The 115,343-nt window shown below is 65.1% G+C and carries 91 protein-coding genes and 3 pseudogenes (2 of these 94 cut by a window edge); 28 read left to right on the forward strand and 66 right to left on the reverse strand.

Features of this window, described 5'->3' with window-relative positions:
• Both WBN46_RS12400 and WBN46_RS12405 read right to left on the reverse strand, forming a co-directional pair.
• On the reverse strand, nt 1-676 hold the 5' portion of the coding sequence (locus tag WBN46_RS12400; RefSeq protein ID WP_337731773.1) for a HAMP domain-containing sensor histidine kinase. Its footprint begins 695 nt before the window's first position; the window shows 676 of its 1,371 coding nt (coding positions 1-676); the start codon lies at nt 674-676; the stop codon falls past the left edge of the window.
• Entirely contained in the window at nt 673-1,416 is a 744-nt protein-coding gene (locus WBN46_RS12405) for a response regulator transcription factor (RefSeq protein ID WP_337731774.1), read from the reverse strand. Before WBN46_RS12405 ends, WBN46_RS12400 begins: the two co-directional genes overlap by 4 nt.
• A gap of 240 nt (nt 1,417-1,656) precedes the next feature.
• Here WBN46_RS12405 and WBN46_RS12410 point away from each other — a divergent pair, with 240 nt between their 5' ends.
• From WBN46_RS12410 to WBN46_RS12425, 4 genes are read left to right on the forward strand one after another with little or no spacing between them, the layout of a single operon-like run.
• Nucleotides 1,657-2,397: an SDR family oxidoreductase gene (locus WBN46_RS12410; protein ID WP_337731775.1), complete on the forward strand. Its 741-nt coding sequence runs from the start codon at nt 1,657-1,659 to the stop codon at nt 2,395-2,397.
• Between the two features lie 50 nt (nt 2,398-2,447).
• A complete protein-coding gene (locus tag WBN46_RS12415; RefSeq protein ID WP_337731776.1) occupies nt 2,448-3,488 on the forward strand; it encodes an alpha/beta hydrolase in 1,041 nt (346 codons plus the stop codon).
• Nucleotides 3,489-3,504: 16 nt separating this feature from the next.
• A complete protein-coding gene (locus WBN46_RS12420; RefSeq protein WP_337731777.1) occupies nt 3,505-4,209 on the forward strand; it encodes a cytochrome c biogenesis CcdA family protein in 705 nt (234 codons plus the stop codon).
• Between the two features lie 4 nt (nt 4,210-4,213).
• On the forward strand, nt 4,214-4,771 hold the full coding sequence (locus WBN46_RS12425; RefSeq protein ID WP_337731778.1) for a thioredoxin family protein: 558 nt from the start codon (nt 4,214-4,216) through the stop codon (nt 4,769-4,771).
• A gap of 98 nt (nt 4,772-4,869) precedes the next feature.
• Here WBN46_RS12425 and WBN46_RS12430 read toward each other — a convergent pair whose 3' ends face one another.
• Complete coding sequence (locus WBN46_RS12430) at nt 4,870-5,082, reverse strand: 4-oxalocrotonate tautomerase family protein (RefSeq protein ID WP_337731779.1); 213 nt, start codon at nt 5,080-5,082, stop codon at nt 4,870-4,872.
• A 51-nt stretch (nt 5,083-5,133) separates the two neighbouring features.
• Complete coding sequence (locus tag WBN46_RS12435; protein WP_337731780.1) at nt 5,134-5,865, reverse strand: SDR family oxidoreductase; 732 nt, start codon at nt 5,863-5,865, stop codon at nt 5,134-5,136.
• Nucleotides 5,866-5,973: 108 nt separating this feature from the next.
• Here WBN46_RS12435 and WBN46_RS12440 point away from each other — a divergent pair, with 108 nt between their 5' ends.
• From WBN46_RS12440 to WBN46_RS12455, 4 genes are all read left to right on the forward strand, one after another.
• A complete protein-coding gene (locus WBN46_RS12440) occupies nt 5,974-6,903 on the forward strand; it encodes a LysR substrate-binding domain-containing protein (protein ID WP_337731781.1) in 930 nt (309 codons plus the stop codon).
• A gap of 149 nt (nt 6,904-7,052) precedes the next feature.
• Complete coding sequence (locus WBN46_RS12445; RefSeq protein WP_337731782.1) at nt 7,053-7,466, forward strand: cupin domain-containing protein; 414 nt, start codon at nt 7,053-7,055, stop codon at nt 7,464-7,466.
• 47 nt (nt 7,467-7,513) lie between these two features.
• Complete coding sequence (locus WBN46_RS12450; protein ID WP_337731783.1) at nt 7,514-7,735, forward strand: DUF2798 domain-containing protein; 222 nt, start codon at nt 7,514-7,516, stop codon at nt 7,733-7,735.
• Between the two features lie 140 nt (nt 7,736-7,875).
• Nucleotides 7,876-8,295 (forward strand): organic hydroperoxide resistance protein, encoded by a 420-nt coding sequence (locus tag WBN46_RS12455; RefSeq protein ID WP_337731784.1) that lies wholly within the window; start codon nt 7,876-7,878, stop codon nt 8,293-8,295.
• Nucleotides 8,296-8,421: 126 nt separating this feature from the next.
• On the opposite strand, the gene WBN46_RS12460 is transcribed toward WBN46_RS12455, so the two are convergent.
• The 4 genes from WBN46_RS12460 to WBN46_RS12475 all read right to left on the reverse strand — a co-directional run bounded on the left by WBN46_RS12460 (nt 8,422) and on the right by WBN46_RS12475 (nt 14,057).
• Entirely contained in the window at nt 8,422-10,500 is a 2,079-nt protein-coding gene (locus WBN46_RS12460) for a M13 family metallopeptidase (protein WP_337731785.1), read from the reverse strand.
• A 627-nt stretch (nt 10,501-11,127) separates the two neighbouring features.
• On the reverse strand, nt 11,128-11,463 hold the full coding sequence (locus WBN46_RS12465) for a hypothetical protein (RefSeq protein WP_337731786.1): 336 nt from the start codon (nt 11,461-11,463) through the stop codon (nt 11,128-11,130).
• Nucleotides 11,464-11,826: 363 nt separating this feature from the next.
• On the reverse strand, nt 11,827-12,426 hold the full coding sequence (locus WBN46_RS12470) for a response regulator transcription factor (RefSeq protein WP_337731787.1): 600 nt from the start codon (nt 12,424-12,426) through the stop codon (nt 11,827-11,829).
• 20 nt (nt 12,427-12,446) lie between these two features.
• Nucleotides 12,447-14,057: an ATP-binding protein gene (locus tag WBN46_RS12475; protein WP_337731788.1), complete on the reverse strand. Its 1,611-nt coding sequence runs from the start codon at nt 14,055-14,057 to the stop codon at nt 12,447-12,449.
• A gap of 321 nt (nt 14,058-14,378) precedes the next feature.
• Between WBN46_RS12475 and WBN46_RS12480 the strand changes: the two genes are divergently transcribed.
• The 4 genes from WBN46_RS12480 (at nt 14,379) to WBN46_RS12495 (ending at nt 16,938) form a co-directional block, all read left to right on the forward strand.
• The gene (locus WBN46_RS12480; protein WP_337731789.1) at nt 14,379-14,798 is read left to right on the forward strand and encodes a hypothetical protein; all 420 of its coding nucleotides are present in this window, start codon (nt 14,379-14,381) and stop codon (nt 14,796-14,798) included.
• Between the two features lie 83 nt (nt 14,799-14,881).
• Nucleotides 14,882-15,295: a DUF202 domain-containing protein gene (locus WBN46_RS12485; RefSeq protein WP_337731927.1), complete on the forward strand. Its 414-nt coding sequence runs from the start codon at nt 14,882-14,884 to the stop codon at nt 15,293-15,295.
• Nucleotides 15,296-15,331: 36 nt separating this feature from the next.
• Nucleotides 15,332-15,703: a DUF1622 domain-containing protein gene (locus WBN46_RS12490; protein WP_337731790.1), complete on the forward strand. Its 372-nt coding sequence runs from the start codon at nt 15,332-15,334 to the stop codon at nt 15,701-15,703.
• A gap of 35 nt (nt 15,704-15,738) precedes the next feature.
• The gene (locus WBN46_RS12495) at nt 15,739-16,938 is read left to right on the forward strand and encodes a hypothetical protein (RefSeq protein WP_337731791.1); all 1,200 of its coding nucleotides are present in this window, start codon (nt 15,739-15,741) and stop codon (nt 16,936-16,938) included.
• Between the two features lie 74 nt (nt 16,939-17,012).
• Here the strand turns inward: WBN46_RS12495 and WBN46_RS12500 are convergent, their stop codons facing one another.
• The 8 genes from WBN46_RS12500 to WBN46_RS12535 all read right to left on the reverse strand — a co-directional run bounded on the left by WBN46_RS12500 (nt 17,013) and on the right by WBN46_RS12535 (nt 25,439).
• Nucleotides 17,013-17,576, reverse strand: coding sequence for a hypothetical protein (locus WBN46_RS12500; RefSeq protein ID WP_337731792.1), 564 nt, complete (start codon nt 17,574-17,576; stop codon nt 17,013-17,015).
• Between the two features lie 10 nt (nt 17,577-17,586).
• The gene (locus WBN46_RS12505) at nt 17,587-18,381 is read right to left on the reverse strand and encodes a DUF2092 domain-containing protein (protein ID WP_337731793.1); all 795 of its coding nucleotides are present in this window, start codon (nt 18,379-18,381) and stop codon (nt 17,587-17,589) included.
• Nucleotides 18,382-18,415: 34 nt separating this feature from the next.
• Complete coding sequence (locus tag WBN46_RS12510; RefSeq protein WP_337731794.1) at nt 18,416-20,650, reverse strand: patatin-like phospholipase family protein; 2,235 nt, start codon at nt 20,648-20,650, stop codon at nt 18,416-18,418.
• Nucleotides 20,651-20,718: 68 nt separating this feature from the next.
• Nucleotides 20,719-21,516: a hypothetical protein gene (locus WBN46_RS12515; RefSeq protein WP_337731795.1), complete on the reverse strand. Its 798-nt coding sequence runs from the start codon at nt 21,514-21,516 to the stop codon at nt 20,719-20,721.
• A gap of 17 nt (nt 21,517-21,533) precedes the next feature.
• The gene (locus WBN46_RS12520; RefSeq protein WP_337731796.1) at nt 21,534-22,055 is read right to left on the reverse strand and encodes a DUF4136 domain-containing protein; all 522 of its coding nucleotides are present in this window, start codon (nt 22,053-22,055) and stop codon (nt 21,534-21,536) included.
• A gap of 36 nt (nt 22,056-22,091) precedes the next feature.
• Nucleotides 22,092-23,246, reverse strand: coding sequence for a DUF1214 domain-containing protein (locus WBN46_RS12525; RefSeq protein ID WP_337731797.1), 1,155 nt, complete (start codon nt 23,244-23,246; stop codon nt 22,092-22,094).
• 66 nt (nt 23,247-23,312) lie between these two features.
• Nucleotides 23,313-24,644 carry a DUF1254 domain-containing protein gene (locus tag WBN46_RS12530; protein WP_337731798.1) on the reverse strand — a complete coding sequence of 444 codons (1,332 nt, stop codon included), beginning with the start codon at nt 24,642-24,644 and terminating at the stop codon, nt 23,313-23,315.
• A gap of 60 nt (nt 24,645-24,704) precedes the next feature.
• Nucleotides 24,705-25,439: a hypothetical protein gene (locus WBN46_RS12535; RefSeq protein WP_337731799.1), complete on the reverse strand. Its 735-nt coding sequence runs from the start codon at nt 25,437-25,439 to the stop codon at nt 24,705-24,707.
• Between the two features lie 451 nt (nt 25,440-25,890).
• Between WBN46_RS12535 and WBN46_RS12540 the strand changes: the two genes are divergently transcribed.
• Nucleotides 25,891-26,760 carry a formylglycine-generating enzyme family protein gene (locus tag WBN46_RS12540; protein WP_337731800.1) on the forward strand — a complete coding sequence of 290 codons (870 nt, stop codon included), beginning with the start codon at nt 25,891-25,893 and terminating at the stop codon, nt 26,758-26,760.
• Between the two features lie 191 nt (nt 26,761-26,951).
• Here WBN46_RS12540 and WBN46_RS12545 read toward each other — a convergent pair whose 3' ends face one another.
• From WBN46_RS12545 to WBN46_RS12590, 10 genes are all read right to left on the reverse strand, one after another.
• Nucleotides 26,952-29,087: a TonB-dependent receptor gene (locus WBN46_RS12545; protein ID WP_337731801.1), complete on the reverse strand. Its 2,136-nt coding sequence runs from the start codon at nt 29,085-29,087 to the stop codon at nt 26,952-26,954.
• A gap of 7 nt (nt 29,088-29,094) precedes the next feature.
• Nucleotides 29,095-29,553 carry an azurin gene (azu, locus tag WBN46_RS12550; protein ID WP_337731802.1) on the reverse strand — a complete coding sequence of 153 codons (459 nt, stop codon included), beginning with the start codon at nt 29,551-29,553 and terminating at the stop codon, nt 29,095-29,097.
• Between the two features lie 83 nt (nt 29,554-29,636).
• Nucleotides 29,637-31,364 (reverse strand): PQQ-dependent dehydrogenase, methanol/ethanol family, encoded by a 1,728-nt coding sequence (locus tag WBN46_RS12555; RefSeq protein WP_337731803.1) that lies wholly within the window; start codon nt 31,362-31,364, stop codon nt 29,637-29,639.
• A 58-nt stretch (nt 31,365-31,422) separates the two neighbouring features.
• Nucleotides 31,423-32,058: a Rieske (2Fe-2S) protein gene (locus WBN46_RS12560; RefSeq protein WP_337731804.1), complete on the reverse strand. Its 636-nt coding sequence runs from the start codon at nt 32,056-32,058 to the stop codon at nt 31,423-31,425.
• Nucleotides 32,059-32,075: 17 nt separating this feature from the next.
• Nucleotides 32,076-33,512 (reverse strand): aldehyde dehydrogenase, encoded by a 1,437-nt coding sequence (gene aldA / locus WBN46_RS12565; protein ID WP_337731805.1) that lies wholly within the window; start codon nt 33,510-33,512, stop codon nt 32,076-32,078.
• 70 nt (nt 33,513-33,582) lie between these two features.
• Nucleotides 33,583-34,443: a transporter gene (locus WBN46_RS12570; protein WP_337731806.1), complete on the reverse strand. Its 861-nt coding sequence runs from the start codon at nt 34,441-34,443 to the stop codon at nt 33,583-33,585.
• 396 nt (nt 34,444-34,839) lie between these two features.
• The gene (locus WBN46_RS12575) at nt 34,840-36,828 is read right to left on the reverse strand and encodes a sigma-54-dependent Fis family transcriptional regulator (RefSeq protein WP_337731807.1); all 1,989 of its coding nucleotides are present in this window, start codon (nt 36,826-36,828) and stop codon (nt 34,840-34,842) included.
• 102 nt (nt 36,829-36,930) lie between these two features.
• On the reverse strand, nt 36,931-38,397 hold the full coding sequence (locus WBN46_RS12580; RefSeq protein WP_337731808.1) for a LutB/LldF family L-lactate oxidation iron-sulfur protein: 1,467 nt from the start codon (nt 38,395-38,397) through the stop codon (nt 36,931-36,933).
• Nucleotides 38,394-39,077: a lactate utilization protein gene (locus tag WBN46_RS12585; RefSeq protein ID WP_337731809.1), complete on the reverse strand. Its 684-nt coding sequence runs from the start codon at nt 39,075-39,077 to the stop codon at nt 38,394-38,396. The genes WBN46_RS12580 and WBN46_RS12585 overlap by 4 nt, the downstream gene beginning before the upstream one ends.
• The gene (locus WBN46_RS12590) at nt 39,074-40,003 is read right to left on the reverse strand and encodes a (Fe-S)-binding protein (RefSeq protein ID WP_337731810.1); all 930 of its coding nucleotides are present in this window, start codon (nt 40,001-40,003) and stop codon (nt 39,074-39,076) included. Before WBN46_RS12590 ends, WBN46_RS12585 begins: the two co-directional genes overlap by 4 nt.
• Between WBN46_RS12590 and WBN46_RS12595 the strand changes: the two genes are divergently transcribed.
• Nucleotides 39,957-40,673, forward strand: a complete 717-nt coding sequence (locus tag WBN46_RS12595) for an FCD domain-containing protein (RefSeq protein WP_337731811.1) — start codon at nt 39,957-39,959, stop codon at nt 40,671-40,673. The genes WBN46_RS12590 and WBN46_RS12595 overlap by 47 nt on opposite strands.
• Before the next feature lie 152 nt (nt 40,674-40,825).
• Here WBN46_RS12595 and WBN46_RS12600 read toward each other — a convergent pair whose 3' ends face one another.
• The 12 genes from WBN46_RS12600 to WBN46_RS12655 all read right to left on the reverse strand — a co-directional run bounded on the left by WBN46_RS12600 (nt 40,826) and on the right by WBN46_RS12655 (nt 62,165).
• On the reverse strand, nt 40,826-42,979 hold the full coding sequence (locus WBN46_RS12600) for a prolyl oligopeptidase family serine peptidase (RefSeq protein ID WP_337731812.1): 2,154 nt from the start codon (nt 42,977-42,979) through the stop codon (nt 40,826-40,828).
• 56 nt (nt 42,980-43,035) lie between these two features.
• Nucleotides 43,036-45,156, reverse strand: a complete 2,121-nt coding sequence (locus WBN46_RS12605) for a TonB-dependent receptor (protein WP_337731813.1) — start codon at nt 45,154-45,156, stop codon at nt 43,036-43,038.
• Between the two features lie 133 nt (nt 45,157-45,289).
• On the reverse strand, nt 45,290-47,596 hold the full coding sequence (locus tag WBN46_RS12610; RefSeq protein WP_337731814.1) for a TonB-dependent receptor: 2,307 nt from the start codon (nt 47,594-47,596) through the stop codon (nt 45,290-45,292).
• Nucleotides 47,597-47,670: 74 nt separating this feature from the next.
• Nucleotides 47,671-48,831 (reverse strand): FecR domain-containing protein, encoded by a 1,161-nt coding sequence (locus WBN46_RS12615; RefSeq protein ID WP_337731815.1) that lies wholly within the window; start codon nt 48,829-48,831, stop codon nt 47,671-47,673.
• The gene (locus WBN46_RS12620) at nt 48,824-49,438 is read right to left on the reverse strand and encodes an RNA polymerase sigma factor (protein ID WP_337731816.1); all 615 of its coding nucleotides are present in this window, start codon (nt 49,436-49,438) and stop codon (nt 48,824-48,826) included. The genes WBN46_RS12615 and WBN46_RS12620 overlap by 8 nt, the downstream gene beginning before the upstream one ends.
• A 223-nt stretch (nt 49,439-49,661) precedes the next feature.
• On the reverse strand, nt 49,662-50,621 hold the full coding sequence (locus WBN46_RS12625) for an alpha/beta hydrolase (protein ID WP_337731817.1): 960 nt from the start codon (nt 50,619-50,621) through the stop codon (nt 49,662-49,664).
• Between the two features lie 907 nt (nt 50,622-51,528).
• Nucleotides 51,529-55,332, reverse strand: a complete 3,804-nt coding sequence (locus tag WBN46_RS12630; protein WP_337731818.1) for a hypothetical protein — start codon at nt 55,330-55,332, stop codon at nt 51,529-51,531.
• 508 nt (nt 55,333-55,840) lie between these two features.
• Complete coding sequence (locus WBN46_RS12635) at nt 55,841-57,286, reverse strand: alpha/beta hydrolase (protein ID WP_337731819.1); 1,446 nt, start codon at nt 57,284-57,286, stop codon at nt 55,841-55,843.
• 87 nt (nt 57,287-57,373) lie between these two features.
• Nucleotides 57,374-58,369: an MBL fold metallo-hydrolase gene (locus WBN46_RS12640; protein ID WP_337731820.1), complete on the reverse strand. Its 996-nt coding sequence runs from the start codon at nt 58,367-58,369 to the stop codon at nt 57,374-57,376.
• Nucleotides 58,370-58,410: 41 nt separating this feature from the next.
• A complete protein-coding gene (locus WBN46_RS12645; RefSeq protein ID WP_337731821.1) occupies nt 58,411-59,403 on the reverse strand; it encodes an alpha/beta hydrolase in 993 nt (330 codons plus the stop codon).
• A gap of 827 nt (nt 59,404-60,230) precedes the next feature.
• Complete coding sequence (locus tag WBN46_RS12650; RefSeq protein WP_337731822.1) at nt 60,231-60,767, reverse strand: hypothetical protein; 537 nt, start codon at nt 60,765-60,767, stop codon at nt 60,231-60,233.
• Nucleotides 60,768-61,451: 684 nt separating this feature from the next.
• Nucleotides 61,452-62,165 carry a hypothetical protein gene (locus tag WBN46_RS12655; RefSeq protein ID WP_337731823.1) on the reverse strand — a complete coding sequence of 238 codons (714 nt, stop codon included), beginning with the start codon at nt 62,163-62,165 and terminating at the stop codon, nt 61,452-61,454.
• Nucleotides 62,166-62,481: 316 nt separating this feature from the next.
• Between WBN46_RS12655 and WBN46_RS12660 the strand changes: the two genes are divergently transcribed.
• Nucleotides 62,482-63,120 (forward strand): DUF2306 domain-containing protein, encoded by a 639-nt coding sequence (locus tag WBN46_RS12660; RefSeq protein WP_337731824.1) that lies wholly within the window; start codon nt 62,482-62,484, stop codon nt 63,118-63,120.
• Here WBN46_RS12660 and WBN46_RS12665 read toward each other — a convergent pair.
• The gene (locus WBN46_RS12665) at nt 63,106-64,233 is read right to left on the reverse strand and encodes an AraC family transcriptional regulator (RefSeq protein ID WP_337731825.1); all 1,128 of its coding nucleotides are present in this window, start codon (nt 64,231-64,233) and stop codon (nt 63,106-63,108) included. The two genes, WBN46_RS12660 and WBN46_RS12665, sit on opposite strands and share 15 nt — an antisense overlap.
• 422 nt (nt 64,234-64,655) lie before the next feature.
• Here WBN46_RS12665 and WBN46_RS12670 point away from each other — a divergent pair, with 422 nt between their 5' ends.
• Nucleotides 64,656-65,438 carry an autotransporter outer membrane beta-barrel domain-containing protein gene (locus tag WBN46_RS12670; protein WP_337731826.1) on the forward strand — a complete coding sequence of 261 codons (783 nt, stop codon included), beginning with the start codon at nt 64,656-64,658 and terminating at the stop codon, nt 65,436-65,438.
• A gap of 241 nt (nt 65,439-65,679) precedes the next feature.
• Here the strand turns inward: WBN46_RS12670 and WBN46_RS12675 are convergent.
• From WBN46_RS12675 to WBN46_RS12695, 5 genes and pseudogenes are all read right to left on the reverse strand, one after another.
• Nucleotides 65,680-66,093 (reverse strand): annotated as a pseudogene (locus WBN46_RS12675) (cupin domain-containing protein).
• A gap of 155 nt (nt 66,094-66,248) precedes the next feature.
• Nucleotides 66,249-66,770, reverse strand: a complete 522-nt coding sequence (locus WBN46_RS12680; RefSeq protein WP_337731827.1) for a cyclophilin-like fold protein — start codon at nt 66,768-66,770, stop codon at nt 66,249-66,251.
• A 27-nt stretch (nt 66,771-66,797) separates the two neighbouring features.
• Nucleotides 66,798-68,000: an MFS transporter gene (locus tag WBN46_RS12685; protein ID WP_337731928.1), complete on the reverse strand. Its 1,203-nt coding sequence runs from the start codon at nt 67,998-68,000 to the stop codon at nt 66,798-66,800.
• Nucleotides 68,001-68,214: 214 nt separating this feature from the next.
• Complete coding sequence (locus WBN46_RS12690; protein WP_337731828.1) at nt 68,215-69,249, reverse strand: alpha/beta hydrolase; 1,035 nt, start codon at nt 69,247-69,249, stop codon at nt 68,215-68,217.
• 13 nt (nt 69,250-69,262) lie between these two features.
• On the reverse strand, nt 69,263-70,312 hold the full coding sequence (locus WBN46_RS12695; RefSeq protein WP_337731829.1) for an NAD(P)-dependent alcohol dehydrogenase: 1,050 nt from the start codon (nt 70,310-70,312) through the stop codon (nt 69,263-69,265).
• Nucleotides 70,313-70,451: 139 nt separating this feature from the next.
• On the opposite strand from WBN46_RS12695, the gene WBN46_RS12700 reads away from it, so the two are divergent.
• The 6 genes and pseudogenes from WBN46_RS12700 to WBN46_RS12725 all read left to right on the forward strand — a co-directional run bounded on the left by WBN46_RS12700 (nt 70,452) and on the right by WBN46_RS12725 (nt 76,704).
• The gene (locus WBN46_RS12700) at nt 70,452-71,339 is read left to right on the forward strand and encodes a LysR family transcriptional regulator (RefSeq protein WP_337731830.1); all 888 of its coding nucleotides are present in this window, start codon (nt 70,452-70,454) and stop codon (nt 71,337-71,339) included.
• 89 nt (nt 71,340-71,428) lie between these two features.
• Complete coding sequence (locus WBN46_RS12705; protein WP_337731831.1) at nt 71,429-72,454, forward strand: XdhC family protein; 1,026 nt, start codon at nt 71,429-71,431, stop codon at nt 72,452-72,454.
• Nucleotides 72,455-72,775: 321 nt separating this feature from the next.
• Nucleotides 72,776-72,870: pseudogene (locus WBN46_RS12710) on the forward strand (twin-arginine translocation signal domain-containing protein); the annotation flags it as partial.
• 46 nt (nt 72,871-72,916) lie between these two features.
• Nucleotides 72,917-73,432: pseudogene (locus tag WBN46_RS12715) on the forward strand (2Fe-2S iron-sulfur cluster-binding protein); the annotation flags it as partial.
• An 82-nt stretch (nt 73,433-73,514) separates the two neighbouring features.
• Nucleotides 73,515-74,507: a xanthine dehydrogenase family protein subunit M gene (locus tag WBN46_RS12720; protein ID WP_337731832.1), complete on the forward strand. Its 993-nt coding sequence runs from the start codon at nt 73,515-73,517 to the stop codon at nt 74,505-74,507.
• A gap of 10 nt (nt 74,508-74,517) precedes the next feature.
• On the forward strand, nt 74,518-76,704 hold the full coding sequence (locus WBN46_RS12725; RefSeq protein WP_337731833.1) for a xanthine dehydrogenase family protein molybdopterin-binding subunit: 2,187 nt from the start codon (nt 74,518-74,520) through the stop codon (nt 76,702-76,704).
• Between the two features lie 285 nt (nt 76,705-76,989).
• On the opposite strand, the gene WBN46_RS12730 is transcribed toward WBN46_RS12725, so the two are convergent.
• The 7 genes from WBN46_RS12730 to WBN46_RS12760 all read right to left on the reverse strand — a co-directional run bounded on the left by WBN46_RS12730 (nt 76,990) and on the right by WBN46_RS12760 (nt 85,009).
• Entirely contained in the window at nt 76,990-77,499 is a 510-nt protein-coding gene (locus WBN46_RS12730) for an HIT family protein (protein WP_337731834.1), read from the reverse strand.
• A 425-nt stretch (nt 77,500-77,924) separates the two neighbouring features.
• Nucleotides 77,925-79,280: a hypothetical protein gene (locus WBN46_RS12735; RefSeq protein WP_337731835.1), complete on the reverse strand. Its 1,356-nt coding sequence runs from the start codon at nt 79,278-79,280 to the stop codon at nt 77,925-77,927.
• Between the two features lie 61 nt (nt 79,281-79,341).
• Nucleotides 79,342-80,283 carry an SDR family oxidoreductase gene (locus tag WBN46_RS12740; RefSeq protein ID WP_337731836.1) on the reverse strand — a complete coding sequence of 314 codons (942 nt, stop codon included), beginning with the start codon at nt 80,281-80,283 and terminating at the stop codon, nt 79,342-79,344.
• A 114-nt stretch (nt 80,284-80,397) separates the two neighbouring features.
• Nucleotides 80,398-81,252: a DUF2306 domain-containing protein gene (locus tag WBN46_RS12745; RefSeq protein ID WP_337731837.1), complete on the reverse strand. Its 855-nt coding sequence runs from the start codon at nt 81,250-81,252 to the stop codon at nt 80,398-80,400.
• A 136-nt stretch (nt 81,253-81,388) separates the two neighbouring features.
• Nucleotides 81,389-82,444 carry an SDR family oxidoreductase gene (locus tag WBN46_RS12750; RefSeq protein ID WP_337731838.1) on the reverse strand — a complete coding sequence of 352 codons (1,056 nt, stop codon included), beginning with the start codon at nt 82,442-82,444 and terminating at the stop codon, nt 81,389-81,391.
• A 106-nt stretch (nt 82,445-82,550) separates the two neighbouring features.
• Nucleotides 82,551-83,966, reverse strand: a complete 1,416-nt coding sequence (locus WBN46_RS12755; RefSeq protein ID WP_337731839.1) for an MFS transporter — start codon at nt 83,964-83,966, stop codon at nt 82,551-82,553.
• 77 nt (nt 83,967-84,043) lie between these two features.
• A complete protein-coding gene (locus WBN46_RS12760; RefSeq protein WP_337731929.1) occupies nt 84,044-85,009 on the reverse strand; it encodes an SDR family oxidoreductase in 966 nt (321 codons plus the stop codon).
• A 344-nt stretch (nt 85,010-85,353) separates the two neighbouring features.
• On the opposite strand from WBN46_RS12760, the gene WBN46_RS12765 reads away from it, so the two are divergent.
• From WBN46_RS12765 to WBN46_RS12785, 5 genes are all read left to right on the forward strand, one after another.
• Entirely contained in the window at nt 85,354-86,019 is a 666-nt protein-coding gene (locus WBN46_RS12765; protein ID WP_337731840.1) for a response regulator transcription factor, read from the forward strand.
• Nucleotides 86,019-87,419 carry a HAMP domain-containing sensor histidine kinase gene (locus WBN46_RS12770; RefSeq protein ID WP_337731841.1) on the forward strand — a complete coding sequence of 467 codons (1,401 nt, stop codon included), beginning with the start codon at nt 86,019-86,021 and terminating at the stop codon, nt 87,417-87,419. Before WBN46_RS12765 ends, WBN46_RS12770 begins: the two co-directional genes overlap by 1 nt.
• A 216-nt stretch (nt 87,420-87,635) precedes the next feature.
• The gene (locus WBN46_RS12775) at nt 87,636-96,338 is read left to right on the forward strand and encodes a glucoamylase family protein (protein WP_337731842.1); all 8,703 of its coding nucleotides are present in this window, start codon (nt 87,636-87,638) and stop codon (nt 96,336-96,338) included.
• Entirely contained in the window at nt 96,335-96,589 is a 255-nt protein-coding gene (locus WBN46_RS12780) for a hypothetical protein (RefSeq protein WP_337731843.1), read from the forward strand. The genes WBN46_RS12775 and WBN46_RS12780 overlap by 4 nt, the downstream gene beginning before the upstream one ends.
• Nucleotides 96,590-96,675: 86 nt before the next feature.
• Nucleotides 96,676-98,100 (forward strand): nicotinate phosphoribosyltransferase, encoded by a 1,425-nt coding sequence (locus WBN46_RS12785; protein ID WP_337731844.1) that lies wholly within the window; start codon nt 96,676-96,678, stop codon nt 98,098-98,100.
• Between the two features lie 4 nt (nt 98,101-98,104).
• Here the strand turns inward: WBN46_RS12785 and WBN46_RS12790 are convergent, their stop codons facing one another.
• From WBN46_RS12790 to WBN46_RS12860, 15 genes are all read right to left on the reverse strand, one after another.
• Complete coding sequence (locus WBN46_RS12790) at nt 98,105-98,704, reverse strand: NapC/NirT family cytochrome c (RefSeq protein WP_337731845.1); 600 nt, start codon at nt 98,702-98,704, stop codon at nt 98,105-98,107.
• Between the two features lie 3 nt (nt 98,705-98,707).
• The gene (locus tag WBN46_RS12795) at nt 98,708-99,265 is read right to left on the reverse strand and encodes a nitrate reductase cytochrome c-type subunit (protein ID WP_337731846.1); all 558 of its coding nucleotides are present in this window, start codon (nt 99,263-99,265) and stop codon (nt 98,708-98,710) included.
• Between the two features lie 10 nt (nt 99,266-99,275).
• Nucleotides 99,276-101,768, reverse strand: a complete 2,493-nt coding sequence (napA, locus tag WBN46_RS12800) for a periplasmic nitrate reductase subunit alpha (protein WP_337731847.1) — start codon at nt 101,766-101,768, stop codon at nt 99,276-99,278.
• Complete coding sequence (locus WBN46_RS12805) at nt 101,765-102,082, reverse strand: chaperone NapD (protein WP_337731848.1); 318 nt, start codon at nt 102,080-102,082, stop codon at nt 101,765-101,767. The genes napA and WBN46_RS12805 overlap by 4 nt, the downstream gene beginning before the upstream one ends.
• A complete protein-coding gene (gene napF / locus WBN46_RS12810) occupies nt 102,079-102,591 on the reverse strand; it encodes a ferredoxin-type protein NapF (RefSeq protein WP_337731849.1) in 513 nt (170 codons plus the stop codon). Before napF ends, WBN46_RS12805 begins: the two co-directional genes overlap by 4 nt.
• Nucleotides 102,592-102,594: 3 nt before the next feature.
• Nucleotides 102,595-102,765, reverse strand: coding sequence for a periplasmic nitrate reductase, NapE protein (locus tag WBN46_RS12815; RefSeq protein ID WP_337731850.1), 171 nt, complete (start codon nt 102,763-102,765; stop codon nt 102,595-102,597).
• Nucleotides 102,766-102,863: 98 nt separating this feature from the next.
• Entirely contained in the window at nt 102,864-103,424 is a 561-nt protein-coding gene (locus WBN46_RS12820; RefSeq protein ID WP_337731851.1) for a molybdenum cofactor guanylyltransferase, read from the reverse strand.
• The gene (locus tag WBN46_RS12825) at nt 103,421-104,665 is read right to left on the reverse strand and encodes a molybdopterin molybdotransferase MoeA (RefSeq protein ID WP_337731852.1); all 1,245 of its coding nucleotides are present in this window, start codon (nt 104,663-104,665) and stop codon (nt 103,421-103,423) included. The genes WBN46_RS12820 and WBN46_RS12825 overlap by 4 nt, the downstream gene beginning before the upstream one ends.
• 121 nt (nt 104,666-104,786) lie before the next feature.
• On the reverse strand, nt 104,787-105,536 hold the full coding sequence (cobA, locus tag WBN46_RS12830; protein WP_337731930.1) for a uroporphyrinogen-III C-methyltransferase: 750 nt from the start codon (nt 105,534-105,536) through the stop codon (nt 104,787-104,789).
• 64 nt (nt 105,537-105,600) lie between these two features.
• A complete protein-coding gene (locus tag WBN46_RS12835; RefSeq protein WP_337731853.1) occupies nt 105,601-108,363 on the reverse strand; it encodes a molybdopterin-dependent oxidoreductase in 2,763 nt (920 codons plus the stop codon).
• Nucleotides 108,363-108,716, reverse strand: coding sequence for a nitrite reductase small subunit NirD (gene nirD, locus WBN46_RS12840; protein ID WP_337731931.1), 354 nt, complete (start codon nt 108,714-108,716; stop codon nt 108,363-108,365). The genes WBN46_RS12835 and nirD overlap by 1 nt, the downstream gene beginning before the upstream one ends.
• A 13-nt stretch (nt 108,717-108,729) precedes the next feature.
• Nucleotides 108,730-111,186, reverse strand: a complete 2,457-nt coding sequence (nirB, locus tag WBN46_RS12845) for a nitrite reductase large subunit NirB (protein WP_337731854.1) — start codon at nt 111,184-111,186, stop codon at nt 108,730-108,732.
• 11 nt (nt 111,187-111,197) lie between these two features.
• Nucleotides 111,198-112,367: a nitrate/nitrite transporter gene (locus WBN46_RS12850; RefSeq protein WP_337731932.1), complete on the reverse strand. Its 1,170-nt coding sequence runs from the start codon at nt 112,365-112,367 to the stop codon at nt 111,198-111,200.
• Between the two features lie 418 nt (nt 112,368-112,785).
• Nucleotides 112,786-113,865 (reverse strand): CmpA/NrtA family ABC transporter substrate-binding protein, encoded by a 1,080-nt coding sequence (locus WBN46_RS12855; protein ID WP_337731855.1) that lies wholly within the window; start codon nt 113,863-113,865, stop codon nt 112,786-112,788.
• A gap of 24 nt (nt 113,866-113,889) precedes the next feature.
• On the reverse strand, nt 113,890-114,462 hold the full coding sequence (locus tag WBN46_RS12860; protein WP_337731933.1) for an ANTAR domain-containing protein: 573 nt from the start codon (nt 114,460-114,462) through the stop codon (nt 113,890-113,892).
• A 96-nt stretch (nt 114,463-114,558) separates the two neighbouring features.
• On the opposite strand from WBN46_RS12860, the gene WBN46_RS12865 reads away from it, so the two are divergent.
• A protein-coding gene (locus WBN46_RS12865; RefSeq protein WP_337731856.1) for an NAD(P)-dependent oxidoreductase crosses the window boundary here: on the forward strand, nt 114,559-115,343 show its 5' portion. The gene runs 193 nt beyond the window's last position; 785 of the gene's 978 nt are visible here — the first part of the coding sequence; the start codon lies at nt 114,559-114,561; its stop codon lies beyond the right edge, outside the window.

The raw sequence follows: 115,343 nt of genomic DNA on the forward strand, positions 1-115,343 counted from the left end.
GCGCCTGCAGCGCATTCAGCGCCTGTGCCGCCTGCGCGACTTCCCAGGGCCCGTCCTGCGGAAGGGGAACGTTGTTCCCTGCAGGATCCATGCGTTCGGCGGCACGGGCGAGCCTGGCGAGCGGACGCGTCGCCAGGCGCACGGCAACGCCCACGCACAGCAACAGCAACACCACCTGGGCGGCGAGCACCCAGGGCAACCATGTCGCCACCGGCATGGGCGCCGGTGTGACCTCGATGGTCAGCGGCTGTCCGTCGCCCAGCGTCAGCTCCACCTCGTAGCGCTCGGGCGTGGTGGAAACGGCGCGCGGCCGCAGCGCGTAACGCTGGTCCAGCGCATCGTCGATCAGTCCCGTCACCTGGCGGGAGCGCTCCGTGGACAGCGGCGCGCCGGCACGGGCGGGCCGCAGGAGATAACGGTAGGTCCGTCGCTCCAGGCGGGGCGTCCATGCGGCGCGCTGGTCGGCAGGGAGATGTTCGAGCAGCGCCACGCTGACGGGTACGTCTTCATACAGGTTCCTGAGCATCATCGAACGCGTGGCGTCCATGCGTTCTCCGAACAGCAGCGCGAACGACAGCGCATGCGCGAGCAGCAAGCCCGCGCCGAGGATGAGGATCAAGCGCGCGCGCAGCGTGCGCGGTAGCCAGCGCGGCGACCGGAAGGCGTCAGGTGTCATGCGTCCCCGCTTTCCAGCACCACGGGCTGACTGAAAACGTAGCCTTCACTGCGTACCGTCTTGATGTAGGTCTGTTCGCGCGCACCATCCCCCAGCCGTTGCCTCAGCCGGCTGACCAGCAGGTCGATGGAGCGATCGAAGACCTCGGCATCCCGACCCTGCGTGAGGTTCAGCAGCTGATCGCGGCTGAGCACGCGCTGCGGATGGTCGATGAAGACGCGCAGGAGCCTGAACTCGGCGCCGCTCAGCGGATATGCCGTGCCCTGCCCGTCCAGCAGGTGCCGTGCGGCGGTGTCCAGTCGCCAATCGCCGAAGCGGATCCACCGGCTGGCCTCGGAGACCTGGAGATTCGGCGGCAACATGCGCGCGCGCCGGATCACGGCGTTGATGCGTGCGAGCAGCTCGCGCGATGAGAACGGTTTGGTGACGTAATCATCCGCTCCCATCTCCAGCCCGATGATCCGGTCCGTTTCATCATCGCGCGCCGTCAGCAGCACGACCGGCACGGCGCGGTGCTTGCCGGCACGCAGGTTCCTGCACAGCGCGAGACCGTCTTCGCCGGGCATCATCACATCCAGCACGACCAGGTCGACGTCGCTGGTATCCAGCGTGGCCCGCATCTCGCGACCGTCCGCCGCCAGGCTGACGCGCAGGCCATTGCGCCGCAGGTAGTCACCGACCATCTGGCGGATGTCGCGATCGTCGTCGACGACGAGGACGTGATCGGTGTGGGACGACATGCGTGGGGCTCCGGGACCAGGGCGACGGGATGATCCGCCTTTCGCGACGGATGGTAGCGCCTGTGGGTGGCCGGACAGAGCCCCGGCGGCGCCGGCTTTGTATCGGACTGTATCAACCGGATCTTTCGCGGCTTTGGGTGACAAATCGGCGGGCCGCGCGACACGTGGTGGACAAGCGGAAGGCGCGCAATGCGCCCATCGCCGGCGGAGCTCCCGCCTGCACCACCCGAGGGACACGACATGCACGCTTCAGACGCTTCTTCACCCAAGGTCGCACTGGTATTCGGCGGCTCCCGCGGCATTGGTGCCGCCATTGCCCGCCGCCTGGCCCGCGAGGGCCACGCCGTCGCGCTGACCTACGCCGCGCGTGCCGACAAGGCGGCGGAAGTCGTGGCCGCGATCCAGGCGGAAGGCGGGCAAGCCATCGCCCTGCAAGCGGATGCTGCGGACCATCACGCGATCACGGCGGCAGTGGCGGATGCCGAGGCCCGGCTCGGCGCGTTGCAGGTAGCGGTCGTCAATGCCGGCATCTACGAAGGCAGTCCGCTGGACCGGTTTCCGCTTGAGACGCTCGACCGAATGTTGGCGGTGAACGTCCGCGGCGTCTTCCTGGCGATCCAGGCGTCCGCGACGAAGATGGCCGATGGCGGCCGCATCATCACGATCGGCAGCAACACCGCGCAGCGCAGCGGATCGGTGGGCAGCAGCGTCTATGCGATGACCAAATCCGCCGTGGCCACGCTGGTGCGGGAACTGGCGCTGGACCTGGCGCCGCGCCGGATCACGATCAACAACATCCAGCCCGGTCCCATCGATACCGACATCACGGCCGGTTTTCTCGAACACCTGATCCAGCGCAATCCGCTGAAACGCGTGGGTCGTCCGGAAGAGGTCGCATCGCTCGCCGCGTATCTCGCCAGCGATGACGCCGGCTACATGACCGGAGCCAGCCTGACGATGGATGGCGGCTACGCCATCTGACCCACGCGCGCAGCGCCCTCCCTTTCCTCGACCACTCCCTAGGATCCACCATGTCCACGTCCATCCCCTCGCTGCCCACATTTTCCCGTCGCGTCACGCGCCTGCTTCCCTGGCTTCTGGCATCGGGGCTGCTGCTGAGCGGCATCGCCCACGCCGCGCCGCCGACCCGAGCGCCCATGTCGACGCCGCCGTCCGCGCTGGTCGCCAACAAACAGGTGGATGCAGGCGATCTGCGCATCGGCTACGCGGAGCTCGGGCCCGCGAAGGGCCAGCCCGTCATCCTTCTGCACGGTTGGCCGTACGACATCAACAGCTATGCCGAAGTCGCGCCCCAGTTGGCCGAGCGTGGCTATCGCGTGATCGTGCCGCACCTGCGCGGATACGGCACCACCACCTTCCTTTCCCCGGATACGCCGCGCAATGGACAACCCGCCGCGCTCGCTTCGGACGTGATCGCGCTGATGGACGCATTGAAGATCCGGCGTGCCACGCTGGCAGGCTACGACTGGGGTGCGCGCTCAGCGGACATCGTCGCGGCCGTATGGCCGGAACGGGTCAAGGCGCTGGTCTCGGTAAGCGGCTACCTGATCGGCAGCCAGGAAGCGAACCAAAAACCCCTCCCACCGTCGGCCGAGCTGCAGTGGTGGTACCAGTTCTACTTCGCGACCGAACGCGGGCAAGCGGGCTACCGCCAGTACACGCATGACTTCGCGAGGAAGATCTGGGAACTGGCCTCGCCGCAGTGGAAGTTCGATGACGCGACGTTCGCCCGCAGCGCCGTCGCGCTGGACAACCCGGACCACGTGGCCATCGTGATCCACAACTATCGCTGGCGCCTGAGCCTTGCCGAAGGCGAGGCGAAATACGCCGCGCTGGAGCAGCGCCTGGCCCAGGCCCCGGTCATCAGTGTGCCGACGATCACCATCGAAGGCGATGCGAATGGCGCACCGCATCCGAAGCCGGATACCTACGCGACCCGCTTCGTCGGCAAGTACGAGCACCGCACGTTCACCGGGGGCATCGGCCACAACCCGCCGCAGGAAGCGCCCGCCGAATTCGTGCAGGCGGTCGTCGACGCCACGCGGCTGTAAAGGAAGGGAAGTCCCCATGATCGACTATGTCCTGGCCACGCTCGCCGGCATGGCCACCATCCTGTCGCCCTGCATCCTGCCTGTATTGCCGATCGTGCTCGCCACGGGGGCGGGCCGCGACCGCACCGCGCCCGCCTGGATCATCGCCGGTTTCGTCGCGACATTCGCCGCCAGCGGCATCCTGCTGGGAGTGCTGGCGGCATCGTCGGGCGAGCTGCAGGCCAGCATCCGCACTGGCTCCATCCTTGTGCTGTTGCTGGCCGGCCTGGCCTGTTTCTGGCCGGCACCGTTCGAGCGCGCCGTCACGTGGATGCAAGCGCAGTGGCGACAGGTAAAGCCACACGGCATCGCCTTGCCGCAGGTGGGCGGCCGTCCCGGCGCGCTGCTCGTCGGCGCTTCGCTGGGGCTGGCGTGGACACCCTGCGCCGGCCCGGTACTGGCGTCCGTGCTCGCGCTGGCCGCCAGTTCGCAGGCCCCGGCCAAGGCCAGCGCGCTGCTCGGGCTGTATGCCCTGGGCGCTGGCGTTCCGATGCTCTCGATCGCCTATGGCGGACGCTGGATCAGCGCACGGCTGCCGTTCCTGCAACGCCATGCCGACCTGCTGCGCACAGGCTTTGGCGCGATCGCCGTCGCTGTCGCCATCCTGCAGCTGTTCCAGTACGACGTGTTCGTCTCCGCCTGGGCCACGCAGTGGCTCCCTCCCCTCTCGCAAGGACTCTGATCCCATGAAGAAGCTCTCATCGCTCGCCACCCTGCTGGCCGCCTGCCTGTTCGCCGCGGCGTGCTCTCCCGCCGTGCAGGCCGATCCCGTCCAGCCCACGCTGGCCGCGCCCGCGCCGATGGCGCCCGATTTCACCGGCATCGACAACTGGGTGAACTCGCCGCCACTGAGCCTGCGCGACCTGCGTGGCAAGGTGGTGCTGGTCGAGTTCTGGACCTACTCCTGCATCAACTGCGTCCGCGTGATGCCGCATGTCAAACAGTGGCATGCCAAGTACCGGGACCAGGGGCTCGTGGTCATCGGCGTGCACACGCCGGAATACGGCTACGAGAAGAAACTGGGCAACGTCCGGGCAGCGGTACAGCGATTCGGCATCACGTACCCGGTGGCGCAGGACAACGGGTACGAAACCTGGAATGCCTATGGCAACCGCTACTGGCCAGCCATGTACCTGATCGACCCGCAGGGTCGCATCGTCTACCGGCATTTCGGCGAAGGGCAGTACCAGGAAACCGAAGCGAGGATCCGCTCGCTGCTGGGTACCGGGAAGACTGCGCGGTAGCAGTTTGCCGATGCAGGCCGGCGTAAGCGGGTCTGCATCGGCCATGACCGGATGCGTGTGCCGGAGGGACAACGACGGTCAGGATGGCAGTGGAGGTTTCAACGCGGCGCGGTTTCCCGCGCGCGACGCTCTGTCACCAGCTCGCCGCGATGCCCCCAGTTGTCGGTATCGATCTCGTCTATGACGATATGGGTCAGGTCGGGTTGCTTGCCGAGCACGCGCTCCAGCGTGTCGGTGATCTCGCGCACCAGTTGGCGCTTCTGCGCCTGCGATGTGCCATCGCGGGTAATGCGGACATGGACGAAAGGCATGACTGTTCTCCTGTGGGAATAATGGGGCCGCGCGAAGCAGCCCCGTCCGGATCACCAACGGCCGGCGGACATGCCGCCATCGACCGGCAGCACGACGCCGGTGGTGAAGGCGGCATCGCCCAGATACAGCACAGCCTCGGCGACTTCCTCGACCGTGCCGATGCGCCCGGCCGGCTGCAGTCCCTTCAGGAAATCGTGCATCTCGGGCGCGTAGAGGGGCGTATCGATGATGCCGGGCGCCACCGCATTGACCTGGATGTTGTGCGGCGCCAGTTCCAGCGCCAGCGCGCGCGTGGCCTGGTTGATGCCGCCCTTGATCAGCACCGGCAGGACGGCCGGCACCGATTGCAGCGGCTGCCCGGCAATGCTGGCGGTGATGTTGATGATGTGGCCGGCGCGACGTTCGCGCATGTGTGCCGCTGCGGCCTGGGCCGTGAAGAAGAAGCCCTTCAGGTTGGTATCGACCAGCGCCTGCACATCATCGGGCGCGTACTCGGTGAACGGTCGGGCGATGAAAATGCCGGCGTTGTTCACCAGGATGTCGACCTGGCCGAAACGTTCGATGGCGGCGTCGACCAGGCGGCGGGCGGTATCGGGGGCGGCGATGTCGCCCGGCACCAGCAGCAGATGGGCGGGCTGGCCGAGCTGGGCGGCGGCAGCCTGCAGGCGATCGAGCGTGCGTGCGTTGGCGACGACGTTGTCGCCGCGCTGCAGGTAGGCGCGGGCAATGGCGAAGCCGATGCCGCTGGAAGCGCCGGTGACGATGACAGTCTTGGTACTCATGGGATTCCTCGGATGGTGGGGTGCCTTTCGGCGTGACGGCACTCTATTCCCGCCCCATCCGGCGATAAATCAGCAAGAATGCATTTCACCTGTTACCCGGTGTAAGCAATGCAGCGACGATTCGACGACATCCTGGTCGGCAGCCTGGAACTGTTCTGCCTGGCCGCCGAAACCGGCGGATTCACCCGCGCGGCCACCGCTGCCGGCGTCACCCCAGCGGCGGTCAGCCGCTCCGTGGCGCGCCTGGAAGAGCGGCTGGGCGTGCGCCTGTTCGTCCGGACCACCCGCAGCATCCGGCTGACCGATGCCGGGCGCGCGTATCTGGTGCACTGCCGCCAGGCGCTGGACCAGTTGGCGGAAGCCGACCGCGAAGCTTCCGGCGAGCAATCCGAACCTGTCGGCCGCCTCCGCATCAGCGTGCCGACCACCTATGGGCACTATCGCCTGCTGCCTCTGCTCGCCGAATTCCACCGCCGTCATCCGCGCATCCAGGCCGACGTGCACATCGGCAATCGCAATATCGACTTCACCGCCGAGGGGTTCGACCTCGCGGTGCGCGTACGCAAGCCGCCCGAGTCGGGCCTGGTCGCCCGCCACCTGGAAGATGCCGAACTGGTGCTGGTCGCTTCGCCGGACTATCTGCAACGGCGTGGCGTGCCGGAGCGGCTGGGCGATCTGGCCGGACACGACTGCATCCAGTTCGAGCTGCCCAGCACCGGGCGACGCATCCCATGGCTGTTCAAGGACGGCGCCACCGAGATCGAGGTGGAGACGGACGGCCCGTTCCTGCTTTCGGAGGATGTGCTGGGTGGCGTCTCGCTGGCATGCAACGGCGCCGGCGTGTTCCAGGCCTATCGCTTCACGGTCGAACGCGAGATCGCGCAGGGTCGCCTGCAGGAACTGCTGCCCCGCCACGGGGGTCGCAGCCGTCCTTTCAACCTGCTGTATCCGCACGGCCGGCACATGCCGCTGCGCGTGCGGGCCTTCATCGATTTCCTGCTCGGGTCACTGCGCGCCGGCCCGCACCTGGCTGGATAGCCGCGCCGACACGCGGGACGCAGGCCGGTTCGTCGCGGCCTGTAAGCGAACCGGGCGCGTACAACTACGCTTACAAAAGTGCCGGTGCGCGGACACAGCCGGGATACGCAAGCGGCGTGAAATGGCCTCCCATCTACCGGAGGCCCACCATGAAGACCACGAAGCACATCCTGATGACCGCCACGCTGGCGGCGCTCGCCGGCACCGCACTGTGGGCGGCAAGCGCCCAGCCCGCAGGCATCGCTCGACACGAGGCGCTGCGCCATGACCTGGACGTTCCCGGACAGGAAGCGGTGCAGGTCCGCGTCGACTTCGCGCCGGGCGCCGCTTTCGGCATGCACACGCACCCTGGCATCGAAGTCGCCTATGTACTGGAAGGCACGCTCGAGTACACGTTCGAGGACACGCCACCGGTCACCCTGAAAGCCGGACAGTCCCTCTTCATCCCGGCCGGCATGCCGCACGCGGCACACAACCCCGGCCAGACCGGCGCAGCGGAACTGGCGACGTACCTGGTCGAGAAGGGCAAGCCGATCGTCGCCCTGCGCAACCAGGCGCGCTGAGCGCAGCAAGCCGAAGCGCCCCATCAACGCGTATCGGAACCCGCACCATGAACACCGCACTGAAACGCAAAATCGCCTTTGCCCTTTCGATGGGCGTCGTCACCACCGGCATCATTTCCTTCGCGCTGCTCGCCCTCAACCTGGGCTTCCCGCAGGGATTCGTGTCCCTGTGGCTGCGCTCCTGGGGCATCGGCTACCTCATCGTGATCCCCGCGATCCTGCTGATCGGGCCGCGCCTGCAGGCGCGCATCGATCGGCTGATCACGTGACCGGACTGGCGCGAAGGCACGACGCGCATCCGTACTCGGGATCCGCTCCAGCACGCACGACATCCCCGTTGCCGGGCAGGCGCCACGCCCGACGACGCTCCCTCCATGGCGCACCTCTCCCCAACATCCCAGGTATCTCCATGATCAACAACATTGAAAACGTCGTTTACACCGGCAAGACCCGCACCACCGGCGGGCGCAAAGGCGCCGCACGAAGCGATGACGGCCGCCTGGCCATCGAACTTTCGCCGCCGGGCAGCAACGGCCCCGGCACTAATCCCGAACAACTGTTCGGTGCGGGTTGGTCGGCCTGCTTCCTCGGCGCGATCGGGAAGGCCGCGCAGGCGGCGAAGATCGCGCTGCCCGCCGACGCCGCAGTGGAGGCCGAAGTGGACCTCGGCCTGACCGGTGACGCGTACTTCCTTGCCGCGCGCCTCAACGTCAGCCTGCCCGGCGTGGATCGCGATGTCGCCCGTTCGCTGGTGGAGACCGCGCACCAGATCTGCCCGTACTCCAAGGCATCGCGCGGCAACATCGATGTCGAGATCAACCTGGCCTGACCTGCCCGCCGCGGCGCCCGCACACCGGGTGCCGCGGCCTCGAACTCCTGAGACATGGCGTGGATTCCTAGGACAACGGCGTCGCGGTGATTGCGGTCGCATCGCCCAACATCGGCGCGCGCTGTCTCACCAGATCGAGGCACGATCCGCGGGCGCAACGAACATGCCGTCCTCGCTCCCGACATTGAACGCGTCGTACCACGCCTGAAGGTTCTTGACCACGCCATTGACGCGGTAGCGTGCCGGCGAGTGGTAGCCCTGTTCTGTTTCGGACTTCAGGGAAGCCTCCGTATGCAGAGTACGCCACAGCTGCGCCCATCCAAGAATGAAGCGCTGTTCGCCACTGAAGCCATCGCGGACAGCGGCGGTGTCGATTCCGTTCGCCGCCGCGTGGAGTCGATAGGCATCCAGCGCGACCGTGACGCCCACCAGGTCTGCGAGGTTCTCGCCCAGGCTGCGCCTGCCGTCCAAGTGCATGCCGGGCAGAGGTTGGTAGTGCGAGTACTGGGCTACCAGCACGTCGGTCCGCTTGTCGAAGGCAGCGCGCGCAAGTGGGGTCCACCAGTCGCTGAGATTCCCGTTGTCATCGAAGCGTGAGCCCTGGTCGTCGAATCCGTGGGCCATCTCGTGGCCAAGCACGGCGCCGATCGCACCGAAGTTCACGGCGCTGTCCGCCGCCGCATCGAATGCGGGCGACTGCAGAAGTCCGGCAGGGAAAGTGACGCTATTGAGCTGCGGACTGTAGCTGCCGTCCACCGACTGCGGCGGCAGATGCCAACGATAGGGCCGCTGCGGATCAGCGAGGTATCCGGCATCGAGTTCGACCTGGGCCGCCTTGAGGCGATGGAGGTTGCCGATCGGGTCCACAGGCGATATCTCGACTTCCGAGTAGTCACGCAGGTCATCCGGATAGCCCAGTCGCAGGCCCATCTTGTCCAGCTTGGCCAAGGCCGTCGTGCGCGTCGTCTGATCCAGCCAACTCGCCTGCTGTATGCGCGCCCGGAATGCCTGCTTCATGAAGGGCGCCATCGCTTCGATGGCATCGCGGTCGGATGCCTTGAAGAATTGTTCGATGTAGCGCGCGCCAACCAGCTCCGGCAGGTTCTGGCTGACGAACTGTATGCCGCGATCCGCCCGTGAACGACGCGTCGTCAGGCCGTGAAGCTCGGTGCCGTAGAACCGGAAACTGGCGTCCTGGAATGCAGCAGGCAATAGATGTGCGTGATTGTGGATCCAATGGAATGCCAGGTACGAACGCCACGTGGCCACCGGGGTCTCGGCAAAGATCCGCGCAGCTGCACGGATGGCGGTGTCGGTATTGAGGACGATGGTCTCAACGGGCGGGTATCCCGTGGCCTGCAGAAAGCTCTGCCAGGGAAAACCGGGCGCGTACTCCGCCAGCGCCTTGACGGACATGCGATGGTAGTTGAGCTTGCGGTCACGCAAATGCACTCTGCTCCACATTCCGGCGGCGAGCCTGCCCTCGAGCGCAAGGATGCCGGCTGCAACGGCCGTGCCACTCTCGAGACCTGCACGGTCCAGTGTCCTGGCGATGTAGTCCTGGTAAGCCAGGCGGTGCCTGGCGTGCTTCTGGTCCTCCGATGCGTAGTAATTGGCGCCGGGCAGGCCCACCACGCGGCCGTTGGCGACCTGCTGATCGATGTGCAGCAGGCTTTGCCGCGTGTCTCCGGCATCCAGGAATACGTACGTGCCGGCGATGGTGTGGGACATCGGGTGGGCCATGCGCTGCGCCACCTCATCGAGTGTGGTGATCGACAGGATGGCGTCCAGGTCGGCGCGGATGGGCTGCAAACCCCGCTGGTCGATAGCCGCGACATCCACATAACTGGTGTAGAGATCGGCCAGCTTGCGGCTTCCAGCGGGCTCTCGCGCGGCGGTCTCGATGATCGTCCGGATGCGTGCTTCCGTACGCAGAAACATCGCATTCATCTCACCGTATTGCGAGTAGCCGTCTGGCTTTGTTGCGGTATCCATCCAGCCCTTGTTGACGTACTCGTAGAAGTCGTCACCTGGCTTCGTCCCAGGGCTGATGCTGGCCAGGTCTACGCCCCATCCGCCACCGGCAGGTAGTGCCGTTGCCGCGAACGTGCGACGCGTCGCCAATGCCAACGGCAGCGCCAACAGGGTTGCGCACAGGTTTCGCCGCGTGGGACAGGCGTCCGGTAGAGTTTCAGCGGCGGTCATGCCGCTCTCCGTGGTTGGGCGTGATGCCGTCCTTCTGGAACCCGTGGTCGGGGTAGGGACTATGGTTGCAGGGCGCGATTTCGCGATCTCCGCTGCGCAGGCACGAGGCTTGGGCTCCCACCCGGCAGCGGTTGGTGTCCAGTCGCAACGCGTGCAAGTCCATCGATGCGGCTCGCGTTTCCAGCGGTCCCAGCGGGCGACTCAGGCAGCCAGAGTCCGGAACCAAACATGCACGCAGGGTGTGCGTGTCGGTGCGGCCGGGACCCATCCCGTACAGCGGCCGGGATTCCGCGCGGGACTGTCCATCCAGGAAGGCGTCGCCCGCTGCACCCGCCGGCCAGGGGACCTCGCGATGGAAGCGACAGACATGCTGGATTTTTGCCATCGCTCATTATCTGACTTTAGTCAGATGATAGAGCGCCGTCAAATGCCGGAAGTCTGTCGCGGCCCGGTTGCCGAACCTGTGAGGTGGATAGCCTGACCGCCTGGAGGAACCGACTTCCGCTTTGGGTCGGAAGCTGCCCTCCCTACCCGCGATAAACATCCCTAGTCTTCTAGCGTGCTTCAATGGCCTACCTAACCACCAGCGGACGGTTGATGCGAACTTCCGGAATTATTCGCCAATGATCACCGTCCGTATACGCGGTTCCATATCTCGCCGAAGACGATCTCTGCGTACAACGTCCCGATCTCCCTCGAAAGCCTGGAGGCCTTGAACTTCGCCATCAGGAACATCCATGAAGACTCCCGGCCAACGCCCCCGTAGAGAATGTAGCTGTCATAGGCGAACTTGATGAGCTCTACGAGCAGGCGTTCGTCGGCCATCGGCGGCGACCACCTCAGCCGGTCGGTGTTCGACAGCCAGAATCCGACCTCGAACTCGATATCGAAACATTGGAACGCGCGCTCCTCTCCGCCATATCCGTCGCGCCTGAGCGCAGCGACCGGCAATCCCATCAGCATGTCGTCCCTCCGCCGAATTCGGTCTCCAGGAAGGCGGCAGGCATGTCCTGATAGTGGGAGGCCGGGGCATCGACGGGCGCGACGAACGCCACCGGCACAAGCGCGCATGGCAGCAGATGCAATTGTCGGATGCGGGTGATTCTGACCATCGGGAAGGGGCTTGTCGTGCGAACCGGGCGGCACGGCAGGACGGAAGGCCATGCGTGAGTGTCGAGGTCATGGTATCGACCCGACGGAGCGCCCTGCATCGGCAGAACATCCGCGGCTGCTTAGGTAGTTCTACTGAACACTGCGGGACGTGCGCCGGCTAGCAGGCGGCAAGCAGGCGGCAAGCATTCCGACAGGTTGGCCAGGCGCCGCATCTCAATGCTTGATCAGACCAAGCCGCTCGGCCTCGCGTATCAGCGCGACGCTGCTGGTGACGCCGAGCGTCCGCATGATGGCGTAACGATGCGAGTCCACCGTCCTCACCGACACGCAAAGCCTGGTCGCGATCTCACGCGACCGCATCCCCGACGAAAGCAGCCCGAGCACCCGCTTCTGCATGTTGGTCAGCGAAGGAAGCTGACGTTGTCCGGAAATGTAGGGCCAAAGCTCGGGACTGACGTAGACGCGACCACTGCAGACTTCGTGCATGGCCTTCAGGAGCTCCTCGCCCGCGGCGGCCTTCAGGACGTACCCGCGCGCGCCACTCTGGATGGCTTCCCGAACCGTGGCCGGCTCGTTGTGCACGGTCATGAAGATCACCGGAATCTCGTGACCCACGGACATCAGGCGCTTGACCGCCTCGATTCCGCCCATTTTCGGCATCGAGACGTCGGTCACGATGACGTCGGGGTGATGCTCCATCGCACTCTCAAACAGCGCCTCGCCATCGCTCACCACCTCCAGGAGATCGTAATCCCTGGATACGAGGTTCGCGATGCCTTCGGCCACCATGCGATGGTCATCGGCCAGCAGCACCAGCGGTTTCTCTCGCGATGTCATGCGTGCATCTCCACGGTTACGCTCGTTCCCAAGCCGGGGCGCGAACGGATGTACAGGCGGCCGTTCGCAGACTTGACCCGCTCCCGCATGCTCAGCAGGCCGAGCCCACTGCGCGCGTTCGCGTCATCGGTCGTAAACCCGCGCCCGTTGTCCGACACACGCAGGCGCCAACGATTGCTCCGTGCCAGCAGCATGATCTTCATTTCGCGAGCTCCCGAATGCTGGATCGCATTGCGGATGGCTTCCTGCGCCACCCGGTAGACGCACAAGGCGCCTTCCCCTTCAAGGGCGTCGGCGTCAGGGTCCACATCGAATCGGAGCGCGATCTCGCCTCCCCATTTCCCCTCTATCACCCTGACCAACTCGTCGATCGCCCCGGCGATGCCCGCGTGCTCGAGCACCGCGGGATGCAGGCTGTGCGAAATATCCCTGACCTCATCGATCAATCCACGGATCCCGGTCGTCAGCTCCTCGATCGCAGGATGCAGCTCCGGTGGACTACGAAGCTTCAAGGCGCTGAGCGCGATCGAGAAGAATGTCAGCTTCTGATTCACGCCATCGTGCAGCTCTCTCGAGATGCGGATGCTCTGCTCTTCCTGACTCTGCATCAACCGTGCCGCCAGGCTCTTGTTCTGTTCACTGGCGACGGACAGTCTCTGCAGGATGTCGTTCCTCTGTCGTGCCTGGATGGACAGCGCATGGACCAGGACACCGGCAGCCAGGGTCCACAGCTGCATGATGTAGCTGTTGACCAGGCCGATCTCGAATGTATCCACCTTGTCCAGCTTGATGGCGACCACGATAGCCGGGAGGAACGCGACGATCAGGCCCACGCTGGGGCCGAACCTGCCGAACTGGAATGCCGCCACCATCAGCAGCGGAATGGGTGCGAAGAGCGCCAGGGGGACGCTGCTCAGGTTCGAGGGAACCGCGTTCCAGGCCAGGATCGACAGGACCCACAACCCGATGCTGAAGAGCGCGAACCCGATCACCTGTTTCCTGATATCGCGCCAAGGGGGGAATCGCGAGCGGAGCAGGTCGACGACCAGCGGGGTGACGAGCATGAACCCGACGGCGAACGCGGTCGTACTCAGCATCCACAAGCGCGGCAGGGAAACATCGTCGCGGATCAAGGCGACGACGCCGATGAATCCCGACGAACATGCGCATGAAACACCCACGACGACGAAGAGGAAGAACCTCACGAGGTGACCGATCGAGGGGAACATCGTCACCTGGCCCGGCACCAGCTTGATGGTCGCCGCACCTGCGGCCATGCAGGCGGACAGCCAGAGATAGCCCAGCAAGGGAATGGCGATCATCCCCGAGCGCAGCACGAAGGCACACACGCCCCCAAGCACGAATCCAGACAACAGGAAGGGCCAGAGCCTGAGTGGCCGGCAGATGAGGAAGGCCATGATCAGCCCGCCCGGAATCCAGATCGACGTGATCTCGGCCGGACGCACAAGCAGAGCATGCGACGCCAACTGCCCAAGCAATCCACAGGCATACCCGATACCTGCGCCTTGAAGGCGTGACCGCCACAGCTCCGGCATCCTGGACCGGCTGATCTCAATCTTTCCCGCCACGGTGTCGCGCACAGTCATTACCCGCCCCAGCGCCTGGTCAGATACATCGTCCGTGGATCCCCTGTTTGTGAGTCTGCAAGAGTCGCCCCCTTCGATCAAGCACGGCTGTCCCAGTAAATCTACTTACCGGACCTTTGCGCGCCGATGCGGCGGGGCGCCTCAGTAGTTCTACTGAACTCATTCGCGTCAAAGAACGGCGCAATTCATGGTTGTTTGCGGATTGATCGCCGTGGCTTACCTCCAGAGAATTCTTGCCTGTCGTTCGATGCGTGAATCCAGCGGCCTACGCATCGCTTCCCCGGATTCCATTCCGGCCATGCCGTTGAGGACGAAGAACTCATGGAATCCCTGCTCGACATGCTGCGGACCTTCGGCACCGAGATCCTGGCCAGGCCGGAGGGCCCGTTCGCTTTCCGCTTCATCCTGCAACCACTGATGTCGCTGCTGATGGCCACGCGCGACGGCATCAAGGACGCACGCATGGGCAGGACGCCCTACTTGTGGCACATCGCCTCCACCGACCCGCAGTCCAGGCGTGCAGCCGTGCACGAGGGACTGCGCTCGACGGGCCGCATCCTGCTGCTCGGCGTACTCATCGATGGCGTCTACCAGTACAAGGTGATGGGGGGCCTGGTCCGCCCCCTTGAGGCGCTCGCCATCGCCTTCATCCTCGGCTTCCTGCCCTATCTGCTGTTCCGCGGCCCCATCGCCCGGTTGGCCCGCATCGTGCTCCGTCGCAAGCAGTCTGCAGGACAGTGACTGATTCCCACGGAGATCCCATGTACGCCACCACTGAACGCGACCCTGAGGCCATGCCACACACCGAGAATCCTTCCGTGCAGATGGGCGCGCGCCGCACTGGCATGGCGTACCAGCGCACGCGGCTGGCCGCCGAGCGGACGCTCATGTCGATCATCCGCACGTCGCTGTCGCTGATCGGCTTCGGCTTCACGATCTTCCAGGTGTTCAGCAGCGCGCAGAGCCTCAGCGAGATCAGCATCGGCGCGAATGCGCCGCGCAACTTCGGCACCGCGCTGGTGGCGCTGGGGATTGGCATGCTCGTTGTCGGAATCGTCTACCACGTCCACTTCATGCATGCGCTGCGCGCAGACCGCGAAGAGGGCGTCGCGTCGGGCCAGATCCGCGGGATCAGCCCCTACCCGGTCTCCATGACGCTGGTGGTGGCCTGTGCGCTGCTGCTGATCGGCATCCTGGCGATCTCCAGCATGGTCTTTGGCGTACATCCCTTCGGTTGACGCCGCCCCGTTCCCCCTGCTGTCGGAAGCATGCGCATGGAGATCGTTGAAGCGATCGTCACGGACGCCACGGCATTGGCCGTGCTTTTCATCGAGGCCGTGGTGCTGGCCGTCATCACCGGCGCAACCCTCCTGGCGGCCGGGAGGATGCTTGGGCTGGTGGCCGTTCCGGCATCAGCGCGCATGGAGCGCTCACGCCGCATCTGGTTGGACTACGCGCGCTGGCTGGTTGCAGGGCTGACGCTGCAGATCGGCGCGGACATCCTTGAGTCATCGATCGCTCCGACGTGGCACGCCATCGCGCAGCTGGGTGCCATCGCCTTGATCCGGACCTTCCTCAACTACTTTCTGGAACGCGACATACGCGAAGTTTCCGAGCTCGCCGACAGGCACGGAACCGCGGGGTAACGACGAGGCCTGCGCATTTCCCGGAGCCCACCATCGTGAACAACGCATCCGGCGCATCCCAGGGCCGCGGACGCGCGGCAGGCGCAGTCCGTGCGTACTCGCTCATGCGCGGCGGACTTGTCTATGCGCTCATCCGCCGTTCTTTCGGAGAGCGGTCCCGGCGGCTTCATGTCTGGCTTGCGGTGGTTTTGGCCTCGATCGCCCTGCTCCCGATCGTCGCGGCCACCTTCGCCAACGACACCCTGTACGGCGACACCGTCGACGTCCCCCTGATCGGCGATTTCTCGACCCTGGCCCGGTTCCTGCTTGTCGTGCCCCTCCTGGTGCTGGCAGCCCCAGGGTGCGACCGCCTGATGCGCCGGACCCTCTCGCATGTGCCCCGCTGCGGTCTGGTCCCCCATGAAAAGCGGGCGGCGTTCGACCGTCTGCTCGAGCGCGTCTGGTCCCTGCGGGACCCTCGCTGGCCGGAAGCGCTGCTGCTGCTCCTCGCGTTCACACCCGTGCTCTTCATGCAAACCACGTTCGATGCCATGCCCGGCATCGAAAGCTGGAGAAGTGTCCGCGATGGGCCGGGGCGGTTTGCCGCGGGATGGCTGGACCTGGTCGGCCTCCCGCTGTTCCGCTTCGTCGTCCTGCTCTGGCTGTGGCGATTCGCGATGTGGACCTATCTGCTGTGGCGCCTGTCGTGGCTGCATCTGCGCTTCGATGCCGGCCATCCGGACGGCTCGGGCGGCATCCTCTTTCTCGGCGAATCCCAGTTCCGTTTCGCCGTGCTCGCACTTGCGGGCGCGATCCTCGTCTCCGCCAGCTGCATGAACCATGTGGTCCATCTCGGAGAAACGATCGAGCAGCAGAAGCACATCCTGATCGGCTACCTACTCCTGGCCGTCGGGTGCCTGGTGTCGCCACTGCTGCTGCTCGCCAGGCGGCTGTTCCGGGTCAAGCAGAAGGCGCTTCTGGCCTACTCCGAACTTGGCCATCTGTCGGCGACGGACTTCGGCCAACGGTGGCTGCAATCGGCGCCTCCGAAGTCGTTGCTCGATTCTGGCGACTCGTCGGCGATAGCCGACTATGCCGCGGTCTACGCGACGGTTCGGGGAATGTCCATCTTTCCGATGACGCGCGCCACCCTGGCCTGGTTCGTGCTGGTCACCGCCTCGCCCTTCCTTCCGCTGTTCATCGTGGCCATGCCTCTGGAAGATCTGGTGAACAGGCTGATCTCCGTCATCGCGTAAGGCCCAGAATGCCGCGGCCACCAGAAAGGTGGCCGCGGCATTCTGGAGCGAACGGCGAGCACCCGCCCCGCCTGTCAGCCGGGCGGCACGACAACCACGTACTGCACCGTTGTGCCCACGTACTGGGGCTGGTACCACGTGCTTCCACATTGCTGGTAGGTGATCCCGTTGACATTCACGGGCACGCATTGGGGCGGCACTGTCTTCACGATGGAGCCCACGATCGCATTGGTGACCACCACCCCTGCGGTCACTGCCGAAGCCACGGCGAAGGGGTGATGATCCCAGTCATCCCAATCGTCCCAATCCTCGTCGTGGTCATGGCCGTGATCGCCGTGGTACGGCGGCGGTGGGGGTGGCGGGTGGCCATATCCGCCATGCTGATTGCCCTGTACGTTGACGTTGATGTTGTTGTTCTGGTTGATGTGGACCCCTCCCCCTTGGACTGGCGGAGCCGGCCTCTGGACGGGTGGCGGCGAAGGGACACGCGGCGCGGACCTGTCTGCGGCCCTGTTGACGCTGGTCTTCGCGCCTGCCCGTGCCTTGAGGGCTTGCGCGATTGCGTCCTGCGTCAACTGGGGAACCAGCAAGGAGACGGCAAGGCATGCACCGATGCAGTAGGTGTGACGTTGGCTCATGACGTTGGCCCTAGTTGGTGTTGTCGGAGTCGGCAGGAAGCTTCAACACGATCGAAGCCGCGTCTTTGGGTGCTTCGAACCGGAACGTGGACTCGGGCACGGGGGTATGCACATCCCAGTCCAGCTGGGCGCGGAACTCGGGAAGCGCCGGATCGTCGACATTGGTGATCACGATCTTCTGCGGCAGCCGGCTGTCGCCCGCGATCCAGACCTGCCAGTCCACGCCGGGTTGGCGGAACGCATACTGATCGGTCTTCGTGGCGCCCACGGTGGCCGGCCCGATGTAGACCGCCGATGTCAGGGCATCCACGGGCAGATCGGGCGTGCCCCAATAGAACAGATCCGCCAGGGGAAGCACGATGCCGTAGTCCCTTCCGGCGTTGGTCACCAGTTCGTCGAGCGAGCGGGCGCGCGTCGACGCGCTGGCGTAGTAGTTGAGCCTCGGCGAGTAGACGGTGAGGTCCTTGCCGTCGAAGTAGATCTGGCGATGCCGGCGGTCGCTCTCCAGTTCCACGTACAGGCCGTCAGGGCGGCGCGCACGATAGGTGATGCGCTGGTCGAGCTGGATCTTCTGGCCCGTCTCCAGCACCACGTCGATGCTGGAAACGCTTCGCACCGAGAAGCTGTCGAGCATTCTCAGCGCGCTCGCCATCGACTCGAGCGCTGCGACCGCTTCGGGATCCCGCCTTGTCACGGTGCTCGCATCGGCCGTGGATGCCGTGTCCTGCGCAGCCAAACCTGTGTGGGCCATGCACAGTGCGAGCAGCGGGACGAACGCCGTCCGTCGCCATGTTGATGAGGTCATCTCCGTCTCCTGTTTCGGGGTGGTACGGGTGGAATCAGAAAGGTGCGCCGATCTCGAGGAATGCCACGCCTTCTCCTCCTTCGCGCAAGCCGTAGCCGAACATCAGCGGTCCCAGCCAGGAGTCGAAGCCGACATAGACACTGCCGTTGAGGATCCCGTCATCGAACGCCATCCTCGAGCGAAGTTCCCAGGCATTTCCGTACTCCAGCGTCATGCCGACACTGGCGGAACGTCCCAGGATCCTGGCGAGCTGATAGCTGTAGCCTGCCGTCAACAGGGCGTAGTTCTGACCGGTCAGCTCGTTGAAATGGAAGCCCGCCAGGCGTCCGCGGCCACCGAGTCGGTAGCGCTCCTGAAGCGGCAGCACGCCATCAAGCGTGGTGTGATAGGCGCCACCCAGCTGAAGGGCGTGCGGCCCGAAGTCCTTGGCGGCCAGCACGTCCACTTCCATCTTTTCATAGGCGCTGTCGCTGCCCAGCCACTCTTCGGACGCAGTGTAGGCGAGCGCCGCGTAGTAGCCTGATCGCGGAAAGAACAGGCTGTCGAGCCTGTCCACCGTCGCACGCACTGCCCAGGCGCCGTCATCGGAATCGAAGGAGCGCAGCGCCGGTATGCCAACCTCGACATCGGCGCGTCCGCGGGATCGCTGCAGACCGACGGAGACCGCGGCGTGGTTGCCGAACTCACGACCGATCCGGACATCGGCGTCCCAGGTGCGGATGTTGTAGGTCGCGATCTTGTCGCCGGTATCGTTGTAGAGGTGGACGTTCGGATTCCTGTAACCCAGCTTGCCGTAAAGCTGATAGCGGTTGGCCAGATCGAGGGGACGGAAGTACTCCGCCTTGAGGCCTGGCTCGCTGCCGATGTCGACGCTGAAGCGCGCCTCGGCGCCATACTCCGAGATCGGCGACATCAGCACCGCGGCACGCAGGTTGCTTTCGTGGTTTCCGGAGAAGTCCGAACCGGCGCGCATCCCCACCTGGATGTAGTTGGGGCCATGTGTCTTGGGTCGGGCGCGGACCAGCACGCCGGTGCTGCCGTCTTCCTGCACGACCTCGTAGGTGATGCTGGCCAGCGTGCCCTGCGCATAGGCGCGGAGCAGCGCGTCCTCCATCCGGTCCGTATCGAGCGGCTTTCCTACCTGATCGCTCACACCCCTCAGAAGCAAGGCGTCGGCATAGCGTGTCTCGTTGTCCAGCCTGACGAAGTTGACGATGACATCCCGATCCGGCGACTTCCGCCTGTGCGCCGCGTACAGGGCATAGACCGCCTCCGGCACGGTGAGCCGGGCCAGGGCGCCCTCAGCCGCATCCGCCGCCTCGCGACCGATACGAAGCGCATCCTGCGCCTTGGTGAAGTCGCCCGTAGCCACTTCGGTGCCGAGGTCGGGAACGATCAGAACGTCCTGCTCACCCAGTGTCGACAACTGCGCCGCAGCGCTCCTCGTCGTCATCATGGTCGTGATCTGGGATACCACGTCCAGGACATTCGCGTCTGCGCCGTGCTTCGTGAGCGGCGTGCCGACATCGACGGCGATGACGATGTCAGCCCCCATCGATCGCAGTACGTCGACGGGAACCTGGTTGGCCAAGCCCCCGTCCAGCAACACGCGGTCATTCATCTCGACCGGCTGGAAGATGCCCGGCAACGACATGGACGCACGCATGGCCATGGCCAAGCTGCCATGGCCCAGGACCACGGCCTCGCCGGTATTGAGATCGGTCGCCGTGGCGCGGTAAGGGATGGGCAGCGCATCGAAGTCGTCGATGGCACTGACGCCCAACGTCTCCCGCTCGAACAACGCCAGGATGCGCTGCCCCTGCAGGATGCCGGGCGAAAGCCGCAGCCTGCCGCCGCGGATGCCGACCCCAAGGGTCGCCAGCCGGTCGCGATCATCCTGCTTGCGACGAAACGAGCGCTCCGGCCTGGCCAGGGAATCATCGAAGAGCTGCATCCAGTCCATGGACGTCACCAGCGTCTCGAGTTCGTCGATGCTCTTGCCCGAGGCGTACAGGCCTCCGACCAGCGATCCGATGCTGGTACCGGCGATGCAATCCACCGGGATCCGCATCTGCTCGAGTTTTCTCAGCACGCTGACGTGCGAGATGCCGCGCGCGCCACCGCCGCCCAGCGCGAGTCCGATGGACGGCCGGTCGCTACCAGGCTCAGGCCTGCAGGCGCCTTCAGCAACGGACGGCTCCGCCGCCAGGACCTGCTGCGAGCAGGCGCATAGCGCCGCCAGAAACAGGCCGCGACGGAAGAAGGGCATTCCGGGAACAGAGCGCGAAGATTGTTTCATGGGATGTAGGGAAAGAATGGGTAGAGCGACGCGATGCGTCAGAAACCCAGGACCTTGAAGCCCAATTCCAGACTCCAGTCGCCTGGACGCTCATTGCCGAACATCACGCTCGGCTTCGCATACACCTGCGCCACCCCGCCGAACGCCTTGCCCACGACGCGGCCAGCCGTGATCGCGACGCTGCCGAACCTGGCGTCCTTCTCCCAATCGAGATTCAGCGCGGGATCGAGCGTGATGAAGGTGCGGGGGTCCGCGAGCTTGGGCACGTAGTAGAGGTCGATGGTGGTGGCGTTGACATCGGGCCGGTGGCTGTCGCCACCCACATCCAGGCTGTGGACGAGCGCCGGCGCGAAGATTCCCTTCGGCAGGAACCTGGCGTAGATGAAGGTTCCCTTGAATACATGCTTGCCGGCTCCAAGCTCGTCGCGCGAGGCGGTATCGAAGATCATCTCCGCCTGCGCCACCAGCCCCCGTTGTCGGGTCAATCCGAACACGTGCGTCCCCGTCACCGAGACGTCGCCCAGCCCGAAGCTGTCGTCGCCGACGATGTCGTTGCTCACCACGGGAACCCTGAAGCGCAGGCTGTAATCCTGCTTCTCGCCAAACGGCAACGTCAGGTCCAGGCGTGGCGAATGGCGTTCCATGCCCCCGTCGAGGTCGTTGTACTCGTAGGCCACGACCGCCGACGTGGTCAGTCGGGTGGGGTCGGTTCCATTGTTCGGCGCCGGCTCCTGCTCTTGCGCGGCAGCGCCCAGCGGGGCCAGCGCAACACTGCAGATCACCGGCAGCACACACCTGCGCGCAACCGCAACGCTGCGCGTCATGACGTTCTTCATATGTCTCCTTGGCGGGCCTATCGTCCTGCGGGCAACTGCTTGAACATCTCGACGATGCCTGCGTGCACACCCTCATTCAGCCGTTCCTGCGAACTCGGGATCGTGCCCTTCGCCGTACCGCGCCACACCGCCTGCCGCGTGCGCGTGTCGAACAGGTCCACGACCAGGGTGCCCACCTCGTACGTACGCACGGAGGTGCCGACGGTCCCGACCGCCCAGGGTCCACGCCATCCCCATCCGGCATAGGCGGGCCCGTTGTAGAAGGTGTCGACGTCCTGGCGTTGCTGAGTCGCCACATGGGCTGCGATGGCAACGTCCGCATCTGCGGATTCAGACCAGCCACGGGCGACCAGCTGGCTGTTCACGCCCTCGACGATCCTTTGCCGCAGGAGTGGCGAAACGTCCTGCGGCGGTTGGATCCAGCGGAACGTCCTGTAGCGGGCGAACTCGCCCCGGGGATCGGCATCCGTGCTCACCGTGGGCGTGCTGGCGCACGCGGCCACCAGCGACGCGAGCAGAAAGAGTGCAGGCTTCTTCATGTCATGCTCCAACCTTCGACATGTTTGTCTCTGCGCTCAAGGCGCCGGCTTGGCCACGGGGAAAGCCCAACTGCCATCCAGTATTTCCGGACGCGGGCGATACAGCCGCACCATGTAGTTCCAGCCCGTCGTCACCGGGAGGCAGTTCGTACTGTCGGCAGTGCAATCGCCGAACCTCACCGTGATCGTTCCGTCTGCGCCCTTCTTGCCCGTGATGCTGTTGATGGAATAGGCATTCAGTGCATTGGGCTGGAAGAAGCCCTCCTTCGTGTAAACGGTGATGGACCAGAACGCATCCACGGGAACCGCGCCAACCGTCAACTCATAGGGCGTCTTCCCATCGTTCTTCTCGGGAAATACGTTCAGGTAGACCGCGTCCTTGTCCGGGTTCAGCCCCCAGCCGGACGCGGCGGCGGCGGCGCGGCGGACTGGATTGACGGCCGCGATGTCGCGGCCGGCCGCGTAGCGCAGGTCGGGCAAGGTGTCGGACAACGCGATCAGTGCCTCGCGGACACGCTTCTGGCTGACCGGATCCCACGCAGGAATCTCGAAGGTGCCCGGACCGCCGGGTTGGCTCACGGTGATGCCATCCTGGACACCGTTCGCCCGCTTCATGTCCTCGGGATCGTTCGGATCGGCCAGGATGCGGATGCCCACCATGGCGTAGCGCGTTCCGACGCGTTCCCGGGTCAACGTGTAGGTGCCGGGGCCGTAGAAGACATCAGGATTGAAGTGATCCTGGTTGATCACCAGTGCCGAGACGAAGCGGTCGCCCGCCTCCGGCAGCGTGAACATCACCGGCCCTGCATCCAGGTCGAAGACGCCGGACGAATAGATCGTGTCGCGGTTCAGGCGGACGATCAGCTGCTTGTCCACCGGCGCGGCTTCACGGGTGTGCTTGAAGGTTCCGAACGCACCATCCTTGGTCTGCGCGGCCATGTACACGTCGGATTCTGCGCGGATGAAGTTGTCCGGCGTGACCAGAATCTTTCCGTCCGACGTTTTCTTCCAGAAACGGGGATCGCCCAGGTCGGGAATGGCGGTGGCGGGCGGCGTTTCGGGGGTGGCGGCGGCTTGTCTATCCACGGGTGCTTTCTCCTCGGGAGATGCATCAGGCGTTGGGTTGCACGCGGCGAACAGCGCGGGCGAGAGGATGGCTACGACAGCGATGGCGATCTTGGAAAGGCTCATCAGGAACTCCCTGCAAGGATGGTGGGCGGACGCGCGCGGTGCCGCGCACACCGCACGCGGGCTTCGTCAGGCGACGCGGACCGCCCGGGGAGGCGTCCACGTCCCGTCCAGCGCGGCAGGCTTGGGCCAGTACTCGCGCATCACGAGGAAGAACGGCCCCGCAGGCGCAGGAAGCCAGTTCGGCTCCTTGTCCCGCCCCGGCGACGCATGCTGGATGTACAGGGTTATGCTGCCGTCCTGTCCACGCACCAGATCGCGCTCCATCGGTGAATTGATCAGATACCGATTGATCGGGTTCGCCGTCAGCAGACTGGCTGGCAGTTCGTACATCGTCAGCGACCAGAAGGCGTTCACCGGCGGCAGCCGCCCGGCCTCGAACGTGAGCTGGTAGCGATGCACCGACGCATCCAGGGGCCTGCCTTCGGCATCGACGAAGTAGACGGGATAGTTGGCCTCGTCCTTTGAGTTGCCGTAGATGCCGAGTACCGCCGATGCCATCCTCGCCAGGTAGTCGTTCTTGAGAAACTCGCGCGTTCCGAACCCATCGGCGCTGCTCCTCCGGCCGGTGTCGACCTGCTCTTTCTTAAACGTGGCGAAGGCATTCCATGCCTCCGACATGCCGGCTACGACAGCAGTACGCTGCTCTTCCGTCAGGCGGTCGGCATCAAACGCGAGACCGGCACCGATGCCGTACTTCGCGAAGCGCTCCATGAGGCCCACTTCGCTCGCGTGGATGGGAGCGAACTGGAGCAGGAAGTTCAGGACCGCAAAGAACCGGGGGGAGTCCTTCTGGGCCTGAGGGTTGAGCGGAGGAATGAAGTCCACCGGCGGCAGAGCGGGCGGCGCAGCCACATCCATGAACCGGGACAGAGCTTGCACAACGTACTTCGACTGGATCCTCTTGACCTCGTCGAGATCCGCTTCATCGAACAACTGCGTCCGATACAGGACGAAGGCGAACTGGGTCTCGCTGCGGATGATCCCATCGATGCCCGCAGGCGCCTCGCCAGTCCAGTCGGGCCCGGCGAGCAGGTAGTTGCCCGCGGCGCTTCCCGTCGCCCGGCTGCCCACGTACGCAAAGTTGTGCGTGTACATGTCGACGAACTGCAGCGAGTAATAACGCGATTCGGGCACGTCCGGCACGGAGATGACGATCGGCTCCGCCCGCAGGTCCGCGCCCAGGAAGGTGTAAGGCGTGTCAGAGTTTGGCGTCTGTATGGCCTTGTCGTCGGGCGTGTAGACGCGCGCCACGCTGTGCGGGACGTTCCAGGCCCCCTTGTACTCCGGGTTCTCCTCATCGATGAAGTACGAGTGCTGGATGCGGTAGCTGTCGACCATCGGGAAGCCATAGATGTAGGCCTCCTTGTAGACGTCCGCGGCGGTGACGTTCGATTTCATGGCGCTTTCCTTGACTGTTGTTTGCGACGCGCACTTGGCGCCGGTCGTTTCGATTCGACGTCAGAATGCGAACGCATAGCCGATGACGGGGCCTGTCATCGCCAGGTCGGTACGCGTACCAGCACTCTCGAGTTCGACTTCCAGATGGCGATAGCCCAGCAGGACCCTGCCGTTCCCGATGCTGTAGTGCGCCATCAGGCTCGCATTCCACGCACCCTCGGTCTGTCCCGCGGAAACATCCGCGCGCGCGGTGATGCGCCATCGATCCGACGGCGCCCAGGTGTAGCGGGCGCCCAGCATCGCGTCGAGGTAATCGTCCCCCACATCCAGAACGCGCCCGGCGAGTTGCGGGTTCTCCGGATCGATCTCGACTTTCAGGTCCGCATCGATCCAGCGGACACCACCGAAAAGATCGAGTCCGCGATCACGCTGCCCCCCCGGGATCCACACCCAGGCCGCCTCGAATAGCCTGGTATCCAGGTCCGTCTCGGTCCTCGCGAAGTCGCCGGTCCGACTCTCCGAGATACCGAGGTAGGTGAAGTCGGCGAACGCACCGATCTTGTCGCCTCTCCCTTCGGCGTGCACCTGCAGCGATCCATCGAGCTTGTCGAGGATGTCCGAGAACGCCATCTCGGAGGATCCCTCGATGGGCGGCCGCGCGGCTTCCAGGTCCGAACGGATAGTGGTGGCCCACGCATACGGCTCCACCATCCAGTCCCAGTCGTTGGCGCCCGCAGGCGCCGAGGCCACCGCGACCCCCATTGCGACAAGCAGCCGCACGTCCATCATGCGCATGACCATCTTTCCGTTGCTCCATCCCGAGAGCCATCTGAAGTCCATCCGTCGCGTGGCGCCAGATGTAAGACGCATCCTCCCGGATCAGCGTCGATTCCAGTATGCAGACCCGACCAGCGCCGGGATATTCGGAGAAGCAACAGACATGACTACGCAGAAATACTTAGAACTCGAGGCAGTGCACGCGTAACGCCCCAGCCGCACACGGCGGGACATCAGAAGGCGCCCATTGAGGGTGCTCGCATGCACCGGCTCTTCGTTCCTTCGCAAGACCTGCCCGGTGCCTCCCGGATGAGCGAATCTACTGATTCACGCGTGCGTAGCATTCCGGAGATACAAGGCAGGCCACAGGTGGTTTCATTGCGATCTTCTTTCATTCGAGCGTCTGATCGCCCAAACGACGCCCGAACGTCTCGCGAGGTGCCACTTGGACCGGAGATCACCTGCGCCGATGGTCTGGATTCCTGGCGGCGCATTCATCATGGGATCGGATCATCACTTCCCAGAAGAATCGCCCGCCCACAAGGTGTCGGTCGACGGCTTCCACATGGACGCCTATCCCGTGACGAACGCCGAGTTCGCGGCTTTCGTGGAGGCCACCGGGTACATCACGCTCGCGGAACTCGGGCCCAAGCGGACCGGCTCGCACGTGTTCCTCCCCGAAGCCCGGGCAGCGGAGGACGCGAAACGGCATGCGTGGCGCCTGCTTGCCGACGCCGACTGGCGGCATCCCCTCGGACCCGATTCGGATCTCCGTGGACTCGAGGATCATCCTGTCGTGCACGTCGCATACGCGGATGCCCACGCCTATGCCCGCTGGTCGGGCAAGGAAATGCCTACCGAGGCGCAATGGGAATTTGCCGCGCGCGCGGCGAGTCAGGATGAGTTCCCATGGGGTGCGGAACTCGCTCCAAGCGGCGCACACATGGCCAATACCTGGCAAGGAATGTTCCCGAGCGACAACACGGCCGAGGACGGTTACCTCCGGACATCGCCGGTGCATGCGTACCCACCGAACGCACTCGGATTGTTCGACATGATCGGCAACGTCTGGGAATGGACGACCGATTTCTGGGCACCCCGGCACGATCGCCCGAGAGCCAACACCATCCGACGGAACCCCAGAGTCACGAATGCGGTGGACAGTTGCCTGGCGTTCGGCGCCAGCGGGCAGGTGCCACGGCGCGTCCTGAAGGGGGGCTCCCATCTGTGCGACTCGAAACACTCCCCCCGATACCGCGCACCTGCGCGGAGGGCGAGAGCGGTCGACAGTCCGGCCTGCGACATCGGGTTTCGGTGCGTTCGCACAGCGCCCCTATAACGGGTATCGCGCTTAGTTGGGTTGATAACATACAAAAAGATGTTGATAAGTCGAATTGCAGGCGCACGCTGACAGCCGTCCTACCCTCGATGACGCCCCCCTAATCCCCTTCCCCGCCAGTGTCCACTTGCGGCCAGAAGCGGACTTCTCCGGAAAGCTCACTCACCGGAGCCTTTGACGTCGTACGACGATCAGGAATCGTTCCAGAGCCAGCGAACACCGATGATCAGAGTCCGCTCCGCGCCCGGTTCGTAGAAGCGGCCATTGCCTTCGTTGACGATGACGGAGCCGATGTGGAAGCGGTCTAGCGCATTGTCGATGCGCGCGAAGCCCTGCAATCGTCCCGTGCCCGGCGTCCAGTCACGGGCCAGTTCCAGATTGAGCAGACCGTAGCCGGGCGCGCGATCGCTGCCGGTGTCATTCACGGTGACATCGCCCACGGCAACCAGCTGCGCGCTGGCGTTCCACTGGGCGCCCTGCCAGCGCAGCCGTGCCGACGCCTGCTGCCGGGCGACGCCGGGAATGCGGGAGCCGGCGGCGACCTGCACGACCGGCGACGTGCAGCCGCTCGCGGTGCAGATCGGGAAACTGTCGCGGAAGGTTGCATCCAGCCACGTGTAGGCGAACTGCAGCTGCCAGGCATCGTGCAACGGGACGTTCGCCTGCACTTCCACGCCCTCGCGGCGCGCGGCGCCTACATTGCGAAAGCTGCTGCGGCCACCGACATTGCGCGCCACCGCAAGTTCATCGTCCGTATCGGCACGGAACACCGCAGCTTCGATACGCGTGCCGGCATCGCCGCGCCATTTCAGGCCGAGCTCCGCGCTGCGGCTGGTGGCCGGACGCAGGTCGAATGCCAATCCGGCGCCGCCATCGGCGCGATAGCCCACTTCGTTGAAGGTCGGCGTCTCGAAGCCGCGGCCAATCGAGGCGTACAGACGAAATGCATCGGACGGCGCGAATACCAGTCCGGCGACCGGCGTGGTCCGTTCATACACCGCACGACCGCTATCGTCGGGATTGGTGGCAGCGACATACGCATCGTCTGAGCGGAAATTGACACGGCTGTGGCGGGCGCCGACCAGCAACGACCAGCGTGGCGCCAGCTGCCACCAGGCTTGCGCGTACTGATCAGCGTTCCCGACCTGATTGCGCTCGTTCCGCCGCAGGGCGCCGCGCACACCGAGCGTGGTGCCGATGAAGTTCTCGTAGCCACGGCGATGCTGGCGCTGGCGATCAGCGTTCGTCCCAGCGCTCAGCTCGAACGGCCGCCCGGCTAGTTCGCCGGTCCATGACCAGCGCAGGTCGACTCCGCCGTAGTCGTTGTCCAGATCGATCACGCCGCCGGAATTGAGCGGATTGACCTGTGCCGCGATCGGCAATGCGAGGTACTGCTCGACCTGGCGGCGACCACCGTAGGCCATCGCACGCAGTCGATGCCCGCTGGTGAAAGGCCACGTGTAGACCGCACCGACCTGATCCTGCCGGACGGACTTGCGTGTGTCGTACTGCTTCGCGACGGGCGATGCCTGACTTGGATCCTGCCACGCCTGCGCACGCGTCAGGCCTAGGGGGTCCTTGGCATCAGGCGCATTGAAATGATTGAGCAGCAGGTCCAGCGTGCCGGCGCCCGGCGTCAGCCGTAGCTTGGCGTTGAGCGATTCGCGCCGCGCGGCGCTGTGGTCGCGATAGCCTTCCGTATCCAGCACCGATGCCGCCATGCTGTAGCCCAGTGCATCCGTGACGCCGCGAAAACGCGCACCCAGCAGGGTGCTGTCATGGCTGGCCACGCTGGCCTGCACGCGCGTTTCATGTCCTTCCTCGGGGATATCACTCCACAGTTGGATCACGCCGCCGGACGAGTTGCCATGCAGGGCCGAGAACGGACCGCGCAGCACTTCGACGCGATCCGCGCCAAGCATGTTGAAGTGCGACACCTGCCCCTGCCCGTCAGGCATCGTCGCCGGCACGCCGTCGGCGTACAGGCGCAACCCGCGTACGCCGAAGGTCGAGCGCGCACCGAATCCGCGGATTGACAACTGCGTGTCCTGTGCCAGGTTCTGCCGTTCGCGTGCGAGCAACCCTGGGATGCCGTCGAGCACCTCGGACAACGCCGCCTGTGGGCGAGCACCGCCATCGCCCAGCGAGACCACGCTGGTGGACGCCGGCGTATCGAACGCGCTGACTGCTTCCAGTCGGGTCGCCGTGACGACCACCCGGTCCAGCATTTCCGCTGGCATGTCCGGCGCTCCGCCAGGGGCGGCCAGCGCACACGGTGCGACCAACGTACTTCCCAACAGTGGCCAGAAGCGCGACATCTTCATCATGCGTGGATCATCCGAACACCAGCTTTCCTTTCATCATCGTCCAATGGCCGGGCACCGAGCAGAAGAAGGTGTAGTCGCCGCCCTTGCGCAGCGCGGCCGTCGTGAAGGTAAGCGTGGTGGTCTGTCCGCCGCCGATCACGTTGCTGGCCGCCAGCACGCGGGCGTCGCCCTTGGGTACATGGTTACTGCTGGACGGCAGTTTGCCGGCGGCCGCCGCCAGTGCTTCAAGGTCCGCCGTCTTCGTCAGAACCCAGTTGTGGCCCATCACCTCGACGGGAAGGGCGCCAGTATGCCGCAGCGTCAGTTTCACTTGCGTGCAGTCGGCAGCGATGCGGATCTCGGTCTTGTCGAACTGCATCGCATCGTTGCTGCCGATGGCGACGTTGCAGGTCTTCGCTGCGGCATGCAGTGGCGCCAAGGCAAGCAGCGCAACGACAAGGCAGGGAAATACGTGTTTTGATAGCATCAGGACATTCCTGCTTTTTCGCTAGGGGAACCCTGCGCGACCCCGATCTGGGTCGCGCAGGGCGGAGGACACCGTCGTGGCGATCAGTCGCCCAGTGCGAACACCCACACAGAACCACCTTCCGGCACGGCCTTCTCCCAGCCTGCGAGGTCGTGCATCTTGCCTTGGATCCATTGCGCATCCACGCCCCAGCCGGACACCACCGCGATGTACTGCTTGCCGTCGACGGTGAAGGTGCTGGGCGGCGCGATGATGCCGGACGGCGTGGGGAACTCCCACAGCAGCTTGCCCGTCTTGGCGTCATACGCACGGAACATACGGTCGTTGGTACCGCCCGCGAACAGCACGCCGCCTGCGGTGGTCATGATCGAACCCCAGTTCCACGAGTGCGGATACTTCTCGCGCCACACTTCCTTGCCGCCATCCACGCTCCATGCCTGGATGCCACCGATGTGGTCGAAGTTCTTCTTCACCGATAGATCGAGGCGGTTGATGTCCACGCCGGCCGACCACTGGCCGGGAATGCGCGGCTGGATCAGGCCGGTCAGCGTGAGGCAGTGGTTGTCGTTGTACGGGATGTACAACATGCCGGTCTTCGGGTTGTACGCCTCGTACGGCCAATCCTTGCCGCCCCACAGGCTGGGACAGTAGGTGCGCGTCTTGCCGGTGGCCGGCTTGGCCTCCTCGTTGTAGGTCGGACGGCCGGTCTTCGGGTCGATGCTGGAGAACACCGTGTTGGTCACGTAAGGCTCAGACTTGTTGTAGGTGATCTGGCCCTTGTCGTCGCGGTCCAGCCAGTACAGACGGCCGTTGCGCTGCGCGCTGATCAGGCCGGAGACCTTCTTGCCGTTGCGGTTGAACTCCACCAGCGTCGGCGCGTTCATGCCGGCCCAGTCCCACGAATCGTTCCAGTGGTACTGGAAGTGGCTGACGATGTCGCCCGTTTCCGGATCGAGTGCCAGCACCGACGCCAGGTAGAGGTTGTCGCCGGGTCGCTGGTCGCCCAGCCACGGTGCGCCGTTGCCCACGCCCCAGTAGATGACGTTGTTGGTAGCGTCGTAGTTGCCCGGCATCCACATCGTGCCGCCGCCGTTCTTCCATGCGTCCTTCCACTCGCCGTCCTGCGGCCACGTCTCGAAACCTTTCTCGCCCGGCGCCGGCACGCTGTAGCGCGTCCAGGCCAGCTTGCCGGTTTCAGCGTCGAATGCCTTCAGGAAACCGCGCACGCCGAATTCGCCGCCCGACGGCCCGATCAGCACCTTGCCCTTGACCACCAGCGGTGCGGACGTGATGTAGGCGCTGTCCTGCTCCCAGTCGCAGACCTGCGCTTCCCATACCAGCTTGCCGGTGGTGGCATCCAGCGCGCTGAGCATACAGTCGATGCTGCCGACGTAGACCTTGTCGCCATACAGCGACACGCCGCGGTTGGTACGGTGGAGCGCACCGAGACCTTCCGGCACTTCGCGCACGAACTTCCAGCGGACCTTGCCCGTGCGCGTGTCGTAGGCGATCACCTGGTTGTGTGGCGTCGCCACGAACATGTAATCGCCGTTGACGATCGCGGGGGCCTCGTGGCCCGAGTTGACGCCCGTGGCCGCCGACCACACCGGCCGCAGCTTGGCGACGTTGGCGGTGGTCACCTGGTCCAGTTCGCTGTAGCTCCAGCCGGCGTAGTTGCCCTTGGTCAGCAGCCAGTTCGCGGGCTCCTGCTTGGCCAGGCGTGCGTCGGTGACGGGGTTGTAGTCGGCCGCAGCAAGCGGGGCCGAGGCGAAGGTCGCGACAAGCGCGGCCGTGATCAACTTCAGGTGCATGGGTCTCCTCCCGGGTAAAGCGTTGGTGTAGGTGGTGGACGTTGGAACGTGGTGCAGGTCAGGTGGTCGGCGGACCGAGCGGTCCGTCGAACTTGCCGCTGACCACCAGTGCGCCGTCCTTGATCGTCAGCGGCAGCATGGCGAGACGGCGCGTGGCCGGCCCCTGCGTGACGGCACCACGGTTGGCCGCGTCGAACACCGAGCCATGGCAGTTGCAGACGATCTGCGTCTGGCTGGGGTGCAGCGTGGTAATGGGACAGCCGTAGTGCGTGCACAACGACGAGAACGCGACGATGCCGTCGGCGGCGTTGCGCGCACTGGTCGGCTTCAGGTCGGCCGGCTTCAGCCGCACCACCGTCAGCAGGTTGGCTTTCGAGATCAGCACCTTGCCGGTCGCCGGATCCATCGGATAGGCCAGCAGCGGCGGCTTGCCGATCTCGACGTCGGCCGGCTTCACTTCCTTGCCGGCCTTCGGGCCGATCATGAAAGCAAGCTTGTCGCCGGGCTCCGGCTTCTGGCTCCGCGTGCCGGCCGCCGGCGCGGGAGCCTGGGCGCTGGCACCCAGGCTGACGACGGCCATCGGGGCGAGCGCCGCCAATGCCAGCGCGCCGCTCAACATGCTGCGACGCCCGCTGTCATCCGGATGCCCGGCGCACGCGCATGCGCGGCCGCCCTGTTCTTTCGTATCGCTCATCGTGTCAACTCTCTTCTTCAAGGCGTCTGCAGGTAGACCACGTGGGTCTCGGTGAACTCGAGCAGGCCATGCTTGCCGTCGGCGCCGCCGATGCCGGACTTGCGCCGGCCCGCATGGAAGCCCTGCATCGCCTCGAAGTGCTCGCGGTTGATGTAGGTTTCGCCGAAGCGCAACTCGCGCGCCGCCTTGATCGCGGCGTTGATGTCGCGGGTGAAGATCGACGACGTCAGTCCATACTCGGAATCGTTGGCGAGTGCGATCGCTTCGTCGAGGCTGTCGACGACCTGGATCGGCAGCACGGGCCCGAAGATCTCCTCGCGCATGATCGCCATGTCCGCGCGGGCATCGACGATCAGCGTCGGCTCGTAGTGGAAACCCTTGCCCAGTTCCGCCGGCTTGCCGCCGGTGACGATGGTGGCGCCATCGCGCTTGGCCTGTTCCACCGCCGCCGCCACCTTGTCCAGGCCGGCCTGGTTCACCAGCGGACCCATCTGCAGATCGTCGCGCTCGGACGGATCGCCGTATCGCGTGTCGCGGAACAGCTTGACCAGCCGCTCCACCAGCGCCTCGTGCGCGCCGCGCTCCACGTACACGCGCTCGGCACAGTTGCAGACCTGGCCGGTGTTGATCACGCGCGAGTCGTAGATCGCCTTGGCCGCCAGGTCGAGATCGGCATCGGCCAGCACGATGGCGGGCGCCTTGCCACCCAGCTCCAGGTTCACGCGGGTCAGGTTGCGACCTGCCGTCTGCATGATCCGGCTGCCGGTGGCGACGCTGCCGGTGAAAGTGATCAGGTCGACCTGCGGATGTTCGACCAGCGCTTGGCCGGTGCTGCGGCCGAGGCCGCCGACCAGGTTGAACACGCCCTTCGGCAGATCGGTCTCGTCGACGAGCCTGGCGAATTCGTACGCATTGATCGGCGTTTCTTCGCTGGGCTTGATCACGATCGTGTTGCCGGTGATCAGCGCCGGCGCAAGTTTGCGAGCGATCAGGAAGAACGGGAAGTTCCACGGCAGGATACCGGCGACCACGCCGATAGGTTTGCGGAACAGGAAGATGTTCTCGTTGGCGCGATCGCTGGTGAGGATCTCGCCGTCCAGGCGGCGTGCCCACTCGGCCATGTAGTCGATGTAGTCGGCGGTGAAGTCGACTTCGACCTGCGCCAGCTGCTGGATCTTTCCCTGCTCGCGGACGATCACGCCGGCCAGTTCCTTGCGGTGCTCGCGCAGCTTGGCGGAGATCTGGCGCAGGTAGCCGGCACGTTCGATCGGTGCGCGCTTCTCCCACGCCGGCTGTGCGCGCCGCGCAGCGGACACGGCCGCGTCAACGGTGGCCGCGTCGCTGTCGGGGATGCGCGCCAGCAAGACGCCGTCCGCGGGATTGGTGACGTCGATGGTCGCACTGCCGCCCGCGACGAAGGCGCCATCGATGTAGTTCTGGTAAGTCTGTGTCATGGGGTTTCCTTGGCTTGTGTTGTCCTTGCCGGCGCGCCGTCCATGGAGAACGGCGCGCCGTGTGCGGCGATCACCACACGTAGGCGTACTTCAGGTTGAAGCTGTCGTTGACGCTGTGGTTCTTGCCGTCGAGCGAGGTCGAATAGCGCAGCGTGATCGACTGGTTGTCGAAGGTGTGGACCATCAGGCCGGCGCCGCCATCTACCGCCCAGCCGGTTGGCAGGCCGTCGTTGGACTCGGTGTGCTCGGCGTCCAGCGCCAGGAACGGCTCCAGCCGCTGCGTCGCGCGATAGGCGAAACGGTTGTTGGTATGCAGAGTCAGTCCGGGCTGGATGCCGCTGTCACGACGGCTCTGCCAGACGAAGCCGGCGTCGCCGGTCCAGCCGAACTTGTCGCCCATGCGCCAGTCCCAGAAGAAGCTCGAGAGGTTCTTCCAGTTGGTGTCGCTTACCCGCTCGGTGCCCACCGGCACCTGCAGGAACGACTGGAAGCCCAGCGTGGCGCGCTCGCTCGGCTTGTACCAGATCGCGAAACCGGTCATCGGATCACCGATGCCGCTGATATGGCGGTCACCGGGCGCGGCGGAGGTATTGCGGATCGCCACTTCCGGCACGATGACTTCCCACGCCACGCCGATCTTCTTGTTCGATTCCGGCGTCCAGAAGCGCACGTACTTGGACAGGCCTGTCAGCGCCTTGCTGCCGGAGCCGTCGACGCGGTCGCCGTCGGCGTCGAACATGCGCGCGTTGTCCTGGTAGGTGGCGTACTGCACGAACACATTGAACGGCTCGAAACCGACCGGCAGTTCGTACTCACGCGGACCGATCACGTCGAACGTGGTCTGCGCGCTGGCCGTCCCAGCGACCGCCAGCAGCGGCAGCAGTGCCAACGGCAGCAGGCGCGGCAGCGAGCGCATCGTCTCTCTCTTCATGGTGGTGCTTCCCTCCCGAGTGAATGGACCGGTCGGCATGCGGACCCGGGTCCGCGCCGTGACGGTGTTTCCGGGACGCCGGTGCGCACGCGCATCAGGTCCACGCAGGAGGTAGCGCAAGGCGCGTGCCACGTTGCAGTGCAGCGAATGGATAATGCGCGCCCTCATGAAATCAAGGGCTTGGCGTGTTCACGGCGGACGGGCACGGCCCTGTCCATGCGGCAGTGCAATGCGATTGCGACACCTGCCTGCGACTACCTGTCGCATGGCCCTGCGACAGGTGTCGCACCCCGATACCGATGCGCGGGCCCCGAGTGCGACGCAAACGAAGACGGCCCGTCATCACGACGGGCCGTCCGGGTAGCCGGCATCAGGCCGACGGGAGGATGGATGCAGTCAGTCCGATTGCGTGGGCGACACGATGTCCAGGCGCTTCATCCGTCGATAGACCGTCGCGCGGCACGAACCCAGATCGCGCGCGGCTTCGCTGATGTTCCAGCGGTTGCGGCGCAGTACCTCGAGCAGCACGGCACGCTCATCGTCGCCGGGCACTGGTTCACGCGGAAACGGGATCACTGTCGCCATCGCGTGCGGCATCGCGGTTTGGATGTCGATGACCTCTTGCGGCAGGTGGTCCAGGCCAACAGTGGCGCCATCGGCGATCGACAGTGCGTAGCACAGCGCATTGCGCAGTTCGCGGATGTTGCCCGGCCAGTCATGGCGCAGCAACGCGGCGACGGCCCGCGGATCGATCGCGGCGCGCACGCCCATCGCCTCGGCTTCAATCTCCAGGATACGTTCGATCAGGAACGTCTTGTCGCTGCGCTCGCGCAACGCCGGCAAGGCCAGCGTGGCTCCGCACAGACGGTAGTACAGGTCTTCGCGGAACGTGCCCGCCACGATCTGCCGGCGCAGGTCTCGATGCGACGCCGCCACCACGTTCAGGTCAACACGCACCGGCTGGTCCGCGCCCAGTGGCAGCACTTCCCGCTCTGCCAGCACGCGCAGCAAGCGCGTCTGCAGCGGCAGCGGCATGTCGCCGATCTCGTCGAGGAACAGCGTGCCGCCGTCCGATCGCTGGATCAGTCCCTTCATTCCCTTACTGCGCGCACCGGTGAACGTGCCCGGCGCGTACCCGAACAGCTCGCTCTCGATCAAAGACTCCGGGATCGCCGCGCAATTGACTGCTACGAACGGTCGATCGGCGCGGCGGCTGGCGTCGTGCAGCGCGCGCGCGAGCACCTCCTTGCCGGTACCGGTTTCGCCCTGCAGGAAGATGCTGACCGGCTTGTCCACCAGTCGCGCCGCGCGCTCGAGCAGCTGGTCCATGCGCGCGTCGCCCCCCGACAGACGCGACAGCACGCTGGTCCGGGCGGGATCACGTTGCGCTTCGCCAGCGTCGGCGGCCTGCATGCGCGGTGCCGTCTTCGGCGCGATCATCGACGCATGGTAGCCCTGCCCATCCCACGTGGTCACCACGCCCCGCGAATCATGCGACGTGCCCTTGGTAAGTCGCCAAATGTCGTCTATGCGCGTGCCGAACACGCCCGTGAGGTGGTTGCCCACCAGTTGCGCGCGCGCGTCGTCGCGCGTATGCAACGATTCCAGCAACCGCAGCTGCTGGCGCGCGCCGCTGTTGGCACCGACGATGCGGCCATCGCGATCCACCGCGAGCATCAGTTCACCGCACACGTCAACCAGCGGACCGACGGTGCCGAGCCGCAGGATCCAGTGCGCGCGGAACTGCCGGATGAAGTTCGCATCCTCGATCATCCGCGCATGCAGCACGGTCAGGTGGCGTGCCAGATGCAGGCTCTCGCGCCGATCCGGCGACGAAAGCGCGGAGACATCCAATGCTCCCATGAAGGCGCCATCGGGATCGTATAGCGGCGTACTGGTGCAACTCAGGCCGATATGGCCGATGTAGAAATGATCCTCGCGGTCGCAGATCACCGTCGACTGCTCGGCAATGCAGGTACCGATGCCGTTGGTGCCGGCATGGATCTCATTCCAGTTGGCGCCCAGCGCGAGGCCGGCACGGCGCAACGGCGCATCCCAGGTATCGTTTCCGATGAAATCCAAGGTAACGCCTTCCGCGTCGGTCAGCAGCAGCACGTAGCCGAGGTCGGAGACGTGCTTGTACAGCTGCTCCATGCCGGCACGCGCCACGTGCAGGTGATCTTCCACCTGCTGGCGGCACTCGCGCAGCCGCGAGTTGGTTTCGATGCGCACGTCCGGGCGCATGGCCGGATCGAGTGCGTGCTCGGTGGCGCAGCGGCGCCACGAACGGTGGATCAGATCGGTGTTTGCGTTGCTGCCGGCGCGCTGCGATCCCGAATGGATCACCCGCAACACCGTCTCGACGTGTTGTTGGACAGTTGACATGCCACCCTCCCAGGCCGGCCGAAGACGTTCCCGCTTGCGTGCCGTTCGTGTGTGTGGACGTGCGGATGCTCCCGGTCCGCCGTCTGCGCGATCTTGGTTCCCCTACTCCTCCCGTGTGTCGTGCGTGGCGGTGGTACGCGATGACCGCAAGCGCTCGCGCAGCGAACGCGGCGCGGGAGTCAGCGGGGTACGCGAGCGTGTCCAGCCTCCCTGGCAAGCGGGCGTGAGGGCGCGCAGCCGGGAGGCGATCCAAGTGAACAAGCGATACCGCATTCCGTTCGAATACAGCAGTCGCCACGCCTTCCAGGCCAGGACCTCGGAGATGCTACGCACTGCGCCCTGCCCCTTCAACGCGTTCCGTTGCTGCATTGCGGGACGCCGGTGCCGTCCGGCTTCGCGCAGATGCATCAGCAGTTCCGGAATCGGGATACCGACCGGGCAGACATCGCCGCACGCACCGCACAGACTGGAGGCCGTCGGCAAATCGCGCGTCGATTCCAGCCCCAACAGGTGCGGCGAGATGATCGCGCCGATCGGCCCCGGATACGTGGTGCCGTACGACAGGCCACCGATGCGGGCATACACGGGGCAATGGTTCATGCAGGCGCCACAACGGATGCATTGCAGCGTCGCGCGGAAGCGCTCTTCAGTGAATGCCTGGCTGCGGCCGTTGTCCAGCAGCACCAAATGGACTTCTCGCGGACCGTCCTTTTCGCCCCCACGGCGGGGCCCGCTGATGATGTTGAGGTAGGTGGTAACCGCCTGCCCTGTCGCCGAGCGTGTCAGCAGCGTGAACAGCGGCGGCACGTGTTCCAGCTTCTCGACGATCTTCTCGATGCCGGTGATCGCGATGTGCACGTCCGGCACGGTAGTAGACAGGCGGCCATTGCCTTCGTTCTCCACCAGCACCAGCGATCCCGTCTCGGCGACCATGAAGTTGACCCCGGACACGCCGATCTTTGCCTGGCGGAACTTGTCGCGCAGCGCGACGCGCCCGATCGCGATCAGTTCGTCCACGTCCTCGGTATAGCCGGCGCCGGGGATGTGCTCGGCGAAGATCCTGGCGACGTCTTCCTTGGTCTTGTGGATCGCCGGCATGATGATGTGGCTGGGCCGGTCATGGTCGAGCTGCAGGATGTACTCGCCCATGTCGGTCTCGACGCAGGCGACGCCGTGCTCCTGCATGCGGTGGTTCAGCTCGATCTCCTCGCTGACCATCGACTTGCCCTTGACCATCATCGGCGCGTCGTGTCGCCGTGCGATCTCCAGGAAGATGCGGTTGGCGTCGGCGGCATCCTCGGCCCAGTGCACCTTCACGCCGCGTGCGTGCAGTGCGTGCTCGAGTTGATCGAGCAGGTCCGGCAGCCGCGACAGGGCGCGCTTGCGGATGTGTTCGCCGAGCCCGCGTAGCGCCTCGAACGCCTCGCCGTCAGGGAACTGCGCGGCCCGCTTGTCCGCCAGGTAGTCCATCGCGCCACGGAAGCCGCGACGCAGCACCGGGTCGGCGAGCACAAGCCGCGCGTTGTCCTTGAACGCCACCGGATCGGCAGCGGGCCGCACGGCGCTCATGCCGTGGCCTCCATGCGCAGCAACAGGATGACCAGCTCACGCGGGCCATGCGCGCCATAGACCAGCAGGCGCTGGATGTCCGCGGTCTTCGACGGACCCGTTACCAGCAGCGCGTTGGTCGGCAAGTCCGCGGCCCATTGCTGGCGCTGCATCACATCATGCAGCGTGGAATACAAGGCTTCCTCGCGCAGCACGGCAATGTGGATCGGAGGCAGCAGCGAGAGCGTGCGCGGCTCTCTTGCATCCGGCCAGAGGACCAGGCTTCCGGTCTCGGCGATGCCGCCGAGCGTGGTGGTGATGCCGGCATCCACCGTATCGAACAGCACCGGCTTCAGCGTTTCGATCGGCGCGTCGTACCAGTCCAGCGCCAGGTCGCGCGTCGCCGACGGCAAGGCGTCCGCAATGGCGGTGTCGCGGCCCGCCATCAGGCGGCGCACGTTCTTGGCCGCCAGCACCGATGCCAGCGCGGCGGGCCAGCCGGCGGCGTCGATTTCGATCACCTCGGCGCGCCATCCGCGCGCCTGCGCGATGAAACGTTCGCGCAGGGCACCCACGGCAGAGACGGCCGCGGTCGCGTAGTACGCCGCGACATCGGGCGCGGCCAGTTCCACCGGCCCAGCCGCACGCAACCGCGACAGGATCGCCGAACGCGCGCGCGTCGACGCGAACGAAAGGCTCATGCGCTGCCCTCCGGAGCCGGAAGGCCCCAGCGCTCACGCAGGAAGCTGGCAATATGCCGCCCCTGCAGCGCGCCTTCGCGGCGCGCGAGCGTGCCGTTGAGGTTGAGCAGGCACCCGCAGTCGCCGCTGACGAAGGCATCGCAGCCGCTGTCGGTAAGCGCATCGGCCTTGTCGCCCGCCATGGCGGCGGAGATATCCGGTTGCTTGACCGCGAACGTGCCACCGAAGCCGCAGCATTCGGATTCGTACGCCTGGATCTTCAGGTCGACGCCCGGCAACGCCTCCAGCAGGCGGCGCCCGCTGGCCAGCGCTCCGGTTTCGCGGCGGGCGCTGCACGAGGTGTGCAGGCAGACCGACACCGGGACGCCGGTGGTGGCGACGGGTAAAGGCAGGTCGGTCGCAGCCAGGAAGTCGGTGAACTCCACCACCCGTGTCGCGATGGCGCGGGCCCGCTCGAGCCGCGCGATGTCGTGCTCGAACAGGCGCGGCCAGTGGTGCCGCATCATGCCGGCGCACGACCCCGACGGCACCACGATTGGCCAAGGTTCTGGAAACAGGTCGAGCTGCGCTGCCGCGACCCGGCGAGCTTCTTCCGGAAACCCGCTGGTGTACGCGGGTTGGCCGCAGCAGGTCTGGGCCTCCGGAAAATGGACGCGGCAGCCGAGCCGTTCCAGGACCGCGATCGCATCCAGGCCGGCGTCAGGCATGAACAGGTCCACCACGCACGTGGCGAACACATATACATCCCGGGAGGGGGAGGGGCAGGCAGGATCTGGTGAGCGCATGGCGGGCGGGTCAGCATTGTCCGGACCGGAGTCTGTGCGCGCCGCCGGCGGGCGGTATATTGGTCTGACCAATTTTTCCGCGGAGCGCGCCGCCATGCCTTCCCAGGTTGCCCAGATCACTCGGCACATCGAACAGGGCATCGCCGACGGGCGTTACGTCGCCGGACGACGGCTGCCCGCGGAGCGCATGCTGGCGGAGCTACTGCAGGTCTCACGCGCCACCGCGCGCGAAGCGATCGGCCTGCTGGTCGCACGCGGGGTGCTGGAGCGCCGGCAGGGCGACGGCACCTACGTGGTCGCCGCCGCTGAGCGACGCATGGCCGAAATCTGGCAGGACATGGCACGTCAGCATCCGATGCTGCAGGCCGATCTGGTGGAGTTCCGCGCGATGCTGGAAGGCCGCACCGCCGAGCTCGCCGCGCTGCGCCACGATGACGACGACCGTGCACGATTGCGCGCCGCACACGCAGCGGTGGACGCCGCCTATGGCAGCAGCGACCGTCAGGCGCAGATCCGTAGTGACGTCGCGTTCCACCGCGCCATCGCCGATGCCACCCACAACCCCGTGTTCTCCTACCTCATCGCTTCGTTGCTGGCACTGCTGCACGACCATGTGCAGGTCAGCCTCGCGGGCCTGTCGCCGCAGTCGCCGGTGTCGCAGCAGTTGCGCAGACAGCACGACGCGCTGCTGTCCGCGATCCTGGCGCGCGACGCCGACCGCGCACGCGACGTTGCGGGCGGGCACATGGATTACGTAGCCGTGCAACTCAATGCCCTTCCAAGGGTGTCGCGCCCTCTGACTTCGCCATAACTGACGGGCGCTGTCCGCGCCGGGTCGGAAGCGGACATCAGGATTGCCCTCTGTCCGCAGTAGAACGTCCCGCTGACGTCCTAAAAGACCGGGGCCCGACTTCACTCGTCGAGCCCCGGTTTCCGCTATTTTTACTCAGGATTCGTGCAGGCTCAACGTAGTGTTTCATCCTTGGGGATCAGCGCATCGATCAGGAACGTCATGCGCAGCGCCATGAGTTCGGGATTGCGGAACGCATCGCTCACGCCGTGCCCACCTTCCTCATCCTCAAGGAAGTGAACGGGCGCGTCCACGTCGTACAGGCGGGCGGCGAGCTTGCGTGCATGTCCCGGGCCGACCCGGTTGTCTTCGGTGGAGATAGTCACCAGGAACGGTGGATACGTTGTGCCCTTGCGGACGTTCTGCATCGGTGAATAGGCGAGCATCGCCGCGGCTTCGTCAGGCTTGTCGGGATTGCCGTATTCGTTGATCCAGGCCGCCCCCATGCCCATGTGGCGCATGCGGATGAGGTCGGTCAGCGGCACATCGCTGACCACCGCGCCGAACAGGTCCGGCCGCTGCGTACCCAGCGTGGCCGACAACAGGCCGCCGTTCGACATGCCGAATACGCCGATCTGCTTCGGGGTGGTGTAGCCGCTCGACACCAGCTGCTCGGCCACGGCGATGAAGTCGTCGTACGAGCGCTGGCGGTCCTTGCGGATCGCCGCTTGGTGCCAGGCTTCGCCGCGCTCGCCACCGCCGCGGATCGCGGGGATCGCGAGCGAGCCGCCACGGTCCAGCCACAGCTTGAAGGCCGGTCCGCCCACGGTGTAATCGAAGTAGCCCGGACGATACGAAATGCCGAAGGCGCCGTAGCCCGTCATGAAGAGGGGTTGCGTACCGGAGGCAGGCGCCTTTGGACGGAGCAGGTAGTAGTCCACGTCTGTACCGTCACGCGACGTCGCCGTGCGGATCTCCGTAACGTATCGACCCTCTTCGAACAACGATCGATCCTGCGCCAGCAACTTCGGCGTCTGGCCCGGGCGGAACACTTCCTGCCGACGCGGAGTGACGAAGCCGTTCGTGGCGACGATCAGGTCGTCGTCGGAACTGCCCCCGCCGCGCACCGAGATGTTGTCGCCCGGCTTCCCGGCCAGGGCTTCCTCGACGGTCCATCCGCCGGCGGTCGGGCTGGCGAACAGCACGCGCGGTACCAGCCTGCGATTGACCACGAACGCCAGCTTGCCCTGTGCGCTGGCGATATCGCTGCGCCCGCCCAGATAGTCGCCTTCGGACGGGGTATAGATTCGCGTGACCTTCCTGCCTGCCGGCACGGCGGGGTCGCTGTTCCATGCAAGCAGGGTTTCGGCGGGATAGCGGGTGCCTTCGACGACCTCATCGGTGCCCAGCTGGACCACGACCTGGTCGCCCACCAGCGCCTGCACGGCCATCGGCTTGAGCGAACGCGGCAGCGCGGCCTTCTCCAGACGCCCCTCCGCGGTTACCGCGAAGATCTCGAAGGTGGAGTAGTTGATCGCACGCACGATGACGCCGCGCCGATGTGCCCCTTCTCCCACCGCGAACAGCTGCACGATGGCGTCGGAAGGTTCAGCGGCGTAAACCTCGCGCGCGTTCGCGAGCGGCTCGCCACGCTTCCACAGGCGCACTGATGCCGGCCAGCCGGCCAGGGTCTTGGCGGCGCCTTGGGCCGTGTGCTCGACGATGATCTGGTCGGGACCCATCCATTCGGCGAAGGCACGCGCTTTCGGCGTCCTGAAGCCTCCCTCGACGAACGCTGCCTTGTCGAGGTCGAATTCGCGTATCTCGACTTCGTCGCCGCCGGCCGGCGACAGACGCAGCAGGCATCGGCTGAACGCCGGAGACAGGCAGGCGCTCGACAGGTCGTAGGCCTGCAGTTCCAGCGGCGCGCCTTCGGTCTTGCGCAACTGACCCACGTCCAGCACCGTGCGCCACGGTCCCGGCAGGCCTTCTTTATCCCGGGTGGCGAGCTGCAGCAGGCCATAGGGGTGCTCGGCATCGCGCAGGAAGCGCACGGCGCGCGGTCCCATCAGGGTGATGTCGGGCTCGGCCGCACCGGTGGCCAGCGCCGTGGCCAGTTCTGTCTTGACCTTCGCATAGGTCGGCAGGCTGCGAAGCGCTGCTTGGGACGCTGCCGTCCTGGCGCGCGCCCACTCCAGTGCCTGCTTGTCGTGCGGCGGTTCCAGCCATTGGGGATCGCCGGGCGTCTGCGACATCGCGGTGGGTGCCGCCGCCAGCGCGACCAGCGCCAGCGCATGCAAGCGCGGCATCTTGATATCGAGGTGCATGGGTTCTGTCCTGTCAAAGGGCCGGCAGCCACCCTCATGGCTGCCGGCAGGTCGGGTTAGAAGCTGTAGCGGAAGACCACGCCGTACGTGCGCGGACGCAGACGGTTGGCGACGCCCAGCGTGGTACGTGCATTCAGTGCGCCGTCCTCGTTGGTCAGGTTCTCGCCATACAGGAACGCCGACCATCCATTGTCGGACTCCACGCCGATGCGCGCGTCGAGCATCGTGATCTCATCGCCAGGCGAACCCGCGGTGAGCGCCGTCTCGCGCGCCGAGTCGTACACGACACCCGAGCGCACTACGCCGCGCAGGTCGGCGGCGACGTCCCAGCTGTAGGCCGCCGACGCGGTGAAGCTGTTGCGCGGCACGTTGTAGACGTCGGTGCCCTTGTTCAGCGGCGTACCGGGCACGTCGGCCACGTAGGTGGCATCGATGATCGAACCGCCCACCTGCAACATCAACGATGCCGTCGGCGTGTAGACGACGTTCACTTCCACGCCCTTGTTCTCGGTGCCCTTGGAATTGGTCAGGCCGTTGATTGTGGACGTGATCGGCACGCGCACCGCGACGTCCTTCCAGTCGCTGTAGAACACGGCACCTTCCACCAGCAGGCTGCCGTCGAGGAACAGCGACTTCGCGCCCACTTCGTACGTGGTGATCGAGTCCGGGCTTATCGTCGACGGCAGCTCGACGCCATTGGCCTCGGCCAGGAGGATCGACGAGATCGGCTGCAGCTGGCCGGAGCGGAAGCCACGGGCGGCGCTTGCGTACAACGTGGTGTCTTGCTGCGGCTTGTACGACAACGAGACGCGCGGATTCCAGCTGTCGAATTTGGCATCGAGCGTCGAGGTACGCGTGGTGGACACCGAGATCGCGTCCACGTCATCGCTGAAGTAGCGGATGCCGCCGGTCACCGCCCAGCGTGGATCGGGCAGCTTGACGGTGACTTCGCCGAATACCGCGTGCGCATCGTTGGTCTGGGTCGAGCTGCTGGGCGGCGCGCCGCCCACCTGCGAGGCGTCGTTGCGCTCGGCCTCGCGCAGGTAGTAGCCCACGGTCCAGTCGACCGTGCGGTCGCCGGTCGAGGACCACCGCAGTTCCTGCGTGCGGACCTGCAGGTTGATGTTGCTGACGTAGGTGGTCGTCGGATTCAGCATGCCGTCGTTGGCATAGTCCAGTTCCGCGTCGGCGAACGAATAGAAGAGTTCCGAGCCTCCGAAGTCGTAGGTGCTGACGAAGCTGGCGGTGTGCCACTCATCGTCGTTGCTGTAGAACGAACTGGTGGTCAGGTCGTCGAGCGCACCATTGCCGCCGCCCGGCGCTTCGGACTTGTACTTCCAGTAGGCCAGATCCATGGTCCATTGCTCGACCGGGGCGAAGCGCACTTTCACGCGTCCGGTCTTGACCCGCTGTTCATTGATGTCCTTGTCGCCGGTGTTGTTGTCGTCGGTCCAGCCCGACAGCTTCTCGTCGGTCACCGCGACACGGGCCGCCAAGCGGTCGTCGATCAGCGGGATGTTCACCACGGCCTTGCCGCCCCAGCCATCGCTGCCGCCGTGGGTCGTGGAGGCCGAGGCCTCGATGGCGCCTTCGAACACGTTGAAGTCGGGCTTGCGCGTGAGGATGCGTACCGTACCGCCCATCGAGCCTTCGCCGAACAGCGTTCCCTGCGGACCCTTGAGGATTTCGACACGATCGATATCCCACGAGCGGGCTTCGGGATACCAGGGCACGCTGACACCGGTGAAGGGAATTTCGTCGAGGTAGTAGCCGTTGTCGTTGCCGCCCAGCGAGCTGGATACACCACGGATCTGCACCTGCGTGAAGCCCCCGCCGTTGTCGACCGAGCCGGCGCCGGGCGTCATGGCGATGATCTCGGCCACGTTGGTGATGCCGAATGCATCGATCTGTTCACCGGTGACGGCCGACATCGCGATCGGCACGTCGAGCTGTCGTTCGGTGCGCTTGCGTGCGGTCACGGTCACCGAGCCAAGGTCCTTGATGCCCTCCGTCTTCGGCTGCGCATCTTCCGTGGTGGTGGCGTAGGCGTTGTTGCCGCTCTCCTGTGCATGCACACCGCTTGCGAACAACAACGCGGTGGCGATGCCGAGGCACAAGGCCGCGCGTGCAGGATGCGGCGTAGACGGGAACGACGAAAAGCGAGCAATGCGATTCACTGGGGCTCTCCTGGTGGCTCGATGGGGCGCGTATGCGCGAGCGAGAACCAGACGCCGGACGCCTGGCCTTCTCAGAAAGCCGTGACGATCAGGTGAACCAGAAATGAAATTTTCAATACAACATTTTGTTGCATCAGTAACGGACTTCGAACTCCACGCCAAGCGTGCGCGGTCGCAGACGCGTTGCCAGTCCGCGCGTCGTGCGCGCGTCGTCCGCACCTTGCTCGTTGGTCAGGTTGTCGCCGTAGACCGCGACGCTCCAGCCCGCTGCCGTCTCGATGCCCAGCCGCACGTTGGCCGACAGGATGGCGTCGCCGGGCGTTCCCTGGATCAACGAGACCTGTCGTGCACTGTGATAACGCAGTCCTGCGCGTGCCATGCCCCGCATGCCATGGCCGAGCGTGCGGTGATACTCACCGGCGGCGCTCCACGTCAGGCGGGGCACGTTGTAGACCGGTGTGCCGCGAGCGATCGCGGTGCCTTCGACATCCGCCGTGTAGGTCGTATCGATCCATGCGGTTTCCAGATGGAACGACAGGCTTTCGCCGGGTTGGTAGGTAAGACCCACCTCCGCACCGCGGATCTCGGCGCCATCGGAGTTGACCAGGCCGTTGAAGACATCTGTCACCGGGACCCGCACCGGTACATCGCGCCAGCGGCTGTGGAAGAGCGCGCCTTCCATCAGTAGTCGGCCGCCGTAGGCCAGGGTTTTCGCGCCGAGCTCGGCGGTGACGATGCGGTCGGAGTCGATCCGGGTCGGTAGCGCGATCCCGGCCTGTTCCGCAAGCAGCAGCGAGGTGATCGGCTGCAGCTGGCCAGAGCGGAATCCCTTGGCGAGGCTGGCGTAGACCGTCGTGTCGTCGGCGGGTTTCCACGACACGCCCAGGCGCGGATTCCAGCTGTGAAAGCGTTCGTCCAGCGTGGTCTGCGCGTCGCCTGTCAGGGACACGCCCGATACCCGGTCCTGGAAGTAACGCAGGCCCAGGTTGAAGCTCCACTCAGGCCAGGGCAGCAGCACCGTGAGATCGCCGAACAGTGCGCCACCCTCGTTCTTCTGGCGTGCCCGGCTCGGCGCGACGTCGCCGATCGCGCTGGCATCGAAACGGCGTGCCTGGCGGTGATAGGCACCCCATGTCCACGACGCCGTGCGCGGGCCCGTCGAACTCCAGCGCAGTTCGTGGGTGCGCACACCGATGTTGATCATGCTGTCGTAGGCTGTCTGCGGCAGGATCTCGCCCTGCTGGCGCTGGGCGAGGTCGGCTTCCGCGTAGGTATAGGTGAGGGTGGAGTCCTCAGCTTCGTACGTGCTCACCAGGTTGGACGTGGTCCAGTCCGCGTTGCGCCCGTAGTAGTAGGAGACCTGCATGTCGTCGTTGGCCGCATAACCGCCGCCGGGTGCGCTGGAGTCGTAGGACCAGTGGGCCGCGTCCAGTTGCCAACGCGCCGAGGGAAGGAACGTCGCGCGGAACCGACGGGTACGGACCTGCTGCGTATTGATGTTGCGGCGGCCGTCCGTTGCATGGTCGACCCAGCCGGGGAGCGATTCATCGGTGGCCACCGCGCGTATCGCGAAGCGATCCTCCAGCAACGGGAGATTGAGCATCAGCTTCGCCGTCCAGCCACTGCCGCCGCTGCTCGCCGTCGACCATCCTGCCTGGGCCTGGAGTGCGAAGCGGTCCAGCTCCGGCTTGCGGGTGAGGATGCGTACGGTACCGCCCATCGAGCCTTCGCCGAACAACGTGCCTTGCGGTCCCCTGAGCACTTCGACCCGGTCCAGGTCGAACGCGCGCGCATCCGGATGCCATGGCACGGTCACCCCGGTGAACGGGATCTCGTCGAGATAGTAGCCGTTGTCGTTACCGCCCAGCGAACTGGAGACGCCGCGGATCTGCACCTGGGTGAAGCCGCCACCCACATCGACCGTGGACGCGCCAGGCACCGAGTCGATCGCCTGCGCGGCATTGGCGATGCCCATGGCGTCGAGTTGGTCGCCATCCAGTGCCGTCACCGCCAGCGGCACGTCGATGCTGCGCTCGACGCGGCGCCGTGCGGTCACCTGCACGGTCGCCAGTTCGGTCGGTACGTGCGCGACCGGTGGTGTCGGCGGTGCGGGACGCGGCGGTACGGTTGCGGGCGAGATCGTGACCACGCCATTGGCGCGGAACGCGTAGCCGAAGCCGCTGTGGGCGAGCAGTTGGCGAAGCGCTTCTTCATTGGCCAGCATGCCGCGCACGGTCGGTGTGCGCGGTGCCGTCTTCAGGTCGCCAATCGCGACGAACTGGATGCCCGACTGTTCGGAGAACGCGATCAGCGCGTCCTCGAGGGACTGCGCGCGGATGGAGAACTTGGAGGCCTGCCGCGAACGGTCCTGCGCGTTCGACGATGTGCCGAAGGAGGCGAGTGCCACCAGGAGCGCGATACGCAGCCAGCACAGGACCATCCCCGATCGCTTCGCGCGGGGAACGCTCGCTTCTGCCCGGCCTGCATCTGCGCTCAAGATCCCCGATGGTCTCCCTATCGTCGAACGGTGGGAGGATTCGGCGCCATCGCGCCTTTCCCACCGGGCAAGCGGGAACTCGGGACATTCGGCACCAGCAGGATCTCATCCTGCTTGCGCACCACCGACAGCGAGAGGGCCTGGGCCACGCTGTCCAGCCACACATCCAGGTCGGCCGTGCTCCAGCGACCGGTCACTCGCAGCTGCGCCAGTTGCTTGTCTTCCAGGATGATCGGCAGACGCGAGTAGCGATTGAGGTCGGCCACCACGTTCCCCAGCGTCTCGCTGCGGTAGGTGACCTTGCCCTGCAGCCAGGCGAGCGTCGCCATGGCGTCAAGATCGACAGGGCCTTCCAGCGGGCCGTCTTCCGCCAGGGTGGCGCTCTGGTTGGCGACGAGCTGCACCACGTGGTTGGCGATGCCGCCCCGATTCGCCCGCAGGTCGCTCACCTGCACGCGCCCCTCCGTCACCACCACGCGCACGCCCTCGTTCCGGCGCGCGACGCTGAAGTGCGTACCCAATGCTTGCGCCATCGCGCCGCCGGCACGCACTTCGAAAGGCTTGCCGGGGTCCTTGGCGACCGAGAAATAGGCCTGGCCACGCACCAGTTCCACTTGCCGGCGCTGGCTGCTGAACTGGACGACGACTTCGCTGCCAGCGTCCAGATCGAGGCGCGACCCATCGGGCAGCGTCGTCTTCCGCGGCGCGCCGATGTCGGCTACCACGTGGAGCTCGGCCGGCGTGCGCGGTGCTTCGTGCTTCCAGAAGCCGGCCATCACGGCCATCACGGCCACCGCCGCGACGCTTGCCGCGAGGGCGACCCACCGGCGAGCACGCGACCGCGGCGACGGCCGGCGCGACGGGACCATCGTCGAACGTGGCCGGAAGCTCGCATCGGTGACGCCTGGCAGCGAGGGGGCTGCATCGCGCGGTGCTTCGCCATGGGACGCCACACGTGCCTGCCGTGCATCCACGACCTGCTCGGAACGGACGTTGGCTGCGGCGTCCCACAGCAGGTGGACGTCCTCGAACGCCTGCGTGTGCAGCGGCGAGGCCTCCATCCACGCGTTCCACGCGTCGATGTCGGCATCCTGCAGGTCGCGTTCGCTCAGGCGCAGCACCCATTCGGCGGCTTCCTGCAACGCCTGCTCGCGTGCCATGTGGATCTGGTCACTCATGATCGGCGCCTTCCCGGTCGTCCCTGAGTTCATCGAAACGCATCTGGCACAGGGCCAGCGCCCGTGCGACATGAATCCGTACCATTCTGTCCGTCAGGTCCAGCCGTTCGCCCGCTTCCTTGAAACTGCATTGCTCCATACGAACGAGGCGGAAGGCTTCCGCGCACTTGGGCGGCAACTCGGCCAGGACGGTCGGCAACCGTTCGACCACCCAGCGCGCCCTGGCCGAGCGCTCGGGATCGGCGCCCGGGTCGGGCCACAGATCCAGCCCATCGGGCTCCGGCAACTCGGTATATGCCCGGCGCCGCAGCAGGTCGGTGGCCAAGTTCTGGGCGATCTTGAACAGCAAGGCGCGCTGGAAACTGACGACTTGGTCGTTCCCGAGATTCAGCAGGCGGGCGTACGCCTCCTGCGCGACCTCGCGCGCATCCTCGTACGACCCCAGCCTCAGCTGGAGCGACCGGATGAGCGTTGTGTTGAGGCTCCTGACGAGCTCGGCGGCCTGTGCCCCGTCCACCCCTGGCGTACGCGGGACGGAATCACCCACAAGGACGGCCGACCTGGTCGGTTCGACACTCTCTTCGGCGGGATGGCGGACGGGATCCATGAATGCCTAGACGAATGAAGCTGCAGAAAGTGAAACGGCTCGTCCCTGCCGTCGATGCGAAAGAATGAATATTCCTGAGTTAGCCAGATTCTTGTTTGGCGCGTCAATTCCACATCAAGTCAAACATCCGCGGGATGCGCGCAGAGATCTGACCATCAGGAAAGCCCTCGTTGTCCGCTTCCAACCAGAAGCGTACCGACTTTTCTACGATGTAAACCCGAGATCAGAGGATCTTGATCTTCCGTAACCATCGCATTGCATCGTCCGTCCATCGGTCCGTATCCTTGCCTTGCTTGCGTACTCCGAAGGCATGCCCGCCCGTTTCATAGACGATGAGATCCACATCGACGCCAGCATTCTTCAATTCGCGCTCGTACACCACGGAATAGTGAACCGGATCCACGAGATCATCCTTCGCATGTATCAGCAGGGTCGGCGGCACATCCTTTGATATGACAATGTCGGTGTTGAGCTCCTGGGCTGCAAGGGCTTTTGGCTCCTTGTTCTTGTGCTCCATAGTCATGTGGCCGGGATACACGGGGATAGCAAAATCAGGACGACTGCTGGCATGGTCAGCTTCGTCAAACGGATAATAGGATCGCGAATGGAACGCCGTGCTGGACAGGATCGCGAGGTTGCCGCCAGCAGAGAACCCCATGACACCGATCCTGTCTGGATCAATGCCGTAACCGGCCGCATTGAACCGGATGAGTGAGATAGCTCTCTGTGCATCCTGTAATGCCATCGGTACGTCGGGTGTATCGTGCCTCTTGGCTTCCTTGTTCCAGTTGCACCCGGTATTTGGAACGCGGTACTTAACGAGGACGCAAGTGATACCGGAGTCTGTGAGCCACCGGCAGACGTCTGAACCATTTCGCCCGATGGTGCTTTTTGGTCCTATCGCCAGCGCCTTGTAACCGCCTCCAGGGAAGATGAGGATGGCGGGACTTTTCGTCGTTAGCTGTGGAGAGTAGACCAAGAGGGTTGGATGGGTGATGGCCCATTCTTCCTTGGCCAGCACCCTAATTCCGTCCTGAAGAACTGGAGACTCGTCGGGCCATAGCGGCACTTCCTGTGGATCACCTGCCGCAATCGAGGCAAACGACGATGAGAGGATCAACAGACAAATGGCCACCAAAGCCATGGGACGAACGATATGCATCTGCTTCGCTTCCTGTGCCATGCCATGCTACGCGGCGCCCGAGAATTGTCGCGAGCTTAGGTTTAGACCGCTCAGCGCGCAACCAAGCGCGGAGCGAGAGTGTCCGCTCCGAGTCGGAAGCTTCCATGCCCATACCCTTGGCAAATCTATCTAGTTCCATGCATTGCTGGTGTCCGCTATCGCCCGAGATCGGCAGTAGGCGCTCGCTAGTCCTTACGTAGTTCGCCAGCCCCTACGTGAAAATGCAGATGCTTCGAATCCTGATAGGCACCAAGATTGGTAATCACCCTACAAGCACCATGTTCGCGCTCCACTTGTGCGGCCACTTGACGTACGACTTCTAGCAAACGGTGAACCACCTCCATGCTATGTCCGCCAAGGTCGGTCAGGGATGGTATGTGCACTTTTGGGACCACGACTATGTGCACAGCCCAGTGAGGGCGCGTGTGGTGAAATGCCAGCACGTCGGCCGTCTCCACGACAACCTCAACCGGCGTCTTGCCGCTAAGCGCTTCGTCACAGCAGAAATCGTTGGTCACTTGGGCCTCTAGATTCGTGCGCGGCGGGACTCTGCGAGGTCTAACCAGCGGAGTTGCCAGGATTCTAGTAGACGCCATCGAACAGCGCTGCACCTTCTGGCCCAGCGCTGAGTTCCCGATGAGCCTTCGTTGGTCCAGTCGCAGCTGAAAAGACAAGTCAAGGTCATGTCTGCTTTGGGTCGGAAGCGGACGTTATCCTCAGGATGGCGGCTATCGGCCAGTAGCCGGCATCAGCTAGGGCGAGGGCTAGGAAAATTGCCGGAGCTAGCGCCCATGTCAGCTTCCGATCCGAAGCAACTCTTCATTACGTTCCGTGCGCAAAGGAAGAGCCGGGGCGACAAGTCGACGTGGAAGCTATGGCGCTATGTCGTCGTGCAGAGCAAGCACATTCATCGAACCTGGTTTATGAAGCGCGTAATGCGCTTGTCATGCTTTGCGGCAGCGATATCGCTGACTTTGCCCAAGACCCCACCGCAATCGCCCGAAATGGTGCGCACGGGCTTTTGTTCGATAGTGGCCTGCTGCAGCAGACTTTGCATAACGGCGAGGCCTATGCCCATGCGTCTGAGGTGATCTTGAATGCGGAATATTTTGATACTCCAAGCCGTAGTCGATGTGTTCTCCCGTGTCATCAGGACAATACCCACGGGCAGTTCATCAACGACGTTGGAGGTCGAGCCGCCTTCGGCGAGAAACTCACCCATCTTGATGGTCGCAATGCCTAACCAGTATGAACTCGAATCGCCGACGGTTCTCATTACGGTTGGAGAACAGAGTAGCGCGCATTCGAGGAAGTTAATTTTTCCACGCCGATGGAAGCCCCTTGCGGCAACGAGGAAGCGGCGAAGCCATCCCTTGGAGCCCATTTGCCTGGTCTGAGTGCTCAGCAGTTCGAGCTTGACGAAATGGTTAATCCGGGGGATTTCCAACCTTCGCTCACAGAAGTGGACGAAGCGGCTTCCTCTGGTCTGAAGCGTCAGAGCCCAGGTTAGACGGAAGATGGGGACCCAGGACCAATGCTGAAAGAGATTCATCCAACCGCGGTTGTCAGGGTGGTTCCAGTTCCGTTCCAGATCCAGATCCGTATGCACCCCTTCCATGAGCTGCATTAACTCCTGCATGTAGTAGAAGCAGTCACGGAACTCATTGTAGCTGGGTAGATTCATACTCAGGTTTGCAGGGCGCCGGCCGGCGGCTGGTGGAGGTGCGAACCGATGCAGACCTGGATAGAGCTGAGTGTCGAGGCTCTTTAGCACTTGGGATTCGCGCAGGCGTTCGAGAAGCTTGATGAGCGCGTCGCCATTCTGCGACCGCTTCAACGAGACGGCGTCCGATGGTTCGTATAGCCTGTACTTCAAGCGCTTGAGAAACTCTTCCTTGTCGGTCCGACTGGTCAGGCTCAATCGGGGGCCGCGAACTCCGGGTTGGTGTGCGGCTGATGTCGACGCTACGCTGGATATCTGTCCGCCACACAGTATCGCCCGTTCGATCACCGATAGCATGTTCTGGAAACCTAGCTGCCGATAGCACTCGAACTGAGTTTCGTCGAAGAACTGATCGCTCGTGGGCTCATGGGGAAACTTCTCATGAAGGGTCGCGTATGTTCTGATATCGGTCGACTCATCACCCACCAGGCTGGGTTTGATATATAGCAGTAGTCCTTCATCACCATCTCCATAGGTGATGCGGCCCAGTGCGGCGCAGCGGGATACGAAGCCGTTTGAGCCGATCGTCTTCATCAGGCTGGTGTCGATGTCGATCTCAGCGCCGAAGTCGACGCGACATTTGTGGACTGCATTGGCCAGATCACCAAATCCGCGCTTGTGATCGGCGGTTGCATCCACGGCCAGGATGAAGCGGCACCCACGGCGAACCAACTCATAGATGCCTAGGTTCTCAAAGTGTCCGCCGTCGGTGATGTAAGCGTACTTGCCGTTCTCATGAGTGTTGCTGCACAGTTCGGATAGGAGATTCAATCCTGCGAAGTCGATGGCCCGTTCCTTGGCATTGTTGTTCTCGATCCACCATCCCAAGCGCACATTGAATAGGGTGAGCAGCGCACTGACAGCCGGCGAGCTGTGATAGCCCATGTTCGAGCTGACCGCGGCGCCTGATACCGCCATGGCTGCACCCAACGTGTGCCGCGCCGCTAGATCGGATTTCTCCAGAGATGACTGACAGCCAGACTGGTTAGGGGGCTTCTGTCTGTCGCCGATCGGCCCTGTTTGTCCGTCGCCCAAGGGTTGGTGGCCGCAAAACAGGGGAGAGAAGATGAAAGACGCAGCCTTCCGGTCCTGCCACTCGAGTCGGCCGCTGCGAACGAGGTTCACTGCGCCACAGATCAGCGGATACAACGGTCGCTGCGACCTTCGCTCCTCCTCAAAATCACGCAGCACGTTCAAGCTGATATCGTCAGCGACGGGATTCAACCCCGTCTCTTGATCGCGCTTGACCTCTCCATTGTTCCGGGCGGCCAAGTAGCAGCGCACTAAACGATTGCGATAGAAGCCATTCATGCTGAACTCGTTCTCGTCCACGAAACGAGCCAGCAAGTACCATGCAATCAGCGGAATGGCTGCCCACAAGAAGAATTTTCCCGGGACGATACCGTTGTTCGTAAGGGAGTTTGATTCCCAGATCAGCAGAACGCCCACAGCAATCACGAAGCCGCCCAAGAAGACCCAGAGGGCGAGTGCGAGGACGAGCCGTTTTACGACTGCGCTCCATCCCCGGGACACGCGCGACATCTGCTCCCAATAGCCCGCGATAGCTCCGCCCACGCTGATGGCGCCCCAGAGCGTTGTCGCAATACCTGTCTTTACATCAAAGAGAGACGGCGATTTCTGCAAAATTAGCGCAGGCAGAAGGTAGGTGATCAGCAGGCCGCCTAGCACACCCGCCACCACCCACACGGCAGTTCGCCCCATCAGACGATTCCAACGTTCACGGGAAACAATGTCAGCCCTGTCGTATGCCAAGGCCAGATGCACGAGGTTGATGGTGAAGAACAGGACGAAAAGTAGGGGTGTTCCGACCGCGACCTTGATGAAGCTCAGGGAAAACTCGCCTTTGCCGGACATGGCGAGGTATTCGAGAAGAATTTTCCACTTCTCGTCTTCAATCATGAGCAATAGTTGGGCCGACGCGCCAACAGCAATCGCCGCTAGCGGCCCGAAGATGAGCTGTCGAGCCAGTCTGCTCCCGTAGTGGCGCTCCTCACGGGCATCCTTTCTCCACCACAGCAGCCATGTGAGGAATCCAACGAGATACGCTCCGCCCAGCGCGAGCCTCGCAAACCATACTTCTTTTTCGTCGAACGGATGTCCCAGGTAGAGGGATAACGTTTCCATGAAGCGCGCAATAGCTTCGGTGCGTCCAGGTGTATCGATCTGGGCAGGAATGGGCCAGATGACGCCGGCCAGCAGGATGAAGGCAAGGGTGAGTCCTGCCGGAGGAATCGCGCTAGCCCCCATGAAGGAAAATGGCCCTGAGCGCGCCTCTTCTAGAGTGGGGGAGACGCTGCGCCGAGGGCGGGCGGCGAGCGCAACGACGATGGTCAGTACCGCCACAAGCCATGTCAGCAGTGGCGCCTTCGCCGCTATTTGGAGGCAGGCGATCAGCGCGTAGGGCAAAAAGGCTAGGAACAGAATCAGGGCGCCGAGCTGCAGTTGCGTCAGCAGCATGTTGGATAGATAGGTCGTAATCAGTGCGATACGGTCACCCGATAAGGGCCGCTTATTCGGGCTCAGGAAGTTGCTGTAACTGCGCAACTTTTTGACGGTCGAGCTCGCCGCGCTGGATTCCAGGTGTCCCACGCGATGGGAAGGTCCACCGGCATCATCTTGCCGCGGACCCAGCAGGCTCTCCATCACGACACCTACCGGATCAGGGTCCTTCTTGTGCTTGTCCAGCATGGCCTGCAGGAAGCCGCCGATGTATCCGCCACCGGAGACGGTTGAACAATAGTGGAACGCACCAAGCATCTCTCGCTTGGCGAGAGCCTGCAGCACGCCCAAGCAGTACGTAGCGCTGCGAATGCCGCCCCCAGACAACGCCAAGCCCCAAAGTGGCATGCGCTCCCGGGAGTCTGGAGAGACGTCGCTTCCAAGGATCCGATCAAGCTCAAGGGCGCGAAGCGCCTCCTCGAACTTCTTGACCTGCTCTGGGGAGCTGCGATGCGTCTGGTCAGTCATGTTCGCTCCCTGCGCTTTTGCTTTGCTTCATGACAATGGCCACTGAACTCGGGCGTTAGCTTTAGCGTTAGCGTTTTTATGCAATATGGCGGCGGCGACTGGTATGGAGGCATGGTCTTTCAGGAATTCGCAGGGTGCAGTGCAGGCGTCCACATTCGGCGATACGGCGGAGAGAACGGCTTGCCCGTGTGCGCCACCAATCGTGCCCGGGCTACCGATGCGATCCACATAACACCCCTCGGGCCGAGGCTGAGGCTGGCGTCAGAAGGACATTGCCCGGCACGACGGGTGGCCGTCCTGGCCGCCACCAGACACGCCAATCCCACTGTGATCGAACTCCATTCTTCCCAAACATCCACCTTGCTACTCCTTGGTCCAGAGTGTAATCGGCCATATGCCCAAACTATATTTGCGAAAACTTCGATGACATCACTGACGTTAAACGAGGCTCCGGTAGCTGCCTGAGTTCGCGTGTTCAGCCTTATGTTCCATGCGAAGTTTTATGCCACTAGCGGAAAAACATCGTGTCGACGTAGATCTGTCGCAAGAACTCGATCAGCCTTATGCTTTCAATGTCGCCGTGATCCTTCACGATCGGTTTCCCTGTTGAGATGTTCCAGATCGGAGTGTTTCGATCCATGTCGGAATTGGCATAAGCGTCCATGATGAGTACGTCCGGTTTGCTGTCATCGGGATCCTTTACGCAGAATGCTCGAGGCCAGAACTCGGGCTTATTCGCGTCGTAGCTTCCCCCAACGGCGGCGTGAAAGTTTCGTGCTCTTGCCACGTCAAGCTTGGCCCGTTCGGCCAACGGGAGTTCGGCGTCGGCGTCTGCGCAGTACCTCTCGGCAGCCTGCTTGTCTCCCGTGTAGTGGCTCGATTCGGCTAGCGTCCTCGTCAAATAATTCGGGTCATGCCCAAGCGCCCTCCTCGCGGCACTTCTCCCTGAGTTGTCTCCTCTCGGAAAACGCTTTGTGATGAGATTGACCGTCCTACCCGCCGGGAACATTCTCCCTGTGGCCCAGTCATTCTTGGAGGTGATAGCAATGAATCGCGGCGGCCGATAGTACGGGTACTTAGCAGTACTGGCGATGCGGAACAGGGCATCGAACCTGGCGCTCTCGATAGCAGGGTTTATAGCCACTACCAGCTCGTCTGAGCGCGTACGCGGTGCTGCAGCGCGAGCGCCTAATGAGCTCTCGCCGCCAAGCTGGTCGAGCATTAGCCCCCTGCTAAGATCCTGCGCCATTGACGAGACGATGATCAGCCCGCCAAAACTATGTCCCACGTACATAGTCTTCAGGCGGGAACTACAGTTTGCTTCTTGCAACGATCTTGATTTTTCGATCCTGTCGGGGGTGGCCGACTGCATAGCTTTCAGGCCTGCAACCACTTGCTGAAAAGATCCCGTAGCGACTTGCTCTGCAGCGAACTTCCTTGACCAGAAGCTCAACGTGTCAACAGGATGCCGCCCGAACACTGTCGCCGCGCCCCGCCATCCGACGTAAACGCCAATCACCTTGCGGCGACAGAACGCCAGATTCTCGACCTTCGCTAGTTGACCGAGAACCCGACGAAAAGATTCAAGATTCCCATCTTCGGAGTCAGACGAGTGCAGCCAGCCGTGGACGAACACGACCACGCTAACGCCCGCCTCTGTTTTTGCAGTGCGCTCCACATTCAACAAGAACTCATCAATCTGCTTATGCGCGTCTCCGAAATCGGGATTGTCCGCGTACGGGCGCCCCTGATCATCAAATTCTATGAAATGAAGGTCGTAGTCATCGGATCTCTCGACTATTTGATGCTCACAATTTGTCGGCGCTTCTCCAGTAGGAGCGTTACACCCCGGAGGATCTCCAGTGCCCGAAAGACTCGTTCTCTTTGGCGCAACATGTGTGCATGCCGTTGAGATTGCACAGATTAGAAGCACCACCACATAGTAAGCTCGCATCACCCCTCCCCCATCGTGAATCACTTGAGATATGTTCCGACGCGTTAGCCGACTCTCATGAGCATGTGAGCGCTCTCGTCAAACAGCTCAACGAGCATGCTCTAGCAGATCCATTGGCTTGAAGAACGAGGGCAGCAGAACACGAACACTCGTGTTTCGTGCCCGATCATCGAGTGCATGCATGCCACCACGAAAATCACCTAGCAAGAACGGCGCAGGCGGAAAGCTTGTGCCTGCGGTTTTGGTGAAATCGTCCCAGTGGATAGGGACGACCAAACTCGCCTCGGTAGCGATGACCACGTTCTCCCAGTAGCCATCAATGAATGCTTTATCACGCCATCCCAATGTGCCGATACCGAGCAGGACTACATCCGCCTTTACACCTTGATACATGCCAGGACGAGCATTGGCGCTAGGGTGGACTAGGATTCGCCGTCCTTCGTGCTCAACCAGGTATGAAAAGTTGTCTCCTCCCTGGTAGGCGCTGGATCTGACCGGCGGCCTCACCGGCTTGCCTATGTTCCCCACATGAAGCGCACACGGAGCGTGGGGAGACTTGAATACCGTGACCTTGTAGGGTCCGTACCGCAGGGTCTCGCCGCCCCGAACTACGGTCATCCTCGGCTTCTTCCCTGGATATCCGCTCGCCATCATGGCGACAGATGACGAGCCAACCAGATCAGCGTCTTTCATTCCGGCGACGATGGGTGCATCCATCGCGTGGTCATGATGGGAATGGGCGACCAGTACTGCATGAAGTGACGCAACGTGACCGCGATTAAGCGCCTCCTCTATTCGTGCATGATCGGGCGATATCTTCCTTAGCGATAGCGAACCTAAGCCAGGCCTGGAGAAGAAACCGTCGACAATCAGGGCGTTGGCACCATCGTCGAACAGCAGCGTGGTTACGCCCATGTAGCGGACCCGAAGCTGTCCATCCTTTGAATCAGAAGGCGCTATCTCGCGGCTGACGTAGGGCGAATAGTCTGGGGGTGACAGCGCTGCATAGCCGACGCCCGCCATGGCCAACGTCGCTATGACGACGACGGGTATCCACCTTCTCTTTAAGGCATGTTGGCGCATCGACTTCGTCTTCCTATGAAAAGATCCCCAAGCTCGGACATCTAACTATCCTTGTCGTCGCCGCTTTCATCTTCCGCCCCCACAAAGCAACGATCGCGCGGGTCTTTACCAGCTGGTATTGAGAATCGTGCAGGCCCGCCCCCTATTCTCCAGGTCGCCGCTAACGTAGGTTGATTTCCTCGCAACAGGGTCGTGACCACGGCGCAGGTGTTCGGATTACCTTCTTGCGCGCCTCTTGATATGTAGCGATGCCGGTTGCCCGCGGGAACTTCAATATAGGTCGTCGTCGCCGATCTCGGTACTGAAGTCTCTGAGGCAGAGATCAATCCCAACCGGGTAGCAGCGCCTCCTTTCTCGCACGCCATCGACCTTCTTAGGAAGCGATCGCCGGGGTTTGATAGCACGTAGACCTTGCCTTCTGGCATGCGCTCCTGCCAGGCGACATGACCCTGCACAGGCTCATCCGATGCAGACACGATAATGATGTCGAAGAGGTCTTTTGCGACCTGCGAGGTAGCAGGATCTTGCATAGCCTCAGCGACGACGATGCCGCCCATGCTGTGCGCAAGAAGGACTACACGACGTCCTTTCCATCGCGGATCGTTTGCACGTTTATGGCGATCCAAGTCTGCGATCAGGCGGCGCAATCCTTTGGCCCCCGATCGCGCCTCTGCAACTGGACGATCACAGAGCCTCATGGGCTTTATCTTGGACTTCCAGTTGTAGCCAAGGACGGAGACATTCTGTCTCTCCAGCTTCTTGAGCACGAACCCTGACGTGAACATCGTGTCCTGAAAGCTCTTCTTCGGCTCGTTTCCTCGCCCATGCACATACAGAACGATCGTTCGTGGGCCTTCCGCAGAATCCACAAGAAGACCATCGAGCACAGCGTCTAGCTGTGACATCGGGTTCTGCTTTGACGGCCCATGCAGCGAGGTAAGCGGCCGCTCTTCGTCGTATCGAATGGCGGCGCTCGATACGCCAGGATTGAGCAACAGAACCGTCATAATCAAGAAGCCGTGTAGCTTGTGCATGTCGATGCCTTCCTCTGCATTTGAAGGAGACTGCCTATGCTTTTCTCGCTTTCTACGGCTTTTCTTTGGCCCGTAGGTCTTAGCCACTAACGCAAAGTAGGATGGGAACTCCCCGCCACTGGAAGATGGATCAACCCCAATCCCAATCCCAAACTCAGACTCGCTAACCCCAATGAGTTGACCGGCGTTACGTCATTCGCGTTACGGCCCGATCGACAACCAACCGCCGGTACGTTTCGCGCGCAATCCACAAATGTGAGCCTGCTTCGCTCGCCACGTTGCTGTTAGCGGAAACGCCAGCGCGCGCGTAGTTCGGCCTCTCCCAGACCATCAACCGACGAACGGCTGGTAAATACATGTACATGCATTCGTATTTCTTCTTAGACAGACTTACTCAGACTTGGCGAAGCGATTTCCTTCGCTCGCGTGCTACTTCTAGGCGCATGATTCTTGTAGTGCTCTGATACCTTCCAGATACCCGCATCTCTCGAATTCATTAGGTTGATGTGCCAAGTTAGACGCTAGCCAGTGCGTGCTCCCTAACTTTGGCGCTGCGATTTCTCGCGATGAGACTTCTTGAAGTTGATTTCAGGCCATCGTCTACTGGAGCTAGGCAAGGTCGTTCGCCATCGGTAACGAAACGGTTTGTTACCCGTCGGTTCTCTGAGCTTGTGTAAGCGCCCCCAAACTTGGCATGTCTGCTTCCGGCCAGAAACGGACATCGGCGCCGACACAATGCGTAACCGCGAGCAGACCCGAGCATCTTTTGTCGCGTCATGAAGCGCACGCATCAACCTATTAACACCGTCTCCGCCGAGCTTCCTACGTCATCGACCCGTGTCGAGCAATTCCGCCTCGCCAGACCCCTGCGTCGGTGGCCATTCGTCCGAACTCCGCGCCCAGGCACGCGTCAGCGAACGCAGGTGGTCGGCACGCAAACGCCATTGTGGCAACTCCACCGCAGGGAACTCGACGCTGGTGGCGACGTTCGGTACTGCCGACAGCTTCAACCAGCAGGTGCCATCGCCTTGCGGTCCGATCCGACTGACATCACGGAAAAAGCATCGAATCCAGACAAAGTCCGGGGTGGACGGATCGGTGTGATACAACACGACCTGCGGATCGTTGGCGTGCCGCACCCGAGACAACTGCAGGACCGGATCGAGGCTCGTTTCGATGGATGCACGTGCCTTTAGAAGCACCATGTCCGGCCACGCGTCGTTGCCTAACAGCGAGAGCTGAGCTCTCCAGGTCTGGTCCGCCACTCCACCTATCTCGTTGGCGGTCAGCCGCAATGGCACGGTGCCCGCGACGGTACGCCCGTCACTACCTCGCGAAAGCGAGTTCCAGTAGAGGTCGGCCACCACTTCGGGTGGTGAGCCCAGCAAATGTATCGGCACATCCAGCAGAGGTTGTTTCGGCGGCTGCCGACCCGGTGCCCATCCATCCGAAGAGCTCAACCGAAATGCCGTGACTCCTGGTACGGGCCCACCCGCATGGGCGGCCACGGGCAGCAACAGGACCGCAAGGGTACCGACCAAGGCGCGAAGCATTCCCATTTCCCCCAACGCGCACCAGGCGCCTACCGGCCGGAACAGCCGTAGCGCGGACTATCGCACAGTCAGCCGATACCATTCCTGATCGCGCATCTCCGATGTGCGTCGCCGTGCCGGATGCCCACTATCGGCCAGAAGCGAGCGTTGGCCAACGCCTGAATTAAGCCGACCCGCGAAGCGGGCTCGGCTTGGATGAATTGTTAGGTCGCGGCCAGGTCACCAGCCACCTGCCTGCTGTTTGCGTAATACCTGATTAGCAGCCGCCAAAAAATCGTAGGCGACTGCAGGATCGGTACTCTGGTTGCCGACAACCTCTCCAGCATAGGTGTGTAGGAAGTCGGAAACTGGCCAACCCGTGGAATACCTCGCGGTGATGGCGCTCAGATCAGATTCGGCGAACTACGGATCGCGGTGATCATCGCCACCATCTGGCGCGAAAACGCACTTTGTCCGGCGAAGGTGCGCAGCATTTTGGACAGTCGAAGACTCAGCTCAGCCATTGGGAATCACTCCGTATTCGATCGACATGGTTGTGATGCACCGACGTCCGTCGGCGCTTTTGTAGTAACTGGCGTGCACCGCGAACGGCGGCTTGGAGAAGTCCATCAGGTTCGCCGGCAGCGCATGAACCCGAATTTCGAACGCGCGGTAGCCCTGTTGTTTGATTTGCCGCGCGAAGGCATCAAGATCGATGGTGCAGGGTCTCGAACCATGTGACGTTGGGGCCGGGGCAATGTAGGTGCCGAACCGGACGCCATGCACCCCGCCCGGCTGCGGGCTCACCTGGAACCAGTACTGCCAGCCACCGTCGGCGTAAGCGATGTGCCTGACGGCACCCGGCAGATCCGGGTCGGGAACCAACTGCATGTCCATGACCCGCTGGAAATTCCCAGCGTTTATGTCCGATCGCTTCCGAAGACTGGAGATGAATTTGAGCACGCGCGCGCTCAGTTCTTCGCCACTCAGCTTCACTGGGCGCTTAGCGGGTTGCGCAGTAGAAGACGCCGCAGATTTCGTCGCGTCCGGCGCAGACGCCAACACTTGCTGTGTTGCCATGCATAGCGAACAACCCATCAACATTAGCCAGACGTAGTCATGGCATTTGTCTGCCATGACCCTGATCGAAAGGATGGATGATCGGCGGCGGGTCGGCATCGAGGGTTCGCGCTTATGGTGCGCAGTGCCCAATACGGAAATATGTTTCATCGCTCCCTCCCCGCTTCGCTTGCCGTATGGTGGGCTATCCCCTAACAGCTCGATGTTAGGGCTGCTGGGTCCGGCTAACAAGCCGACGTATAACCGGATCCAGCCACTCAGTCGGAACGCCTTTCAAATGGGGCTTTGGACAGAGGAAGACCGATGTCCGCTTTGGGTCGTAAGCGGCCTCGGTCTTCAAATTTCCTGCGGTAGCCCTGTTTCGGAGTACGACTCCGCCGAATCGGACGATTTTTGCCCTCTTCGCACCCACGCTGGGGGCCCATCGTCCAGAGGCTCCGAGATGTCACATTGGTTTCCCAAGGCCGTGCGCTGGTCTACCGGCCTGGTCTTCACCCTGCTGTGCGCGGCGGTGGCGATCTACGCCTTCACCTTCCTGTTCGACGCACTCAAGCCGGAAGCGGGCAATTCACTGCATGCCCAGTTCGCGATCTCGGGTTTGGACGTACCAGCCCATTTCTTCGGCGGTGGGCTTGCTCTACTGCTGGCGCCATTTCAGATGAGCGAATGGATTCGGCGACGGATCCCGCGCCTACACCGCCTGAGCGGCGGCTTGTACGTGGGTGGGGTGCTGATTGCCGGGCTTGCGGGCTTGTCCTTGGCCCGGCATGCACAGGGCGGGGCGGCGACGGGCGTGGGCTTCGGCTTGCTCGCGCTGGCCTGGCTGGTGACTACGGGCATCGGCCTCGGCCATGCTCTTGCCGGCGACCTGGTCAGGCACCGGCGCTGGATGTGGCGCAGCATCGCCCTCACCGCGTCAGCGGTGACACTGCGGCTGATCCTGGGCGTAGGCCTCGGCGCGCTGCACCTGCCCTTCCCGCAGGTCTACCTGCTGGCGGCATGGGGCAGCTGGACGTTCAATCTGGCTGTCTGCGAACTGCTGCTGCGATGGCCGCGGTCGCTCGCGCGGATGTCCGCGACGAAAGCGCTGTCAGGCGCTCGCTGAGTCAGACGCCACATCTCGCACATGGCGCTTGCGGTAAGCGCTGGGAGTTTCACCCAACTGGCGCTTGAACGCGGCGTTGAAGGTCGACTTCGAAGTGAAGCCGCAGGCGTACGCGATGTCGAGGATGGTGCGCGCGTCGCTGGCATCGGCCAGGCAGGAGCGCGCTGCCTCGATCCGTTGGCGGCTGATGTATTCCCAGAAATTTCCTTCGAAGCGCTGATTGATGACCGCCGATACCAGATATTCCGGGTAGCCGCTGCGCTTGGCCAGCTGGCCGATGGTGAGCGCGGGTTCGCGATACAGCTGCTGCTGAGCCATCAGCTGTGACAAGCGCAGTTCAACGTCGGGGAAGCGCGGATCGTTACTACCCGGCGCCTCATCAATGTTGATGGGTGTCGGTTCGGGAACCGCCTCGATGACCACCGCCCCCTGACTGAGGCTGAGATAGCCCACCACGAATACCCAAGCGGTGACCGCGCCGTAGATCAGCGGGTAATCGATCCATGGGATCCTGACCAGCCACTGCGTGGTCGCGATGAACCAGATGACGATCTGCGATACCGCCATTACATCGATCCAGCGCAGCGACATGCTGTCTGCATCCGAACGCCGCTGCAGTAGGCCGTGCCGGTAGCGACGCACCCGCACCAGCCCGGCAATCACATACGACAGACTGTATGCATACAGCGCGATGTCCAAGCGTGGCACTTGCGGTTCTGAGGTTCCCGCCATCATTCGCGCGAACACGTCTTCCGTCTGCACCCGGTCCTGCATGAAGAAGCCGGCGTGCATGGACACGACAATGGCGAAGCCCACAAGATGCACGGTGTCGCGCCAGCCGAATGCACGCGCCTCGGTGAGCGCCCTGACGTAGACGTAGAACAGGCTGCCATACAGGAACGGAAACAGGCCGACCAAACGGAACGCCTTCAGCAGTCCGGCCGTCGGCGCATCGAAGTACATTGCCTTCACCGCCAGATCGATGCCGATCAGCGCGATCCACACCGCCAGCACGCGGTTTGCTTCGGCATTGACGGGCCGTCGCCACAGGGCCACCGCTAGCAGCGCGGCTTGGGCAGCGCCGATGGCGAAAACAATACTCCAAGAGCCCATGCATGGAAGCCGATCAGTGACGGGACGCACATTGGAATGTTAACAGTAGGCTGCATCCCTGGAAAACAGCGGCAAGGACGCAAACCCACTGGCGCGCGGCCGTGGTATGTCCCGAATTGGCCGCTAGCTGTCCTCCGAACTATTGAGTCCGCTGTCGGAAGCGGACCTCCCTGGCGTGTGCAACGCAGACGGCATGCAGCGTCTGGCGTGAGACATTCGTCGCCCCATGCACGTCGGATGCGGCAGCCGAACCAAACCGTGGTGCGCGGACAAACGGCAAGTGCGTACAGCAACGTGGACGCGGCGTGAGGACTCTGAAAGGGCGCTTACGTCCGGCACCTCGTTGAATCCACATCCACCCTTCTTGCGTAAAGCACGTGCCTACAGTGGGTAGGCGTCACCCGTTCTGATGGGAGAGGCACATGCAGATCAAACTTCTTGGCGCTGCCTTGCTGATGGCGGCAGGACCGGCATTCGCGGCAGGTCCCGAGCAGGGAAAATTCTCGATGTCGGTATTCGGCGGCGCCGACTTTCCGGTCAGCGGCGACGTCCACTCCGGCGCCGTGGCGCCGGTGCCGGATCTCGGTCCGTTGAATCCCGCACTGGCAGGCGTCAGCGCGGAGTTGCGCATCCGCTCCCGCAGCCACGAGCAGATCTACGGCAACGCCAAGTCTTATGGCCTGGAAGTGGGCTATGGACTGAGTGACCGGAGCGAAGTGTTCCTTCAGGCCAGGGAGACCAGCGCCGATGATGGTCGCGTGCGCGTCGGTGCCGCCTACGTGCCGGCGCTCGATACCGAGCTCGACGTCTTCAGCAAGTTCTCGAGCTATGACGCGTACACGTGGGAGGTAGGTTACCGGCACTTCTTTGGCGACGGCGGCCGGTTCAGGCCGTTCGTCGCGGCGCGAGTAGGTGCGACCGAAACCGATGTCATCCGGGCCACCTTCGAGATTCCCGACGCCGCGATCACGATCCCGGATGCGCCGTTCTACGAGAAGGGCTGGGCGCTGAGCGGCGGGCTCGAGGCCGGTGCGCAGATCGCGTTCACCGAGCGCTTCAGCATGACACTCGCCGCAGGGGTGAACTACATCGACGATCTGTCCGACGACGATTCCGCGATCGCCGGGCTCGGCCTGGCGACCATCAACGATACCGGCAGCCGCGTCTCGGTGCCGCTGTCCATCACCGGCCGCTGGGACTTCTGAGAACGTCCAACGGCGGGCACGGCCACGTGCCCGCCGCCCACGCCTGACGTCAGCAGCGAAGATCAAGCTGCAGGGGTCATCCCGGTTTCCACGGACGGCAGGCTAAAAGCCAAAGCTCAACGTCAATTCCTGACGCAATGGAGGCGCCTACCAAGCAGGTGCCTCCGTTCAACTGGATCAATGTCCGCTCTTGGTCTTGGATTCAAGCGGACATCGCACTCAAATGGCGTTCCGGTCTCCCTTAGTCGCTCATCGGCGGGCGAATTCGATATTCTTCGTCGCTCACATGTTCCATCCATGTGACCACCTTCCCATCCAGTGCTTCATGGATAGCAACATGGGGCATTGCAGTAGTGGGCTTGGCGCCATGCCAATGACGGTGACCAGGCGGGCACCCTATGTGGTCTCCGGGGTTGATCTCGATGATCGGTCCGCCTTCGCATTGTGTCCAGCCCTTGCCGGAGATGGCTATCAGCGTTTAACCCAGCGGATGGCTATGCCAAGCCGTACGTGCGCCCGGCTCGAACCTTACTGTTGCCCCGGAGACACGGGAAGGTGCTTCTCTCTGGAACTGCATATCTATCCTGACACTTCCGGTGAAGTACTCCGAAGGGCCCGCGCTGGACGGCAACGTTCCATTCCAATCTATACGCATGTTTTCGGCCCCCTCCGATGATGCGAGCGAGAGTGGAATCGTCCCAAAGCCAACCAACAGGACGAGAAGTGCTGAGTAAGGCGACCGTGAGGTTGGAATCCGCATAGGAACCGACACTCCATTCCGATAAGGTTTGTAAGGCATGGAGGGCCGGCTTAGTTGGCGGAGAACACCACTCGGCTATTGCGCGTTCCCAGCACTTGGCTGAGGCCGTTGGGGTCCTCAACACGCCCGAGCCGTGTATACGAGTACGACGAACGGAATGTCTTGTAGAAGACGACAACCGTACTGGAGCCGTAGAGCATCAGATCGCCCTTTTGTAGCGTGCCTGGACGTTCTGCGTGGGTTGGTAGCGCTTGCGGCAGATCGGCGTGTTTCTCATTGCCATTGAGCTCTGCCATATCGAGCGTCAAGGGAAGTCTGTCCACGAACGCGCGCGCGGCCGCAGTATCGGCCAAGGTTATGGCGAAACGACGTTCTCCGACGGTCATCCACATGCGAGCATCCTCCGAAGTAGGGGATGCACGACCTGCATCCTGGGCAACGATAACGGGTGCCTCGAACTGGCTGGCCTTGCAACCCCCGAGGATCGTCAGACCGAGCAGAACGCCCAGCCCGCGCGGGCATCCACGTTTCGCTGAGCGGTTCTGAGTGGGAACAGTGGTACTTGAGCTCATGACACGATTCCTTGAAGGATGAACCGCTTACACCGAGAGCTGCATGTGTGAGCGCGCGACCAACCGTGTCAGAAGGGCAGCAACCAGCAGCAAGGCGGCGCTCACTACGAAGCTGGCCTGGTAGCCGGCGTGGTCAAACAGCAACCCGCCCACGGTTGAGCCTAGGGCGATGGCCAGTTGGACCACTGCCACCATCAATCCGCCCCCAGCTTCGGCATCCTTGGGCAACTCCTGCGCAATCCAGCTCCACCAGCCAACGGGGGCGGCAGTGGCCATCAGCCCCCAAAGACCAAAAAGGATCGCTACGCCAGTCACCCAGGCACCCAGCGGGATGAGCGCAAGCGCGATGAATGCCATCACCAACGGAATGCCAATGAGGGTTCGATACAGGCCGCGCTTTAGGAAGGTGCCGATGACGGCGGTGCCGATGAAGCCGGCCACACCGATCACCAGAAGGATGAGAGAAAGCGTGGACACCTGCACGTGCGTGACCGTTTCAAGGAATGGCCGAACGTAGGTGAACAATGCGAACTGCCCCATGAAGAACGCACCGCACGCGGCCATACCCAGTGCAACGGGTCGACGCCGAAGCAACCGGAATGCGTTGGCAGACGTGGACGCGCTCGCGGAGGGCATGGTGGGCAAGCTGACCCATTGCCAGACCAGTGCGATGACCGCCACGGGCACAAGGCAATAGAACGCACCGCGCCAGCCGATGATCGAGCCCAGATAGCTACCCAATGGCGCAGCAATCACGGTGGCCAGCGCGTTGCCGCCGTTGAAGATGGCCAAGGCACGCGGCACTTGCGGTGGTGGCACCAGGCGCATGGCGGTGGCGGCGGACATCGACCAGAAACCGCCAATCACCACACCCAGGAGTGCGCGGCCGAGCATGTAGGTGGGATAGTTGGGCGCCAACGCCACGACAGCACCTGAAACAGCCATCAGGCCCGTCAACGCCAGCAGCAGCGTCTTGCGGTTGATGCTGCCGGCCACGATGGAGATCGACAGGCTGGTCAGCACCGCGAACGCGCCGGAAATCGCGATACCGTATCCCGCCCACCCCTTGCTGACCGCAAGGTCGGCGGCGATTGGCGTGAGTAGACTGACGGGCATGAACTCGGAGGCGATCAGAGCGAATACACACAGCGTCATGGCGAAGACACCTCCCCAGTGGGCGGATTGCGGGGCAGCGCCGCTGCGTTCGGCGTCTGCTTGGACGCCTGTCATGAGGGTCATGGTTTCGCTCTGCATGATGATGGGTAAGTAGTTCGTAATCGCATGGAGGCGAGTGCGGCGGGAGCGCTCTCAGTCCTGGCCGATCTGATCCATGTGCTTGGCATCCATGCGACCGCCATGAGCGGTGAGCACGGCGAACGCTGCCCTGATCTCTCGCAGGTCTACGTCCATTGTCTCGTCTCCGGGGGATGGCGAGACAAATGCCTCAGTTCGCGCCCAGGTTCTGCTTGAAGAAGGAAGTCAGCTTGTCGAACGGAATCAGGTCCGTGCGGTCATAGAGATCCACGTGGCCAGCACCCTTCACCCAGTAGAGCTGCTTGGGTTGACCTGCCAGTCGATAGGCTTCTTCGCTGAATTCCTTCGAGTGCGCCTGATCGCCAGTGATGAACAGCATGGGCCGTGGCGAGATGGTCTCGATGTCGTTGAACGGGTAGAAGTTCATGAACTTGACATTGCTGGTGACGGTCGGCTTCGTGGTTCTCTGGTCCGAGGCGCCAGGAGGGGTGAACTCGCCTCGCGAGGTGCGATAGAAATCGTAGAATTCGCGCTGTATGGGATGGGTATCCTGGGTCAGCTCCAGGTCCGTGCCGCCCGATACCGCAACTACCCCGCCTTCGAACTCTGCGTAGCGTTGTTCCGCCGCTGCGGCGATGATCTGCTTGCGCTGATCGAGCGTCTGTGAGTGGTTGAGCGCGTTGCGGTTGGCGGCCCCCATGTCGTACATGCTCACGGTGGCGATGGCCTTCATGCGCGGGTCGATCTTTGCCGCACTGATGACGAAGCTGCCGCTACCGCAGATGCCGAGCACGCCAATCCGCTCGCGGTCCACGAACGTCTGGCTGCCCAGGTAGTCCACGGCTGCACTGAAGGCTTCCGCATAGAGATCCGGCGCTACCGCGTTGCGTGGCTGACCCTCGCTCTCGCCCCAGAACGGCAAGTCGATCGCCAGGGTAATGAAACCCTGCTCGGCCAACTTCTGCGCGTACAGATTGGAGCTTTGCTCCTTCACCGCGCCCATCGGGTGGCCCACGATGATTGCCGGATACCGGACGCCCGCTTTGCGGTCCTTGGGCAGGAACAGGTTGCCGGCGACTTTCATCCGGTACTGGTTGTCGAAGGCGATCTTCTCCGCGACCAGTCGATCACTCTTGTAAAAGTTGTTTGCACCATTTGACATGTCTTGCCCCAACGCAGTGAATGAGCTGGCCAGCAGGGCCAATGACAGCAATGTCTTCTTCATGTTTGTTCCTCGATTACTCGGACAACGTGGCGCTGTCGATGACGAAGCGATACTTGACATCGCCCTTGAGCATCCGCTCGTAGGCATCGTTGATTTCATCGGCGCGGATGAGCTCGATATCCGCGACGATTCCGTGCTCAGCACAGAAATCGAGCATCTGCTGAGTTTCCGGGATGCCACCGATGGCCGAGCCCGCAATCGATCGGCGCTTCAGGATCAGATTGAAGACCCCGGGCGACGGGTGCGGGATGGCAGGCGCACCGACAAGGGTCATCGTCCCATCGCGCTTGAGCAGCAAAAGGAAGGCATCCAAGTCATGCGGCGCGGCCACGGTGTTGACGATCAGGTCGAAGCTGGTGGCGTGCGCGGCCATTTCCTCAGCGTTACGCGAGACCACCACCTCGTCGGCGCCGAGATCCAGGGCTGCCTGGCGTTTGGAATCGGAGGTGGTGAAGGCCACGACATGGGCACCCATTGCATGTGCCAGCTTCACGCCCATGTGGCCCAAGCCACCAATGCCGACGATTCCCACCTTCTTGCCTGGGCCGGCGTTCCAATGACGCAGAGGCGAGTAAGTCGTGATGCCTGCACAGAGCAGCGGAGCGACAGCGGCCAACTGCTCCTCCGGATGACGCACGTGCAGCACATATCGCTCGTGCACCACGATCTGCTCGGAGTAACCGCCCAGCGTGTGGCCAGGCGCATCGGCGGAAGGCGAGTTGTAGGTCAGCACCGTGCTGTCGCAATAGTTCTCCAGCCCGCGCTCGCAGTCCTCGCAGTGCTGGCAGCTGTCGACCAGGCAGCCCACGCCGACCAGGTCGCCGACGGCAAAGCCCGACACCTGCACACCGACGGCGGACACCCGGCCCACAATCTCGTGGCCCGGCACGCAGGGGAACAGGGTGCCGGCCCATTCAGCGCGGACCTGGTGCAGGTCGGAATGGCAGATGCCGCAGTAGGCGATGTCGATCTGCACATCGTGGAGACCAGGGGCCCGGCGGGTAATCTCGATGGGTTCCAGCGGCTTGTCGCCTGCGTGGGCGCCATAGGCGTTGACAGTCATGTCGGCTCCGGAGGGATGGCGTGCCTGGTGGCACGGGTATCGGAGGTCATTCTGTCGGGCGCGCGCCGCTTTGATTAGATAATAAATACTGATTTACCCTATAAGCGCACCTAATCAATAGTGGTGGCAGACTAGCCTCATGGCCAAGCGCAACCTCAATGATCTTGTCGCCTTCGTGACCGTGGCCCGGGAAGGCAGCTTCACGCGCGCCGCTGCGATCCAGGGGGTTACCCAGTCGGCGTTGAGCCAGGCGATCAAGGCGCTGGAGGCCAGGCTGGAGATCCGGCTGCTGACGCGTACTACACGCAGCGTGTCTCCCACGGCTGCGGGCGAGCGCCTGCTCAAGGCAATCGGCCATCGTTTCGATGAAATTGAAGCAGAACTGGACGCCATTACGGAGCTGCGAGACAAGCCCGCCGGCTCGGTGCGGATCACCTCGAGCGATCAGGTCCTCAAGTCGGTGCTTCTGCCCAAGCTTGTTCCGCTGATGAGGGAGTATCCGGACATCAATATTGAGTTCGATGTCTGCTATGGCTTTCGCGACATCGTGGCCGACAGGTTCGATGCAGGCGTTCGTCTTGGCGAGGCCATCGATCAGGACATGATCGCCGTGCCGATCACCCCACCGCTGAGGATGGCCGCCGTTGCGGCACCGACCTACTTTGCCACTCGCTCGCTGCCCAAGAAGCCGCAGGATCTGGTCAACCACAACTGCATCAACATCCGTCAATCCACGCGCGGCGGTGTTTACGTCTGGGAATTCGAGAAGAAGGGTCGAGAACTCAACTTCAGGGCAAGTGGGCAGGGCATCTTCAATACCTCGCCGCATATCGTGGAGGCTGCAGTGATGGGATTGGGTATCGCCTTCCTGCCCGAGGGGGAATTCGCGCCTTATCTGGACGATGGCAGGTTGATGCGGATCCTCGAGGACTGGTGCCCTCCTTTCCCCGGATACCACCTGTACTACCCCAGCCGTCGGCAGCCTTCTCCTGCCTTCACGCTTGTCGTTGATGCCCTTCGACTCTGACGCGGCACGCGAGCACAGACGCCGACAGCGTTCTGGCTTTCGTGGGTATGCCTTCACCGGAACGATCACTCCAAGGAACCTGCGCTGCCGTGCTACCCAACGCTCACACCGACGAGCTCCCGCCGCGCGGCGGTATCCCCGTTTCCCGGCAGGACGTACTGACCGACGATGCGCTGGAGATTCTTCAGTACGCAGCAGACGCAGTCGCTGCTGGCATTCCCGCTGCGCTGGTGACCCTGGTGGAAGTACATGGCGGAGCTGCCCGTCAGCCTGGCGCGCAGATGGTCGTCCTGGCTGATGGCCGCTATTGCGGATTCGTCTCCGGCGGTTGTGTAGAAGCGGCAGCGGCCCGTGAAGCATCTGAAGCCATTGCCGCTAGACGGGACCGTGTCGTTCGATTTGGCGAGGGCTCCGATTATTTCGACATCGTGCTGCCCTGCGGAGGAGGCATCACGCTCGCCATCCACGTTATCCGAAGCGACGCCCCCCTCCTGCACACCCTGGAGTGGCTCTATCGACGGCAGTCGGCAGGCCTGGCATACGCTCCGTCCGACTCGACCCTTGCCTTTGCTCCCCACGCTGTATCTACAGGCTGGAGAGGCGGCCAGTTCCTTCTCGCCCTGCCCCCAAGGCCCAGGCTGGTGATCTTCGGAAGCTCCATCGAGGCTTCGTGCACAGCATCGCTCGCACGGGCTGCAGGGTACGAGGTGGCCTTGGCCAATGACGCAGCGCCGTTGCCGTCGATCGATGAGTTCACCGCGATCGCGCTGCTGTTCCACGACCTGGACCGTGAGGTACGACCGTTGCAGACAGCCTTGGACGCAGCGCCCTTCTACATAGGCGCGTTGGGAAGCACGCGAACCCACGAGCGCAGAACACATGCGCTGCTCGCGTTGGGCTACCGGGCCGAGGATATTGCGAGAATCAAGGCACCGATCGGTATCTTCCCCAAGGCAAGGGATGCGAGCTCACTGGCGATCTCCATCCTGGCAGACATTGCAGTGGCTTGGCAGAAACGCGTCTGTGGAGGAACCGGCGATCAGCTGCGCGGAGACGCTTTGCCGGCGGCTACCCAGCCCGACGCCGTCCCTGAGCACACGAGGATGGAAGCGTGAGTGTACCGGGCACCATATCCACCGTCCGACTCACCTGCTTTATCCGAGGGGCCCACTTCGCCCCGGATACCGCACCCTTCATCGCAAGCCCGATTGATTAGCCCGGCTTATAGGGGCTAGTTTCGGACGGATATGCATTTTTAACCAGGAATTGGATAAGTTCCGGATTGGTCCCTGCACGTGCCGTACTTGCGACCGATCCATCCTGGGCCAGCCACATCGCCGACGCTTAGCGCGTTCCAGAGAGGACACCTCATGCCGCACACGCCCCCGAACGAGCCCGTCGAGTTGAATGAAGACGAGGCGGCCCTTCTCGAAGAAATGCCAACACTGGATGGGGTGGGCCAGTCGCGTCGCGACTTCATGGTTACCTCGGCCGTCGGTGGCATCGGTCTGTTTGCCGCCAACCTTCTTGTCCAGGAATCGGCGCTCGCGCACATGCCCCTGGCCGAGGGTGCAGCGATGGCACCCATCAAGGCCCAGAATGTGGTCAAGGTGAGCCTGACCATCAACGGGAAGCCTCAATCGTTGGAACTGGACTCCCGCGTGGTACTGCTGGATGCCCTGCGTGAGCGGCTGGGCATGACCGGCACGAAAAAGGGATGCGACCAGGGCCAGTGTGGTGCGTGCACCGTGCTCATCGACGGCGAGCGCGCCCTGGCCTGTTTGACGCTGGCCGCCACGCTGGAGGGTCGCAAGGTCATCACGATCGAGGGGCTGGCCGAGGGCGATCAGCTGCATCCCATGCAGGCCGCCTTCATCAAGCACGATGCCTTCCAGTGCGGCTATTGCACCCCGGGCCAGATCTGCTCGGCCGTCGGCGTGTTGAGCGAAGCCCGTCGCGGCCACGTCAGCCATGTCACCGCTGATGTGGGTACTGGCACGACGTCATTGAGCAACGATGAGATTCGCGAGCGGATGAGCGGCAATATCTGCCGGTGCGGTGCTTATCCCGGCATCGTGGCCGCCGTCCAGGAAGCGCATTCTGGACGTCAGAGCGCCCAGACATGGCAGTTCGCGACCGAAACCCAGCTGGCTGCAGTACGCAAGGAGACGGGCCATGAGACCGTTTGAGTACGTCCGCGCCGAGAACGCGGGTGCCGGGGTGGACGCTGTCGTCGGCGCTCCCGGGGCGAAATTTCTGGCCGGCGGCACCAATCTGGTCGACCTGATGAAGGAGGACGTGGAGCGGCCCACACGCCTGGTGGACATCTCCCATTTGCCGTTCCACAAGATCGAGCGCTCCCGTGCCGGCCTGTCGCTTGGGGCCTTGGCCACCAATACGCAGACGGCGAACCATCCGCTGATCCGGGAGAACTATCCGCTGCTGACCCAGGCCATCGTGGCCGGGGCCTCCGGCCAACTGCGCAACATGGCCACCAATGGCGGCAACCTGCTCCAACGCACCCGCTGCAACTACTTCTACGACACCGCCATGCCGTGCAACAAGCGCGAACCAGGCAGTGGCTGTGGCGCGCGCGAGGGCCTGAACAAGATCCACGCCATCCTGGGCTGGAGCGAGGGGTGCGTGGCGACCTATCCCGGCGACATGGCCAATGCGCTCTACGCCTTGGATGCGAGCGTGCGTGTCCGTGGTGCGGGCGGGAAGGAACGCTTGATTCCCATTGGCGACTTCCATCGCCTGCCAGGCGAAGAGCCGCACAGGGACACTGTGCTGGGGCATGGCGATCTGATCATGGCCATCCAGTTGCCGGTGGCCTCGGCCGAATTTGCCCGCCATTCGTATTACCTGAAGGTTCGCGACCGCAGTTCCTACGCGTTCGCCCTGGTGGCCGTGGCTGCTGCACTCCGCGTGGAGAACGGCGCCATCAAGGATGCACGGGTGGTCTTGGGTAGCGTGGCGCACAAGCCGTGGCGCAGCGCCGAGGCCGAGGTGGCATTGAAGGGTCAGCGACTTGGTGAAGCCGTGTTCCAGCAGGCCGCGCAGGCGGCGCTGCAGCAGGCGAGGCCCCTGGCCCACAACGCCTACAAGGTCGAACTGGCTCAACGCTCCATCGTGCGCGCTCTGACGCGTGCGGCGCACTTGGCTTAAGGAGAACACCATGGCTCGTTACCTGGGCAAGGAAACAACACGCGTAGACGGGATGGCCAAGGTCACCGGCAAGGCCAAGTACGCCGCCGAGTTCCAGATCCCTCACCTGACGTACGGTTTCATCGTCCTGAGTACGATCGCCAAGGGGCGGATCACCCAGATCGACACCCGTGCGGCCGAAGCCTCTGCCGGCGTGATCAAGGTATTTACCCATCTCAATGCCGGCAAACTGGGCAAGCCCCCGGCGGCCGATGCGTCGCCCACGTGGGCCTGGCCCCTGCAATCGGACCAGGTCTTCTTCAACGGCCAACCGATCGCCCTCGTTGTGGCAGAGACCTACGAGCAGGCGCGTCACGCCGCGCGGCTGGTGCAGGTGAGTTACCAGGCGCAGCCGCATGAGACCAACGTGGCCACCCTGCTGGATCGGGCCAAGCCGGCCCCACGGGAAGCGCCGCCGCGCGGCAATCCGCAGGCCGCCATGCAGGCCGCTTCGGTCAAGGTCCAGTCCGAGTACCGCATTCCGATCGAGCACCACAATCCGATGGAACCGCATGCCGCCATCGCATTCTGGGAAGGCGATCAACTGACGATCTTCGACAAGACCCAGAACGTCTACGGCGTACAGCAGCACTTGTCGCAAGGCCTCGGGGTGCCGGCGGGCAATATCCGCGTGGTGTCTCCCTTCGTGGGCGGTGCCTTCGGCGCCTCGCTCAAGCCCAACTACTACCCTTCGCTGACCGCCCTGGCCGCGCGCGAGCTCAAGCGGCCGGTCAAGGTGGTCTTCACCCGCGCGCAGATGTTCACCGGACACGGATACCGCCCCGAGACGATCCAGAAGGTTGCACTGGGCGCAGCACCCGACGGCAAGCTGCAAGCCATCATCCATGAGGCTTTCCACAACACCTCTTCCTTCGAGTCCTTCTCGGACAACACCACGGGCTTTCTCAAGCAGGTCTATGCCTGCCCAAATTTGCACGCGCCTCTGAAGATTGCCGCCACAGACCTGGCCACGCCTACGTGGATGCGAGCTCCCGGAGCGGTGAGCGGTATGTTCGCCCTGGAAAGCGCGATGGACGAGCTGGCCTACGCGCTGAAGATCGATCCGCTGGAACTGCGCCTGATCAACTACGCCGAAGTGGATCCGGAGAGCGGCAAACCGTTTTCCAGCAAGGCGTTGCGCGAGTGCTACCGACTGGGTGCCGAAAAGTTCGGTTGGAGCAAGCGCAATCCCGAGCCACGCTCGATGCGCGATGGCAACCTGCTGGTCGGTTGGGGTATGGCCTCCAGCGTGTGGGGCGCCATGCAGATGCCGGCCAGTGCACGGGTGACATACCGGGCCGATGGCACTGCCAGCGTTGCCAGTGCGACCAGTGACATCGGGCCCGGCACCTATACGGTCATGACCATGATCGCCGCCGAGTTCCTGGGCTTGACGCTGGAGAAAGTGAAGTTCGAGTTGGGTGATACCGACCAGCCGCGCGCGCCTGCGCAAGGCGGCTCCTGGACCACGTCCAGTGTCGGGTCCGCAGTACGCGGAGCTGCCTTGACGATCACCGAGAAGCTGCTGAGCCTGGCCAACCAGGACGCAGGCTCGCCACTGCGAGGTGCCTCGATCGATGAGGTGGAGATGTTCGAGAACCGCCTGCGCCTGAAAAGCGATGCGGCGCGTTCGGTCGACATCGCCGCGATCATGCAACGGGCTGGAACGCAGGAGCTGACCGAGGTCTACGACTCCAAGCCCTCCCCCGAGCGCGAGAAGTACGCATCGCTCGCCCACGGCGCCCAGTTCGTCGAAGTCAAGGTCGATCCCGAACTGGGGACGGTCCGCGTCAGCCGCGTCATCGAGATCACCGCGTGCGGCAAGATCCTCAACCCCCTTGCCTCGCACAGCCAGGAGATCGGCGGCGTCGTCTGGGGCATCGGCATGGCACTGGAAGAAGCCACCGAGATCGACCACCGCTACGGCCGCATCATGAACGCAAGTCTGCAGCACTACCACGTGCCGGTGAATGCCGACATCCACGCCATCGAGACGATCTTCGTCGAGGAAGACGACACCGTCGTCAACCCGCTGGGTGTCAAGGGCATGGGAGAGCTGGGAATGGTCGGCATTCCGGCTGCCATCGCCAATGCGGTGTACCACGCCACAGGCAAACGCATTCGTGATTTGCCCATCACACCCGACAAACTGGTCTAGCCAGCCCGCAACTCGCTTGTAGCCGAGCTCAGGTGCAGGGGTCGGTCAGCCAGAAGCTACATACCGCCGAGAAGTTGGACTGCGTAGCTTTAGAAGCTGGACACGGTCGGAGGTGGCCTCCTAGCAACAGGAGAGGCGACGACAGAAGCGAGCGTAGCGGTTGGCTCATGTCCGTCATGCGGCTTTCGCGAGTGCGGCCTCTACTCGGTTGACCATGGTCCACTCCCAGATTGCCAACGGTCTAATCCGCAGTGGCCCCGGCGCCCCCATGCCTGAGCCCTAACACTACTCCGGCAGGTTGGAACGGATCAGGTCCACGGTTCCAGCTAGTTGCCCGGCGGAAACCTGAACGCGCTCTCGACGTTGTGCATCCCCGCGGGGATCGTGTGACGTACCCCGTATGCGTCCTGCGCCATCGAAGGTAGCGAGTTGAGGTGGGCCCACGCCCCAGTCACTGCCCTTCTGTCGGGGGACGACATGGAAATGGAAGTGCGGTGTTTCCTGTCCGCTGAAGACTCCGTTGTTCTGGAACGTCAGTATTCCCAGCGGCCGATACGTCTTGACGAGCGCTTCTGCGACCCTTTTGGCCGAGACCATGATGGCCGCGCATTCCGGGCCAGAAAGATCGAGCAGCGTCGCGACATGCCGACGGGTGATGACGCAGCACTGGCCAACTTCGAATTGCCATGGATTGATCACGGTCAGGGTATGTTCGCTCTCATCGATGACTTTCCATCTTTCTTCGCGCGCCGCCACGCAAAGGTCGCACGGCTCTCTTGTGGGAAGTTCGATCATTTGCCCTCTCCGGTTGAGCTGATGTTCCGCAGGCAGCCCGACGCATGGAACAGACCGCACCGCGAGCGGCATCGGCCTGGACGGATCACCAAGCCACACTCCAGCGACGCCTCGGCCTCGCGCTCGATGCGCCGGCACACGGTCTCGAAGCGACCAGTCCGCTGGGTTGTCGGGCCCTTGCAGGACACGTCGGCAACGCTGCAATTGGCCGGTTACTCGACTTGCCCACAGCGTAGCGCATGGTGGGCTGTGACGTGGATGCAGTTCGATCCTGAGACCGCCGATCCCGACTACCTGCCGTGGCGAGGCGGCAAACGGCAACGGTCCTCGAACCTCGGTTGAATCCGGTGCCAGGCGTAGATGCCGCACCTGTCCGGTGGGCACTCCAGTCCGACGTCTTCGCGTGCGAAGGCGCTCCTGGCCGATCACCGTGCCCCGGGAAAAGGGCCGGCACCGGATGGCGCGAGGTCCCCGCGTTTGCGATGGAGGCGACCGAGCCACATCGCCAGTGCGGCCCATGCCAGCGCCAGTGGGACGGCGACGCCCGCGAGGCCGCCCACGGTCCACCCAGCTCCCGCCAACGTTCTTTCCATTTGCGCGCCCAGGACATCACCCATGCGATACACGAACGTGTCGATGAAGGCCTTCGCCTTGTATTTGTCATTGCGCGGGACCACGGTGAACAGCATCTCGCGCGCAGGCCGGGCGACGCCACGCTGCACTGCCCTGTTGGCGGCATCGAGCAGGAACAGAACGAGGAGGGCGCCCTGCGCCGCCAGGCTCGCGAACCCGAGCGCGGTGGCCAGTGGCAGGAGCACCAGCGCGTGTCCTGTGTCGACACGCCGGGTGAACCGGGTCGCCATCGCGAGCTGCAGCGCGAGGAAGACCACCTGGGTCCACATGTCGATGCGTGCCAGCAGCGCCGCCATCGCATCAGGCTCTGCCGCGACACCCGCAACCAGTTGCAGGCGGGTGAGATAGACGAACGTCGCCATCATCGCCATCAGCATCACATAGCCCGCGATACCAGCGAGGTAGGGCGACCGCACCACCGCATGCAGGCCGTCCCACGCACCGCCGCCGATCGGCGCGGGGTCATGCGATCGGTGCGCCTCCCCCTCCATGCGCGCTTCCATGGGGCTTGGCGTGATGCGCGCCAGCCGCCATGCGGCCAGGGCACCCAGCGACAGGAAAAACGCCGAAACGGGCAGGAGGTGGATGGCGCCGAGAGGTTCCGCGAGCCTGGACGTCAGCCATGGACCGAACACCGCGCCCAGCGTGCCGCCGATCGCGATCAGTGCGAACAAGCGAGCGCTTTGCTCGCGGGTGAAGTGGTCGGACACCAGCGCCCAGAACACCATGGTGCCGAACACGTTGATGACGCTGAACCAGACATAGAACGCCTGTCCCCCGCCCTGAGCGATGGCGAACGGGGCGAACGTCAACAGCACCCAGAACACCACCAGCGTCAGGCAGAAGAAGCCGTAGGTCGCCGCCACGAACAGCGGCCGTCGAAGACGACCCACCAGGAAACCGAACACGGGATTCAACGCCAGCGTCACCACCGCGGTCGTCATGAACAGCCACCGGATGGTTTCCACCCCGCGCACCATGCCGATGGCGTCGCGCACCGGCCGGAGCAGCATCAGGGCGGTCAGCACGAAGAAGAATCCACACGCGGCGGTCACTACCGGACCGGCTTCGCTCCGGCGTACGTCGAAGAGCGTCTTCATCCAGCGCAGTGGCCGCCCCCACGATGCGCGGGGGATGGACCCGGTCATGCGAACCTCCTGCGACGCCCCGTTGTTCCGTGCGCCCCGTGGATATCCGCGCGGCGCGGCATCAGGACGTTGCGCGGTGTCCGCCACCCTGGTCGAAGACGGATGCCGTCAAGCGTTCCGATGCCTGCCACAAGCGCTCCGCCACGTCGGTGTCCCTGGCCTGCGGAGGAATCGCGGCCAGCCGCGGGTGACCGCGCGTCTCCCCGAGTTTGTCCGGCCCGTAGTACGCGCCCGCTGCCGCACCCGGCGCAGTCGCGGCGAACAGCGGCGGCAAGGCACCTTGTTCGGCGGGCTGGAAGAGGAACCACAGGTATCGCCGCGCCATTCCCGGCACGCTGCGGGCGCCCGCTCCATTGGGCAGGAGGTCCGTGCGCGAGATGCCCGGATGCGCCGCGATGCTCTGGATGCCCCACCCTTCCTTCGCGCTGCGGCGCTGCAGTTCGAACGCGAACATGAGGCAGGCGAGCTTCGACTGGCTGTAGGCCGCCATCGGCGTGTACCGACGCTTGGATTGCAGGTCGGCGAAGTCGATCGCTCCATTCCTTGCCGCCACGCTCGACAGGCTCACGACGCGCGCTTCGCGTCCCTGTCGCAGCAGCGGCAGCAAGTGCGCGGTCAGCGCGAAATGCCCCAGGTGATTCGTGCCGAACTGGAGCTCGAATCCATCGGCGGTTTCCCGCCGTTGCGGCGGTGCCATCACCGCCGCATTGTTGACCAGCAGATCGAGACTGCCGTGCGAGCGGCGCAGGGTGTCGGCGAACGCCTCGATGGACTCCAGGCTCGCCAGGTCCACGGCACCGAAACGCACGTGCGCGAACGGGACATGCTGGCGCACCTGCTCGACTGCCGCCGCTCCTTTCAGAGGATTCCGGCCCGCCACGATGACGTTGGCGCCGGCCCGGGCCAGCGCGAGGGCGACCTGGAAACCGATGCCGCCGGTGCCCGTGACGACGGCGGTCCGCCCGATCTGGGAGGGAATGTCTGATGCTGTCCAGCCTGTCATGTCGATCACCTCGAAAGTTGTTTGGGGGTAAGGGGGGTCGATGCGCGCGTACCACGGCTCCGGGGCCGGCATGGTCAACGAGGACGCATGCCGTACCCCGGCGCGCGACCCTGTCTAGAGCGAAGCTTCCATGAGGCCACTGATCATGCGTCGCCCCCAGGCGCCGTTGACGAAGATCCACGTCACGAACGCGACGAAGATGCTGGCGGCGACCATCAACGTCGCGGAGCTGATCCTGGCCAGTGCGCCCTGGCTACTGCGATGCGAACGGATGACGTGCTCGGCAACGATGAGGTTGGGGATGTAGAAGAAGAACGCCATGACCATGTCGAACCACCCCGTGAATCCCCTTCCCGTGCCGGCGCCGCCGGCCACGAGGAACCACGCGCCGTATTCCATCCGGTAGAGCCAGGAGCCGACGGTCAGCGCGAACAACCGGATGGCCCAGGCACGGTGCTGCGTGACACGGCCGGCACGGGCATGGAAGAACGCCAGGCCCGCGCACATCACCATCAAGGCCCCGTAGAGACCGAATCCGATGTCCATCACCGGACCTCCCACCGTGCCTTTCGCGAGGATGAACGCGAGTCCGCCGACACCCGCCAGCGCGGCCGAGAGAACGTAGAGACGACCGAGCCAGCGGTGCAGCGCAGGAACGCTCCGCCGCAGACTGCCGATGAACTGCACCGGTCCAAGCAGGAGCAGCACGGCTCCCGCCACGAAATGCACGCCGATGGCGCCGATGGCCATCGGCGATGCCCTGTCGTAGAGACCGGGCAGGGATTCGTTCCACCGCTCGCCCGCGCCCGCCAGCAGGACGCCGCCGAAGAACGCGACGATATACGCGGCAAAGACAAGGCCACTGACCCAGCTTGTGGTGAACAGCAACGCCGTGCTCCATCGCGATGCGGCGCCCTGCACGACATCGGTGCCAGCGGACCCGAACGGTCTGCCCGATTTCCTGCTCATGTCCATGCGGATGTTCCTGTCGCGTGTTGTGTGCTTGCGAGGTGCAAGGAAGCTGCTTGAGCCTCACCACCCTCGCCATGCGTGCCTGCGCCGCACCGACTGCGTGCTGCCGATGCGTCGCCGGACGGCAGCGCGATCAGCGGCCGCGCGTCGGGAAACGCGTGCCCGTGATCTCTTCGGTCAGGTCCCACAGACGGGCCGCCGTCGCGGCATCGCGGGCGACGGCCGGAACCGTGGCCACGCCCAGGGGGCCGGCGATTTCGTTGGGGCCCGTCGGTCCGTAATAGACCCCGCCTTGCGCAGTGGGTGCGGTGGCGGCGTACAACGTTGAAATGGCCCCCATCGCTGCGGTCTGCAGATGCGCGCGGTTGCTGGACCACTGGCGTCCCTGTTCGCTGTCGAGTCCGGGACCGCGGGCGACCAGTTCGGTCACTGCGACACCGGGATGGGCGGCCATGCTCTGGATACCCCAGCCGCCGGCCTCGCTGCGCCGCTGCAGTTCGAACGCGAACATGAGGCACGCCAGCTTCGACTGGGCGTAGGTCGCCATCGGCACATAAGCACCGGTGGACTGCAGGTCGTCGAGGTTGATGGAACCGCGGTGGATGGCGATGCTCGACAGCGTGACCACGCGCGGCGCGTCGCTCTTGCGCAGCAGCGGCAGCAGCTCGGCGGTCAGGACGAAGTGTCCGGCATAGTTGGTGGCGAACTGCATTTCCAGTCCGTCAACGGACGTGCCGCGCTCCGGCGGCGCCATGATCGCCGCGTTGTTGATCAATCCATCCAGTCGCGGCAGCGTGGCGCCCAGTCGCTTGCCCAGGTCGCGCACCGATGACAGGTCGGCCAGGTCGACGGCTTCGAACTGCACCCGTGCATCCGGAACGTCCTGCTTGATTCTGTCGATCGCTTCGCGCCCGCGCTGCGGGTTTCGTGCGGCAATGACGACACGGGCACCGGACGACGCCAGCGCCTTCGCGTCCTCGAATCCCATGCCGCTGGTGCCGCCGGTGACCAGGAAAATGCGCCCCTTCTGCGAGGGCATGTCGGCCGTGCTCCAGGTCGGCGGCGGCGGCGTTTGCGCGATGGCATCCGTCGCCATCACGCTGCCCAGCAGCAGGCCGAAGGCAGCGAGCCGCCCTCGCCATGTCGACGGAGTGGCGGAGCCGGACGGGACATTTCGTTCAGTGATCATGGGTGTTTCCTTGCAGTGGGGTTGGGGGTGGTCGTGGGAACGCATCAGAGGTGCCTGCTCAGGTCCGGCACTTCATGAAGGGCGGGAGAGTTGTTTCCACCATGCTTCAGCCCTCAGGGTGGGCAGTGGTGGGACGTGGAGCGCGCTGCACAGGAGGCATCGCGTCGTGCTGCGTGGAAGGAGTCGTTTCATCCGCCATCACCGATGCGGCGCGCCGTGCATGCGCGCGTCCCAGCCAGATCCCGATCGCGGCCCACGCAAACGCCAGTGGCACGACCACGCTGGCCAGTCCGCCCAGGGCCAGCCCCAGTCGGCCGAGCGCACCTTCGGTCTGCGCACCGATCACATCGCCGGTGCGGTACATGAACGTATCGACGAAGGCTTTGGCCTTGTATTTTTCTTCGCGGCTCACCACGGTGAACAACGCCTCGCGCGCCGGTCGCGTGATGCCGCGCTGCACGGCGCGGTTGGTGGCCTCGAGCAGGACCAGCACGACGAACGACCCGTAGATCGCCAATCCGATGAAGCCGAGCGCGGTGGCGACCGGCAGGATCGCCAGCGCCACGCCGAGACCGAAGCGCTGGATGATCTTGCCGGTCAGCGTGAGTTGCAGCACCAGCACGGCGACCTGGGTCCACATGTCGATGTTGCCGAGGATCGCCGCGCGCGCATCCATGCTGTCCGACACCGCCGCGACCATCTGCAGTCGGGTGAAGTAGATGAACGTGGCGAGCACGGTCATCAGCAGAACGTAGCCCGCGATGGCGGTCAGGTAGCGCGACCGGAACACGGCCACGAGGCCGGCCCACGCACTGCCGCCGATGCGTTCGGATTCGGCAGCGAACCGGGGCGCGTGGACAGCCGCGTCGGCGGTCGCGCGATCCGGCACCACATGCACCAGCAGCCATGCCGCGAACAGCGCCACCAGGAGAAAGCCGCCGGCGACCAGCAGCAGGCTGGGTGTGCCGAGAGGCACGGCGAGTTGCGACGTGAGCCACGGCCCGAGTATCGCTCCGAGCGTGCCGCCCACCGAGATCAGTGCGAAGAAGCGCTTGCCCTGCTCGCTGGTGAAACGATCGGCCAGCAAGGCCCAGAACACCATGGTCACGAACAGGTTGAACACGCTGAACCACACATAGAACACCTGGCCGCTGCGCTGGCCGATGGCACCCGGTGCGAACATCAGCAGCGCCCAGAACCCGACCAGGCTGGCGATGAAGAAGCCGTAGGTGACGCCGATGAACTGCAGTCGCCGCAGGCGTCCGACCAGCCAGCCGAACAGCGGATTGACCGCCAGCGTCGCCACGGCCGTACCGACGAACAGCCAGCGGATGCTCTCGATGCCGCGCTCCATGCCCAGCGCATCACGCGCAGGCCGCAGCAGCATCAATGCGGTCAGTACACAGAAGAAGAACACCGCGCCGATCAGCACCGGCCCGACTTCCTCGCGGCGGAGATTGAACAGGGTCTGCAGCAGGCGCGGGCGGCGCGATGCAAGCGACGGTGTCGTGGTGGGGGGCATCGAGGGATCCTGGGTCGAGAGTGCGGGATGGCCGGGGCGTCAGCGGGAGGGACGATCCACTACCGGGAGGGACGCGCTCATGCGGTCGGATCCCGAGGGAAACGGGTGGCGCTGAGGGCTTCGCTCAGCGTCCACAGGCGTGACGCCGCCTGCGCATCCGTCGCCGTCTCGGGCACGCGGGCGAAGCCAAGCGGGCCACGCAGTTCCATCATCCCGGTCGGCCCGTAATAACCGCCGCCACGCGCATCGGGTGCAGTCGCGGCATACAGCGTCGGCAATGCGCCGCGCGCGGCCGGCTGCAACACCAACCTCATCACGCTGCGGCGTACGAAACCGTTGTTGACCTGCAGGTTGGTGCGCGCCACCCCCGGATGGGATGCGATGCTCCGGAGGCCCCAGCCCTGCGCATCGCTGCGACGCTGCAGTTCGCGGGCGAACATCAGGCACGCCAGCTTGGACTGCTGGTACGCGCCCGCGGGATCGTAGTCCTGTTCGAACTGGAGATCGTCGAAGTGGAGCGCGCCGCGGCGGGCGGCGATGCTGGACAGCGTCACCACCCGCGGGGCATCCGACTTCCGCAACAGCGGCAGCAGCTCCGCGGTCAATGCGAAGTGGCCCAGGTAGTTGACCGCGAACTGCATCTCGTAGCCGTCAGCGGACGTGTCGCGTTGCGGCGGCTCCATGATGCCCGCGTTGTTGATCAGGCCATCGAGGCTCGGCAACGTCGCATTGAGGCGGATGGCCAATGCATGGACCGACGCCAGATCGGCGAGGTCCAGTGATTCGAAGCGGATACTGGCATTCGGCGTTTCCTTGCGGATGCCCGCGATCGCGGCTTCACCTCGTTCCGGGTTGCGCGCCACGATGATCACCTGCGCGCCCGCCGCCGCCAGCGCCTTGGCGCTTTCGTAACCGATGCCGCTCGTTCCACCCGTTACCAGGAACACCCGTCCGAGCTGCGACGGCATGTCGGACGTGCTCCAGTCCGGCCCGGGCGCATCCTGTGCGACCGAGCCACTTGCCGCGCAGGCGGAAAGAAGCAGTGCGCCGACCGATGCCAGGAGCGTCCGCAACCCGACACGTGCCGGTCGCGACGTTCGCTCGGGCGTGGCGATCGCCGTGTTGGCTCGATGGTGAAAGGGAAGACGGGACGCAAGCCGGTTGAACACGGGCGGCACCTCACGGTGAAGAGATGGTTCGGGAGAGAGGCCTGCGTGAGAGCAGCAGGCACTGCAGTGTCAGAGGCCGCGATTAAGATGCGTTTAAGGCGCACGGTGGCGTCGCTGCGTCGCGCAACGCGTGCGATGGAACGCTTCGGGGTGGGCATTAATCCGGTCTTAAAACCGGCGGACGACTATCGCCGGTCGCTTCGCAGACCGCCTCCACCATGGACACGATCCTCCTCGTCGAAGACGACCACATGCTCGGCCGGGCATTGACGGCAGCACTCGGGCAGGAAGGGTGGCGCGTGGTGCGCCACGAGGACGCGCGATCGGCGCAGGCCGCGCTCGTCGACCACGGTTTCGTCGCCGTGCTGCTCGATCTCGGCCTCGCGCGCGGTTCCGGACTGGATGTGCTGGCGACAATGCGCGAGCGCCACGACGCGACGCCCGTCCTGATCATCACCGCGCGCGACCAGCTGAGCGACCGCATCCGCGGCCTCGATGCGGGCGCGGACGACTACATTGTCAAACCGTTCCAGCGCGACGAAATGCTGGCACGACTTCGCGCGGTGCTGCGTCGCACGCGCGGCAAGGTGACGCCGGTACTGCGTTGGCGCGACGTCGAGGTGGATCCCGGCGCGAGCACCGCGTATCTCAACGGCAAGCGCATCGGCCTGAGCGCCAACGAGTTCCGCATCCTGCAGGTGTTGTTCGAGGCGCGTGGCCGCGTGCTGAGCCGCGACCAGTTGCAGGACTGCCTCTGCCGCGGTGGCACGGAGGTCGGCAGCAATGTGGTCGCGGTCTACGTGCACCAGCTGCGGCGGAAGCTGGGTGATGGCGTGGTGGTGACGGAAGTCGGTCTCGGTTACCGCGCCGGGGACGAAGCGTGATGCGCGCGCTGCGTACGCGGCTGCTTGTCGCGATGGCTGCCGTCCTGCTGGTTGCCTGGTCCACGGGGTTCGCGCTGCAGTACCTGGACATGTCCGCGCGGCAATGCGGCGAGGCCGATGGCATGTTGCGCAATGTCGCCGAGCAGATCCTGCAATCCCTGCCCTCGGACATCACGGCCGCCGGCCAGCAGGCGCCGTTCGAACTCGATACCGCCTCGATGCCCGCGAACGGCAAGTTCGCCGCGCTCGGCTTCCAGGTCTGGGAGCACGGCACCGGCCGGCGCCTGATGTCGTCTCGACCGGCGCCGGAGCATGCGATGGTCGCGAGCCTTGTGGACGGCTTCTCGGAGGTCACCATCGCCGGCGCCGCCTGGCGCGTGTTCGCCGTCAGCGACGCGCAGCATCGGGTGCAGGTGCAGGTCGGCCTGCCGCAGTCCGCATTGCAGGCGGAGTTGCGGAAGTGGCTGGGCGCGAGCCTGGGCACGGCGCTTCTCCTGCTCTGCGCCATCGGCCTGGCGATCTGGTCGGTGATCCACTGGTCGCTGCGGCCGGTGCTCGTCCTCAGCGACGCCATTGCGACGCGGACATCGCTGGACCTGGCGCCGATTCCCGAACGCGGCCTGCCGGATGAGTTCGCGCCGCTGATCCGTGCGTTCAACCAGTTGATGATGCGGCTGGCACAGGCGCTGCAGCATGAGCGCGCCTTCCTCGGCGAAGCGGCGCATGAGCTGCGCACCCCGCTGGCGGCGCTGCTGGCCCAGGCGCAGGTGTTGCAGAACGCTGACGACCGCGACGACGCGCGCGACGCCCTCGATCACCTCATCGCGGGCATCGAGCGCACCTCGAGGCTCGCGCAGCAACTGCTCGATGCAGCACGGGTGGACGCCGGTGTCGCCAGCACCCGCGCGCAGGAGGTGGACCTTGCGCTGGTCGCCGGGATGGTGGCCGATGAGTTCAGCCTGTCTGCAGTGCGGAACGGTCAGTCGATCGAGCTGGACGTGGGCCATGCCCCCGTGCACGGCGACATCGACGATCTGGGGATCCTGCTGCGCAACCTGATCGACAACGCCCTGCGCCACGGCGGGCCGGGTACGCGCGTGCGCGTCGAAACGCGGATCGGGAGCAGTGGATCGGAACATGCGGCCACCCTGGTCGTGGCCGACGATGGCCCCGGTATCCCCGAAAGCGAACACGCGCGCATGTTCGAGCGCTTCTACCGTGTCGGTCGCGGCCATGGCGTGCAGGGCGTCGGCATGGGCCTGGCACTGGTGGAACGGGTGGTCGCATCGCACGGTGGCCGGCTGCACTGCGGTACCGGACTGGATGGCCATGGCTTCGGCATCGAGATCCGGTTTCCCCTGGCGGCGACACAACGTCATGCCGCCCCCGCAACCATGTAGCGGACATTCGGATCACCCTGCCCCGTCCCGGGGATGGAACGAGCAGCAGCAGCGGGGCACCCCGCACTCTGGCAAGAATCCCTGCTCGTGGGCGGCGGGGTCCGAGGCCCGCTGCCGCAGCTTCCGCCTCACGCACTGGCCCCCTTCACGTCAGCGTCCCGACGTGCATGCAAGGATGGGCTCCACGTCGGTTGCCCCGCCCTCACAGGATTTCCGATGCCCCAGGTCTGGAGGGTCTTCAGCCACTGGTTGCGCCTGCGTCGACGCTTGTGGCGATGGCGCCGCGCGGCCACCAAGAAGCCCCTGGGTGCGGAAGCACCCTTGCGCTCGCAGCTGTTCAACGTCGAGCAGATGGAAATGCACGGCCGCGCGCTGGCGCGCGCGCACCGGATACACACGCGTCCGGGGCCGGAACGGCTGCTTGACCGTCTGGGCGAGAACGAAGGCCTGCTGGATGACGTCTGCGCACTGCTCACGCGGATGGTCCAGGACGACATGCGCATCACGCCGGCCGGCGAGTGGTTGCTGGACAACTACTACCTGGTGGAAGAACAGGTACTCACCGCGCGGCGGCATCTGCCCAAGGGCTACAGCCGCCAGCTTCCCTCGCTGAGCCAGGGTCCTTCATCCGGCCTGCCGCGCGTCTACGACCTCTCGCAGGAAGCGATCGCGCACGGCGACGGCCGCATCGATGCGGAAACCCTCAGCCGCTTCTTCGCCGCCTACCAGTCCATCACCCCGCTGAAGCTCGGCGAGCTGTGGGCCATCCCGATCATGTTGCGGCTGGCGCTGATCGACAATCTGCGCCGCATGGCGGTGCGCGTGATGCGCGATGGCGCCGACCACAGGCTGGCCAGCGAATGGGCCGGGCAGCTCAACCGCACCGCAGCGGAGAGCCCCAAGGACGTGGTGCTGGTGATCGCCGACATGGCGCGCTCGGATCCACCGCTGACCGGCGCGTTCGTTTCCGAACTGATGCGCGGCCTGCAGGGGCGTGGCGGCGTGTCGTCCATGCCGATCACCTGGCTTGAACAGTGGGTCGCCGACGGCGGCCAGCGCATCGAGGAACTGGTCCACCTGGAAAGCCAGCAGCAGGCGGCGGACCAGGTGTCCATCAGCAACAGCATCGGCAGCCTGCGCTTCCTGGCGAACATGGACTGGCGGGAGTTCGTGGAGGACATGAGCGTGGTCGAGCGCACCCTGCGCGAAGACCCGGCCCGCACCTATGCGCTGATGGATTTCAGCACGCGCGACAGCTATCGGCATGTGGTCGAGAAGATCGCCCGCCTGGCCGACGTCGGCGAGAAGGAGGTGGCGGACATCGCCCTGCAACTGGCGCAGTCCGCCGCCGCGTCCGATCCGATGGGCTACCAGGCCCATGTCGGCTTCTATCTCGTGGACGACGGCGTTGCCCGTACCCAGGCTGCGGTGGCGGAGTTCCTCGCCGGCGGGCGACGGGTACGCCTGCGTCCGCGCCGCATTCCCCTGCTGGCCTATCTGACGCCCATCGCCGCGATCATCGGACTGTTCACCTACGGTCTGCTGAAGGCCGGATCCCCCCTCCAGGGCGTGCCGGTCTGGCTGTTGACCGCACTCGCCCTGCTCGCTTTCAGCGAACTCGGCATCGCGCTGGTGAACTGGGCGGCGACCTTGCTCGTACCGCCAAGGCCGTTGCCCAGGATGGATTTCTCCAAAGGCATCCCGGCGACATCGCGCACGCTGGTGGTGGTGCCCAGCATGCTGGGCAGTGCAGAAGGCGTGGACAGCCTGGTCGAGGCGCTGGAAGTGCGCTTCCTGGCCAATCGCGACCGCCACCTGCATTTCGCGCTGCTCACCGATTTCCTGGATGCGGACGATGCCTCGCTGCCGGGCGATGCCGCCCTGGTCGCGCGTGCGGCGGAACGGATCGAACAGCTCAACCGGCGCTATGCACCGGAGCGGGCGGAGGTTGGCGGCGGCGACCTGTTCTTCCTGTTCCACCGGCCACGCCAGTGGAATGCGCGCGAGCGGCACTGGATGGGCTACGAACGCAAGCGCGGCAAGCTGGCGGCCCTGAACCGGCTCCTGCGCGGTGGAAACACGGACGAGTTCCTGCAGGTGACCGGCAACACCGGCGTGTTGTCGCAGGTGCGTTACGTGATCACCCTGGACACGGACACGCGCTTGCCGCGCGATGCGGCGCGCGAGTTCGCCGGCACGTTGTCGCACCCGCTCAACCAGGCGGCATTCGATCAGCATCATCGCCGCGTCGTGCGCGGCTACGGCATCCTGCAGCCCAGCGTCGGCACCAGCCTCAGCGGGCGGCCGAACTCGCGCTACGCGCGCATGTTCGGCAGCGAGCCCGGCATCGATCCGTACACGCGCACGGTCTCGGATGTGTACCAGGACCTGTTCGGCGAAGGCTCCTTCGTCGGCAAGGGCATCTACGACGTGGATGCGTTCGAGCACGCACTCGCCGACCGCTTCCCCGACAACCGCATCCTCAGCCATGACCTGCTCGAAGGCTGCTATGCGCGTGCCGGTCTGGTCAGCGACGTGCGCCTGTTCGAGGACTATCCGTCGCGCTACGCGGCCGACGTGAAACGGCGCTATCGCTGGATCCGCGGCGACTGGCAGTTGTTGCCATGGTTGCTGCCCTGGGTGCCGCGCCACGGGGGCGGGCGTGAGCGCAACCCGCTGTCGTGGCTGTCGCGCGGCAAGCTGCTCGACAACCTGCGCCGGAGCCTGGTGCCGGCGGCGACCACGGTGCTGCTGGTGCTGGGCTGGCTCTTCTCGCCCGATCCGCTCGTGTGGACGGCATGGCTGCTGAGTCTCTGGGCACTGCCCGTGCTGGTTCCCGCCCTCCGCGATGTCTTCGCCATCCCGGTGGACATGCCGCTGGAAACGCACCTGCTGCAGGTGGGCCGATCGAGCCTGCGGCAACTGCTGCGCGCCGCGGTGAACGTGGCCTGCCTGCCTTACGAAGCCTTCTTCAGCCTGGGCGCCATCGTACGCACGCTGTGGCGCCTGCTGGTCACGCGCAGGCATCTGCTGCAATGGAATCCGTCCAGCGAGGTGGAGCGCAGCCTGGGCAGCGGCATCAAGGCCGAACTGCTGAGCATGGCGCCGGCCCCTCTGATCGCCGCCGCCATCGCCGCGTTGCTGGCGTTGAAACAGCCGGCGGCGCTGTGGGTCGCAGCCCCGCTGCTGACGCTCTGGCTGGTGTCGCCGGCCATCATGGCGTGGCTGGGGCGCCCGCCCGGCCAGCGCGACGGGAAGCTGTCCGCCACGCAGCTGGTGTTCCTCGGGAAGCTGTCGCGCCGCACCTGGGCGTTCTTTGAAACCTATGTGCGCGCGGAGGATCACTGGCTCCCGCCCGACAACGTGCAGGAACATCCCACGCTGGTCGTGGCGCGGCGCACGTCACCCACCAACATCGGGCTGTCGCTGCTGGCCAACCTGGCCGCCCACGATTTCGGCTACCTGCAGACCGGCGGCGTGATGGCGCGTACGCGCCTGGTGTTCGACACACTGGATGCGCTGCCACGCCATCGCGGGCACTTCTACAACTGGTACGACACCGCGACGCTGCAACCCCTGCCGCCGGCGTACATCTCGACCGTCGACAGCGGCAATCTGGCAGGCCATCTGCTGACGCTGCGCCAGGGCCTGCTGGCCTTGGTCGACGCGCCGGTGCTGGCGCCCGGCACGTTCACCGGACTGGCCGATACCTTGGCCGTGCTGGACGACGCGCGCCAGGGCGTGCGTGAGGAAGGCGACACGCTGCCTGCTGCCCTGGACGCATTCCGTACGTCACTGGCGCAGGCGCAACGGGAACCGCCCGCGACCGTCGAGGAAGCCGAACGCGTGCTGGCCCGGCTGGCGGCGCATGCCGATGACATCGCGCTGGCATGGCCGATGCCCGACACCGACGGTGGGCATCCCCATCACTGGCCGACGGCACTGGTCGAAGGCTGCCGATCCGCGCATGCGGAACTGCAGTTCCTGCTTCCCGACGCCGGTACCAGCGATGGCCAGCGCATTCCGACCTTGCGCGAACTGCAGGACGGGTCCGCCAGCCCGCTGGCAGGCCGGCGCGCGCGCGAACGGATCCATCAGCTGGAACGCCTGGCGCATATCGCCGGGCAGTTCTCGCTGATGGAATACGACTTCCTCTACGACCGCGCGCGCCACCTGCTCGTGATCGGCTACAACCTGGACGAACACCGGCTCGACAGCGGCTTCTACGACCTGCTCGCCTCGGAGGCGCGCCTGTGCAGTTTCGTCGCGATCGCGCAGGGCCAGTTGCCGCAGGAAAGCTGGTTCGCGCTGGGCCGTCTGCTGACCGAGGTCAACGGCGACGCCACGCTGCTGTCGTGGAGCGGTTCGATGTTCGAATACCTGATGCCGCAGCTCGTCATGCCCAGCTACCCGGACACGCTGCTGGACCAGACGTCGCGACATGCCGTGGACGCGCAGATCGCGCACGGTGCGCGGCATGACGTGCCGTGGGGCATTTCGGAGTCGGGCTACAACACCGTCGACGCACGCATGAACTACCAGTACCGTGCGTTCGGCGTGCCGGGGCTGGGCCTGAAGCGGGGGCTGGGCCAGGACCTGGTCATCGCGCCGTACGCCAGCATGATGGCATTGATGGTGGCGCCGGAAGCCGCGTGCCAGAACCTGCAGCGGCTCGATGCGCTGGGGTTCGGTGGACACTTCGGACTGTACGAAGCCATCGACTACACGCCGGCCCGCGTTCCGCCCGGACAGGAGTGCGTGGTGGTGCGCTCCTTCATGGCCCATCACCAGGGCATGGGGTTCCTTTCGCTCGTCCACCTGCTGCGCCAGCAGCCGATGCAGCGGCGCTTCGTCGCCGATGCCGAGTTCCAGGCCACCCTGCTGTTGCTGCAGGAACGCATCCCGCATACGGGCGTGTTCCACCCGCACGAAGCCGAAACGCTCGGCACGCGCGCCGCGCCGACCGAGTCGGAAACCCAGCTGCGGATCTTCCGCGACCCGGGCACCTCGCGCCCCGCCGTGCAGTTGCTCTCCAACGGGCGCTACCACGGCCTGCTGACCAGTGCCGGCGGCGGGTACAGCCGCCATCGCGACATGGCGGTCACGCGCTGGCGCGAGGACGGCACGCGCGACAACTGGGGCAGCTTCTGCTACCTGCGCGACGTGGAGAGCAGCGAGTACTGGTCCACCTCGCTGCAACCCACGTGTGTGCCGGTCGACCAGTACGAAGCGATCTTCTCCGATGCCAAGGCCGAGTTCCGCGGACGCAAGCGCGGCTACGAAAGCCATCTGGAGATCGCCATTTCCGCCGAGGACGACATCGAACTACGCCGGTTGCGCCTGAGCAACCGCAGCCGGCGCACGCGCACCATCGAGATCACCACGTATGCCGAGGTGGTGCTGGCGCCCGCCATTGCCGACGAACTGCACCCGGCCTTCAGCAACCTGTTCGTGCAATCGGAGATCGTGCGCGAGAAGCAGGCACTGCTGTGCACGCGCCGGCCGCGCGCGCACGATGAAGTGCCGCCGTGGATGTTCCACCTAGTGGCGGTGCACGATGCCGACATCAGCACGATCTCGTACGAGACCGACCGCGCACGCTTCCTGGGCCGTGGCAACACACCCCGCTCGCCGCATGCGCTCACGGATCAGGAGGCGCTCTCGGACAGCGGAGGCTCGGTACTGGATCCCATCGTGGCGATCCGCTGCCGGATCGAACTCGCGCCGGGACAGACCGCCATGATCGACATGGTCCACGGCGTGGGCCTGGACCGCGATGCGTGCACAGACCTGATCGACAAGTACCGGGACCGCCGCCTGGCCGACCGCGTCTTCGACCTGGCATGGACCCACAGCCAGGTGGTGAGGCGCCAGATCAACGCCTCCCAGGCCGACGCGCAGCTTTACGAGCGGCTGGCCGGCCTCATCGTGTACGCACATCCGTTGCTGCGCGCCGATGCCGACGTGCTGCTGCAGAACCAGCGCGGCCAGTCCGGGCTGTGGGGCCACGCGATCTCCGGCGACCTGCCCATCGTGCTGCTGCAGATTTCCGATGCCGACAACATCGACCTGGTCCGCCAGATGGTGCAGGCGCACGCCTATTGGCGTCTGAAGGGCCTGCGCGCGGACCTGGTGATCTGGAACGAGAGCCAGGCCGGCTATCGCCAGCAGTTGCAGGACCAGATCCTGGGCATGATCTCGGCCGATCCGGAGGCGAACGTACTGGATCGACCGGGCGGCATCTTCGTGCGCCCCGGCCACCAGATGTCGCAGGAGGACCGCATCCTGCTGCAATCGGTGGCGCGGGTGATCGTCAGCGACCAGTCGGGCTCGCTGGCATCCCAGATCGGCCGTCGCGAACCGGCCGAACGCCTGATGCCGACGCTGTTGGCCGAAGGTCCGCGGGAAGAACGCGCAGCGCTTCCGGAACTGGAAGCCGCGACCGGACTGCCACCGCCCGCCGATGTCGACGAAGGCGACGATGCGTGGCCATTCGAAGCGGTGGCCACCGCCTTCCTGCACGACAACGGCACCGGCGCGTTCGCTGCCGATGGACGCGAGTACGTGATCGTCACGCGCGAAGGCAGTCCGACACCGGCACCGTGGTCCAACGTACTCGCCAACGACCGGTTGGGCACGGTCGTCAGCGAAAGCATGGCCGGCTACACGTGGTTCGAGAACGCCCACGAATTCCGTCTCACACCGTGGCACAACGATCCGGTCGCCGACAGCGGTGGCGAAGCGTTCTACCTGCGCGACGAGGACACCGGGCAGGTGTGGTCGCCGCTGCCGCTGCCATGCCGGGGGCGCGGTGCATACCGCACGCGCCATGGCTTCGGCTACAGCGTGTACGAGCATGTCGAGGACGGGATCGCCAGCGAACTGTGGGTGTACGTGGCGGTCGAGGATGCGGTCAAGTACTCGGTACTGAAGGTGCGCAACCTGTCCGGCCGCGCACGCCGGCTTTCCGCCACCGGTTTCGTGGAATGGGTGCTGGGCGACCTGCGCGTGAAGTCGCAGATGCACGTCATTACCGAACAGGATGCCGGCAGCGGCGTACTGACCGCGCGCAACCCTTACAACACGGAGTTCGGCGGCCGGGTCGCCTTCTTCGACACCGACGCCAGCGGCTGCAGCTTCACCGGCGACCGCACGGAGTTCCTCGGACGCAACGGCAGCATGGGCGCTCCGGCGGCGATGCAGCGCGAGCGCCTGTCCGGCCGCCTGGGCGTGGGGCTCGATCCTTGCGCCGCCATCCAGGTGCCGTTCTCCCTGCTCGATGGCGAAGCGTCGGAGACGGTGTTCCGGCTGGGCATGGGCAAGGACCACGAAGAAACCCTGCAACTCGCGCGGCGTGTGCAGGGCGTGCAGCGCGCACACGATGCCCTGGACGCCGTGCGTATCCACTGGCGCGGGCTGCTCACCTCGGTGCAGGTCAGCACGCCCGACCCCAGCGTGGATGCGCTGGTGAATGGCTGGCTGATGTACCAGACACTCGCATGCCGCTACGTGGCACGCAGCGGCTATTACCAGTCCGGCGGCGCGTTCGGCTTCCGCGACCAGCTGCAGGACACCATGGCGACGCTGCATGCCAGGCCCGCGTTGACCCGCGCGCACCTGCTGCTGTGCGCCGCCCACCAGTTTCCGCAGGGCGATGTGCTGCACTGGTGGCATCCCCCGCAGGGACGCGGCGTGCGAACGCGCTGTTCGGACGATTACCTGTGGCTGCCGTTCGCGACCTGCCGCTACCTGGAAGTGACGGGCGATGCCAGCGTGCTGGACGAGGACGTGGGCTTCGTCGACGGACGCCCGGTCAATCCCGACGAGGAGTCCTATTACGACATGCCCGCGACGTCGTATCTGCGGCAGTCGTTCTACCGGCATTGCGTGCTGGCGCTCCGGCGTGGCTGCAGCCTGCTCGGCGAGCGCGGCCTGCCCCTGATCGCGACCGGCGACTGGAACGATGGCATGAACCGCGTCGGCGAAGCGGGACGTGGCGAAAGCGTATGGCTGGGCTTCTTCCTGTACGACACGCTGCAGCGCTTCATCGCCGTTGCGCGCCTGCGCGGCGATGAGGCATTCGCCGACGAATGCGCGGAGCACGCCGAGCGCCTGCGCGGGAACCTGGAAGCGCATGCCTGGGACGGCGAGTGGTACCGGCGGGCCTGGTTCGACGATGGCACGCCGCTGGGCTCGCGCCAGAGCGATGAATGCAGGATCGATTCGATCTCGCAGAGCTGGTCGGTCCTGTCGGGTGCGGCGGATGCGGCCCGCGCCACGCAGGCCATGGCGTCGCTGGACCGCTACCTCGTGAAGCGCGAGGCGGGCCTGATCCAGCTGCTCGATCCTCCCTTCGACAAGACGCCGAAGGATCCCGGCTACATCCGCGGCTACGTGCCGGGCGTGCGCGAGAACGGCGGCCAGTACACCCACGCTGCGGTGTGGGCCGCGATGGCGTTCGCGCGCCAGGGCGACACGGAGCGCGCATGGGAACTGGCGCGCATGATCAACCCCATCAACCACGCGCAGGATCCCGCCTCGACCGCCCTCTACAAGGTGGAGCCGTACGTGCTGGCCGCCGATGTCTACGGCGTGGCGCCCCATGTGGGCCGCGGCGGCTGGACCTGGTACACCGGTTCCGCCGGCTGGATGTACCGCCTGCTGACCGAGTCGCTGCTGGGACTGCAGCGCATCGGTGGCGAGCTTGCACTCGCGCCCTGCCTGCCACGCGACTGGCCGGCGTACGAACTTCGCTACCGCTTCGGGAGCAGCCTGTACATCATCTCCGTGCAGCAGGTCGATGGCGGCATGGCGACGTTGCGGGTGGACGGCGCAGAGCAACCCGGTGTCCGGTTCGCGCTGGTGGACGACGGCACCGTGCATCGCGTGGAGGCGCGCTGGCCGCGCGCACCGGCATGAAATCGCGCGCGCAACTCGACGCGGACCTGGATCGCCTGGCGGCAATGCTGCCGCCCTGGCTGCAGCACCTCCGCCACGAGGCGCAGTTCTGGCCGCAGTTCGAAGCGCTGGCGCTTGACATCCTGGGCGACGCCACCCACCACGACCGCCACCATGTGCAGCAGCGACTGGATGCGATGCTTGTCGCCCACGGCAAGGCGACGCCCGATCGAGGCGCACGCGGAACATCGCCGCGGGAAGGGATACGGTAGGCGCCACGGCGCGAACGCCGCCAACGCGTGGCATCGCGCGGCAGCGGCTGCGACACTGTGCACCCCACGGTCGCGGAACCCCCGCCATGCGATGCCTGAGCAACCTCCTGCTCAACACCGACAGCTACAAGGCCAGCCACTGGCTGCAGTACCCGCCAGGCACCGACGCCACGTTCTTCTACGTGGAATCGCGCGGCGGCATCCATGACCGCACGGTGTTCTTCGGCCTGCAGGCAATCCTGAAGGAGTACCTGGCGCACCCCGTGACCCACGCCGACGTGGACCAGGCGCGCGACGTCTTCGCCGCGCACGGCGAGCCGTTCAACGAGGCCGGCTGGCGCGACATCGTGGACCGCAATGGCGGCCACCTGCCCCTCCGCATCCGCGCCGTGCCCGAAGGCACGGTGGTGCCCACGCACCAGGCGCTGATGACGATCGAATCCACGGATCCGCAGGCATTCTGGGTTCCGTCGTACGTCGAGACGATGCTGCTGCGGATCTGGTACCCGATCACCGTGGCCACCATCAGCTGGCACGCCAAGCAGACGATCCGGCAGTTCCTCGAACGCACCAGCGACGATCCGGCCGGCCAGCTGCCCTTCAAGCTGCACGACTTCGGCAGCCGCGGCGTCTCGAGCGTCGAGTCCGCCGCCCTCGGCGGCGCGGCGCACCTGGTCAACTTCCTCGGTACCGACACCGTGTCGGGCCTGGTGCTGGCGAAAGCGCATTACCACGAGCCGATGGCCGGCTTTTCGATCCCGGCGGCCGAACACAGCACGATCACCAGCTGGGGCCGCGAACACGAGGTGGATGCCTACCGCAACATGCTGCGGCAGTTCGCGAAGCCCGGCGCGATCGTGGCGGTGGTGTCGGACAGCTACGACATCTTCCATGCCATCAGGGAACACTGGGGTACCACGTTGCGGCAGGAGGTGATCGCATCGGGCGCGACGGTGGTGATCCGCCCCGATTCCGGCGACCCGGTCGCAGTGGTGCACCAGTGCCTGGAACTGCTGGACGACGCCTTCGGCCACACGGTCAATGGCAAGGGCTACCGGGTGCTCAACCATGTGCGTGTGATCCAGGGCGACGGCATCAACCCCACCAGCCTGCGCGCGATCCTGGAACGCATCACCAGTGCCGGCTACGCCACCGACAACCTCGCCTTCGGCATGGGCGGTGCATTGCTGCAGCGTCTCGACCGCGACACGCAGAAGTTCGCGCTGAAGTGCTCCGCCGCGCGCGTCGACGGTGCATGGATCGACGTCTACAAGGATCCCGTCACCGACAAGGGCAAGCAGAGCAAGCGTGGCCGGATGACGCTGCTGCTGCACCGCGAGTACGGCGGCTTCCGTACCGTGCCCGTGCCACCGGCCGCCGCATCGCTCGATGACGTGGAAAAACCCGCCGGCTACGAGGACGCCATGGTCACCGTGTGGGAAGATGGCCGCCTGCTGCGCGACTGGACCTTCGCCGAGATCCGCGCCCGCGCCGAAGCCGCGCGGCTGTAGGCCATCACCCCTGCGGCACGCCCGTCATGTCGGGCAGGTGGTGCGCGACGCCCTTGTGGCAGTCGATGCAGGTTTTCTTGCCGGTGCCGAGCCACAGCTTGTGCACCTGCGCCGCGCGCGAGCCCTGGCGGGTCAGGTCCATCGAATCGTAGTCGTGGCAGTTGCGGCACTCCAGCGAATCGTTCGCCTTCAGCCTGTTCCACTCGTGCGTGGCCAGGATCAGGCGCTCGTCCAGGAATTTCTCGCGCGTGTTGATGGTGCCGAAGAGCTTGCCCCAGACCTCCTTCGATGCCTGCATCTTGCGCGCGATCTTGTCGGTCCAGTTGTGCGGCACGTGGCAATCGGGGCAGGTCGCGCGGACGCCCGAGCGGTTGGTGTAGTGGATGGTGGTCTTCAGTTCCTCGAAGACGTTGTCCTGCATTTCGTGGCAGCTGGTGCAGAACGCCTCGGTGTTGGTCGCCTCCAGCGCGGTGTTGAACCCGCCCCAGAACATCACCCCCGCCAGGAACCCGGCCACCGTCAGGAAACCCAGGCTGTAATGGCGGCTGGGCAGGCGCAACGTGCGCCACAGGCCCGACACCCGCTGCTTGGTCCGTGACCACATGGGCTACTCCTTCGCGGCCGGCGGCGGCGACAGCACGCTGTCGATGTCGCGGAACTGGTTCGCCACCAGCACCGGCGCATCGGTCTGCACGACATGGCACTGGTTGCAGAAGTAGCGTCGCGGCGAGATGGTCGCCAGGAACTGGTCGTCGCGATCCATGTAGTGCGTCACGCTGACCGGCGGCGCCTGGAAGGTGGCCGCGTTGGCGCGGGCGTGGCACAGCATGCAGCGGTTGCTGTTCCTGTCGACCTGGTAGCCGTCGATCGCATGCGGGATGGTCGGCGGCTGCATCGGGTAGGCGCGCGCACGCTTCAGGTCGGCGTTCTCCACGTGCGCCATCGGCGGGGGATGGCCCTCCTTGTCCACCGGCACGCCGCGGCGGAGGGCATCGATCTGACCCGCGCCGGGCACGAAGACCGCGCGCGCGTCCACGGGCGTGGATACCGCCGTCACCGGCGCTTCGTGCCGGTCCGGGCGACCTGTCATCCATCCCGCCACGAAGACCAGCGCCATCAGGGCGACGGTCAGCCCAACCGCGATCCAGAGATGCTTGTTCTGCACGGGCGTACTCCTAGGCGGCCACGACTCTGACGGCGCACTTCTTGTAGTCGGTCTGCTTGGAAATCGGATCGGTCGCGTCCAGCGTGACCTTGTTGATCAGCTGCCCGGCATCGAACCACGGCACGAACACCAGCCCGCGCGGCATCCGGTTGCGGCCGCGCGTCTCCACGCGCGAGCGCATCTCGCCCCGCCGCGACGCAACGATGATCTCGTCACCGCGCTTGAGCCCGCGCGCCTTCGCATCGTCCGGGTTCATGAACACCACCGCCGCCGGAAACGCCTTGTACAACTCCGGCACGCGCATCGTCATCGACCCCGAATGCCAGTGCTCCAGCACGCGGCCAGTGACCAGCCACAGGTCGAACTCGTCATCCGGCGATTCGGCGGCCGGCTCGTACGGCAGCGCCCAGATCACCGCCCTGCCGTCCTTGTTGCCGTAGAACTCGAAGCCCTTGCCCGGCTTGACGTACGGATCGGCGCCCTCGCGATAGCGCCAGCGCGTCTCCTGGCCCTTCACCACCGGCCAGCGCAGGCCGCGCGCCTTGTGGTAGTCGTCGAACGGCGCCAGGTCGTGGCCGTGGCCGCGACCGAACGCGGCGTACTCCTCGAACAGCCCCTTGTGCACGTAGAACCCGAACAGCGCGGACTCGTCGTTGGCGTAGCCGGCTTCGATGTCGGTCGTGGGGAACCTGTCCACGTTGCCGTTGCGGTACAGCACGTCGAACAGCGTCTTGCCCTTGTACTGCGGGTTCGCGGCCAGCAGGTCGGCCGGCCAGCACTCGTCGGTGGTGAAGCGCCTGGAGAACTCCATCAGCTGCCACAGGTCCGAGCGCGCCTCGCCGGGCGCTTTCACGAGTTGATGCCAGAACTGGGTGCGTCGCTCGGCGTTGCCGTAGGCACCCTCCTTCTCCACCCACATCGCCGCCGGCAGGATCAGGTCCGCCGCCTGTGCGGTCACCGTGGGATAGGCATCGGACACGACGATGAAGTTGTCCGGGTTGCGGTAGCCCGGCCAGGTCTCCTCGCGCAGGTTCGCGGCGGCCTGCATGTTGTTGTTGACCATCACCCAGTACGCGTTGAGCTTGCCGTCCTTCAGCGCGCGGTTCTGTTCGACCGCGTGATAGCCGACCTTCGGATTGACGGTACCCTGCGGAAGCTTCCAGATCTCCTCGGCGTGCTTCCGGTGCTCAGGGTTCGTCACCACCATGTCGGCCGGCAGGCGGTGGCTGAAAGTGCCCACTTCACGCGCCGTGCCGCAGGCGGACGGCTGGCCGGTCAGCGAGAACGGGCTGTTGCCCGGGGTGGCGATCTTCCCGGTCAGCAGGTGGATGTTGTAGACCATGTTGTTGGCCCACACACCGCGCGTGTGCTGGTTGAAACCCATGGTCCAGAACGACATCACCTTCGTCTTCGGGTCCGCGTACAGCTCGGCCAACTGTTCCAGCCAGCCACGCTCCGCGCCGGTCATCTCGACGGCCTTGTCCAGCGTGTATGGCGCGACGAAGGCGGCGAACTCCTCGAAGCTGATCGGCTGCCCGCCGTTCGGGTCCTTGGCGTTCTTCGCCTTGACCTCCAACGGATGTTCCGGGCGCAGGCCGTAGCCGATGTCGTCGTTGCCGCGCTTGAACGTGGTGTGCCTGTCGACGAACGCCTGGTTGACCTTGCCGGTGCGGATGATGTGGTTGGCGATGTAGTTGAGGATGACCAGGTCGGTCTGCGGCTTGAAGATGATCGGAATGTCGGCCAGCTCGAAGCTGCGGTGCTCGAAGGTGGACATCACCACCACCTTCACGTGCGGGTGCGAAAGCCGCCGGTCCGTCACCCGGGTCCACAGGATCGGATGCATTTCGGCCATGTTGGAGCCCCACAGCACGAACGCATCGGCGGCCTCGATGTCGTCGTAGCAGCCCATCGGTTCGTCCATGCCGAAGGTCCGCATGAACCCCGCCACGGCCGACGCCATGCAGTGGCGCGCGTTCGGATCGATGTGGTTGCTGCGGAACCCGGCCTTCATCAGCTTGTTGGCGGCATAACCCTCGAAGATCGTCCACTGGCCCGAGCCGAACATGCCGATGGCGTCGCTGCCTTTCTCCTTGAGCACGCGCTTGAACTGCGCGGCCATCACGTCGAAGGCCTCGTCCCAGCTCACGGCGGTGAAGTCGCCATCCTTGGCGTACACGCCGTTCTTCTTGCGCAGCAGCGGCTGGGTCAGGCGGTCGGCGCCGTACAGGATCTTGGACAGGAAGTAGCCCTTCACGCAGTTGATGCCGCGATTTACTTCCGCATGCACGTCGCCGTGGGTGGCCACCACGCGCCCCTCCTTCACGGCGACATTCACCCCGCAGCCCGTGCCGCAGTAGCGGCACGGCGCCTTGTCCCACTTCAGCGTCGTCCGGTCGCCTTCGGTGACCACGTTGCTGCCGCTGCCGGCAAGCGGCAGCCCGGCAGCCGCCGCGGCCGTCGCCAGCGCGCTGTGGCGGATGAACTCGCGGCGTGTGCTCATGGCGTGGCTCCGGTCGCGGACAGGATGGAGAGGCTGGGAAGGGGCTCGTCGAGCGCATGCGCGGGCTCGGCATGGTGGTAGACCAGCAGCACGTTCAACACCCCCGGCACCGACTGCAGCTGGTCCACGCGCTCCATCACCGCATGGCGGTCGGCGGATTCGCAGATCACCACGCTGCGCGTATCGCCGGCCAGTGCGAGTTCGAGATCGTCGTGCGTGTCGATCATTGCGGCGAGCGCCTTGGATGCGCTTTCGCGGTGCTGGACCACGAAGCTGGCGATGTGGATTTCGGGTTCAGGGCCTGGCGGGCTCATGCGATGGCCTCCGTGGCCTGTGCGTGCTGCAGGGTGATGGCATCCACGGGACACGTGCCGACGCAGGCACCGCAGCCCGTGCATCGTTCCGCGTCGACGGTGGCCGCGCCCCGGGCCGCGGGCGGCACGTGGATGGCGGACGCGGGACACACGTCGTGGCAACTGGCACAGACCACGCCGTGCGCGGACAGACAGCGATCCGCCACCTGGGCCAGGAGGATCCACGGGGGATCGAGGGAAGGAGCGAACGCGTCGCTGTCGCAGGCGGCCACGCATTCGCCGCAGAACGTGCATTCGCCCGCCGTCGCGTCGAAACGCGGCAGGCCGTCCGCGCCACGCACCAGCACCTGCTGCGGGCACTGCCGCACGCAGGCATCGCAGCGCGTGCAGGCACGCGTGAATTCAGCCTCGGGCCTGGCCCAGGGCGGACGGAAGACGACGGATGCCGGTATGGGCGCCGCGCGGCCGAACAGCAGGGCACGACGTGAAATCGAGCGGACATCGTCCATCGCTCAGGGTCCCGTCGGCGGACCGGCGAACAGCAGCTGCCACATCCACACGAGGAAGCCGTATCCCGCCACGATCAGCACGGCCATCAACGGGAAGATGACCATCGTCAGCAACAGGAACGCGGTGCGCTCCTGCTGTTTGCTCGCAACGGCTGATCCTTCGCTCTGCTCCATGTTGCCTACCTTGCGGGTGGGTACTGGTGCGACGATGCTGCGGCTGCAGGCTATCACATTCGCGTAGTGGCCCTGTCCCGGTCATCGGAAGGCGATACTCAGGACATCGGATGCTGCAGCGCAACCCAGTCTTCCGGCGTATTGCAGTTGCGCAGCACCTGCTTCCATGGCGATGACGGCAGATGGACGGTGTGCAATCGCTGCTGCAGCGCGCGCAGCGAGCACGCACGTCCCGTGAGGCCACCGATCTCCTCCAGCGTGGCGCGCACGCCGGCATCCAGGCGCAATGCCATCGGCAGGGCATGCGCTTCCACGCAGGCGCAATCCGCGTCCGTTCGCATCAGCGCCTGCAGCAATCCAGACGACAGCAGCGGCATGTCCACCGGCACCACGATCCAGGCGCCGTCCCGCAGGCGGGGAGCGAGTTGTGCCAGTGCGCCCATCGGACCGGTATCGGGCTGCGTGTCCGGCACGCTGTCGAAACCGGGACGATCGCCACTGACGATGACCTCGCGTGCGCCCGCCGTCCGCAGCAATGCCTGCATGTGCGTCAGCAACGTGCCGTCGCCCCATGGCAGCAGTGCCTTGTCCGTGCCCATCCGCGACGATCGCCCACCTGCAAGCAGGACGGCACGCCACGTGGGCAACGGCCGATTCATGCCGGGATCCACGGCGGGGGCCGCAGATGGCTGTAGCCATGCACCTGCACGAGCGTGCCTGCTTCGACGTGCTCCGCTTCGGCAGGCAGGCTGATCCATGCGGAAGATCGCGAGAAAGGCAGCAGACGGAACGAGGCCTGCGCCACGTCGACATGCACGCGCATGCATCCTTCCCCATCGCAGCGCAGCGTGGCATGGAAGGCGGCATGCACCCCGGCACGTTTGCTGCATGCGGTGGCGAGCGGCAACCGGCATTCCTGTTCCACGGACATGCCCAGCCATGCGCGCAGCAGTGGCTCGACCAGGAAGCGGAAGCCCACCGCCGTCGACAGCGGATTGCCCGGCAGGCCGACGAACAAGGGCCCCTCGCGCAACCGCGCACAGAACACCGGCTTACCGGGGCGCAACGCCACGCCGTGGAAACGCCGCTCCGCGCCGCGCGCATCCAGTGCGGACGGAATGAAGTCGTAGTGGCCCTTGGACACCGCGCCGGTACTCAGCACCAGGTCGACACCGTCCGCCAGCGCCGTATCGAGCGCAGCCAGGAAATCCGCCACTTCATCGCCGACGCGCACGACGCGGACGGCTTCCGCGCCCGCAGTCGCCAAGGCAGCGGCGAGATAAGGCGAGGTCGCGTCATGGATGCCGCCCGGCGGCAACGGCTGGCCCGGCGCTACCAGTTCGCGGCCCGTCGCCAGTACCGCAACGCGCGGACGGCGCGCCACGTCGACCCGATCGATACCGAGCCCGGCGAGCAGCAACATCTGTGCGTCGCCGACGAACGTGCCCTGCTTCAGCACCACGCATCCCGCCGGTACGTCTTCGCCCCGGCGCCGGATGTTCGCGCCCGGCTCGGCCTGCGCCAGCAGACGGATGCGCGGTGCCCCTGCGTCCCGCACGGCGAGTGCCTCGATGCGCTCCACCGGCACCACGATGTCCGCGCGCGCAGGAAGCGGCGCGCCGGTCATGATCTCCCATGCGGATGCCGCATCGTCCCGCGGCATGTCGCCCGCGCCGATGCGTGCCGCGATCTCCCACTCGCTCCCGGCGGCCTGTGGCTGTCCGCCCGCTGCAAGCGCAACGCCGTCCATCGCCGCATTGTCGAACGGCGGCAACGCGATGGCGCTCACCACGTCACGGCCCAGCACGCGACCTGTCGCTGCGGCGAGCGCGACCTGCTGTACGGCGAGCAGGCGCGCGCCCTCCCGCATCCGCGCCAACGCCTCGTGGTATCCGATCACTGCGCCTCCCTGTCCATGCCGCGACTTCGTCGGCCGTTCCCTGAAGGCCGACGGCGGATCGTCGACAGCCTAGTGCGCGCGCGCGGCGATTGCCAATCACCGCCACACAGGCATGCGGTGCTCAGCCGCAGACCGCCATCGCCCCGGCGGCAGGCTCCACGTGCCCCGCGACGTGCAATGCCTCCGCCAGTGCGGGCCCCACCAGGACCACGCCGGGCTGCCGCGCGTCGAACACCGGCGGCGCATCACGCAGGGCCTGCAATGTGGTCAGCTCGCGCCGTTCATCCCCGCGGCTGGCGCCCTGCACAATGGCGACGGGCGTGTCCGCGCGCAGGTGCGGCAGCAGCCCCGCCGCCAACGATGCGAGCCGCGACATGCCCATGTAGATGGCCAGCGTGGTACCGCTGCGCGCCAGCGCCGCCCAATCCGGCTCGCCGTGGTCGTGCGTATGCGCGGTGACGAAGGTGACCCCGTGGCAATGCTCCCGATGGGTCAGCGACACGCCCAGCGCCGCCGCCGCCGCGAAGGCCGCGCTGACGCCGTTGACGATACGCACGCCCACATCCGCCGCACGCAGGAATGCGATCTCTTCGCCCGCGCGCCCGAACATCAACGCATCGCCGCCCTTCACGCGCACCACGTTCAAGCCCTGCAGTGCGTAACGGCGCATCAGCCGGCAGATGAAGGCCTGCGGGGTGGAACGGCATCCGGCCCGCTTGCCCACGCGCACCACGCGCGCGTACGGCGCGAGCGTGACGATCTGCGGGTCGACCAGTTCGTCCAGCAGCAGCACGTCCGCGGCGGCCAACGCCTTGACGGCCTTGAGGGTCAGCAGGTCCAGGTCGCCCGGACCTGCCGACAGCAGCACCACTTCGGCCGGTTGGCGCATGCGAAGGGAGTCGTTGTGCATCGGCATCCTCAGAGGGTGGTTGATGTCACGCGCGTGCCGGCACGGCGGCAAGGCGATGGAGTTGCGGCAGGCAGGAGCCGCACACGGTTCCACACCCGAGCTCACGCTTGAGGTCCGCGACATCCGCGCCGGCTTTCACTTGCGCGCGGATGGCGGATTCGCCCACTTGCCGGCAGACGCAGACGATGGGGTCGCGTGCCTGCACGGGGGCGCCGGCGAACGCGGACAGGCGCGTCGCCTGCCAGGACTGGCCCGCGATGGCCGTCGCCAACAGCGACGCGGCCTGTGCGGCGGGTTGCGTGTCGATCCACTGCAGACCATCGATGAAGCTGTCCTGCACGTGCTCGCGCCACGCGACGCGGCGCAACAGGCCGCGTCGCGCATCGCGGTATTCCAGCGTGTCCGGCCCGGTGCGGAGCGCCAGCGCCGACTCCAGCGCCGCCAGCCATGGCTGCGGAAAAGCAGACGCGGACGCCGCGCGCACCACCAGCCATGCAACACCGTCGGATGCGTTGGCCTCTGCCTGCAGGCTGAGCGCGGCGTAGCCGCATTGAGTGAGCAGGGGCTGCACGGCGGCGCGCATCGCCAGCGCATCGCCGCGGCGCGCGGCGAGCAGGTGCCAGCCGAAGTCCGCACGCTCCACGCGCACCGCCGCATGCTTGAGTTCCGGCTGCCGCGAACGTGCATCGACGGCGGGCAGGCTGACTTCGTTGATGCCGCCGCTGGACAGGAACTGGCCATTCCAGTGCATCGCCGCGAACACCGTGCCCGAGCCCATCTCGTCGGACAATTCCAGCGGCAGCACCAGTTCGCCGCGCTTGCTGGCCACGCGCACCAGCTCGCCTGTCTTCAGTCCGCGCCGCGCCGCGTCCTCCGGATGCATGCGCAGACCCGGCTCCGGCGCATGCGCGAACAATGCCGGCACCCGACCGGTGCGCGACATGCCATGCCACTGGTCGCGCAGGCGGCCGGTGAGCAGGCGCAGCGGAAAACGCGCGGACGTCGGCTCGGCGACCGGCCTGTACGGCGTGGCATGGAAGCGCGCGCGTCCGTCCGGCGTGGCGAAGCGGCCATCTTCATAGCGGCGCGCCTGTCCCTGCACGGCACCGGCGGGGAACGGCCACTGCTGCGGCCCACCGGCATCCAGGCGCGCATGATCCAGGCCGCTCATGTCCAGATCACGCCCTGCGGTCAGGCGGCAGTGCTCGTCGAACGCAGCGCCGGCATCGTCGAAATCGAACAATGCCGGCGCGCCCGGCATCGTCAGCCTCGCCTCCAGCCGGCGTGCGACTTCGCGTGCGATCCAGAAATCCGCCTTCGCCTGCCCCGGTGGCGGCACCGCGGCGCGCACGCGCGTCACGCAGCGCTCGGAGTTGGTCACCGTGCCGTCCTTTTCGCCCCACGTCGCCGCCGGCAGCAGCACGTCGGCGAAGGGCACGGTGTCCGTGCCGCGGAAAGCGTCCTGCACGATCACGTACTCGGCGCGCTGCAATGCTTCGCGCACGCGGCCGATGTCGGGCATGGAGTGCACCGGATTGGTACAGGCGATCCACACCGCCTTGACCTTCCCGCTGCGCAGGCCCTCGAACAGCTCCACCGCCGCGAGCCCCGGCTGCGCGGACAAGTGACCGGCCGGCAAGCGCCACAGCGCTTCCAGCTCGGCACGGTCGCCATCGCTGGCGATCTCGCGGTGCGCCGCCAGCATCGTGGCCATGCCGCCGACTTCACGGCCCCCCATCGCATTGGGCTGGCCGGTCAGCGAGAACGGACCCGCGCCGGGACGACCGAGCTGCCGCGTGGCCAGGTGCAGGTGGATCAGCGCGAGATTCTTGTCCGTGCCGTGGACCGACTGGTTCAGGCCCATGCAGTACAGCGACAGCGCCGCGCGGCTGCGACCGAACCATTCGGCCGCAGTGACAAGGTCGGCCACCGGAATACCGCAGATGTCCGCGGACATGCGCGGCGTGTAGTCGCGCAGCAGCTGCTTGAGGTCGGCGAAGCCCGTGGTGTGCGCGTCGATGAAGTCCGCATCGATGCAGCCTTCCCACACCAGGTGATGCAGCATGCCGTTGAACAATGCCACGTCCGTGCCGGGCTGGATCGCCAGGTGCAGGTCGGCCATCGCGGCGGTATCGGTGCGGCGCGGGTCCACCACGATCCAGCGCACATCAGGGTCGCGCGCGCGCGCCTCTTCCAGACGCCGGTACAGCACCGGGTGCGCATACGCCGTATTGCTGCCGGCGAACAGCACCGTCTTCGCCGCTTCCAGGTCGTCGTAGCAGGTGGGCGGGCCGTCGGCGCCGAACGCCAGCTTGTAGGCCGTCACCGCACTGGACATGCACAAGCGCGAATTGGTGTCGATGTTGTTGGTGCCGATGAGTCCCTTCGCCAACTTGTTGAAGACGTAGTAGTCCTCGGTCAGCAACTGGCCCGACAGATAGAACGCCACGCTGTCCGGCCCGTGCCGCGCGATGATGTCCGCCAGCCGGTCGGCGACCGTGTCGAGCGCGAGACCCCAGTCGACCGGACGACGTTCCTCGCCGCGGTGATGGCGCAACTCCGGCAGCAATGCACGCCCCTGCGAGCTGCGTGCGCTGTCGGCCAGCGCAAGGCCCTTGCTGCAGAGGCGACCCCGGTTGGCCGGATGTGCAGGATCGCCTTCCACGCCGATGATGCGTTCGCCGCCGGCATCATGCTCCGTCTGGATCAGCACACCGCAACCGACACCGCAGTAGCAGCAGGTCGAACGCGTCGTCCGGCGCACACTGACTGTGCCGGCGCCGTCCATCAGGCCAACGCCTCCGCCGCTGCAGCCTGGATGTCGGACGCTGCCGCCAGGCAGAGCCAGACCATGCCGTCACGCACTTCCGCGTCGAAACGGCGCGCGCATCCCACGTCGGGTGCGCATGCCTGGCCACTGTCCAGCGCGATCTGCCATGCGTGCAACGGACAGGTCACGGTGTCGCCGGCCACGATGCCCTGCGACAGCGGTCCACCCTTGTGCGGGCAGCGGTCGGCGAGCGCGAACACGCGGTCCTCGGCGGGGCGGAACAGGGCGATGTCGTCCTGCCCTGCGCGCACCAGCACACGCGCGCCCAGCACCGGGATGTCATCCAGCGCGCACACCTCGACCCACGACATGATGACGCCCATGTCAGTCCTCCACCATGACGGGGATCTGGCGATCCAGCCGCAGCGGTGCATACTCGCGCGCCTGCGTGCCGGCGATGCGTGCGGCCCACGGATCCGGCAGCCCTTCGAGCGCGAACAGCAAGCGCTCGAACAGGGCGCGGCGGTTGGCCGCGTCGTCGACCACCTGCTGCTTCACGTAGTCCAGCCCCACGCGGTCGATGTAGTGCACGGTGCGGTCGAGGTAGTAGGCCTGCTCGCGGTACAACTGCAGGAAGGCGCCCGTGTACTCCTTCACCTCCTCGGCGGTCCTCACTTTCACCAGGAAGCGTGCGACTTCGGTCTTGATGCCGCCGTTGCCACCCACGTGGATTTCCCAGCCTGATTCCACCGCGATGATGCCCACGTCCTTGATGCCCGATTCGGCGCAGTTGCGCGGGCAGCCGGACACCGCCAGTTTCACCTTGTGCGGGCTCCACATGTTGGCCAGCACCGTCTCCAGGTCGATGCCCATCTGCGTACTGTTCTGCGTGCCGAAGCGACAGAACTCGCTGCCGACGCAGGTCTTCACTGTGCGGATCGACTTGCCGTAGGCGTGCCCGGACTTCATGTCGAGGTCGCGCCACACCTCGACCAGGTCCTCCTTCTTTACACCCAGCAGGTCGATGCGCTGGCCGCCGGTGACCTTGACCATCGGGATGGCGTACTTGTCGGCGACGTCGGCGATGCGCCGCAACTCGGAGGCGTTGGTCACCCCGCCCTTCATCTGCGGGATCACCGAGAACGTGCCGTCCTTCTGGATGTTGGCGTGCGCGCGCTCGTTGATGAAGCGGCTTTGCGGGTCGTCGACCGCTTCGCGCGGCCACGTCGAAAGCATGTAGTAGTTGATCGCGGGCCGGCAGGTGGCGCAGCCATTCGGCGACCGCCAGCCCATGAACGCGTAGGCCTGCGCGTGCGTCACCAGCCGGTGCTCGCGGATCGCCTGTCGCACCTCGCCATGGCTCAGGTCGGTGCACCCGCAGACGGCCTTGGTCTTCGGCGTTTCCTGGAAATTGGAACCTAGGCAGTTCATCAGGATCTGCTCCACCAGCCCCGTACATGAGCCGCAGGAGCTGGCCGCCTTGGTGTGCTTCTTCACCTCGTCGACGGTGAACAGGCCCTGTTCGCGCACCGCCTTGACCAGCGTGCCCTTGCACACGCCGTTGCAGCCGCAGACTTCATCGCTGTCGGCCATGCTGGCCGCACGGTCCTGGCCTGCCGTGCCGGCGTCGCCCAGTGCCTTCTCGCCGAACACCAGTTGGTCGCGGCGATCATCGATGCCAGCGCCGTCCTTGATCAGCTTGAAGTACCAGCCGCCATCGCCGGTGTCGCCGTACAGGCAGGCGCCCACCAGCTTGTCGTCGCGGATCACCAGCCGCTTGTACAGGCCACCCGCCGGATCGGACAGCACGATCTCCTCGGTGCCCTCGCCGCCCATGAAATCGCCGGCCGAGAACAGATCGATGCCGGTGACCTTGAGCTTGGTCGACACCGCCGAGCCCTTGTAGATGCCGATGCCGTAGGTAGCCAGGTGGTTCGCGCAGATCTTGGCCTGCTCGAACAGCGGCGCGACCAGCCCGTAGGCGATGCCGCGATGACTGGCGCACTCGCCTACCGCATACACACGCGGATCGAACGTCTGCAACGTGTCGTTGACCACGATGCCGCGATTGCAATGGATGCCTGCCGCCTGCGCCAGCGCCGTGTTGGGGCGGATGCCAGCCGCCATCACCACCAGGTCGGCAGGGATTTCCTCGCCGTCGGAGAAGCGCACGGCGACGACCTCTCCATCGGCATTCCCGATCAGCGCACTGGTCGAGGTATCCAGGCGGAACTGCAGGCCGCGCGCCTTCAACGAGGTTTCCAGCAACGCGCCCGCGACCGGATCGAGCTGGCGCTCCAGCAGCCAGCCAGCCAGGTGCACCACGGTCACGTCCATGCCGCGCAACTTCAGTCCATTGGCAGCCTCCAGCCCCAGCAGGCCGCCGCCGATCACCACCGCATGCCGCTTCACCTTCGCGGCATCGATCATCGTCTGCGTGTCGTGGATGTCGCGATAGCCAATCACGCCCTTCAGGTCCTTGCCGGGAACCGGAAGGATGAAGGGCAGCGAGCCGGTCGCGAGCAGCAGGCGGTCGTACTCGGCCTCCGTGCCATCGGCCGCGACCACGCAACGGCGCACGCGGTCGATCTTCACCACTTCCTTGCCCAGGTGCAGGCGGATGCCATGTTCCGCATACCACGACAGCGGATTGAGCACGATGTCGTCGAAGTCCTGTTCGCCCGCGAGTACCGGCGACAGCAGGATGCGGTTGTAGTTCGGATGCGGCTCCGCACCGAACACGGTGATGTCGTACATGTCCGGCACCAGCTTCAGCAGTTCTTCCAGTGTGCGGATGCCGGCCATCCCGTTGCCCACCACCACTAGCCGTGGCTTCTTCATCGTCGTGCTCCTCAGACGCGCGCAGCGCCAAGCGCCGCCCACTGGTTGCGCCACTGCTGGGTGACCCCACGCAGCAATCCCCATGCGAGCAGGGCGATGCAGGCGAAACCCCACAGGCCAAGCCCGTATCCGCCGGTCTGCTGCTTCAGCACGCCCAGGCCGGCGGCAAGCAGGAAACCGCCGACGCCACCGGCCATGCCGATCAACCCGGTCATCACGCCGATGTCGGCACCGAAGCGCTGCGGCACCAGCTGGAACACCGCCCCGTTGCCCGCCCCCAGGCACAGCAACGTCAGCACGAACAGGCTGACCGCGCCCAGCGGTCCGCCAATGCCGATGCCGGCCGCCGCGACCAGCAACGCCACCGACAGATACACCGCCAACAGCGTGCGCGTGCCGCCGACGCGATCGGCGATCACGCCTCCCAGTGGACGCATCGCCGACCCGGCAAGCACGCAGGCCGCAGTCGCCCAGCCGGCCAGCTTGGGATCGAAACCGAACTCGTCGTGGAAATAGCCGGGCAATGCGCTTGCGAAGCCGGCAAAGCCGCCGAAGGTGATCGCGTAGAAGAACATGAACCACCACGCATCGCGGTTTCCGACCAGCACGCGGCCATAGTCGGCCCACCCTTTGCGCACCACCCGCCCGGGCGCCTCCTTCGCGCATGCGGCGAACACCAGCAGGGTCAGCGCCAGCGGAATGCATGCCAACCCGAACACGGCCTGGTAACCGAAGGCCGCAGCGAGCGCGGGTGCGAACAGCGCCGCCAGCACGGTGCCCGAGTTGCCCGCACCGGCAATGCCCATTGCCGTGCCCTGGTGTTCTGGTGGATACCAGCGCGATGCCAGCGGCAATGCGACCGCGAACGATGCGCCCGCGACACCCAGCATCATCCCGAGCAGCAGCACCTGGCGGACGTCATGCACGCCCAGTTTCCACGCGCACAGCAGCGCGGCGATCACCAGCGCCTGCGCCAGCAGGCCGGTGCGCTTGGCGCCGATACGGTCCGCAAGGATGCCCAGTACCAGGCGCAGCAACGCACCGCACAGGATCGGCACCGCCACCATCAGGGCGCGCTGCTGGGTGTCCAGTTGCAGTGCTTCGGCGATCTGCACCTGCATCGGCCCCAGCAGGTACCACACCATGAAACTCAGGTCGAAGTAGAGGAAAGCCGACAACAGCGTGGGCGTGTGCCCGGCCTGCCAGAACGATCGGTTCATTCACGCCATCTCCAGGTGGGGACGCGGACGGTGGACACCGGCCGCGGCAAGGTGGACGACTGCAGCGAGGGAACAAAAAACGGCGCCTTCCGGTTCGCACCGGAAAGACGCCGTTGTCTGCGCGATCGGACCGCCATTGGCCCTACCGCGATATCGGGTTGTGATGGGCACGCCGTTGTGCCCATGTGGACTACCTACGCAAGCGCCGTGCCAATTCCGTGGCTTGCGATGTCGCGGCGTGAATGATGAAAGAATTCAATCCGTTAGCGTTGAACTCCGCTTGGACACGCCACGCGCCATCGATCCGGTAACCCGCGCGACGCACTCCGCAAGTGCAAAGGCGCACCGCGATCGTGCGCCGCGACAAACGTGTCGGGGCTCAGCCCCAGGGCGCGCCGTCGAACAACACACAATGGCGCTCGTCGCCCGCGGGCACCGTCACGCCAAGCGTGCGTGCCGCCTGCCGGTAGGTATCCAGGCGATGCACGTCGTGCAGCCAGTCGTCGTCGCCGGCATGGCGTGCCGAGGGCAACCAGCCCCAGCGCCGGAACTGGCGCAGGAAACCGCGGCCATCGGACAGCCACGGGAAATTCGCGTCTCCATCCGCGTGGAAGCGCAAGCCTTCGCCGGGTTGTTCGCCGTCGCGTGGCCGCAGGCAGGCCGCGATGCGGTCAGCGGGCAGGCCGATCGCATCGGGCTCCGCCAGCCATGCCACGACATCGGCATGGTGTGCGGGATCGTCCAGCCAGCGGCAGGCTTCCAGCACCGTGGTCGTCAGCGCCAACGCCACCTCGGGCTGCAGCGCAGCGAAGTCGCGCCGGCACGCGAGCACCTTCTCCGGGTGCCCCGGCCAGAGCTGTCCGCTGCGGATCACGCGACGTCCCGCGCCGATGGCTTCGGCCTGCGCGCCCCACGGTTCGCCCGCGCAGAAGCCATCCAGTTCGCCGCGCGCCAGCGCATCGGGCATCTGTGGTGGCGGCAGCGTCACCACGTCGATCCCGTGCATGGGGTCGACACCCTTCGCGGCGAGCCAGTAATACAGCCACACCGCATGCGTGCCGGTGGGAAAGGTCTGCGCGAACACCGGCGTGCGCGGCAGCGCGCGCACGGCATCCGCCAACGGACGACCGGCCGCGACCGCCTCGGCCAGCAGCGGCGACAGGGTGATCGCCTGGCCGTTCTGGTTCAGGCCCATCAGGATGGCCAGGTCGGCGCGCGGTCCGCCGATGCCGGTCTGCACGCCATAGACCATCGCCGCCATCGCGTGGACCGCATCGAATTCGCCCGACAGCACGCGATCGCGGATCGCGGCCCACGAGGCCTGCCGGTGCAGGCGCAGGTGCAGCCCGTGCCGGTGGTCCAGGCCCAGCCGCGACGCGGCGATCAGCGGCGCGCTGTCGATCAGCGGCATGAAGCCGATGTCGAGCGTGCGGTGCCCCGGGGCGGTGGTCGGTGTCATCGTCGTGCCTTCATCGATATGTCTTCATCCCAGCAGGTCGGCCATCGCGATGATCCGCCGCGCCACATCGGCCAGGCGGAGGCCCTGTTTCATCGCCTGCTGGCGCAAGGCGGCATACGCGTCGGCCTCGCTCATGTTGCGCTTGTCCATCAGCAGCCCCTTGGCGCGATCGATGTCCTTGCGGTCGCGCAGCTGCTGCTCCAGGTCATCCAGCTTCTGCCGCACGTGCGACTGCTGTTCGAAGCGCGCCATCGCCACGCGCAGGATCGGCGCCAGCCGCGCGGGTGCGAGGCCGTCGACGATGTACGCCGCCACGCCCGCACCCAGTGCATCGCGGATCAGGCGGTCGTCGCCGTCGGACGCGAACATCACCACCGGCTTCGGTGCCTCCCTGTGCAGCATCGCGAGCTGTTCCAGCATGTCGCGCGACGGCGAGTCGACGTCGAGGATGATCACGTCGGGCTGCTGCAGCTGGACCGCCTTCAGCAGCCCGGCGGCGGTCGCCACCTGCGGCAGCACGTCATAGCCGACCGCCAGCAGCGCCTCGCGCAGTTCCGCGATCGGCTTGTCGGTGTCGTTGACCAGCAGGACGCGCAGCATCGTGGGTGATGGCTCGGTGGCTTGACGTGGCTCTCGCCCGCATGTTGCCATGCAACAAACGCCACCGCGAGCCCCTTCGCCGGGAAGATGCCGATGCCGCTGTATCCGCTGTTCGCCGACCTGGACCAGCGCGACGTGCTGGTGGTGGGCGGCGGTGACGTCGCCACGCGCAAAGTGGAAGCGCTGCTGCGCGCAGGCGCTCGCGTGCGCGTGTGCGCGCGGCGCGTGTCCGCGCAACTGGCCGACTGGATCGCGACCGGGCGCGTGCAGCATCTCGCGGATGCGTTCGAGCCCGACTGGCTGGACGACGTGTGGCTGGTCGTCGCTGCGACCGACGACGGCGTGCTCAACGCCCGGCTCGCCGGCGAAGCCGCGGCGCGCAAGCGGCTGGTCAATGTCGTGGACGATGCGGCGTTGTCGACGTTCCAGGTGCCGGTGGTGGTCGATCGCGATCCGCTGCTGGTGGCGATCTCCTCCTCCGGCGCGGCGCCGATGCTGGCGCGGCGACTCGGCCGGCAACTGGAATCGCAGCTCGACGACGCCTGGGGAGACCTGGCGGCCCTGTTCGCGCGCCACCGCGAAGCGATCCGCCAGCGCTTCCCCGACCTGGCCGAACGACGGCACTGGTACGACGCGCAGATCGACGGCGAGGTGATGGCGCGGCTGCGCCACGCCGATACCGGGGGGGCGGAACGGGCGCTGCTGACGGCGCTGCAGTCGAGGGACGCACCGCCACCGCGCGGCACCATCACGCTCATCACGCTGCCCGGTAGAAATGCACCCCAGCTCACGCTGCACGCATTGCGCGCGATGCACCAGGCCGACCATGTCCTGTTCCACGACAGCATGGGGGACGCGGTCGTCATGCTGGCACGCCG

It is taken from the genome of Pseudoxanthomonas sp. CCNWLW251, assembly GCF_037402255.1.
Taxonomy (GTDB): Bacteria; Pseudomonadota; Gammaproteobacteria; order Xanthomonadales; family Xanthomonadaceae; genus Pseudoxanthomonas_A.

Bases quoted from the DNA above. Each gene is read 5' to 3' on its own strand.
- WBN46_RS12485 (WP_337731927.1), top strand. From the start codon at position 14,882: ATGGGCGCGCGCCGCACTGGCATGGCGTACCAGCGCACGCGGCTGGCC.
- WBN46_RS12630 (WP_337731818.1), bottom strand. From the start codon at position 55,332: ATGACTGACCAGACGCATCGCAGCTCCCCAGAGCAGGTCAAGAAGTTC.
- WBN46_RS12410 (WP_337731775.1), top strand. From the start codon at position 1,657: ATGCACGCTTCAGACGCTTCTTCACCCAAGGTCGCACTGGTATTCGGC.
- WBN46_RS12625 (WP_337731817.1), bottom strand. From the start codon at position 50,621: ATGGCACAGGAAGCGAAGCAGATGCATATCGTTCGTCCCATGGCTTTG.
- WBN46_RS12665 (WP_337731825.1), bottom strand. From the start codon at position 64,233: ATGGGCTCTTGGAGTATTGTTTTCGCCATCGGCGCTGCCCAAGCCGCG.
- WBN46_RS12615 (WP_337731815.1), bottom strand. From the start codon at position 48,831: ATGAGTGACCAGATCCACATGGCACGCGAGCAGGCGTTGCAGGAAGCC.
- nirB (WP_337731854.1), bottom strand. From the start codon at position 111,186: ATGAAGAAGCCACGGCTAGTGGTGGTGGGCAACGGGATGGCCGGCATC.
- WBN46_RS12490 (WP_337731790.1), top strand. From the start codon at position 15,332: ATGGAGATCGTTGAAGCGATCGTCACGGACGCCACGGCATTGGCCGTG.
- WBN46_RS12480 (WP_337731789.1), top strand. From the start codon at position 14,379: ATGGAATCCCTGCTCGACATGCTGCGGACCTTCGGCACCGAGATCCTG.
- WBN46_RS12530 (WP_337731798.1), bottom strand. From the start codon at position 24,644: ATGAAATCGAACGTCACCGCCGCGGACGTCTACAAGGAGGCCTACATC.
- WBN46_RS12770 (WP_337731841.1), top strand. From the start codon at position 86,019: ATGCGCGCGCTGCGTACGCGGCTGCTTGTCGCGATGGCTGCCGTCCTG.
- napA (WP_337731847.1), bottom strand. From the start codon at position 101,768: ATGAGCACACGCCGCGAGTTCATCCGCCACAGCGCGCTGGCGACGGCC.
- WBN46_RS12725 (WP_337731833.1), top strand. From the start codon at position 74,518: ATGGCTCGTTACCTGGGCAAGGAAACAACACGCGTAGACGGGATGGCC.
- WBN46_RS12590 (WP_337731810.1), bottom strand. From the start codon at position 40,003: ATGCCCTGTTCGATGTGCCGAGTGATCTGGGCAACCTGGGAAGGCATG.
- WBN46_RS12655 (WP_337731823.1), bottom strand. From the start codon at position 62,165: ATGAAACATATTTCCGTATTGGGCACTGCGCACCATAAGCGCGAACCC.
- WBN46_RS12835 (WP_337731853.1), bottom strand. From the start codon at position 108,363: ATGGACGGCGCCGGCACAGTCAGTGTGCGCCGGACGACGCGTTCGACC.
- WBN46_RS12585 (WP_337731809.1), bottom strand. From the start codon at position 39,077: ATGAGCCTTTCGTTCGCGTCGACGCGCGCGCGTTCGGCGATCCTGTCG.
- WBN46_RS12745 (WP_337731837.1), bottom strand. From the start codon at position 81,252: ATGAGCAGGAAATCGGGCAGACCGTTCGGGTCCGCTGGCACCGATGTC.
- WBN46_RS12635 (WP_337731819.1), bottom strand. From the start codon at position 57,286: ATGCGAGCTTACTATGTGGTGGTGCTTCTAATCTGTGCAATCTCAACG.
- WBN46_RS12555 (WP_337731803.1), bottom strand. From the start codon at position 31,364: ATGCACCTGAAGTTGATCACGGCCGCGCTTGTCGCGACCTTCGCCTCG.
- WBN46_RS12570 (WP_337731806.1), bottom strand. From the start codon at position 34,443: ATGAAGAGAGAGACGATGCGCTCGCTGCCGCGCCTGCTGCCGTTGGCA.
- WBN46_RS12790 (WP_337731845.1), bottom strand. From the start codon at position 98,704: ATGTGGTCACGGACCAAGCAGCGGGTGTCGGGCCTGTGGCGCACGTTG.
- WBN46_RS12435 (WP_337731780.1), bottom strand. From the start codon at position 5,865: ATGAGTACCAAGACTGTCATCGTCACCGGCGCTTCCAGCGGCATCGGC.
- WBN46_RS12460 (WP_337731785.1), bottom strand. From the start codon at position 10,500: ATGACCGCCGCTGAAACTCTACCGGACGCCTGTCCCACGCGGCGAAAC.
- WBN46_RS12465 (WP_337731786.1), bottom strand. From the start codon at position 11,463: ATGCTGATGGGATTGCCGGTCGCTGCGCTCAGGCGCGACGGATATGGC.
- WBN46_RS12595 (WP_337731811.1), top strand. From the start codon at position 39,957: ATGCCTTCCCAGGTTGCCCAGATCACTCGGCACATCGAACAGGGCATC.
- WBN46_RS12430 (WP_337731779.1), bottom strand. From the start codon at position 5,082: ATGCCTTTCGTCCATGTCCGCATTACCCGCGATGGCACATCGCAGGCG.
- WBN46_RS12815 (WP_337731850.1), bottom strand. From the start codon at position 102,765: ATGGAGCAGAGCGAAGGATCAGCCGTTGCGAGCAAACAGCAGGAGCGC.
- WBN46_RS12785 (WP_337731844.1), top strand. From the start codon at position 96,676: ATGCGATGCCTGAGCAACCTCCTGCTCAACACCGACAGCTACAAGGCC.
- WBN46_RS12415 (WP_337731776.1), top strand. From the start codon at position 2,448: ATGTCCACGTCCATCCCCTCGCTGCCCACATTTTCCCGTCGCGTCACG.
- WBN46_RS12640 (WP_337731820.1), bottom strand. From the start codon at position 58,369: ATGCGCCAACATGCCTTAAAGAGAAGGTGGATACCCGTCGTCGTCATA.
- nirD (WP_337731931.1), bottom strand. From the start codon at position 108,716: ATGTCGTGGGTCGAGGTGTGCGCGCTGGATGACATCCCGGTGCTGGGC.
- WBN46_RS12500 (WP_337731792.1), bottom strand. From the start codon at position 17,576: ATGAGCCAACGTCACACCTACTGCATCGGTGCATGCCTTGCCGTCTCC.
- napF (WP_337731849.1), bottom strand. From the start codon at position 102,591: ATGGACGATGTCCGCTCGATTTCACGTCGTGCCCTGCTGTTCGGCCGC.
- WBN46_RS12445 (WP_337731782.1), top strand. From the start codon at position 7,053: ATGAAGACCACGAAGCACATCCTGATGACCGCCACGCTGGCGGCGCTC.
- WBN46_RS12755 (WP_337731839.1), bottom strand. From the start codon at position 83,966: ATGCCCCCCACCACGACACCGTCGCTTGCATCGCGCCGCCCGCGCCTG.
- WBN46_RS12685 (WP_337731928.1), bottom strand. From the start codon at position 68,000: ATGACAGGCGTCCAAGCAGACGCCGAACGCAGCGGCGCTGCCCCGCAA.
- aldA (WP_337731805.1), bottom strand. From the start codon at position 33,512: ATGACACAGACTTACCAGAACTACATCGATGGCGCCTTCGTCGCGGGC.
- WBN46_RS12505 (WP_337731793.1), bottom strand. From the start codon at position 18,381: ATGACCTCATCAACATGGCGACGGACGGCGTTCGTCCCGCTGCTCGCA.
- WBN46_RS12700 (WP_337731830.1), top strand. From the start codon at position 70,452: ATGGCCAAGCGCAACCTCAATGATCTTGTCGCCTTCGTGACCGTGGCC.
- WBN46_RS12475 (WP_337731788.1), bottom strand. From the start codon at position 14,057: ATGACTGTGCGCGACACCGTGGCGGGAAAGATTGAGATCAGCCGGTCC.
- WBN46_RS12425 (WP_337731778.1), top strand. From the start codon at position 4,214: ATGAAGAAGCTCTCATCGCTCGCCACCCTGCTGGCCGCCTGCCTGTTC.
- WBN46_RS12690 (WP_337731828.1), bottom strand. From the start codon at position 69,249: ATGAAGAAGACATTGCTGTCATTGGCCCTGCTGGCCAGCTCATTCACT.
- WBN46_RS12820 (WP_337731851.1), bottom strand. From the start codon at position 103,424: ATGAATCGGCCGTTGCCCACGTGGCGTGCCGTCCTGCTTGCAGGTGGG.
- WBN46_RS12575 (WP_337731807.1), bottom strand. From the start codon at position 36,828: ATGTCAACTGTCCAACAACACGTCGAGACGGTGTTGCGGGTGATCCAT.
- WBN46_RS12805 (WP_337731848.1), bottom strand. From the start codon at position 102,082: ATGAGCCCGCCAGGCCCTGAACCCGAAATCCACATCGCCAGCTTCGTG.
- azu (WP_337731802.1), bottom strand. From the start codon at position 29,553: ATGCTATCAAAACACGTATTTCCCTGCCTTGTCGTTGCGCTGCTTGCC.
- WBN46_RS12720 (WP_337731832.1), top strand. From the start codon at position 73,515: ATGAGACCGTTTGAGTACGTCCGCGCCGAGAACGCGGGTGCCGGGGTG.
- WBN46_RS12740 (WP_337731836.1), bottom strand. From the start codon at position 80,283: ATGACAGGCTGGACAGCATCAGACATTCCCTCCCAGATCGGGCGGACC.
- WBN46_RS12680 (WP_337731827.1), bottom strand. From the start codon at position 66,770: ATGAGCTCAAGTACCACTGTTCCCACTCAGAACCGCTCAGCGAAACGT.
- WBN46_RS12620 (WP_337731816.1), bottom strand. From the start codon at position 49,438: ATGGATCCCGTCCGCCATCCCGCCGAAGAGAGTGTCGAACCGACCAGG.
- WBN46_RS12670 (WP_337731826.1), top strand. From the start codon at position 64,656: ATGCAGATCAAACTTCTTGGCGCTGCCTTGCTGATGGCGGCAGGACCG.
- WBN46_RS12855 (WP_337731855.1), bottom strand. From the start codon at position 113,865: ATGACACCGACCACCGCCCCGGGGCACCGCACGCTCGACATCGGCTTC.
- WBN46_RS12520 (WP_337731796.1), bottom strand. From the start codon at position 22,055: ATGAAGAAGCCTGCACTCTTTCTGCTCGCGTCGCTGGTGGCCGCGTGC.
- WBN46_RS12420 (WP_337731777.1), top strand. From the start codon at position 3,505: ATGATCGACTATGTCCTGGCCACGCTCGCCGGCATGGCCACCATCCTG.
- WBN46_RS12560 (WP_337731804.1), bottom strand. From the start codon at position 32,058: ATGAGCGATACGAAAGAACAGGGCGGCCGCGCATGCGCGTGCGCCGGG.
- WBN46_RS12405 (WP_337731774.1), bottom strand. From the start codon at position 1,416: ATGTCGTCCCACACCGATCACGTCCTCGTCGTCGACGACGATCGCGAC.
- WBN46_RS12775 (WP_337731842.1), top strand. From the start codon at position 87,636: ATGCCCCAGGTCTGGAGGGTCTTCAGCCACTGGTTGCGCCTGCGTCGA.
- WBN46_RS12610 (WP_337731814.1), bottom strand. From the start codon at position 47,596: ATGGTCCTGTGCTGGCTGCGTATCGCGCTCCTGGTGGCACTCGCCTCC.
- WBN46_RS12695 (WP_337731829.1), bottom strand. From the start codon at position 70,312: ATGACTGTCAACGCCTATGGCGCCCACGCAGGCGACAAGCCGCTGGAA.
- WBN46_RS12730 (WP_337731834.1), bottom strand. From the start codon at position 77,499: ATGATCGAACTTCCCACAAGAGAGCCGTGCGACCTTTGCGTGGCGGCG.
- WBN46_RS12750 (WP_337731838.1), bottom strand. From the start codon at position 82,444: ATGATCACTGAACGAAATGTCCCGTCCGGCTCCGCCACTCCGTCGACA.
- WBN46_RS12735 (WP_337731835.1), bottom strand. From the start codon at position 79,280: ATGACCGGGTCCATCCCCCGCGCATCGTGGGGGCGGCCACTGCGCTGG.
- WBN46_RS12510 (WP_337731794.1), bottom strand. From the start codon at position 20,650: ATGCCCTTCTTCCGTCGCGGCCTGTTTCTGGCGGCGCTATGCGCCTGC.
- WBN46_RS12645 (WP_337731821.1), bottom strand. From the start codon at position 59,403: ATGCACAAGCTACACGGCTTCTTGATTATGACGGTTCTGTTGCTCAAT.
- WBN46_RS12535 (WP_337731799.1), bottom strand. From the start codon at position 25,439: ATGCGCATGATGGACGTGCGGCTGCTTGTCGCAATGGGGGTCGCGGTG.
- WBN46_RS12440 (WP_337731781.1), top strand. From the start codon at position 5,974: ATGCAGCGACGATTCGACGACATCCTGGTCGGCAGCCTGGAACTGTTC.
- WBN46_RS12600 (WP_337731812.1), bottom strand. From the start codon at position 42,979: ATGCACCTCGATATCAAGATGCCGCGCTTGCATGCGCTGGCGCTGGTC.
- WBN46_RS12780 (WP_337731843.1), top strand. From the start codon at position 96,335: ATGAAATCGCGCGCGCAACTCGACGCGGACCTGGATCGCCTGGCGGCA.
- WBN46_RS12455 (WP_337731784.1), top strand. From the start codon at position 7,876: ATGATCAACAACATTGAAAACGTCGTTTACACCGGCAAGACCCGCACC.
- WBN46_RS12515 (WP_337731795.1), bottom strand. From the start codon at position 21,516: ATGAAGAACGTCATGACGCGCAGCGTTGCGGTTGCGCGCAGGTGTGTG.
- WBN46_RS12765 (WP_337731840.1), top strand. From the start codon at position 85,354: ATGGACACGATCCTCCTCGTCGAAGACGACCACATGCTCGGCCGGGCA.
- WBN46_RS12545 (WP_337731801.1), bottom strand. From the start codon at position 29,087: ATGATGAAGATGTCGCGCTTCTGGCCACTGTTGGGAAGTACGTTGGTC.
- WBN46_RS12580 (WP_337731808.1), bottom strand. From the start codon at position 38,397: ATGAGCGCCGTGCGGCCCGCTGCCGATCCGGTGGCGTTCAAGGACAAC.
- WBN46_RS12450 (WP_337731783.1), top strand. From the start codon at position 7,514: ATGAACACCGCACTGAAACGCAAAATCGCCTTTGCCCTTTCGATGGGC.
- WBN46_RS12525 (WP_337731797.1), bottom strand. From the start codon at position 23,246: ATGAGCCTTTCCAAGATCGCCATCGCTGTCGTAGCCATCCTCTCGCCC.
- WBN46_RS12540 (WP_337731800.1), top strand. From the start codon at position 25,891: ATGGTCTGGATTCCTGGCGGCGCATTCATCATGGGATCGGATCATCAC.